The sequence below is a fragment of the Actinokineospora sp. NPDC004072 genome, assembly GCF_053604195.1.
Genome location: NZ_JBSGHB010000014.1, coordinates 1 through 87164, shown reverse-complemented (window position 1 = coordinate 87164; position 87164 = coordinate 1). Strand labels below are relative to the sequence as shown.

Sequence of the window (87164 nt, the reverse complement as noted above, 5' to 3'; positions counted from 1 at the left end):
GCGCGCTGGTAGACGTCGGCGAACCCGGGTCCATCGTCCGGCCGGGGCCCCTGCGACCAACCCGCCAGCCGCGCGGCGTCGGCGACCGGGCGGTGGCCGTCCGCGCGCTGGTAGACGTCGGCGAACCCGGGTCCATCGTCCGGCCGGGGCCCCTGCGACCAACCCGCCAGCCGCGCGGCGTCGGCGACCGGGCGGTGCCCGCCCGCGCGCTGGTAGACGTCGGCGAACCCGGGCCCGTCGTCCGGACGGGGGCGCTGCGACCAGCTCGCCAGGCGCGCGGCGGGCGGCGCGGACGCCTGCAGCACGCCCAGGCGCAGCAGGTGCTGCAGGAAGGCGCGGACGACCGCGCGCCGGTCCGGGTCGGGGGCGAGCAGGTCCAGCACGGTGGGGGTCCGCAGCGCGTTGTGCCCCAGCACCCGGCGCACGGCGTCGACGGCCGGGGTGCGCTTGATCCGCACGAACCGCAGGCCGCCGGGGTCGTCGACCCAGCAGCACAGGCGGTCCCCGCGCACCCAGTGCAGCCCGGTCAGGCTCAGCCAGGCGTCGGGCAGGTCGCCGGCGGCCAGCGCGCGCCGCCCGTCCTGGATGTTGGCGACCCGGTGCACCGCGTGCGCCCCGACGCGGGGCTCCCCCGGCCCGGCCCCCAGCTCGACCAGCGCGACGTGGCCGAGCCAGCCGCGCGGGGTCGGCTTGAACGCCGCGCGGGCCAGCAGCCGCAGCAGGTAGTCCCCGCGCTGGCGCAACCGCTTGCCCGCCCAGTCCTCCCCCGCGGCCAGCCGCTCGCAGATCTCGGCGACGACCTCGGGCACGGTCTCGGCCAGCACGCGGGTCAGCTCCGCGCTCGCGGTGGCGATCCGCCACGGCAGCCCGGCCAGGCGCTCAGACTCGGCGGCGGTGTCGGCGGTGAGCTGCGCGTCGGCCGCGGCCAGCGCGGTGGCGCGCTCGGCGGCGGCGAGCAGGTCGTCGGCCAGCGCGGGGCCCGCGTCGAGCGCGGCGGCGAGCACGGCGAGCGCGCGGCAGGCGCGGCCGTCGGCCGGGGCGCCGCGGCGCAGCGTGCGCGCGGTGGTGATGGCCAGGCCGCGGGAAGGCGGCGGGAGGTGCGGGATCAGCTCGTCGCCGAGGCGCCGGGCGAGGTCGCCCGCGAACCGGCGGTAGGCGTCCTCGGCGTCGAGGTGCGCCCGGAGGCGGTCGAACAGGTCGGGGTTGCCCAGCTCGGCCAGCGCCGCGGCGGGGACGCCCGCCACCCGCAGCAGGCAGGCCGGTCCGGCGGGCAGGTAGTCAGCGCCCATCACCGAGCGCCCCGCTGATGAGGATCTGGGCGCCCACGCCCAGCGTCCCGCGGTTCCAGTGGAAGATCACGTACGACGCCAGCGCCTCGGGCGTGGCCTGCCAGCGCGGGACGACCGGCCTGGCCAGCGCGGCGTGCCGGTCGGCCAGGCACCGGACGGTGACCGGCAGGGCGGCGCGCGGATCGACCGGCCCGCGCCAGAGCGCGCGCAGCCCGGCAGCGGCGGCCGCGGGGTCGGGGGCGCCCGGCGGGCGCTGCCTGCCCACGGCCGCGACCGCCGACCAGACGGCTTCGTCGTCGGCGGGCAGGATGTCGCGCAGCATCGCCAGCGACAGCCGCCACGCGGGCGTGCCGCCCGGGCGGGTGTGGAAGGCCAGCCAGGTCAGCGAGTCCACTGTGAACAGCCGGTGCACCAGGACCATCGCGGCCGGTCCGCCGAAGCGGTCCGCCTCGGGGGTGTAGACCGCGGGGCCCGCGTCGGCGATGAGCCCGGCGAAGCGCCAGCGCAGGGCGTGGACGAGGAAGTCGGTGCGCACGGCGGACCCGTCGCCGCGGGCCGCGGCCAGGCGCACGCGCAGGCCGGGCGGCTTGTGCATGAAGAAGAAGTCGGTGATGACCCCGCCGCGCAGCCAGTTCCTGGCGACCCGGGCGAGGTGGGGGTAGACGCGCCGGGCCTGGTCGGGGGTCGCGGCGAGGTCGACCTGGACCCACTCGCCGGTCGCCGTCGCGGCCGGTTCGGTCAGCGGCAGGGTCACGGCGGACTCCCTTGCATTTCCCGAGACGCGAATTCCGACGCTAACACCGCCGCGTGCCCGCGGCCGCGATGTCACGCCAATGCATTTCCAGAACATTCGCCAGCGGGTCCCTATCGCCCGAAGGGGGCAGCTGAATAGCACGCTCCGTGCCCTGCCAGCCGCCCAAACGATGCCGCCCTCAGGCCCCGAGCCCCGGTGAGCGATCCCGCCGCCGCATCAGATCCCCAGCGTGGACGCGGTTTCCCCGCGCGCCCGACTCACTCGATCGAGTGATTTCGCCACTGTGGCGCATAATCCGCGCAATAACCGCAGCGAATCGGTCAAGCCGGTTCAGGGGGTTTGCGCGACCACCCCCGGGGCATCGGGTAGCAAGCCGGTTGCCCGTTCGCCATTTCGGAGGCCGCGATGAGCGCGCTGCCCGGGGTACACCAGCCCGACGACCTGCGCGCCCTGCCCGCGGCGGCCCTGCCCGAGCTGGCCGGGGAGATCCGGGCGCTGCTGGTGGAGACCGTCTCGCGCACCGGCGGCCACCTCGGCTCCAACCTCGGCGTCGTGGAGCTGACCATCGCCCTGCACCGGGTGTTCCGCTCCCCCAGGGACGCCATCGTCTTCGACGGCGGGCACCAGAGCTACGTCCACAAGATCCTCACCGGCAGGCGCGGGGACTTCCCGCTGCTGCGCCAGGCAGGCGGGCTCTCCGGCTACCCGAGCCGGGCGGAGTCCCCGCACGACCTGGTGGCGAACTCCCACGCCTCGACCGGTCTGTCCTATGTCGACGGGTTGGCCCGGGCGGCGGCGCTGCGCCCCACCGGGGGCATCGCGGTCGCCGTGGTCGGCGACGGCGCGCTGGCGGGCGGGATGGCCTGGGAGGCGCTGAACAGCATCGCCGCGGGCAGGCGGCCGGTGGTGGTCGTGCTCAACGACAACGGCCGCGCGTGCGGGCCGACGGCCCTCGGCGAGCACCTGGCGCGGCTGCGCGACGGCGGGTTCCGGCTGTCGGTGTTCGAGGCGATCGGCCTGGCCTACGTCGGCCCGGTCGACGGCCACGACCTCGACCAGCTCGAAGCCGCGCTCGGCAAGGCGCGGTCGCTCGGCCGCCCGGTCGTCGTGCACTGCCTGACCACGAAGGGCAAGGGGTACCCGCCCGCGGAGGAGGGCTGCGCCGACCGGCTGCCCGCCGCGGGCGACGACGGGCCGACCTGGGCTTCGGTGTTTGGCGCCGAGCTGGTCGAGCTGGGCCGCAGCCGCCCGGACCTGGTGTGCGTGACGGCGGGTTCGACCGGCCTGGACGCCTTCGCCGCGGCGTTCCCCGACCGCGTGGTCGACGTGGGCGCCGCCGAGCAGCACGCCGTGGCCTGCGCCGCGGGCCTGGCGATGGGCGGGCTGCACCCGGTGGTCGCGCTGCGCTCGGCGGTCCTGGGCCGCGCCTTGGACCAAGTGCTGTTCGACGTGGCCCTGCACGCCCTGCCGGTGACCTTCGCCCTCGGCCGCGCGGGGGTGGCCGGGGCCGACGGCCCCTCGCAGCACGGGATGTGGGACCTGCCGATGCTGCACTGCGTGCCCGGCCTGCGGGTGGCCGCTCCCCGCGACGCCCGGCAGCTGCGGCGGCTGCTGGCCAGGGCCGTGGGCGACAACGGCCCGACAGCCCTGCGCCTGCCCTGCGGCACGCCCGGTCCCGATCTGCCGGAGCTGTACGAAGTGGACGGTGTTGGCGTCCTGCACGAGGCCGCAGGCCGCGATGTCCTCCTGGTGGCGATCGGACCGATGGCGGTCACCGCGGTGCGCGCCGCGCTGAAGCTGGCCGAGCACGGCGTCGGCGCGACCGTCTGCGACCCGGGCTGGGCCATCCCGCCCCACCCGGCCCTGGTCGACCTCGCCGCCACCCACCGCATGGTGGTGTCCGTCGAGGACGGCGCCCGGGTGGGCGGCGCGGGAACCCGCCTGGCCCAGGCCATCGTCTGCGCGGGCGTCGCCACCCCGGCCCACCCGCTCGGCCTGCCCGCCGACTTCCTCCCCCAGGGCACCCGCGCCGAGATCCTCCGCGGCCACCGCCTGGACGCCCCCGGCCTCACCCGGACCATCCTCGCCCTGCTCGACCGCGCCGCACCGCGCGAGTCAGCCCGTCCCGCCCGGTAGGGCCGCGTGGGCCTCCCACGCCTGCCACAGCTGCGCGTACTGACCGCCCTGGGCGACCAGTTCGTCGTGCGTGCCCTCGGCGACCACCCGACCGTGGTCGAGCACGACGATGCGGTCGGCGGTCGCGGCCTGGGTCAGGCGGTGGGCGACGACCACGGTTGTGCGTCCCTCGGTGGCCGCGCGCGCCGACTGCTCCAAGGCGCGCGCGCCGAGGCTGCCCGCTTCGGCGGTGGCCTCGTCCAGGATCGCCACCGGCGGGTCGAGCAGCACCAGGCGGGCCAGGGCCAGCTGCTGGGCCTGGGCCGGGGTCAGCTCGTGCCCGCCCTCGCCGACCGCGGTGCCCAGGCCGTCGGGCAGGCCGCGGACCCACTCCAGCGCGCCGACGGCCGCCAGGGCGGCGGCGAGGTCGGCGTCGGCGGCGTCCGGGCGGGCCAGGCGCAGGTCGTCGGCCAGGGTGCCCGCGAAGACGTGGGTCTCCTGGCTGACGATGGCGACGTGCCTGCCGTCGAGGTCGGCCAGCGGGACACCGCCGATGCGGACCGCGCCGGTCAGCCGGGCGCCGCCGTCGCCGCGCAGGACGCCCGCGGCGATGGCGGCCACCGTGGACTTGCCCGCGCCGGTCGTGCCCACCAGCGCCACCCGCTCGCCGGGGGCGACGCGCAGGTCGATCCCGTGCAGGACGGGCGTCGCGCCGTCGTAGCTGAAGCGCACGTCGACCAGTTCGAGGCTCGCGTCCGCGGGCTCGGCGCCCGCGCCCGCGGGCGGGGTGGGCAGGCCGATGACGCCGACCAGCCGGGCCAGGCTCGCGCCCGCCGACTGCACCTCGTCGAAGGTGTAGAGCAGCATCGAGATGGGGCCGACCAGCCGCAGGAACAGCAGCGCCGCGGCCGACACCGCGCCGACGGTCACCGCGCCTGCCCGCACCAGGAAGAACCCGGCGACGAGCACGGCCGCCATCCCGGCAAACTCGGCGAGGTTGACCCGGCTGACGAAGCGGGTGAAGTAGCCGAACACGCGCACCGACACATCGCGCGAGCGCCGCGAGGCCGCGTCGATGCGCCGCAGGTGCTCGGCCTCCAGCCGGTAGGCGTGCACCGTCCGCGCGCCCTGCATGCTCTCCACCATCAGCCGCGACCGCTCCCCCACCGCGGCCCGCTCCTCGGCGTACCCGGGCGCGGCCCGGGGCAGGTACCACCGCAGGGCGGCGACGTAGAGCGGCACCGCGACCAGCCCGGCCAGGCCGAGCCGCCAGTCCAGCGCGGTCATCCCGGCCAGGCTCAGCACGCCGAGCAGGAACGCCGACAGCACGGTCGGCACGACCTCGGTCACCGCCTTGGCGACGGTGGCGACATCCGCGCTGACCCGGGAGAGCAGGTCGCCCTTGCCCGCGCGTTCGACCGTCGTCGCGGGCAGCCGCAGCACCCGCGCGACCGTCTCCTCCCGCGCCGCGGCCAGCACCCGCCCGCCGAGCCTGCCCAGCAGGTACGTCGTCGCGCCCGAGGCGAGCCCGCCGACCAGCGCGGCCACCGCGATCACCACGGCGATCGGCGCGATGGCCCCGCCGTCGCTGATCCGGTCGATCAGCAGGCCCAGCGCGTACGGCGGCACCACCAGGGCGGCCGCCCCGACCAGCCCGACGAGCAGCGCGGCGGCCACCTCCCCCGGCCGCGCCCGCAGCTGCCCCAGCAGCCACCTGCGGGTCTCCGACGCCGGGGCGACCGGCAGCGCGCTCACCGCAGCACCGCCATCCGGTAGGACTCGTGCGCGCCCAGCTCCTCGTGCGTGCCCTCGGCCACGACCCGCCCGCCGTCGACCACGACCACGCGGTCGGTGACCGACAGCAGCGCCGGGCTGCTGGTGATGACCACGGTGGACAGCCTGGCCCGCAGCTCCCTGACCCCGTGCGCGATGGCGTGCTCGGTCACCGCGTCGACGGCGGTGGTGGGGTCGTGCAGGACGAGGATCGGCGGGTTGGCCAGCAGCGCGCGGGCCAGGGCGATGCGCTGGCGCTGCCCGCCCGACAGGCTCGCGCCCCGCTCGGCGACCTCCTGCGCCATCCCGTCGGGGTGGTCGGCCACCACCTGCTCGGCGGCCGAGGCCGCCAGCGCCCTGGCCACGTCGGCTGTTCCGGCGTCCCGCCCGGTGGTGAGGTTGTCGGCCAGGGTGCCGGTGAACAGGTCGGTGTTGTGCGGCTCGGCCAGCAGCGTCGACCTGGCCAGGTCGAGGTCGAGGGTGTCCAGGCGGGCGCCGCCGACGCGGACCTCGCCCGCCTCCGGCGTCGCGTGCCCGCCGAGCAGGCCGACCAGGGCCTCGCCGTCCTCCGGCGCACGCGCCACGACGCCGACGAACTCCCCCGGCCCGACCGCCAGGTCCAGCCCCGCCAGCGAGCGGTAGGACACCCCGGACAGGGCCAGCCCGAAGCCGTCCACCCGGCCGACCGCGCCCAGTTCCACCAGCGGCGGCGCGGCCAGGACGGCGGCCACCCGGTTCGCCGACGCGCGGGCCTGGGCCACCCAGCCGGGCACGATCGCCAGCACGCCGAACGGCTCGATGAGCACCTGAGCCAGTCCGATCACCACGATGCACTCGCCGACGGTGATCTCCCCGCGCACCGCGAACCAGCCTGCCAGCAGCGCGATCCCGCAGGCCAGCAGCGCCGAGAGCGCGTTGGAGGCGGCCAAGTAGCCGCCGTTCGTGCCCGCGGCGCGCACCGCGGCGCGCAGGGAACGCCCGCTCGCCTGCCGGTAGCGGCGCAGCGCGGCGGCCTCGGCCCGGATGCCGCGCAGCGGGCGCAGACCGCTGACCAGGTCGGTGGCCAGCGCCGCGGCCTCGCCAGCCACCTGCTGCTGCGCGGCGACCCGCCGGGTGATCAGCGGCGAGCTGACCTGCAGCACCAGCAGGACGACCGGCGTGCCGACCAGGACGGCCAGGCCCAGCAGCCCGTCGATCGAGAGCAGGGTGACGGCCGCGACGGCGGTGGCGGTGAGCGCGCCCGCGATGCGCGGGATGTGGTCGAGCAGGTAGGAGGCGTTGTCGGTGTCCGTGCTCGACACCGTCAGCAGCTCGCCCGCGCGCAGGTCGGTGCGGATGCCGCGCGGGTCGAGGACGCGCTCGGCGACCTCGGTGCGCAGCCGGTGGCCCTCCTCGGCGATGGCCAGCATGAGCAGCCGCGCGCCCATCCGGTACATCGAGGTCTGGACCAGGATCAGCCCGGCCAGCCCGCCGAGCCACAGCGCCAGGCCCCCGCCGTCACCGCCCGCGACGGCCTGGTCGATGAGGTGGCCGATCAGCACCGGGACGAACGCCTCGGACGCCTGGAACAGGCAGATCAGCAGGGTGCCCGGCCACAGCCTGCTGCCGTTGCGGGCGACCGCGCGCCCCAGCACGCCCATTCAGGAGCGCAGGCTCTTGGGCCGCAGGTCGGTCCACTCGCGCTCGACGTAATCCAGGCAGTCCTGCCGGCCCGCGGGGCCGAAGACCGACCGCCAGCCCGCGGGCACGGCGGCGAACGCGGGCCACAGCGAGTGCTGCTCCTCGTCGTTGACCAGGACGTGGAACGTGCCGGACTCGTCGTCGAACGGGTTGGTGGCCACCGGATCTCCTCCTCATTGCCGAACCAGAGGAGAACTTAGCAAGGGTAGCCTTACTTTCCCCAGTGCTCCCGGTCACTGGATCTCCTGCGGGATTCCGCGGCGCGAACGGGGTAGTCGGTAGGGGAGGACCGCCGACGACCGGGAGGGTGCCCATGCCTGACCTCGTGCTCACCGCCCCAGCCCAGGAGCCGCTGGGGGGCATCGCCGGGTGGGCCGTCGGCGTCATGGACTCCCTCGGCGGGTTCGGCGCGGCGCTGCTGCTGGCCCTGGAGAACGTGTTCCCGCCGCTGCCCAGCGAGCTGCTGCTGCCGCTGGCCGGGTTCTCCGCCAGCCAGGGCGTGTTCAGCCTGGTGGCCGCCATCGCGTGGACGACCGCCGGGTCGGTGGCGGGCGCGATCGTGGTCTACCTGCTGGGCGTGCTGCTCGGGCGCGACCGGGCGCGGGCGCTGATCGCCAAGATCCCGCTGATGGACGTCGGGGACTTCGACCGCACCGAGCGCTGGTTCGCCAAGCACGGCGCGAAGGCGGTGTTCTTCGGGCGGATGGTGCCGCTGTTCCGCAGCCTGATCTCGCTGCCCGCGGGCGTCGAGCGGATGCACTTCGGCCTCTTCCTGCTGCTGACCACCCTCGGCAGCCTCGCGTGGAACTGCGTCTTCATCGGCGCGGGCTACCTGCTGGGCGCCAACTGGCACGTCGTGGACCAGTACGCATCGGTCTTCCAGTGGATCGTGTTCGCCGCCGTGGCCGCGGCGGTGGTGTGGTTCGTGGTCAAGCGGGTGCGCAAGCGGCGGAGGGAGGCCGCGGAAACCCGATGCTGACGGTTGGGCGATGGTGTTAGCGTCAGCATGTGGAGCTGCCCATCCTCGGCACCGAGCCGGTCCCGGTCGAGTTCGCCAACACGCTCCACGACGGCGACCACCTGGGCACGCCCGAGCTGGCCAACCGCTGGTTCGCCGCGATGGCGCTGCCGCCCGCCGAGCCCGCGCCCGCCCGCGCCCTGCGCGACGCCGTCCGCACGCTGCTGACCAGCGCGCCGTCCGCCCCGCTGGACGCCGCGGCGGTCGCGGTGGTCAACGCCTGCGCCGCGCCGGGCGTGCTGCGGCTCGGCGTCGACCGCTCGGCGCGCTGGGTGGGCACGGCCTCCGGCTCGGCCGCCGTGCTCGGCGGCATCGCCGCAGGCGCGATCGAGCTGCTCGCCGGGCGGGCGCGCGTGCTGCCCTGCCCGGCCCCCGGCTGCGGGCTGCTGTTCCTGCAGCGCCACGCCCGCCGCCGGTTCTGCCACCCCGCCTGCGGTCACCGCGACCGGCAGGCCCGCTACTACCGCAGACGGAACCCGAGATGATCACCTGGCGCCGCGTCGCCCCCGCCGACTTCCCGCTGCTGGCCCGCTGGCTGGCCCAACCGCACGTGCACCGCTGGTGGTACCACGAGTTCACCCCGGAGGCGGTGGAGCGCGACTTCGGGCCCGCCACCCGCGGCGAGGAGCCCGGCGAGGACTGGCTGGTCTCCGTCGACGGGACGCCGGTGGCCCTGTTCCAGCGCTGCCGGGTGGCCGACTACGCCGAGGACTTCGACCAGCTCGCCGCCGTCGTCCCGACCCCGGTCGAGACGGTGACCCTGGACTACCTCATCGGCGACCCGGAGCTGACCGGCAAGGGCCTGGGCACCCGGCTGATCCGCTGGGCGGTCGAGCGGACCTGGGCCGACTTCCCGCAGGCCCCGGTCATCATCATCCCGATCGCGGCGGCCAACCGGGCGTCGTGGCGGGCGCTGGAGAAGGCGGGCGCGACCCGCATCGCAACGGTCGAGCTGGAGCCGGAGAACCCGATCGACGGCCGGGACCACCACGTCTACCAGTTCACCCGCCCACCGGCGTGACGCCCGGCCGGGGGTGCTCCAAGGTGGGGGCATGACCTACCACCCCGCGACCCGCGCCACCCGGATGCCCGCGCCCGACCCCGTGCAGGGGCGGCCGGTGGGCGTGCCGCTGTACCAGAGCTCGATCTTCGCCTTCGACACCCCCGACGCCCTCGCCGCCGCCTTCCGCGGCCCCGACCAGGCGTTCGTCTACAGCGGCTTCGGCAACCCGACCGTCCGCGCCCTGGAGGACGGCCTCGCCGACCTGGAGGGCGGCGTCGCCGGGCTGGCCACCGGGTCGGGGATGAGCGCGCTCAACGCCGTGCTGTTCGCACTCCTGCGGACCGGTGACCACGTCATCACGCAGGAGGCCCTCTACGGCGGCACGCACGCGGCCTTGCAGGGCTACGCGGATCGGTGGGGCATCACCGTCTCGACCATCTCCGGCGACGACCCCGCGGAGCTGGCGGCGGCCGTGCAGCCGCGGACGAAGGTCCTGATCCTGGAGACCATCGCCAACCCGACCTGCGCCGTCCCAGACCTCCCCGGCCTGATCACCGCCGCGCGGGAGGCGGGGGTGGTGGTCGTGGTGGACAACACCTTCGCCACCCCCCTGCTGTGCAGGCCGCTGGAACTGGGAGCCGATGTGGTCGTCCACTCGGCGACGAAGTATCTCGGCGGCCATCACGACGTGGTAGGCGGCGTGGCGGTGTTCGCCTCGGCGGAGCTGCACCGGCTGGCGTGGCGGCAGTCGGTGGAACTGGGCGCGGCGATGGACCCGTTCGCGGCGTGGTTGGTGGTGCGGGGCGTGAAGACGCTGGCGCTGCGGGTGGGGGCGGCGTGCGCGACTGCGGCTGAGGTGGCTTCCCGGTTGGCTGCGCATGCTGCGGTGTCGCGGGTGCACTACCCGGGGCTGGTGGGGAGTCCGAGCCACGAGCGGGCGCTGAAGGTGTTGGACGGCGGCTTCGGCGGAACGCTGGCCCTGGACGTCCCCGATGCCCGGGAGTTCTTGGGACGGCTGCGGTTGGTGCTGAACGCGGGATCGTTGGGCGGCACGGAGACGGTGGCGATGCACCCGGCGTCGACGAGCCACCGGGCGGTGGATGCCGGGGTGCTGGCTCGGATGGGGGTCGGGGAGGGGACGGTGCGGATCGCGTTCGGGGTGGAGCACCGGGAGGACCTGTGGGAGGACATCGCGCAAGCGCTGACCCCTTGAGGTTGCTGGTTCAACGCCTCCCCACCAACAACCGCAACGCGCCCACCCACAAACAGCAACGCGCCCCCGAAGCCTGTCCGATGGGGTGGACTCGCATTCGCGGGGAGCGAAACGCCGCTAAACTGGCCAGGGCGTGAACGGGCCTCGCCCGCCTTCACCGCCTTCACGCCCAAGCGGCGTTTCGCTTAGGGGTCCCCGCGAATGCGAGTTCACCCCATCGGACCACCCACCCAAGCCGCGCAACCACGGTCCACCGCGCAACCCGCCCACGCCACGAGCCAAACCCACAGCCACCTACCGAGCCGTGGTCGAAGCCTTGTCGGGATCGCTAAGACCGAAGTGGGCGAGGGTTTCGGGGAGGGTTCCGCGGTCGTGGGCGGTTATCAGGGTGTCGGCTATTTGGCGGAGCTTGGAGTTCGAGTTCTGGGAGGCTCTTTTGAGGAGGTCGAAGGCCGCGGGGCCGTCGATGGTGAAGTGGCGCATTAATAAGCCCTGGGCTTGGCCTATCGCCTGGCGGGTGGCCAGGGCGGCTTTGAGCTGGTCCACCAGGTCTCGGCTGTCGTGGTAGAGCTGGGCGTTGTCGAAGACCGCGCCTGCGTGGAGGGCGAGGAGGAGGACGAGGTCGTAGGCGGTCTCGTCGAATTGGTGCGGGGTGTCGGAGAACAGGGTGAGGACCGCGGATGCGGGGCGGCGGGTGGGGATGGGGAGGGCCAGGAGGCTGCGGTAGCCGCGGGCGCCGATCGAGGCGCTGAAGGCGGGCCAGCGCTGGTCGACGGACGTGTCGTCGATGCGGCGGGGTTCGCGGTGCTCCAGGGCCTCGGCGATGGGGTCGTCCGCGGTGGCGGATTCGCCGACGCGGTCGAGTTCTATCGCGGCCACGGTTTCGGCGCCGTCTGCGGTGCGGACGGTGATGGTGACTTCCGTGACACCGGGGACGGTGTCGGCGAGGCGGGTGACGAACCTCGACAGGACGGCGTTGACGTCGTCGTCATCGGCAAGTCTCGACACCTCGGCCAGTTCTTGGGCCAGCGTCAGCACGCGCTTGAACGCGCCGGTCATCGCAATCCTCCACGCACGCACCATCAAAGGTCGGGATGCTGCGCTGCCGAACACCCGCTCGACCGGAACCCTACCCAACGGGGCCTTGCTCTAGGATCACCAGGCCGCGGTTGGGCAGTCAGCCCGGCAGCCCTGTCGACCCGTCTCGGGCGCAGGTCTGCGGGCCGTCCCCGGTGTGCGTTCGCCGACGGCGGTCCCCGGAACCCCGCCAGCGCCCCCGGAGGCCCCCGATGCCCGCCGTACCGCCATGACCGCGCCCCGCGCGGAGAACCCGCGAACCGACGCCCTGCACATCGCCGCGGGCACGCCGGAGCCCGGGACGCTGGTGCTCACCGTCAGCGGCGAGCTCGACCTGGCCACCGCGCCGCGGCTGGACGCGATCCTCGCCGCGACCGTGCTCCTCGAACGCCACCGCCTGGTGGTGGTCGACCTGACCGGCGTGGGCTTCCTCGGCGTGGCGGGCATCACCGCCCTCATGCGCCACCACGACCGCGCGCTGGAGCACGGGATCGGGTTCCGGCTCGTGGCCAGCAGCCGGGCCGTGCTGCGCCCGCTGGACCTGCTGGAGCTGACCGGGGCCTTCGACATCCACCCGACGGTCGGATCAGCCCTGCGGTGAGGTGATGTTGACCATCCAGTTGATCCCGAACCGGTCGGTGCACGCGCCGAACTCGTCGCCCCACATCTGCCGCTCCAGGGGCATCTGGACGGTGCCGCCCTCGCACAGCTTCGCCCAGTAGCCGCGCAGTTCGTCGGCGTCGTCGCCGCTGAGGCTGATCGAGATGTTGTCGCCGGGGTTGTGCGCCATGCCGGGCGGGGTGTCGGCGGCCATCAGCGTGAAGCCGCTGCCGGTCTCCAGCGTCGCGTGCATGATCTTGTCCGCTTCGGACGGGTCGTCCACGCCGAACTCGCCGAAGGTGCTCAGGTCCAGCGCGCCGCCGAACACCGACCGGTAGAACTCCATCGCCTGGCGGGCCTCGGCCTGGAAGCTGATGTAGGGGTTGAGGCGCGATGCCATCGTCGTCTCCCTTCCGCCTGACAGCATCGTCGCAGATCAACAGGGGTCTGGAAATTCGTGCGGCGGCGATGTCGAGAACGCGGCGACCACTTCGACCTCACGGTGAAGAACCCGACCGAACCACCTCGGAGCACCCGATGCGCAAGCTCATCCACTTCGTCCACTCCTCCGCCGACGGCTGCATCGACGGCCCCCGCGGCGAGTTCGACTGGCCCGAGATGGGCCCGGAGCTCTCGGCGTACTCCCTGGCGCTGTGCGAGCGCGCGGGCACGTTCCTCTACGGGCGCGTGGTGTGGGAGATGATGGCCGGGTACTGGCCGCAGGCGGAGTCGCTGTCCGACGACCCGCACGACCTGGCGTTCGCGCCGCTCTGGCGGGCGGCGGACAAGGCCGTCATCTCCCGCTCGCTGACCACGCCCCACGCCGCGGTCGTGCGCCCGGAGGAGGTCGCCGCGCTCAAGGCGGGCGACGGCGGCGACATCCTGCTGATGGGCGGCTCGGCCGCCGCGGCCGCGCTGACCGACCTCGGGCTGGTGGACGAGTACCACGTGGTGGTCCACCCGGTCGTGCTCGGCGGCGGGAAGCCGCTGTTCCGCCCCGGCGCGGCCCGCCTGCCCCTGCGCCTGGTGGAGACCCGCCCGTTCGACGGCCGGTCGGTCCTGCTGCGCTACGCGGTCTGACGGGGGGAGGCGGCCCGGCCGCGCCGGGCCGCCTGCTCCGGCTACGCCGCCCAGTCCGCCTTGCGGCCGGTCAGGGCGAGCAGGCGCACCTGCGGGTCGGCGTCGGCGGGAGCCTCGACCCGGGGCCCGAAGATGGCGCCCTGGTCGCTCCAGATGGCCGGGTGGTGCGGGAAGCCCTCCAGGATGTCCAGGGCGGCCTGCACCAGCTCCGGGTCCAAATCGATGCTGGTCCCGATGGCCTGGGCGAGGTCCCAGCCGTGGACGAGCGTGTCGGCGAAGTGCACGCCGAACGCGACCTCGCCGGGGACGGTGGTGTTGACCACGGCCATCTCGACCGGCTTGGCCAGCGCGGCGTCGTCGGCGTAGACGCTGGCCAGGGTCTCCGACGAGACGCGGAAGTCGCGGCGCGGGTCGCCGGTGGGCTCGGGCCGGTGGCCGGTGACCCGGGCGATGGCGACGTGGTTGTTGTCCACGATGTGCGCGATCACGTCCCGCACGGTCCACGCCTCGCAGGGGGTGGGCAGGTCGAGCTGGTCGTCGGTGAGCTTGTCGATGATCCCCCCGGTCGAGGCGATGGCCCGCCGGTCCAGGTCCCTGATGTCCATGTCCGCTCCGAAAGTTGTCCGAACGATCGGTCAGATGGTTCCAGATGATCACTCGGTCGTCTAGATTGGGTTCCCGTGGACGGCCGACTGGCGCGGGGCGAGCGAACCCGCCGCACGATCCTGCGCCGGGCGGCGGACATCGCCTCCGTCGAGGGGCTGGACGGGCTGACCATCGGCAGGCTGGCCGGGGAGCTGTCGCTGAGCAAGAGCAGCGTGTTCGCCCACTTCGGCTCCAAAGAGGACTTGCAGCTGGCGGCCATCGGGCACGCCGAGGAGATCTTCCTCGACGCGGTGGTCCGCCCCGCGCTGACCGCCCCGCGCGGGCTGCCGCGGCTGGTCGCCATCTGCGAGCGCTGGCTGGACTACTCGCGCGCCCGCGTGTTCCCCGGCGGCTGCTTCTTCACCGCCGTGGTCGCCGAGTTCGACGCCCGCGAGGGCCGCATCCACGACGCCGTGCGGCTCAGCCGCGCCACCTGGACCGACCTGCTGACCGGCCTGGCCCGCTCGGCGGTGGAGCTGGGCCACCTCCCGGCGGGCACCGACCCGGCCCAGATCGCCTTCGAGCTCGACGCCCTCGCCCGCGCCGCCAACAACGAGGCGGTGCTGACCGGCTCCGACGCCGCTTACGACCGGGCGGTGGCGGGCATCCGGGCCCGGCTGGGGGCCGACTAGCCCAGGTCCACCCGCTGCCCGGTCACCAGGCTCGTCTCCGCGGCGCTGACCAGCGCGATCGTGCCCAGGTTCGCCCGGCCGCTGATCTCGCTCTCCCACCCCGCCCGCACCGCCCGCGCGAAGTGGTCGACCACCGCCCACCGGTCCCGGACCCGCGGCACGCCGACCGGGACCTCGGTCGTGCCGCCGCCCGCGCGGGTGTAGCGGGCGTAGGCGCCCTCGGCGGGGTCGGAGCCCGCCCAGCACAGCACGCCGTCGTCGGCCTCGACCGTCCAGTCGCCGGTCCACGGGGTCGCGGGGGCGGGGCTGCTGGCGCTGGCGCTGTACTGGGCGAGCACGCCGGAGGCGAATTCGATCTCCGCGGAGAACGAGGTCAGCGCCCGGTCCGCGGACTGCCCGCGCGGCCACGCCCGCGCGCTGACCGTGCTCGCCTCGCCGAAGAAGGCGCGCAGCAGGTCGAAGTGGTGCACGGCGACCTGCCACAGCACCGACCGCGGGTCCTCGGCGGGCAGCCGGTGGTTGCGCCGGAACTGCACGGTGACGTGCCGCGCCCGCCCGACGACCTCCTGCGCCAGCAGGTGCCGCGCCTGCGACGACGCGGCGAAGAACCGGTGGTCCTGCGCCACCACGATCCGCCTGCCCACCGCGTCGGCCAGCTCGACCAGGTGGGCGGCCTCGGCCAGGTCGAGGGTGAAGGGCTTCTCCAGCAGCACGTGCTTGCCCGCCCGCAGCGCCGCCCTGGCGACCGCCCCGCGCAGCGCAGGCGCCGTCGTGACCACCACCGCCTCGGCCTCCACCGCCGCGATCGCGGCGTCGAGTCCGCTGTGGATGGCGGGCAGCGGAACCCCCGTCGCCGCCGCGAAGGCGGCCCGCCGCCCCGGATCGTCCTCCGCCCACCCGACAACCCGAATCCCGGGCGCGGACGGCAGCACCCGCACCGCCCAGTCCGTACCCGACCCACCGAGCCCGACCTGAACGGCGGACACCGCAGCGCTCACCCGCCCCACAATACTTCCCGATCTCCCCGCCGCCACCCCCCGAAACCGTTTCCGCCCAAGGAAAACCTTTCGACGCCCGCCCTGGTGCGCGCGCCACCAACCGTTCCCCCTCCTGCCGGGGCGCGGAGGTCATCGATAACCACCAAGTGGTGCGCTGTGGGTTCATCAACAACGAGGAGGGCGCGAGTCAGTTCGTGGTGCGGGTCGGGGGTGGAGGAGGACTTCGGCCCGGGACGACGAGGTGGTCGCGGTGGCGGGCCGGGACGCGGCGATTCGCACGCACGACGAGCCCGCGCAGTGCCACCTGCGGGGCAAGCACGTGCCGGAGTCGCCCGGTGTGGACGAAGTCGTGCGGATCATCGTGGTGAACGGCGCGAAGGCGGTCGACGCGGTGTGCGCGGATGCGAAGGCGTTCGCCGGGGTCCTGTTCCCCCTGCTGCCGCCCGCAGCCTGACCGGTGTTTCAGCCGACCGGGGCGATTCACCCGAAAAGCTAGCGCTGCGCCCATCCCGTTGCCGCCATCCCGGTGAACCTGTCACCGTCTGCGTCGACCGGTCACACGGGGAGGTGGGTCATCGGACGGACTTCCTGGACCATCGGGGGAACCGGGTGTGCCCCGGCCCCGGATGGGCGACGACCGGATCGTGGGGCTGCTCGGGGTGGGCGTGCTGCGGGCCGCCGTGGCGGCCGGGTTGGCGGCGCTGGGGTGGCGGTGCGCGCCCGGGCCCGCGGCCGCCAACGCCGCGCTGATCATCCCCGGCGGCGGCGTGCTGCTGGTCAAGGCCGTCGCCGAGTGCGCGGCGCTGGCGATCCCGACGGTGGTGCTCGGCTCGGTGCGCAGGCCGCAGGAGATGATCATGGCCGTGCACGCGGGCGCGACCGGGGTCGTCGACCGCGACCTGCCGATCCTGGACCTGCTCGACGCCGTGCACCGGGCGCTCACCTCGGCCGGGCGCCGCGACGGCCTGCTGCCCGCGCTGCGCGGCAGGCTGGCGCTGCAGGACCGGCTCGACCGGCTCACCCCGCGCGAGCGCGCCGTGCTGACCCACCTGGCCGCGGGCCGGGCCGCCGCCGAGATCGCCCGCCGCGACCAGATCAGCATCGCCACCGCGCGGGCGCACATCCGCTCGATCCTGCACAAGCTCGACGTGCCGTCCCAGCTGGCCGCGGTGGCCGACGGCAGGCGGGGCTGGCGCGAGCTGAACCTCGCCGACCACACGCCCTGAGTGGTCGATTCTGACGATGCCCGGCGCGGACGCACGGCAACAGACTGATCCGGCAAGCCGCACCAGATCAGGAGGAACACCATGTGCAGGACACTGAGCCTCGCGGGCACCACGATCGCGAGCTGGCCGGGCGTCGAGGTCTACGGCAGCAACGGCGACGGCACCTTCCGGAAGCTGCGGAGCTGGGACTGGTCGGACACGCCGCACTGGCACTACGAGGTAGCCCGGTTCGCCGAGGGCTCCTACTGGGTGCCCGCGTCCACGCACCCGCCGCAATCGTGGCAACCCACCACGCCGATCGTCGGCGACCGGCCCGCCCGCCGCGGCGTCAACCCGACCGGCCGCGAGGTCCGGCCGAGCGGGCTCTACCTCTGGATCCCCGCCATCCCGCGCGGGTACACCCCGGGCGAGACCGACAACCGGGTGGTCTGCAACGCCCCGGACCAGCCGCCCGCCCACCTGGTCGGCGCCCCCGAGCTCGACGACGCGCACCGGCGGCTCGACCTGATCCTCGCCGAACCCACCCCGCTGGCGGCCACCGCCGACGGCACGGCCTTCAACGACTCCGACGGCCTGATCTCGTTCGTCAACCTCGCCACCAGCCTGGTGAAGAACAATCCGGAGTTCACCACCGGCACCGCCGTCTTCGACAAGATCGCCAACTTCTTCTCGACGCTGCGGATCAAGACCTTCACCGCGATGAAGAACGGCAAGATCCCGCCGCTGGCGGGCGACAGCCAGCCCAAGGACCAGTGGGACCCGGCCGTCACGCACGTCATCGAGCACCTGCTCCAGCAGGCGGGCGGCTTCACCGACTACTCCATCACCCAGGAGACCTACTCCGACACCCAGTACCTGGCCGAGTTCAGCACCAGCTTCCTCAAGCTGGTCTTCGACGCCATCACCGTGCCCAGCGCCGTCGTCACCGGGGTGACCGCGTTCATCGCCGGGGTCGGCAAGTCCCTGCGCGCCAGCTGGGACCAGCGCGAGCGCACCTACTCGGTCTCGCTGCTCGGCCAGTGCCACGAGGCCGTCCAGGAGAACACCGACCCCAACGACCCGATCTACCGGTACTTCCCGAAGCTGAAGTACTACCACCTCACGGTGACCGCCCAGCAGCGCGAGTTCTCCACCTCCTGCTCGACGCTGCGCCAGATCACGTTCAACTTCGCCTACGAGTACTACGTCACCGCCGTCGCCGCCGCCATCCTCGACGACAAGTCCCTAGAGCACCAGCAGTACGTCGCCTTCCTCGACAAGGCCCAGGCGACCAACTACAAGGACGCCGAGAACCAACTCGACTCCATCCTCGACGGAACGGTGTCCACCAGCCCAGTCAGCTCGAACGGCCTCAGCCTGTTCAACATCGACCTGGCGGACTACCCACTCGCGATCCTGCCCGTCCGCAAGCGCTTGACGCTGGCGTGAGATGAGGAGCGCACGGCAGCGGCGAACCCGCTGCCGTGCACTCGCGTGTGAGGAGGCGATGGCGAGATGGGGGGCCGGGGGTGGGGGGAGATGCTCGGCGGGAGGGGGTGGGGTGGGTGCGGGGTGAGCGCGAGGCAAGGGGTGGTGCGGGGGTGCGGCAGGGCGGGAGGCGGGCGATCGAGAGACAGCGAGCGGGCTCGGGGCAAGCCGGGCAACGCGAGAGGGTGGGGTGACGGGCCACTGCAAAGCGGGTGAGCGGCCGGGCAGCGGCAGGTGAGCGCGGGGTGCGGGCGAGATGGTCGACCGGGGGTGGGTGAAGGTGCCCGGCGGGGAGGGGTGCGGGGTTGGCGCGGGTGGGCGCGGAGTGGGGGTAGGCGCGGGTGGCGCGGCGTGAGCGCGCGGGGTGGCGCGAGGTTGAGCGCGTGGGTGCGGGGTGAGCGTGGGGCAGGGGTGGTGCGGCGTGAGCGCGGGTTGGCGCGGGGTTGAGCGGGTTGGTGCGGGGTGAGCGTGGGGCAGGGGTGGTGCGGGTCACTGTCACGTTTGGGGGGGCTGGGTTGTCCTCAGTGCAGCGGACCGGAAAGGGGAAGACGATGATCGTGGTTCTCGGCGGGGGTTATGCGGGGCTGATGGCGGCCAATGCGCTCGGCCGGAAGGCTCAGGTGCGGCTGGTCAACGAGCGGGACACGTTTGTCGAGCGGGTTCGGTTGCATCAGTTGGCGGCGGGGCAGGAGTTGGTGCGGCGGCCGTTGGCTGGGCTGGTGCGCGGGGTGGACGTCACCATCGGGCGGGTTGTGGGGATTGATACCGACGCGCGGGTGGTGGCGTTGGCGGACGGGGGTGAGGTGCCGTACGACACCCTCGTCTACGCCCTGGGCAGTCGGGGCGATCTCTCCACGCCGGGGGCGGCCGAGCACGCCTACGACGTCGGATCGCCCACTGCGGCCGCGCGGCTGCGGGACCGGTTGCAAGGGGGCGGGTCCGTCCTCGTCGTCGGGGGTGGGTTGACCGGGATCGAGACGGCGGCGGAGTTGGCGCGGCCTGGGGTGGGCGTCACGATGCTGACAGACCGGCTGGGGGTCGGGCTGTCGGTGAAGGGGCGGGAGCACGTCGTGGGGGTGTTCGACCGGCTCGGGGTGGAGGTGCGGGAGGACGCCGTGGTGGCCAGGGTGACCGCGGAGGGCGTCGAGCTGGCCTCCGGGGAGGTCGTCACCGCCGACGCCGTGGCCTGGACCGCCGGGTTCCGGGTGCCGGCCCTGGCGCGCGAGGCCGGGATCGCGGTGGACGCCGCGGGCCGGGTGGTCGTGGACGACACCCTGCGCTCGGTCTCGCACCCCGACATCTACGCCGTCGGGGATGCCGCCGCCGCCCGCATGCCCGGCGGCCAGGAGTTGCGCATGGCCTGCGCCACCGGGCTGCCGTCGGCGCAGCACGCCGCCCGCGCGATCCTCGCCCGCCAGGCGGGCCGCGAACCCCGGGCGTTGCGCTTCCGCTACGTCAACCAGTGCATCAGCCTGGGCCGCGACGACGCGCTGATCCAGTTCGTCAACCCCGACGACTCCCCGCGCGAGCGGGTCCTGACGGGCAAGCTGGCCGCGCGCTACAAGGAGACCATCGTCCGCGGCGTGATCTTCATGGAGCGCAACCCGTGGGTGCCCACGGCCCTGTGAGCCCTCAGCTCGACCGGGCCAGGTCGGGGACGTCGGCGAGCAGGTCGGCGGGGGCGGACAGGCGCCACGCCTCGAAGACCAGCTCGGCCAGCTCGTCCGGCTCGACGCGGGTGAGGTGGACGACGACCCAGCCGAAGCCGCCCGCGGTGAACTGCTCCTCGAAGACGTCGGGGCGTTCGAACACCAGCGCCTGCTGCTCCGAGAGCGTCTGCTTCAGGCCCGCGGTCTGGGTGCGGGGCCAGTAGTAGCCGAAGCGCCTGCCGCGCACGGCGAAGGAGGTGTAGTCGGCGCCCCCGCCGCGTTCCACCTCGGCGAGGGTGCCGATGACCCGGAAGAACTCGTCGCTGCTCACCACTACCCCCAATCACCCGCGCAGCAGTCTAGGCGGTCACCCCGACAAAGCGGCATCACCGCAGGCCGAAGGCCCGCAGGACGGTCAGCCGGGCCTCGCTGCCGCGCTCGTCCACCGCCGTCGCCCGCAGCGACGCGAACTCCCCCGCGCCCTCGACCACCGCGGTCGCGGTGTACGGCCCGGTGCGGGTCACCGCGAGCGGGTGCCAGGTGAGGCCGTCGTCGAACGAGGCCTCGACGGCGAGGGCGGCGAGGGGGCTGGGGTCGGAGCCGGTGTTGGGCTGGAGGGTGATGTCGACCGTCGTCGCCCCGCGGGCGCGGTTGCGGGGGTCGAGGTCGCGCGGGGCGAAGCGGATCGCGCTGATCGGCAGGCCCAGGCCGCCCTTCGCCAGCGGTTTCGGGTCGGGCTCGCGGCGGCGGGAGGTGAACGTCCACGACGCCGTGACGAGGGTGGCGTAGGTGGCCGAGCGGGTCGCGGTGGTCTCCAGGTGGTAGCGGTGCTCCGCGGCGGGGACCTCGAACTGGGCCTGGCCGGGCTGGCGGGTCTCCCCCACCTTCACCCCGTCGCGGAACAGCAGCGTGCGGCCGTAGTCCTGCAGCGCCAGGCCGTAGCGGTCGTCGCCGGAGTCGCCGAACAGCGGGATCACCACGCCGATCACGTCGTCGAACCGGGTCGCCCAATCGCCGCCCGCCAGCGACGGCCCGAACACCGCGGTGTTCCAGTCCTCCCGGTACGCCCCGACGCCGTGGGCCACCGGGCCGCCGACGACGACCTGGTCGGTGACCTGCCCGCACACGTGGTGGAACTCCGCCGACCACGTGAGGTCGTCGACGTTGTGGAACTCCGTGCGCGTGACCGGCAGGTCGAACGGCAGGCCGTAGCCGACGGCCGCGTCGGTGCGGGGCTCGCGGGCGATCCAGAGCTTGGTCCCCCGGTGCCGCGGCGACTGCCGCCGGTAGGTCGCGTCGACCCGGGCCAGCTCGGCGTCACGCACCGCCCGGTCGAACCCGGTGGGGATCGGGCCGTGCTCGAACCACGCGAGGTGGTAGGCGCGGTTGCCCGGCGCGGTCCACGCCCCGCCGACGTTGGTGGTGATCTCGGCGGCAACCGGCCCGACCTGGCCGATGCGCAGGCGCTCGAAGGTGTCGCCGAGCACCCCGGTCAGCACCGTCCGGACGCCGGTGCTGCGGCTGTACCCCACGCCGACCGCCTTGGGCGTCACCCCGGCCGCGTCGAACCGCACGGTGATGGGCGCGGCGGCGCGCGCGTCGAGCACCACCGCCATGTCCCGGGTGACCTCGACGACGGGGTGCACGACCTTGTGCGAGTCCCACAGGCCATCGGCTCGGGGCGAGGAGATCACCCCGTCGACGTGGTAGGTCCCCCGCGGCACGCGCACCGTCCCCACGCCGTTGATGGTGGGGATGGGCCGGTACCGGGAATCCGCGCCGCCGAAGAGGAAGGTGAAGTTGTCGTCGGTCGGCGCGCCCGTGGCGTCCACCGCGCGGATGGTCAGGTCGTAGCTCTCCGCCTCCCGGTCGACGGCCAGCGGCGTGGTCAGCCCGCCCGCGGTGACGAACCCGCTGAGCTGCCCCTCCCCCTCCCCCGCCGTCACCTCGACCGACGCCGATCCGCGCGCGGGCACGGTGATCGCCGACGCCGACAGCGCGAACGGCCCGCTGACCCGCAGCGGCAGCACCACCGGCTCGGCGGTCGGGTTGCGGTAGGTCAGGGTGCGGGTCACCGGCCCGTCCGCAGGCCGCCCGAAGGAGAGCGCGGGCGGGTCGGCGGTCACCGCGACGCCGAGCGCCCGGTCGAGGTCCACCCGGCCCGCGCCCTGGTCGTAGACGCCCTCGTCCAGCGGGTGCGCGCTGCCCATCAGCGCCGCCTTGAGCATCGCGCCGTCCCACCCCGGCCGCCGCTGCGCCAGGACCGCTGCCGCCCCGGCCACGTGGGGGGCGGCCATCGACGTGCCGCTGAGCGCGGTGTGCCCGCCCGTGCCATAGGAGTGGCGCGAGCGCGCGGCCACCACGTCGACCCCGGGGGCCAGGATCTCCGGCTTGATCGCCGCGTCGCGCACGCGCGGGCCGCGGGCGGAGAAGCCGGCCCGGTTGTCGGCCCGGTCGACCGCGCCGACGGCCAACGCGGCGTCGGCGGACGCGGGCGAGCCGACGGTCTCCGCGCCGTAGCCGCCGTCGTTGCCCGCCGCGACGACGAACAGCGTGCCGTGCTCGGCGCTGAGCTGGTCGACGGCCTGCTCCAGCGGGTCGCTGCCCGCCGCGTCCGGTCCGCCGAGGCTGAGGTTGACGACCGCCGCGCCGCGCTCGGCCGCCCAGCGCATGCCCGCCAGGATGGCCGATTCCGGGCAGCCGCGGGCGTGGCAGACCTTCCCGACGAGCAGCCGGGCGTCGGGGGCGATCCCGCGGTAGCGCTCGCCGCCGCCCGCGATGGTCGCGGCGACGTGCGTGCCGTGGCCATCGGTGTCCTTAATGGACTCATCGACGAAGCTGCGGGTGGCGGCGATGCGGCCGCGCAGGTCCGGGTGCGTGGTGTCGACGCCGGTGTCGAGCACCGCGACCGTCACGCCCTTGCCGGTGTAGCCGAGCTTCCACGCCGTGGGCGCGCCGATCTGCGCGGCGGTGCGGTCCAGCGCGGGCTGCCGCAGGCCGTCGAGCCAGACCGGCGCGCCGCCTGCGGCCCACGCGGTCGCCATCGCCTGCTTGGGCCGGGTCTCGGCCGCCAGCGCGGGGCCGACGATCAGGGGCAGGTCGCTGCGCTGGTCGTCGCCGTAGCCCGCGCGGATGAGGGCGGCGACGTCGAAGAGCCTGCGGTCCAAGGTCCCCGCGTTGAGCCGCGGCCAGGCGTCGGCCGGGACGACGTGCAGCTCGTCGCCCGTGCCGAGGGTGGCGAAGTGCACCGATTCCCGGCCGGGCGCGGGCGTGACGGCCGGGATCAGCTGCGCGCCCACCCGCCGCACGGTCACGTGGTCGCCGGTGATCAGGGTGACCGAGCCGACGTACTCGGGAGAGGGGGCGGCATCGGGCGCCTGCGCGGCGGCGGGCGGGGCGATGAGCGCCGCGGCCACGACGGCGCAGGCCAGCTTCCTGAGCATCGGACCTCCCCGGTGGCTGACTCCCAACCAAGTCGAGGCCGGGAACGCCGTCAACCGCTTGCCATTTACCGGTTCCGCGGTTGATCGATTCGGCCCGGGGGTACCACCCGACCATGAGGCTCTACGCCGAGACGCCGCTGCGCTCAGCGCGCCAGATCGCGGCCGACCTCGCAGCCGTCGCGTTCCTCCTGCTGGCGGTGTGGGTGGCGATGGAGGTGCGCGAGGCCGTCCTGCTGCTGCGCGACCCGGGTGAACGCCTCACCGCGGCGGGCGAGGCGATCGGCGGCGCGTTCACCTCCGCCGCCGACAACGCCCGCGACGTCCCGCTCGTCGGCGACGACCTCGCGGACGCGCTCGGCGCGGGCACCCGGGCGGGCGCGGAGCTGGCCGACGCGGGCCGCGAGCAGACGGCCGCGGTCGACTCGCTGGCCTTCTGGCTCACCGCCGCGCTGATCGCCGTGCCCGCGCTCGCGCTGGCCCTGACCTGGCTGCCCCGGCGTATCCGCTTCGCCCGCGAGGCAGGCGCGGTCGCGCGGCTGCGGGCGCAGGGCAGGCCGGGCCTGGAGCTGCTGGCCACCCGGGCCCTGGCCCACCAGCCCCTGCCCCGCCTGGCCCGGCTGCGCGCCGACGACTGGGCCGACCCGGAGACCCGGGCCCTCCTCGCCGACTGGGAGCTGCGCAGGCTGGGCTTCAGGTCGTCAAGACGGCTTTGACGACCCGACCGGCGGCCACGTCGTCCAGCGCGCGCTGGTGCTCGTCCAGCGGGTAGGCGGTGACGAGGCGGGCCAAGTCGAAGCGGGCGGTCAGGGCAGGCAGGAGCCGGACGTACTCGACCAGGTGGGCGCCGCTGAACGCCCAGGAGCCGAACACCGAGAGCTGCCGGTGCACGATCTGGTGCGGGTTGATCAGCGCGTCCCCGGCATCGGTGTACTGCCCGACGACCAGGTACGCCCCGCCCCGCCGGGCCATCCGCACCCCCTGCGCGACGGCCGCGGGCACCCCGGCGCACTCGATCACCAGGTCGGCATCGGGGACGTCGGCGCCGATGTCGGCCCAGTCGTCCCCGATCCCCAGCTCGCGCGCCAACGCCAGCCGCCCGGGCGGCCCGCCCACGATCGTCACCCGCGCCCCGCCCAGCTGCGCCAACGCCGCCGCCGCGAGCCCCACCGGCCCCGCCCCCTGCACGATCACGCTCTCCCCGACCCGCACCGGCCGCCGCTCCCCGAGCGCGTGCACCATCGTCGGCCCGGCGCAGGCCAGCGACATGGCCGCGACCGGATCGACCCCCGCGGGCAGCCGGACGACGGTCGTGCCCGGCTCCAGCCGGATGAAGTCGGCCCACGAGCCGGGCCGGTTGACCCCGTAGGTGGCCCGGTTCTCGCACAGCGTCGGCTCCCGGAACCGCGTGCACGGCTCACACCGCCCGCACGCCCGCGAGGACGCCCACATCACCGTGTCCCCCGCCGCGAATCCCGCCATCCGCGACTCGTGCACGACGCCGAGCCCTTCGTGCCCGAGCACCAGCGGCAGCGGCACCGGCAGCCGCCCCTCCCGCAGGTGCAGGTCGGTCCCGCAGATGCCGCCGTAGGCAGGCGCCACCACCAGCCCGCCCTCCGGCGCCGAGGGCGCCGCCACCTCCCGAACCTCCAACGGCTCGCCGAAGCCCGTCAGCGTCACAGCCCTGCCCACCGCTGTCCCCTTCCGCTCGCGGATGGGGGAACGGTAGTTCAGCGGCGGCGGCCGGTGATGCCGACGGGCCACCAGTACTCGCGGACCACGTCGTAGCCGCTCTCCTGGAACCAGGACTTGATCTCCGCGGGGGTGTAGGTGTCGCGGTGGCGCGGGGAGAGGACGTCGAACCAGGTGAGGGCAAGTTCGGTGTAGTGCCTGCGGCGGGTGAGGATGCGGCCGTGGGTGGAGCGGGCGACCAGGGTGCGCACGCCGGGGAGGGTGGCGATGGCGTTGAGGACGCGGACGGCGGCCAGGGTCGGCAGGGACAGCAGGCGGGAGAGCCGGTAGACCGTCGAGTGGCGCCACGAGTGCAGGCCGAGCGGCCGCAGCAGGTCGCGGACGAGCACCAGGGGGCTCAGCTTGCGCTGGTACACCCAGACGAACAGCTCGCCGCCGGGCCGGACGGCGCCCGCCAGGCCCGCGAACGCGCCGCGGGTGTCGCCCGTGTGGTGGATGACCCCGTTGCACCACAGCAGGTCCACGCTCCCCGGCCGGAACGGCAGCGCGAACACGCTCGCCTGCACCACGTGCAGGTTGGGCAGCGCCTCCGCGGCCTTGAGCACCTCGCTGATGGCCGGGTTGAGGTCCACCGCGACCACCGTCGCCTCCGGGTGCCGCCGGGCGATCGCGGCGGTGAGCTTGCCGCTGCCGCAGCCCGCGTCGACGATCACCTTGCCCGCCAGCGAATCCTTGACGTCGAACACGGTGTCGAACTGGGCCAGGTCCTCCTCGATCGTGCGGCCGAACACGGTGTCGGCCTCGAAACCGCCGTCGTGGAAGGTCTGCCACTCGAACCCGAAGCTCGCGGCCACGTGGCTGGCCCGCGCCTCCTCGGCGGCGAAGCGCACCACCCCGTCCTCCACGGGGTACACCGCGCCGCATCCCCCGCACACCAATGCTTCCGCGCCCGCCAGCTCGCCGTGGCACGCCGGGCAGGCCACCAAGGCCAGCGTCGTCTCCCGCATCCCAACCCCTCCGCCGCGTGGTCCCCGACTCACGCCCGTGCATCGCGGCGGCGGGGCGATCGTCTCGGCGCGGGCGGGCCATTCACCCGATGAGACGCGATTTCCCGTGCGGGGCAAGGGAGAACTGGGCCGAACGGCCCCGATCCGGTGGGCGGCGGCAGGAGCGACCACCGCCGCCCACCGGCCGACCGGGGGACCGCCGGCCGGGGCAGGAGGGGTTGGGCCGCCCGTCCGGGGCGGGGTGGGACGACACCGTCCCGGACGGGCTCGTCGGGTGGGAGCGATTCCGTTCTGGGAGCGCTCCCAGCACAGGCTAACCACGGCTGAGCCGCGCTGTAAACCCCCTGGTCGCCACCGATCGATCACCCGCAGGCACCGGCTCACCACGAGCATGATCGTCGACTCGCGCGTTTGCGCCGGTAGGCACATACGTGACGGCTGCTCAAGCCGCGCCGAGCCCGAAATGTTACGCAGCACCTCCTTGACATGCCTTTGTGGCCGCGAGCACACTGCTCGCACCCAGCTGGGAGCGCTCCCAGGAAGTCCCGCACTGGTGGCCGACCACCGACCACCGGCGCCAACCCATAGGGGTAGCTGTGCGTCAACTGTTCCGGAGGGCACTGGCCCTCAGTGCCGCGGTAACGCTCTCAGGCGGCGTGCTGGCCGCCTGCGGCTCCAGCGACGACACCGGAGGGGGCAGCGGCTCCGACGGTGGTCCCATCGAGCTGACCATCGGCACCTTCACCGAGTTCGGCTACGAGGACCTGCTTGCCGAGTACGAGCGGCTGAACCCGAACGTCAAGATCAAGCACAACAAGACCGGCCAGGGCGGCCCCTACCACCAGCAGCTGTTCACCAAGCTGGGCGCGGGCTCGGGCCTGGAGGACGTCGTCGCGATCGAGGAGGGCCACCTCTCCGACGTCATGGCCAAGGCGAGCCTGTTCAACAACCTGCTGGAGATCGGCCCGGCCGACGTCAAGGCCGACCGGTGGCTGGACTGGAAGTCCCAGCAGGCCACCACCAAGGACGGCAAGCTCATCGGCTACGGCACCGACATCGGCCCGCTGGCCATGTGCTACCGCAAGGACCTCTTCGAGGCCGCCGGTCTGCCCAGCGACCCCGAGGGCGTCAAGCCGCTGTTCGAGACCTGGGACGCCTACTTCGCCGCGGGCGACCGGTTCATCGCCAAGAGCGACGCGGCCTGGTACGACTCCAGCGCCCAGATCTTCAACGCCATGCACAACCAGCTCCCGGTCGGCTTCTTCGACACCGGCGACCAGCTCGTCATCGAGAGCAACGCCGACATCAAGGCCAACTGGGACAAGGTGACCGCGGCCACCGGCCGGGGCCAGTCCGCGAAGCTGGTGGCCTTCAGCAACGAGTGGAACTCCGGCTTCAAGTCCGGCGCGTTCGCCACCAAGACCTGCCCCTCCTGGATGCTCGGCGTGATCAAGAACCAGGCGGGCCCGGAGAACAAGGGCAAGTGGGCCGTCACCGACGCCTTCCCCGGCGGCGGCGGCAACTGGGGCGGCTCCTTCCTGGCGGTCCCGACGCAGAGCAAGCACCCGCAGGAGGCCGCCAAGCTCGCCGCGTGGCTGACCGCCCCGGAGCAGCAGATCAAGGCCTTCGCCAAGACCGGCAACTTCCCCAGCCAGAAGGGCGCCCAGACCGCGCCGGAGCTGCTGGAGAAGACCGACGACTACTTCGGCGTCAAGGCGGGCGAGCTGTTCGCCAAGCAGGCGGTCAAGGTCGGCAAGGCGCAGTACAAGGGCCCCGGTGACGGCCGCATCCAGGAGAACGTGACCAGCCCGGCGCTGCAGTCGGTCGAGCAGGGCACCGCGCCCGCCGACGCCTGGGCGCAGGTGGTCGCGGGCGCCGCGAAGATCGCGAAGTAGCGCATGACCACCGATCTCCGGCAACGCCCGGCCCGCGCCCCCCGGCGCGGGCCGGGCGTCCCGGCGCGTCCGGGCCTGCGCGACCGGCTGGCCCGGTGGGACGTGCGGTTCTCCCCCTACCTCTACGTCGCGCCGTTCTTCGTCGTCTTCGGCATCGTCGGCCTGTTCCCGCTGCTCTACACCGGCTACGTCTCGCTGTTCGACTGGGAGCTCATCGAGGACAGCCCGGAGTTCATCGGGCTGGACAACTACGCCAACCTGATGGTCGACGAGCAGTTCTGGAAGGTGCTGGTCAACACCTTCAGCATCTTCCTGCTCTCCAGCATCCCGCAGATCATCGTCGCGGTGATGATCGCCTACCTGCTCAACGCCAAGCTGCGGGCGCCGACGACCTGGCGGGTCAGCGTGCTGCTGCCGTACGTGGCCTCGCTGGTGGCGCTGGGCATCATCTTCGCCAACCTGTTCGGCCCGCAGTTCGGCCTGGTGAACACCATCCTGGAGACCTTCGGCCTGGACCGGGTCGACTGGCAGGCCGACCGCTTCTCCAGCCACGTGGCGATCGCGGTCATGGTGAACTGGCGCTGGACCGGCTACAACGCGCTGATCGTCCTGGCGGCGATGCAGGCCATCCCGAAGGACCTCTACGAGGCCGCGGTGGTCGACGGCGCCTCGGCCTGGCGGCGGTTCGTCAGCATCACCCTGCCATTGCTGCGCCCGACGCTGATCTTCGTGGTGATCACCTCGACCATCGGCGGGCTGCAGATCTTCACCGAGCCCAAGCTGTTCTCGGAGATGCCGGGCTCCAACAACGGCGGCGCGACCAACCAGTACCAGACGGTGACGCTCTACATGTACCAGTCGGCGTTCGAGCAGCAGGACTTCGGCTACGCCTCGGCGATCGCGTGGGTGCTGTTCCTCATCATCATCGTGATCGCGCTCATCAACTTCCTGCTGACCCGCAGGCTGGCCGGGACGGGGTCGAAGCCATGACCATGACCGGGACGCGGCCGACCGCGCTGCCGACCAAGGCGCTGCGGCGCAGCGCGCGCAACGAGAACCGCTCCTCCGGCGGGCGGGCGGGGTTCTGGACCTACGGGCTGCTGCTGGCCTTCGTCGCGGGATCGGTGTTCCCGTTCTACTGGCAGTTCCTCGTCGCCTCGCGCGACTCGTCCATGCTCACCGACAAGATCCCGCCGCTGCTGCCGGGCGGCAACTTCTTCGACAACGCGGCCCGGGTGTTCGACTCGGTCCCGTTCTGGAAGTCGATGGGCAACAGCCTGATCGTGGCGGGCACGGTCACCTTCACGACCGTGCTGTTCTCCACGCTGGCCGGGTTCGCCTTCGCCAAGCTGCGCTTCCGCGGCAGCAACGGGCTGTTCCTGTTCGTCGTGGCGACCCTGGCCGTGCCGACGCAGCTGGGCATCATCCCGCTCTACATGGCGATGGCGGAGTTCGGCTGGACCGGCGAGCTGCAGGCGGTCATCGTGCCCAACCTGGTGACCGCGATCGGGGTGTTCTGGATGCGCCAGTACACCGTGGAGGCGGTGCCGTACGAGCTGATCGAGGCCGCGCGCGTGGACGGCTGCTCGATGCTGCGCACGTTCTGGCACGTCTGCCTGCCCGCGGTGCGGCCCGCCGCGGCGTTCCTGGCCATGTTCACGTTCATGACCTCGTGGAACGACTTCGTCTGGCCGCTGGTGGTGCTCAACGCCGACAACCCCACCGTGCAGCTGGCGCTGGAGCGCCTGCAGTCGGGCTACTACATCGACTACTCGCTGGTGCTCGCGGGGACGACGCTGGCGACCATTCCCGTTCTCATCGTCTTCGTCCTGCTCGGCCGCCAGATCGTGGCGGGCATCATGCAGGGCGCCGTTAAGGGGTGACCTTGTCCGTCCAAACCGATCCGACCGAAGCGACCCTTCGGTTCCCGCCCGGCTTCCTGTGGGGCGCGGCCACCGCCGCCTACCAGGTCGAGGGCGCCACCGCGGCGGACGGCCGCACACCGTCCATCTGGGACACCTTCAGCCAGACGCCCGGCCGGGTGGTCGGCGGCGACACCGGCGAACCGGCGGCCGACCACTACCGGCGCATGCCGCAGGACGTCGCGCTGATGCGCGAGCTGGGCCTGGGGGCCTACCGGTTCTCCCTGGCCTGGCCTCGGGTGCGCCCCGACGGCGGCCGGGAGAACCCGGCTGGCCTGGACTTCTACGACCGGCTGGTGGACGAGCTGCTGGCCGCGGGCATCACCCCGTGCGCCACGCTCTACCACTGGGACCTGCCGCAGAAGCTGGAGGACGCGGGCGGCTGGACCGCGCGCGACACCGCCTACCGCTTCGCCGAGTACGCCGAGTCGGCCGCGCGCAGGCTCGGCGACCGGGTGCCGGTGTGGAGCACGCTGAACGAGCCGTGGTGCGCGGCCTTCCTCGGCTACGGCAGCGGCGTGCACGCCCCCGGGCGCACCAGCGGCGCCGACGCGCTCGCCGCCGCCCACCACCTGCTGCTCGCGCACGGGCTCGGCATGCGGGTGCTGCGCGAGCACGCCCCGACGGCGGCCGCGGGGATCACGGTGAACCTGTACCCGGTGCTGCCCGCCAATCCGGAGTCCGCGGCCGACCGCGACGCCGTGCGGCGCATCGACGGGCTCCAGAACCGGCTGTTCCTCGACCCGGTGCTGCGCGGGCAGTACCCGGCGGACGTGCTCGCCGACGTGGCCGGGTACGGCCTCGACGAGCGCATCCAGGACGGCGACCTGGAGGTGATCGGCGCGCCGGTGGACTTCGTGGGGGTGAACTTCTACCGCGACTGGTGCGTCTCGGCCGAGGACGACGGCGCCTTCGACCCCGGCTGGCCGGGCAGCGAGCGGGTGTCGTTCCGCTCCCGCGGGCTGCCGGTCACCGCGTCGGGGTGGGAGGTGCGCGCCGCCGGGCTGACCGAGTGCCTGGTGGACGCCGACCGCCGCTACCCGGGGATGACCTGGTACGTCCACGAGAACGGCGCCGCCTACCCGGACGAGGTGGTCGACGGCGCGGTGAACGACGTCGAGCGCCTGGCGTACCTGGAGAGCCACGTCGCGGCCGCGCACGCGGCGATCGCGGCGGGGGTCGACCTGCGGGGCTACTTCTACTGGTCGCTGCTGGACAACTTCGAGTGGGCGCAGGGCTACGCGCACCGGTTCGGCCTGGTGCACGTCGACTACGCGACCCAGGTCCGCACGCCCAAGCGCAGCGCGCTGTGGTACGCGCGCCTGGCCCGGTCCAACGTGGTGCCCGGGCCATGAGCGAGGCGGTCGACCGCGCCCCGGTGACCCTGGAGGAAGTCGCCAGGGCCGCCGGGGTGTCCCGGTCCACGGTGTCGCGGGTGATCAACGACCTGCCCGGGGTGAGCAAGCGGGCCAGGGAGGCGGTGGCCGCGGCGATCACCTCCCTGCGGTACGTGCCGAACCAGGCCGCCCGCAACCTGGTCACCCGGCGGACGGACTCCATCGCCGTGGTCGTCTCGGAGAAGGGCGACCAGGTCTTCGGCGACCCGTTCTTCGCGGGCGTGCTGCGCGGGGTGTCGGCCGGGCTCGGGAACAGCCGCAAGCAGCTGGTGCTGCTGATGAGCCACGACGACACCGACCGCGACACGCTGGAGAGCTACCTGTGCAGCGGGCACGTCGACGGCGCGATCGTGGTCAGCCTGCACGGCAACGACCTGCTGCCGCGGCGGCTGGTGGACGCCGGGCTGCCGGTGGTGCTGGTGGGCAGGCCGCTGGCGGGCGGGTCGGTGCCCTACGTCGACGCCGACAACCTGACCGGCGGGCTGATCGCCGCCCGGCACCTGCTGTCGCTGGGCCGCTCGCGGATCGGGACCATCGCGGGCCCGGACGACATGGCGGTGGGCATCGACCGGCTGATCGGCTGGCGGCGGGCGCTCGGCGACGCCAAGCGGCCCACCGACGCGGTCGTGCACAGCCGCTTCGCCATCGACGCGGGCGCGCGGGCGATGGAGGAGCTGCTGGAGCGGCACCCGGACGTGGACGCGGTGTTCGCCGCGGCCGACATCATCGCGGTGGGGGCGATGCGGCACCTGCGCAGCCGGGGCGTGCGGGTGCCGGAGGACATCGCCGTCGTGGGCTTCGACGACGCGGTGCTGGCGACGATGGCCTCCCCGCCGCTGACCACCGTGCGGCAGCCGGTCGAGGAGCTGGGGCGCACCACCACGTGGCGGCTGCTGGCGCAGCTCGCGGGCGAGCGGCACCTGCCGCCGTCGATCCTGCTGCCGACCGAGCTGATCGTGCGCGCGTCAGCCTGACCACGCCGCGACCAGGCCCGCGTACTGCGGGGAGCGGCAGGCCAGGTCGGCGTGCTCGCCGAGGATGGCGTGCCTGCCGTCGAGCAGCAGGACGCGGCCCGCGCGCCGGGCGGCGGACATGCGGTGGGCGATGACGACCAGGATGCCGCCGCGGCGGGCGATGGCCGCCTCCGCCGCGGCCTCCTGGGCGGCGCCGAGGTGGGAGGTGGCCTCGTCGAGGACGACGATCGGCGCGTCGGTGGTGTGCACGCGGGCGAGGGCGACGAGCTGGCGGTCGGCGGGGTCGAGGCCGCTGGCGTCGGCGTCGAGGTCCAGGTGGCCCGCGCCGACCTCGCGGGCGGCCGCAGCGATGCGCTCGTCGTCCGCGTCGGGGTTGAGGAGGGCGATGTTCTCCCGGATGGTCCCGGCGAAGACGTAGGCCTCCTGCGGGGTGAAGGCGATGTAGCCGGGGGCCACGCGGTCGACGGGCACGCCGCCGATCGCCACGGTGCCCTGCTGGATCGGCAGGAGCCCGGTCAGCAGCCCGGCGAGGGTGGATTTGCCGATGCCGGACGGGCCGACGACGCAGAGGTGGTCCCCGGGGCGCAGGTCGAGGTCGAAGCCGTCGAGGACGGGCTCGGCGTGCTCGCCCCAGCGGTGGGTGAGGCCGCGGACCTCGATGCTCGGGGTGGCGGGCCGCTCGGTCCCGGGCTGGCGGTCATCGGCACGTCCGCGCCGCCCGCGCCGTGGGCCAGCACCGCGCCCGCGGCCAGCACCAGGCCCGCGGTCAGCACCGCGCCCGCGGTCAGCACCACGCCCGCGGTCAGCACCGGGCACGCGGTCAGCACCGGGCACGCGGCCAGCACCGGGCACGCGGTCAGCACCGGGCACGCCGAGAGCATCGGTCTCGGCGGCTTCGGCGAGCCTGCGCAGGGCCACGACCAGCCGCAGGACGACGGTGCTCGCCGTGGCCGCCAACCCGGTGAGCGCCGGGTGCAGCGAACCGGTCAGGTAGACGAGCACGCCGAGCAGCTCGGCCGACGGCGGAGCGATGGCGAGCACCAGCACGACCGGGAGGAACGCGCCGACCCCGACCACACCGACCCGCAGCGCGGAGGCCGCCGCCAGGGTGGTCGCCGCGTCCGCCTGCCTGCCCGCGGCGTCCCGGACCGACTGCGCCGCTGTGTCGTGGGCGGCGCAGGCGGCGATGTCGGGCAGCCCGGCCAGGACGGCGCCGGCCGCGGCGGCGGTGTCCTCGTCGGCGAGCGTCAGCGCCCGCTGCCGACGGGCGAGCGCCGGAAGCAACCCCGCGAACGCCACCGCGACCACCGCGACCGGCCCGGCGACCGCCCACACGACATCACCCGCAACGACCGCAACTCCAAGCACGGCCGCAACCGCCGTGACCATCATCCCGCGCGCCTGCACCAACATCCCCGCCGTGGCATCCCGCACGATCTCCACATGCTGGGCGATCCGCGCAACCGCCGACGCATCCGGCGCCACCCGATGCCCGGTCCGATCCCGCAGCACCCCCCGCACCACCACCCGAACCAACGCATCCCGCACAGGTTCGACAACCACCCCCAACCGACTCCACACCATCCGCGCCCCCACAGCCCCGACGACCGCCACCCCACCAAACGCAACCAGCCGCAGCACACCGTCAAGCGGCCGCCCCACAGCAAACCCATCAGCGACAGCGGACTGCACGAGCGCGCCGGAGAGGAAGGCGGGCAACCCTTCGAGCAGCGAACAGCCCAACAGCACAAGCCACCCCCGCCACTGAGCCCCAAGCACCCGCCAATACACACCCCACGCGCTCACCGGATCACCCCCAGCCGAGCCAGCCCCGCCCTACCCGCCCACCCACTCCCCGACCAGCCAGCCACATCGCCACCGCGGACCACCCCCGCCTCGACGATGACCGCAGCCCAGCGGACACCCCACACCACCGCCGCCAGCTCAACGCCCCTCTCACACCCACCTACCACGCTCACCCGAACACCCCCCGACAAGCCAGTCCCGCCCTGACCGCCCACCCGCTCACCAACCAGGCACCGACGGGCGCGGCTGACCGCGCTCGGCTTGGCAATGACCGCAGCCCGGCAAGTGCCCAACACCACCGCCGCCTGCGCGACACCCAACTCACACCCACCTGCCGCGCTCACCCGAACACCTCCCGGTAAGCCGGATCCGCCCACAGCTCGACGTGCGGGGCGATAGCGGTTACGCGGCCGTCGGACAGCCAGATGACGAAGTCGGCGCGGCGGGCGGTGCCTGCTCTGGTGGTGACTGCGACGCGGGTGGTGGTGGGGAGGGTTTCGGAGAGGGCGGCCTCCACCTCGGCTTCCGTTACCGCGTCCAGCGCGGCGGTCGCTTCGTTGAGGACCAGGAGGCGGGGGTGGGGGGCTATGGCGCGGGCCAGGCCGAGGCGTTGGGATTCGCCGCCGGAGAGGGGGGTGGCGGACATGGGGGTGGACCAGGCGGCCGGGAGGCGGGTGACGAGGTGGTCGACGCGGGCGGTGCGGCAGGCGGTGCGGACGTCGACGGGGCCCGCGCCGTAGGCGACGGCGTCGGCGACGGTCGTGCCCAGCAGGACCGGGCGGGCGAAGGCGACGCCGATCGCGGCTCGGCGGTCGGCGATGTCGGGGATGGGAACCCCGTCGAGTCGGGCGGTTCCGGCCGTGGGCGGCGCGCCCGCCAGCACGGCGGCCAGATCTCGCCCGCCTTCACCGACGACCGCGACGGAAGCCCCGCCAGGGACCACCAAGTCCACTTCGGACAATGCCCCGAAGCTGACCCCCTCCAGGGTCACCGTCCCCGGGCCCTCGGGCAGCGCGCGGGTCGGTGGGGCGGGCAGCGGGGTGTCGACGATCTCGGCGATGCGGGCCGAGCAGGCGCGGGCGCGGGCCAGGCCGGTCAGCGCCGACACCTGCCCGACGATCCCCAGCCCGAGCGTCGCGTAGCCGAGGACGGCCAGGACGTCGCCGACGGTGAGCCTGCCCGCCATCAGCCCGAACCCGGCCGCCACCAGCACCGCCACCTGGACCGCAGGCCGCAGGAGCCCGCCGCGCCAGACCATCCTGGCCTGGCCGCGCCAGATCGCGCTGCCCGCGGCGGCCAGCGACGGCAGCGGGCGCAGCACGCGCTCGGCCTCCTGGTCGGCGATCCCGGCCGCCGCGATCGTGCGCAGCCCGCGCACGGCGTCGAGCAGGCGGGCGCCCAGCTCGCCCGTGACGGACTGGTACGCCGCGACATCCGCGGCGGTGATCTTCACGTGCGACCGGGCGATCAGCAGCGCCACCGGCAGCGCGACCAGGAACACCGCCGCCACCCGCCAGTCCACCACCGCCAGCAGCACGACAGCCCCGACCGACACCAGCCCACCCGAGACGACCTGCACGGCCAGCGCGGTCACCTGGGCCGCGCCCGCGCAGTCGCTGGTCAACCGCCCCACCGCATCCCCGTCGGCGAACCGCCCCGGCCCGAGCCGGATCAGGTGGACGGCGACCTCGCCCCGCAGCCGCGCCCCGGTTCGCGCCGTGACCCGCGCGGACACCAGCAGCCCCAGCACCTCCGCGGCCACCGCCCCCACCCCGGCGACCGCCACCGCCACCACCCCGCCCCCGTTCACCGCGCCTGCGAGGGCGGCGGGCAGCACCAGCGCCGCGGCCGTCCCCGCGATGCCGAGGACGACCAGCAGCGCCGCGGGGCCGCGCTCGACCGCCGCCACCAGCACCCGATCACCCGCAGCCACCACGCCTCCCTCTTGACTCGCGCCAGCGCAGCCGCCCGGCGACCCGGTCCGCTGAAGCCCCAGGGCCACCGGCGCCAGGTGAACCGGGAACCTCCCCTCCGACCCGGTCCCGCCAGGCGGAACCCGCAGGGGCCCACTGGTTGGAACACCGCGCGTGGGGTCAGAATGAGGTGCGGGAGCGGCGCACCAGTCCTGCGCCGCTCCCGCGTTCAGCTGGTGCCTAGTGGCAGGTCAGCAGGCTGATCGTGCTGTTGGCGCAGGACGCGAGCAGGCTGAGGTTCGACGCGCCGCCGCCGTGGCTGCCGCCGCCGTAGCCCAGGTCCTCGGGCGCGTCCAGGTTCTGCAGTTCCAGGACCATGTCCATGATGTCGTTCCTCTCCGTGGTTTCACTGCCCGGCCGGGTGGGCCGGAGTCGGGTGGGCCGCTCCGAAGAACGGCAGCACGCGGCCGTGGCCGTCGCCGACGGCCGCCAGGGTGAGCAGGACGCCCGCGCCGCCGGTGGCCAGGTCCATCGACAGCCGCAGGAGCTGGTTGCCCGGCACCGCGATCCCGCCGCCGTAGGGCACGGCGTGCCAGGCCAGCGCCGACAGGTGCGTGCGGATCGCCGCGGCGCGCTCGGGGGTCGGTGACCGCCGCTGCGCGGCCGCCAAGGCCGCGACCAGCCCGCACCGGCCGTAGAGCAGGCCCGGGTGGATCACGAACTCGCCGTGGCAGCCGCGCAGCAGCTCTGGCTGGCGCGCCAGGCACGCCGCCCCGGGCCGCCGCGCCGCCAGCTCCTCGATCACCAGCGCGACGCCCGCGCCGCCGACCGCGACGTAGGGCAGCGTGCGCGCCCCGCCGTCGCGGACCTGCAGCGCGCCGTCGTCGGTGACCACGCATTCGTCGAGGTCGCGGGCGATCGCGCGCTCGGCGAGGTCGAGCCAGCCCGCGTCCCCGGTCTCGTCGTGCAGCCGGGTGAACAGCAGGGCCGGTCCCGACCAGCCCGACACCAGGCCCGCGCGCCCCACCTCGCCCGGCGGCGGCGCGGCGGCCAGCGCGTCGGCCAGCCGCTCGCCGATGCCCACCGCGGCCTTGAGGTGCTCGCGGTCGGCGGCGAAGTGCAGCCGGGTGAGCCCGATGCCCGCCAGCCCGCCGCCGTAGCCGTGGTCGCGGGTCTGCTCCACCAGCGTCGACGCGCCGTCGATCAGGTCCAGCGCGGCCTGGGTGTGGCCGAGGGAGTCCAGCGCGAAGGCGATGCCGTGCGCGCCGTCGAGCAGGCCGGGCCGCGCGGGCGGCGTGCGGCGCACCGCGGCCAGCAGCCACTCCTCGTGCTCGGGGTGGCGGCCCTGCCCGGTGGCGTGCAGCGCGTGGAGCACCCCGGCCGCGCCGTAGGACAGACCCGTCCCGCCGAGCCGGAACTGCTCGATGTCACCCGGGAACAGCCGGTCGGCCCGCTGCGGCGTCGCGCTGGCCAGGATCGCGGCGCCCAGGTCGGCCCGCACCCGCGCCCAGTCCGGCGACGGCTCGTCCAGCGCGGTGCGCAGCGGCGGCTCGGGCGCGAGCACCGCCCTGATCGAGTCGGCGTAGCCCGCGGGCAGCGGGAAGCGCCGCTCGATGACCTCGACCAGCCCGGCGAGCTTGCCCGGCGCCAGCTCCAGCATCGCGTTGAGCGGCAGGAAGACCCACAGCTTCAGCGCGGCCAGGGCGTAGCGGTCGATGTCGAAGCCGGCGCGGTCGGCGGGGGCGCGGAAGCCGGGCGCGCCGAGCGCGGGCCGCTGGCCGGTCTCGACCGGGAACGCCATCTCGTAGTCGATCAACGAGACGCTGTCGTCGTCATCGACGAGGATGTTGAGGGAGTGCAGGTCGCCGAACACCACGCCGCGGGCGTGCACCTGCTCCAGCAGCCGCTCGACGCGGGCGACGATCGCGCAGGCCCGCTCGGTGAACTCGGCGACGCCCGCGCCGTCGTGGCGGGTCAGCGGGTAGCTGCGCGCCAGCCACGGCCCGAGCGGGCGGCCGGGCATCGGCTGCATGGCCAGGAAGCTGTGCTCCCACACGGTGATCAGCTCGTAGGCCCGCGGCACGCCCTCGATCCCGTCGAGGCGGCGCAGGACGTCGTGCTCGCGGACCAGCCGCGCCACCGCGTCCACCCCGTCGCGGTCCAGACCGGCGTGCGGCCGGGCTTCCTTGAGCACGACCTCGCGGCCGTCGGCCTTGGCCGTCGCCCGGTACACCCCGCCGCCGTTGGAGAAGTGCAGCGACGAGGTGACCTGGTACGGGAAGCGGCCGGGATCGCCGGAGCGGCGCGCGGCCAGGTGCGGGGCGAGGCAGGGCGGCAGCTCGACCCACGGCGGCACCCGGAACGTCGGGGTGCGCTCGTCGGGGACCAGCTCGCCGCCGGGGCCGCGCAGCGCCAGCACCCGCGCCCCGTCGAATTCCACCCAGCGCTCGACGAATCCGCCATACCGGACGTAGAGCGGGCCGTCGCCGTAGCGGAGATCGCTGAGAATGTAGGGACCGGAGAAACCGGCGAGTTTGCCCGCCAATCCGTCGAGAAGATCGGACAGCTGGGCGTCGTCAACCGGGTAGATGGTAACCAACTTGCCGCTGGCCGACCGCGGCGCATATTTTGCGTTCCGGGCCAGCAAAATGCTCTTGCCGCGCAAATGCTTGAACGCGACCCGGGCGGCGAAGCAATGATCGGCGACGATCCGCAGCAGCTTTTCGGCGTTGTCCAGCGTCGCCGAAACATGGATCTTCCAGCCTTGGTCGGGGGTGGCCACCCCGTGCGGGTTCAGCACCCGCCAAGTGCCTTGATCAGCGCTGTCCCACCCGTGCGCCGGGGTGGGCACCGCGGCGGTGAAGCCCGCATCGGAATCCGCGGCGGTCCGCTGCTCGTCGAAGAACAGCGGATCGGCGAAGCAGAACGCCTCATACCGCAGATCCATCGTGGTCCTTCCCTGCCAATTCCGAGTCGGCGGCCCGAGAATCCCGCGCCCGGCGGGTCGCCAATCATTCCCGCACATTTGGCAGCCGCAGGCCATCCGCCGATCCAGCGGTGTGGGCCCGGCGCGCGGCCGACCGATCGGCCGCATTACCCACTGGTGACTGCCGCGTTGCGTAGTCGAATTGACCGGCAGAATCACCCGTTTGCCGCGTATCCCGGCCCGCACCTCGGACGACGCGCAGAAGTGCGTGATGCTCACCTTCGGCCACCGGTGGCAGGTTTCGATCTCCGCGGGCACAGCGGGTGACCACCCGGACCGGGCTGTGGCCTGCGGGGGTGTCCGTGGCACCATCTGGCGGACGCGGGCCGCCCCGGAGGGAGATGCCATGCACGAGCGGACCGAACAGGTCGACGACCTCCACCTGGTCGCCCTGCCCAGCGCCGTGGGCTGCGCGGAGATGTTCGTGCGCTTCTCGCTGACCGAGTGGTCGCTGCGCGATCTGCGCGACCTGGCCGCCGAGACCGTCCGCGAGCTGACCAAGGCGGTGGTGGCCGCCGCGGACCCGGCCAACCCCGGCATGCTCACCGCCCGCGCCCGGCTGTCCGGCGGCGACCTGGTCATCGAGATCGAGCCGCCGCACCCGGTCGCGGCCCCGCCCGTCCCGGCCGGGGCGCGCGCGGGCGCGCTGGACATCGGCGGCGGCCGGACCATGCTGTGGGCGGCCATCGCGCTGCCGTCGGGCATGTCGGCCTCGGCCGTCCCGCTGCCCCGCCGCCAGCGCAGGCCCTCGGCGCAGACCGTGCGCGGCAATCCGCCGGACGAGCCGATCGGCGCCGACGCCGAGACCATGCAGCGCATCCTCTTCGGCCTGAGCGGACGCCGCGAGCGCGACCAGCGGTGACACCGCCCGCGCGCCCGCGGCTTAAGCTGATCGTGCGCCTGCCCACCAGGGACCGGCGGCGCGATCGGAGTTGAGTTGAGCATGACGGAGTCGGACGAGCGGGCGGCGCCGACGCTGGAAGAGGTGGCCCGGGTCGCCGGGGTCTCCCGTTCCACGGTGTCGCGGGTGATCAACGACATGCCCGGGGTCAGCAAGCGGGCCAAGGAGGCGGTCACCGAGGCGATCGCCGCCCTGCGCTACGTGCCCAACCAGGCCGCCCGCAGCCTGGTCACCCGGCGCACCAACTCCATCGCCCTGGTCGTGTCCGAGCAGGGCGACCGCGTCTTCGGCGACCCGTTCTTCGCGGGCGTGCTGCGCGGGGTCTCGGCCGGGATGTCGGCCGGGCACCGCCAGCTGGTGCTGATGATGGGCCGCACCGACGTCGACGACTCGGTGGCCAACTACCTCTGCGGCGGCCACGTCGACGGCGCGGTCGTGGTCAGCCTGCACGGCCACGACCCGCTGCCCAAGCGGCTGGCCGACGCGGGCCTGCCGGTGGTGGTCGTCGGCAGGCCGCTGGGCGACACCGCGGTGCCGTACGTGGACTCCGACAACATGTCCGGCAGCCTGCAGGCCGCCCGGCACCTGGTGGAGATCGGCCGCAAGCGCATCGCCACGATCGCGGGCCCGGAGGACATGGCCGTCGGCATGGACCGGCTCACCGGCTGGCGGCGCGGCATGACCGAGGCGGGCCTCAAGCCCGACCTGGTCGTGCACAGCGACTTCTCCGGCAAGGACGGCGCCGCGGCGATGGCCGAGCTCCTCGACCGCGACCCGACCATCGACGGCGTGTTCGCCGCGGCCGACATCATCGCCGTCGGCGCCCTGCGCACCCTCGCCGACCGCGGCAGGCGCGTGCCCGAGGACGTCGCCGTCGTCGGCCACGACGACTCGATCCTGGCGACCTCGACCACCCCGGCCCTGACGACGGTCCGCCAGTCCGTCGAGGAGCTCGGCCGCAGCGCGACCTGGCGCCTGCTGGCCCAGCTCGAAGGCGAGACGCACCTGCCGCCCTCGGTCCTGCTGCCCACCGAGCTGGTCGTCCGCGGCTCCACGCTGACCACGCCCTGACCGCCCCCTGACGCGCCCCCTGGCGCGCCGCCCGCCCCCAGGCCGTCGACCCGCCCGCGGCGGGCAGGTGAAACCGCAGGTCATGGCCGGTGGCGGCAGCCCAGCGGGCAGTCACGTTAATTCGTCCCTAAGAATCGTCACAACCGGTAACGTGGGCTGGGTCTCAACACGATGCAACTGGGTGAAGGGGTAACGCATCCGACTGAGGCAGACCGAGATCTCCACTACCGGGGGGGACGAAGATGGACACCGAACCGCATGAACTGAGCTACCGGGCCAGGGCGATGCTGCGCGCGATCGCCGCGGGCCGGGCGACCCTGCGCTGCGGGCGCGAGCCGGACCTCTACATCGACGGCATGCCCTGCTGCGACCAGTTCAGCGCGCACGAGCTCATCCACGACGGCCTCGTGGCCACCGCGACCGGCGCCTTCGGGCAGTTCGTCCCGGCCGCGCTCACCCCGGCGGGCTCCGCCGCGCTGGGCGCGCAGGTCGCCGCCGCGTGAGAGCGGGCTCCGGCCCGGCAGGACGCTGCCGGGCCGGAGCCGACCCACCGCTAGCCGCCCCAGCCCGCCGGGACCACACCCGGGCGGATGCGCTGGGGGTGGTCGCCGACCGGGATGGTCAGCACCCGCTCGCCGGTGCCGAAGTCGATCACCGAGACGCGGTCGGCCGCGCTCTCGGAGAGCACGCAGGACCGGCCGTCGCGGCTGACCGCCGCCCAGTACGGCTTGGCGGCGGGCACCATCGGCCCCGGCGTCAGCGTCGCGCGGTCGACGACGGTGGCGTAGTCGTCCACCGTGCCCGCGACGCACAGCTTCGCGCCGTCCGGGCTCATCGCCATGCCGTGGTGGCGGGAGTCGTTGACCCAGGTCGTGCGGTCCGGGTTGGTCGCCGGGTTCCGGGGCAGCTCCTTGGCCCGCGTGATGCGGTCGGCCGCCACGTCGTACTCCAGGAAGCCGTTGAAGAACGACACCTGGAAGTACAGCAGCCGCCCGTCCGGGCTGAACGCGACCGGCCGCACCGCGTCGGACAGGTCCCGGCGGCCGAAGGCGTCCAGGCGCTCCCGCATGTCGATGACCTCGACCACCTCGTAGGTCGCCGGGTCCACGACGGTGATCCTGCGGTCGCCCTTGGTCCAGTCCAGCTCCGGGGCGTCGAGCGCGGTGGTGACCTCGCCGATGGACATGTTCCACAGCCGCCTGCCGCCGTCGGTGTAGACGTTCTCGTGCGGCTTGTCGCCCGTGCGGAACGACCCCAGCTCCCGGCCGGTCTCGATGTCGAGCACGTGGACGGTGTTGGACGTCGACGCCGACACCGCGACCGCGGTCCCGTCCGGGGAGATCGCCATGTGGTCGGAGCGGAAGCCCGACACCGGGAACCGCCAGCGCAGCGCCCCGGTCGCCAGGTCGATGGCCACCACGTCGGCGAAGCTGGGGCGCGAGGCCACCAGCGCCGTGCCGTCCGGGGTCGAGTGCACGTCGTCCACGAGCTGGTCGTGGCCCTCGCCGGGGCCGTGCCGGACGCCGAGGAAGAAGGCGAGCCGGACGGGGTTGAGGGAGATCTCGCGCAGCCGGGCGGCGCGGTCGGGCACGACGTCGACCCGGCCGATCTTGGCGTGCCGGTGGTCGAGGACGTCAACCGTGCCGTCCCAGTTGTTGCCGACGAACAGCACCTCGCGCGGGGGCGGGGCCGCGGCGGCGGGCGGGGCGGCCGCGGCGAGGACGGCGGCGCAGGCGGCGACGAGTGCTCTTCTCACGGGGACCTCCACATGGCTACCGTGCGGTAGGAACCAGCGAACAGCAGCGCGCCCGCGCCGGGGAAGGGCTTGATCGCCAACGGCCCCGCTCCCGGTTGTCGGCCGCCGACAAGGGAGGCGGGGCCGGTGTCGATCGCCCGGGTCGTGGCCGCCTTGGCCGCCGACGGCGCCCTCGTCGACGAGCTGGTCGCCGCCGCCCGCGCCACCGCCCCCGAGGTGGCCCGGCTGCCCGCGGCGGAGAACCGCCGCCACGTGGCCGGGCTGCTGGCCGCGGGGCTGGCGAGCTTCGGCGGCGCAGGCACCGCCGACCACACCGCCGCGACCGCGCTGGGCGCCGAGCGGGCCGCGCAGGGCGTGCCGATCACCGCGCTGCTCAGCGGGGTGCAGGCCGGGCGGGCCCGGATCGTGGAGATCGCCGTCGCCCGCGGCCGCGCGCTGGGCGTGCCGGACGCGGTGCTGCTGGAGGCCCTGCTGGAACTCGACCGCTACACCGGTGCCGTCGAGCGGCACATCGTCGACGGCTACCAGCGCGAACTCGCCCGCACCGCAGGCGACGCCCGAACCCAGGTCCTGCGCGGCCTCCTGCTGCACGAGGAGCCCGTGGCGCCCGGCGCGCTGGCCCAGGTCGGCCTCGACCCGTCGACCCGCTACCACTGCCTGGTCACCGACATCACCGACCCGGTGCGCGCCCCGGAGCTGCCCGGCGTCTTCGGCATGGTCGACGGGCGCGTCACCGGCCTGGCCACCTGCCTGCCGCACGGCCCGGTGCGGGCCGCGGTCGTGGCCGCTCCCCCGGCTCCGCCCGCCGAGCTGCGCCCGCTCTACCGGCTCTGCCTGGCTGCGACCGCGCCCTCGCCCGGTGTGCACCTGGTGACCGACCTGGCCCCGGAGACCGCCATCGCGGCCCAGCCCGAGCTGGGCGCGCTGCTGGCCGCGACCCTGCTGGCCGCGCTGCGCCCCGCCGACGGCTTCCACCGCGAGCTGGCCGCCACCGCGCTGTCCTACGTGGACCACGGCCGCCGCGTCGACCGCACCGCGGCCGCCCTGCACGTCCACGCCAACACCGTCCGGTACCGGCTGGCCCGGCTGCGCGCCCTCACCGGGTTCCCGGCGGACGACGCGCCGATGGCGCAGGCCGTGCGCTGGTGGTGGGCCCTGCGGGTGTGGCTCGGCTGAGCCCTACTCCGGGCCCAGCAGGTCCTCCACCGCGCCGGGCAGGCCGAACAGCGGGCCTTGGGCGAGGTCCGCGCCCGCGCCCGCCCACCAGCGGGCCACCGCGGGGTCGGCGATGCCCGGGACGATGACCGACACGCCCAGATCGCGGACCAGCGGGATGGCCGCGCCCGCCACGGAGGTGACCAGCGACGGCGAGTTCGCGGCCAGGTCGGCCGCGACGCGCCGGGTGGTGTGCTCGCTGATGCGGACCGCGTGCACCGGCAGGTCGGCGACGCAGGCCAGGTCGCCGCCGGTGCGGCCGAAGCCGGTCAGCACGACGTGGACGCCGATGTCGGCGAGGATCTCGGCGTTGTCGGCCGCGGGCCCGTCCGCGACGGCGACGGCCGCGACCGGCAGGCCGACGTCCAGCTGGGTGATGGGCAGGCCGGTCTCCACCGAGATGGCGCGCACCTCGGCGACCAGGTCCGGCTCGGCGGCGGAGTCGGCGGTCAGCTCGACGTAGAGCCGCGGCGCGTCGTCGCGCTCCTTGCGCAGGGCCACCAGCTGCTCGGCCGCGCGGGACAGCAGCCAGCGCCCGACGCACACGCCCATGCCGGTGTCGGCCAGCAGCCCGTCGCAGACCTCGCCCGGGATGCGCCCGCGCCCCGGGTGGTCCCAGCGCAGGGCGGCGCGGGCGGCCACCACACCGCCGCCTGCCAGCGCGACCACCGGGGCGAAGTCGACGTCGAGCTCGCCGTTCTCCCACGCGCCCGGGATCGCCGCGGTCAGGCTCCAGCGCGCCACCCTGCGGTCGACCTCGGCGATGTCGACCATGCCCCACTGCCTGCGCCCGCGCATCCGCAGCTCGCGGATGGTGATGTCGGTGGCGCGCAGCAGGTCGGCCGGGCGGGTGTCGGCGCGCGGGCGGGAGACCACGGCCACCGTCGCCGAGACCGCGATGCCCGCGCCGTCCACATAGGTCGGCTCGACCAGCGCCTCGTTGACCCGGGCGGCCACGGCCGGTCCGGCGTCGGCCGAGCGCAGCAGGACGGCGAACTCGTGGTCGGCGATCCGCGCGGTGACCGCGTCGTCGCCGACGAGCTCGGTGAGCCGGGCGGTGACCGTGGTCAGCAGCAGATCGCCCGCGTGCCTGCCGATGCCGTCGTTGACGATCGTGAAGTCGTCCAGCGACAGGTGCAGAACCGAGACCTCCTCACCGGCACCCAGCGCCTCCTCCAGCCGGGAGGTGAAGGCCGTGCGGTTGGGCAGGCCGGTGAGCATGTCGTGGGTGCCCTGGTAGGTGATGCGGTGCTCCAGCAGGTGCAGGTCGGAGATGTCCTCCACCATCGTCACGTGGTGGTCTGCGGCGCCGTCGGCGGCGCGCAGGGCCGACACCGCGATCCGGGTCCAGACGGTGTCCCCGTCGGCGCGCCGGAAGCGGGTGCGCTCGCGCACCTCGTCCTCGCCCGCGGTCAGGTCGGCGTAGCGGGTGCGCAGGTAGGCGCGGTCCTCCGGGTGCAGCAGGTCGTCGAGGCGCTTGCGGAAGAGCGTGCCGCGGGCGTAGCCGAGCATCTCCTCCATCGCCTCGTTGGCCCGCACGACCCCGCCGCCCAGGTCGGTGATGACCATGCCGATGGCGGAGGTGTCGAACAGCTCGGTGAAGCGGGCCTCGCTGGCCTTGAGGCTGCGCTCGACGTTGTCCTTGGCCCGGTTGACCGCGACGAACAGGTCCTCCTGCTCGGTGAAGAGCCGGTCGCGCGTGCCCAGGGCGAAGGCCGCCGACAGCGCGGCCAGCACCGCGGCGTCCACTTCGGGCAGTTCGGCCAGCAGCTCGATGCTGACCCGCAGGCACTGCGGCTGCCGGAAGCCGAGCTCGACCAGGCGCAGCCCGGCGTCGTGGGCGCCTGCTGGCAGGTGGTCGAGCAGCGCGGCCAGCTCCGCTTCGACAGCGGAGCGCGACAGCGGCGCGTACCCGATCCGGGAGAGCGCGGCGGCCCATCTGGCGGGCAGCTCAGCTCGGTCCACGTCGGCCGTCCATCTCGTCGGGGAGCGATGCGCAGAGGGGATATCACTCTGCACCCGTACGGGTGCGCAACGCTACCCCCAGCTCGTCGAATCAGGCAGGCTTGACCGCCACTCCGGCGTAGAGATTGGACCGGTCGGCGTCGCTGGCGTCCTCGGGTCGCTCCGGCCGCCACTGCGGTGTGTAGACCAAGCCGGGCTCGACGAGGTCGAAGCCCACCAGCATGCGCAGGATCTCATCGCGGGTTCGCGGGAAGATGGGGTCCTGGCTGTTGCGGAACAGCTCGACCGCGCCCGCCATGCCGTCGGGGGCGTTGTCCCAGGTGAACGCCGATATCGCCAGCTGCGACCCAGGAGCGAGGAGATCCCGGTAACGGGCAACCAGCGACCACGGGTCGTCGGCGTCGGGGATGAACTGGACCACGCCCACCATGAGCAGCCCCAGCGGGCGGCCCAGGTCGACCAGCTCGCGCACGCGGGACGCGGCGAAGATCTTCTCCGGGTCGCGCATGTCGGCCTGCAGCACCGCGGCGGCGCGGTTGCCCGCGAGCATGAGTTCGCTGTGCGCCACGGCGACGGGCTCGTAGTCGACGTACACCACCCGCGCGTCGGGGTTGGCGCCCTGGGCGATCTCGTGCACGTTGCCCACCGTCGGGATGCCCGAGCCGAGGTCGACGAACTGGTCGATGCCCTGCTCGACCAGGTGCAGCACCGCGCGGCGCAGGAAGGACCGGTTGAGCCGGGCCATGTCCCTGGCGGGCACGACCCGCACCAGCTGCTCGGCCAGCGCGCGGTCGCCGGGGAAGTTGTGGCCGCCGCCGAGCAGGTAGTCGTACACCCGCGCGGCGCTGGGGAGTTCGGTGTTGACGCCCTCGGGAACCCAGCTCGCGGTCTCGGTCACCACGCACCTCGATCGGGTCGGATCGGCTTTGCCGCGAGCCTACTCAGCGCCCCCGTGGGCCGTTCAGGTCATCCGCGGGCGCGGTGATCATCACTCATGGTCACCAGGTGATCAGGCCGAACCGGCGCGTGGGTGAGGTCCTTGCCGGTCGCGGCGCGGACCGCGGCGATGATCGCGGGCGTCGAGGAGATCGTGGGCGGCTCTCCGACGCCGCGCAGGCCGTAGGGCGCGGTCGGGTCGGCGAGTTCGAGGATGTCGACCGACATCGGCGGCATGTCGAGGATCGTGGGGATGAGGTAGTCGGTGAACGAGGGGTTGCGCACCTGCCCGCCGACGACCTGGATCTCCTCCATCAGCGCCAGCCCGAGGCCCTGGGCGCTGCCGCCGTGGATCTGGCCCTCGACGGCCTGCGGGTTCATCGCCTTGCCGACGTCCTGCGCGCACGCCAGCTCCACGACCCGGACCAGGCCCAGCTCGGTGTCGACGTCGACCACGGCGCGGTGGGCGGCGACGGCGTACTGCACGTGCGCGTCGCCCTGGCCGGTCACCGGGTCCAGCGGCTTGGTGGGCCGGTGGCGCCACTCGACGGTGCGCTCGACGGGCTCGGTGAGCACGTCGGCGAGGTCGGCGAGCGGCTGCCCGTCCACTGTGGTCACCCGGCCGCCCTCGACGCGCGCCCCGCCGGGGACGCGGGCCAGCACCTCGGCGCGCACGGCCTCGCAGGCGGCCTTGACCGCCCCGCCGGTGACGTAGCTCTGCCGGGAGGCGCTGCTGGACCCGGAGCTGCCCACGGCGGTGTCGGCGGGCACGACGGTCACCTGCCGCACGCCCAGCTCGGTCCGGGCGATCTGCGCCTGCAGGGTCACCAGCCCCTGCCCCACCTCGGCGGCCGCGGTGTGCACGCTGGCCACCGGCTCGCCGCCGACCAGCTCCAGCCGCACCTTGGCCGTCGAGTAGTCGTCGAAGCCCTCGGAGTAGGCGACGTTCTTGATGCCCACGCCGTAGCCGACCCCGCGCACCACGCCCTCGCCGCGGGTGGTGTTGGCGACCCCGCCCGGCCGCTCCCGGGGGTCGTCGGCGGCGGGCGGGGGCATCGGCTTGCCGCGGACGATCGCCAGCAGCTCGGCGACCGGGGCGGCGGAGTCGATGACCTGGCCCGTCGGCATGGTCGAGCCCTCCCGGACGGCGTTGCGCACCCGGATCTCCACCGGGTCGACGCCGACGGCGGCGGCGAGCTTGTCCATCTGGGATTCGTAGGCGAAGCACGCCTGCACCGCCCCGAACCCGCGCATGGCCCCGCACGGCGGGTTGTTGGTGTACATGCCGTAGGCGTCGATGTGCACGTTGGGCACCTCGTACGGCCCGACGCCGAGGGTGGCGGCGTTGGCCACGACGGCGGTGGTGCTGGAGGCGTAGGCCCCGCCGTCGAGGACGATGCGGGCGCGGACGTAGACCAGCCTGCCGTCCTCGGTGGCGCCGTGCTCGTAGCGCAGCCGGGCGGGGTGGCGGTGGACGTGGCCGAAGAAGGACTCCTCGCGGCCGTAGACGACCTTGACCGGCTTGCCCGTGCGCAGGGCGAGCATGCTGGCGTGGATCTGCATCGACAGGTCCTCCCGCGCGCCGAACGCGCCGCCGACGCCGCCCAGGGTGATGCGGACCTTGGCCTCCGGCAGGCCCAGCGCGGTGGCGACCTGGGCGCGGTCGACGTGCAGCCACTGGGTGGCCACGTAGAGGTCGACGCCGCCGTCGTCGGCGGGCACGGCCAGGCCGGACTCCGGGCCGAGGAACGCCTGGTCCTGCATGCCCACGGTGTACTCGCCGGTGACGACGACCGGCGCGGTCGGCGCCTCGTCGCCCTTGCGGATGGGCACGTGGCGCACGACGTTGCCGCCCTCGTGCAGGGCGGGCGCGGTGAAGGCCGCCTCGGCGTCGGTGACGGGCTCGACGACCTCGTAGTCCACCGCGACCAGGGCGGCGGCGCGGCGGGCGGTCTCCGGGTGGTCGGCGGCCACGACGGCGACGGGCTCGCCCTGGTAGCGGACGACGTCCTCGGCGAGGACGGGCTGGTCGGGCCGGTCGAGGCCGTAGCGGTTGCGGCCCGGCACGTCCTCGTGGGTGAGCACCGCGGACACCCCCGCGAGCCGCAGCGCCCTGCTGGTGTCGATGCCCCGGATGCGGGCGTGCGGATGCGGACTGCGGACCGTCGCGCCCCAGAGCATGCCGTCGGCCCACAGGTCCGAGGAGTAGGCGAACTCGCCGCGGACCTTCAGCAGGCCGTCGGGCCGCTGGGCGCTGGTGCCGACGCCGCCGTCGACCGGGGTCTGTGTGCTGGTCATGCGTCCTCCGGCGTGTTCTGCCCCACTCCGATCGCCCCATTCGGGCCTGCGCCAGCGCCCGGGCGGATAACCTCTGTCCGAGTAGACCGGACTGGGGGCCCATGCCTGACCTGATCATCGCGATCGCCCTGTGCATCGCCGTCGCCGTCGTCTACGCGACCGCCGCCCTGATCCAGGCCGAGTTCGCCCACCTGAGCGTCCGGGAGCTGACCCGCGTGCCGCTGTGGTGGGTCGCCCAGGCCCTCAACGCCCTCGGCGCGGGCCTGCACGTGGTCTCGCTGGGCTTCGGTCCGCTGTCGCTGATCCAACCGCTGGGCGTGCTGACGCTGGTGCTGGCCGTGGTCGTCGCCGCGGGCAGGGCCCGGCGGCGGATGACCCGGCTGGAGACGGTGGGCCTGGTGTCGACGGTGGCCGGGCTGGCGGGCCTCGCCATGATCATCACCACCGGCGGCACGCCGGACACGCTGACCTCCGGGGAGCTGACCGGCCTGCTCATCGCCGTGGTCGTGCTGCTGGTGGGCCTGGGCTGGAAGGGCGCGGCCCCCGGGTCGTCGGCGCTGTGGGAGGCCGTGGCGGGCGGGCTGGCCTACGCCGTGTGCTCGGCGCTGTGCCAGAAGGTCGTGGTCGGCTTCCAGGCCGACGGCCTCGGCGTCCTGCTCCACCCGGCCATCCTGGTCTCGATCGCGGCCATCGGCACGCTGGCGGTCGCGGGCACGGTCTTCACCCAGCGCTCCTACCGCAACGGCCTGGCCGCCCCGCTGGCGGTGACCAACCTGGTCAACCCGGCCGCCGCCACCGCCATCGGCGTGGTCTTCCTGGGCGAGACCGTGGCGACCACGCCGGTCGAGATCGCCCTCGCCGCGGTCTGCGCCGTCCTGGCGGGCTACGGCGTCACCAAGCTCGCCCAGGCCCGCGAGGCCCAGCCGGAGCTCCAGCCCGCCGTCTGACCCCCGGACCCCGGTCATCGGGACAGGCCCGCCCGGGCGGCCAGCCGGGCGCTGGCGCCCGCCAGCGCGGTGGCGATGTCGTCCTCCGACGAGGTGCACAGGCGGTCGTCCTCGACCACCGGGGAGCCGCCGACCAGCAGGGCCGACAGCGGCGGCAGCGCGCCGAAGACCAGGGCGGCGACCGGGTCGGCGATGCCCGCGTGCTCGATGCCGGTCAGGTCCCACAGGGCCAGGTCGGCCAGCTTGCCCGGCTCGATCGAGCCGATCTCGGCCGCCCGGCCCAGGCACTCCGCCCCGCCCATCGTGGCCATGCGCAGCGCCGTGCGGGCGTCGAGCGCCTCCGCCCCGCCGCGCAGCCGGGCCAGGTAGGCGGCGCTGCGCAGCTCCACGCCCAGGCCGCCGTCCTCGTTGGAGGCCGCGCCGTCGGCGCCCAGGCCGACCGGGGCGCCCGCGGCGAGCAGGTCGGCCACCCGGGCGATGCCCGCCCCCAGCCGGGCGTTGGACGTCGGGCAGTGGGCGACGCCGGTGCGGGTGCGGCCGAGCGCGGCCACGGCGTCGTCGGCCAGGTGGATGGCGTGGGCCAGCCAGACGTCCGGCCCGGTCCAGCCGGTGCGCTCGGCGTACTCGACCGGGGTGCAGCCGTACTCGGCCAGGCACTGCCGCTCCTCGTCGACGGTCTCGGCCAGGTGGGTGTGCAGGCGCACGCCCGCGGACCTGGCCAGCTCGGCGCAGCCGCGCATCAGCTCGGGGCTGACCGAGAACGGCGAGCACGGCCCGACGGCGACCCGCACGGCGGCGTCCGGCGCGGGGTCGTGGTGGCGCTCGATGGCCGCCTGGGTGCCCGCCAGCGCGCCGTCGGTGGTCTCGACCAGGGAGTCCGGGGGCAGCCCGCCCTGGGAGACCCCGCGGTCCATCGAGCCGCGCACGGCGTGCAGGCGCAGGCCGATCTCCCCCGCCGCGTCGACCACCGCGCCGAGCAGGTCGCCGCCGCCGGGGTGGATGTAGTGGTGGTCGGCGGCCGTCGTGCAGCCGGTGCGGGCCAGCCGGGCCAGGCCCGCGCACGCGGCGGCGCGGGTGGTGTCCTCGTCCAGGCCCGCCCAGACCGGGTACAGGGTGACCAGCCAGGTGAACAGGTCCGCCTGCTGCGCCAGGCCCCGGGTCGCCCACTGGTAGAGGTGGTGGTGGGTGTTCACCAGCCCGGGGGTCAGCAGGCAGCCGCGGGCGTCGATGCGCCGGTCGGCGGGCAGGTCGGGGGCGGGGCCCGCGCCCACCAGCGCGATCCGGCCGTCCTCGACCACGACGTGGCCCGCGCGGTGCTCGGCGCCCTCGGCGTCGACGGTGGCGACGGCGGCGCCGTCGATGATGAGCCGCACGGGTCAGCCCCTCGCGCGGGACGCGGCGGCGCGGACCGCGTCCATGATCTTCTCGTAGCCGGTGCAGCGGCACAGGTTGCCCGCCAGCGCCTCGCGGATGTCGGCGTCGGCCGGGTCGGGGTTGCGGCGCAGCAGGTCGTGCGCGGCGACGATTAGCCCCGGCGTGCAGAACCCGCACTGCACGGCCCCGCTGTCCAGGAACGCCTGCTGGACCTCGGCCAGCCCGTCGCCCTCGATCGTGCGCACCCGCCGCCCCTCGGCCTGCCCGGCGGCGACCAGGCACGCGCACACGGCCACGTCGTCCAGGTACACCGTGCACGAGCCGCACTCGCCCTGCTCGCAGGCGTTCTTGCTGCCGGGCAGCCCCAGCCGCTCGCGCAGGACGTAGAGCAGGCTCTCGCCCTCCCACACGTCGTCGGCGACGCGCTGCTCGCCGTTGACCTCGACCCTCACCCGCATGCCGACCTCCGGTACTCCGCCCAGGCCCAGGTCAGGGTCCGCCGGGCCACCACCCCCAGCGCGTGCCGCCGGTAGGCGGCGCTGCCGCGCACGTCGTCGATGGGCCGCGCCGCCGCGGCGACCAGCTCCCCGAACCGCTCGGCCGCCGCAGGCGGCAGGTCGGCGTCCCAGTCCAGCCCGGCGGCGAACCGCTCGGCGTCGACCGCGCGCAGCGGCGTCGGCCCGGCCGACCCGATCCCGGTGCCCACCACTTTCGCCCCGACGTCCAGCGCCAGGGCGAAGGAGCACACGGCGATCACCATCGCGTTGCGGGTGCCGACCTTGGCGAACTGCTGCGGCCCGCGCGGCTCGGGCACGACCACCGCCGTGATCAGCTCGTCCGGTTCGAGCACCGATTTCTTGGGGCCGACGAAGAACTCCCGCGCGGGCACCGACCGGCGCCCGCGCGCCGAGGCGATCTCGACGGTGGACCCGTCGGCCAGCAGCGGCGGGTGGGCGTCGCCCGCGGGCGATGCCGAGCCGAGGTTGCCGCCGACCGAGCCGCGGTTGCGGATCTGCGGCGAGCCGACGGTGCGCGCCGCGGCCGCCAGCCCCGGCGCCCGCGCGCCCAGCTCGACCACCGCGCTGTAGGGCAGGGTCGCGCCGATCCGCGTCCCGCCGGGCACGGCGTCCCAAGTGGACAGCTCGGCGACCGCGGACAGGTCCAGCAGCGCGCCCGGCCGCCGCTTGTCGAAGTTGATCTCGACCATGACGTCGGTGCCGCCTGCGATGGGGACCGCATCCGGCGCGTCGGCCTTCATCGCCAGCGCCTGGGCCAGCGTCCACGGTCGCATGAACTCCACTGTGGACTCCTCACCACCACGCCAGGCCCGGCTCCGGCGCGCCCGGGGCCAGCACCGCGCCCTCGATGAGCCCATAGGGCCGGTCCGGGGCGTGGAACACCTCGCCGGGGTTGTCCAACCCGAACGGCGCCAGGTCGACGGGGAAGTGGTGCTTGTTGGGCAGCGACAGCCGCACCTCGGCGATGGTCTCCCCCGCCTCCAGCACCTTGCGCCCCATCGTGAACAGCGTCTGCTGCAAGGACAGGCTGTGCGTGGACGCGAACGCGCCCAGCAGCGCCGCCCGCGCGGCGGTCCACGACAGCGCCCAGTCGGTCGGGCCGGTGTGCCGCCACCGCGCGGTCACCGCGGTGGCGAGGATGCGGTCGTCGGTCTCGGCCAGCGTGGTGTACTCGTCCTTGAGGAAGCCGTGGAACTCCGAGCCGGTCGTGTTGAGCACGGTCAGGTCGGTGACGCCCGAGACGATCCAGTGCGCGTCCGCGGTGGCCGTCGCGGTCGCCGTGCGGGTGCCCGCGCCGCGGACGAACGAGTGCCCGCCGACGCGCTCCCAGGCGTGCTGCTCGATGTGGACCCTGGCCCGGGTGGCGGCGGGCGTCGCGGCGACGAAGTGCCGGGCCAGCCGCAGCGCGAAGTCCTCGATCTCGCCGATGCCGTCGCGGGCGAAGGCGTAGGCGGTGTTCTTCTGCGTGTCGGTCGGCAGGACGTCCGCGTTGCTCCCGGTCAGGTGGGTCTCGGTGAACTCGCCCGCGAGCGCGGTGGAGATGGTCAGGTCGGTCAGCGCGTGCTCGGGCCCGGCGCGGTCGACGCGGACCAGGCGTATCCCGGCCTTGCCGTACTGGTTCTCCCCGAGTTCCACGCATCCTCCCCGGCCGGGCGGCAGTCCCGAAAGTCAACCTACGCCGCGGGGCAACCGCAAGTCCGCAATCGTGCGCAGTTTCCCCAGTCAGCTCCCGCGGTAGGTCGTGTAGCCGAACGGGCTGAGCAGCAGCGGGATGTGGTGGTGGCGCCCGTCGGCGACCCGGAACTCGACGGTCGCGGTCGGGTAGAAGGCGTCGGCGCCCAGGTACGCGGCGGTGTCGAAGGTCAGCCGGTGCACCCCCGGCGCGGCCGTCCAGCCGGTGATCCGGCCGTCGGCGTCCGTCGCGCCCTCCGCGACGACGACCCACCCGCCGTCCTCGCGGCGCTCGTGGCGCACCGGCACGCCTGCGGCAGGCGCGCCGCGGGCGGTGTCGAGGACGTGGGTGGACAAGCTCACGCGGTTCATCCTCCCGCCGCCTTCCGCAGCCGCAAGTCGGCGATCTCCCGCAGCTGCGCGCGGACGACCTCCCGCTCGGCGTCGGCGTCGTTGCCCATCCGCGCCCGCAGGGCCGCCAGCACGTCGGCGGCCGACAGCCCGGTCGCGGAGATCAGGAACACGTGCCCGAAGCGGCGCTCGTACTCGGCGTTGCCCGCCAGCAGCCGCGCCCGCAGGTCACCGTCGGCGTCCGCGGCGGCCGCCTGCTCCTGCCGCGACCACCCCGCCTCGACGCCCGGCCCGGCCGCCCGCTCGCCGATCCTCGGGTGCGCGGCCACCGCCTCCAGCAGGTCCGGCCACGCCAGCTCGGCGATCACCGCAGCCGACTCGGCCCGCAGCGCCGCCAGGTCCGGGTACGGCCTGCCCGCCACCACCGCGGCCACCCACCGCCGCGACGCGCAGCAGGCCATCAGCTCGGCCGCCGCGTCCACCGAGTCGGCGGCGTTGAGCCGCGCGATGAACCCCGACATCGGCCCAGTCAACACCACCGGCGCCGCGGCGGGCCAGCAGTTGCCCATTGCGGGCCGGCCGGAACGCATTTGCCCCGAAATAGTGAATTGATCCGGCGGGAGCGCGGGTTAACCTGGAATCGGCACTTCTGCCGAACACTGGGGGATATCGACATGAAGACCACCGCACGCCTGCTGCTGCCCTTGGCGCTGGCCCTCTCGCTGCCCGGCTCGCTGGCAGGCACCGCCACCGCGCAGCCGTCGGCCGACCTGACGCAGGACCAGGCCGCCGAGCTGATCTTGCACGGCAACACCGCCTTCTCCTACCTGTTCCGCGCCTACCTCAACGACTCGGCGTGGACGGACATCTCCCGCGACGGCGGGGCCACCTGGGACGGCCCGCTGGGCAAGGTCGTCAACACCTGGGGCGGGGCATCCGGCCTGACCTCGGAAGATGTGCACGTGCCGACCGGCCAGTGGGTCCGGGCGTGCGCCTGGTACGCGGGCGGGCCGCACTGCACGCACTGGCGCCAGGTCTGAGCGGTCAGCGGCCCTCGGCCAGTACCTCGCGGATGCGCGGCAGCAGGTCGTCGGCGAGCACGGCCCCGGTGAACACCGCGGCCACCCGGTGCTCGCCGTCGAGGACCACGGTCGTGGGCACCGCGACATTGCGGTGGCGGCCGAGGTTGAGCAGCGTCCGGCCGGGCGGGTCGTAGATCGACGGGTATTCCACGCCGTTGTCCGCGACGAAATCCACCGGATAGCTGCGGACGTGGTCGCGGACGTTGATTCCGATGAATCGCACGCCGTCGGATTCGGTTTCCGCGTGCGCCCGGGCCAGTTCAGGGGTCTCGAACCGGCACGGGCCGCACCACGCGCCCCACACGTTCACCACGGTGACCGCGCCCGCGGGCGCGTCGGTGGCGACGGTCCGGCCCGGCTCCAGCAGGCTCTCGCCTGCGATCGCCGCGATCGGGCGGCGCTGGTCGACCGGGACCAGGCTGCCGTTGGGCGGGGCCGGATCGGCGGCGCACCCCGCGGCCGACGCCGCGACCAGCAGGCCGACCACCCAGCGCACGCCCCGTCCCGTCACGGGGGGTGAGGGTAGTGCCCGTCCCGCGGCGGGGCACCCCGAACCCGGGCCAGGCGCGACTCCCGATGGGAGCCGCGCCTGGCCTGCGGGGACTTACTGGAAGTGCTCGCCCTTCTCGGCCTTGGCCACCAGGGAGGCGGGCGGGCGGAACCGGTCGCCGTAGCGGTCGGCCAGCTCGTTCGCCCGGGCGACGAAGCCCGCGATGCCGCCGGGGTAGCCCTCGATGTACTGAATGACGCCGCCGGTCCACGCCGGGAAGCCGATGCCGAAGATCGAGCCGATGTTGGCGTCGGCCACCGTTCGCAGCACGCCCTCGTCGAAGCACTTGACGGTTTCCAGCGCCTCGGCGAAGAGCATGCGCTCCTGCATGTCGGCGAAGGGCACCTCGCCGCTGCCGGAGAACGCCTCGGCCAGGCCCGGCCACAGACCGGCGCGCTTGCCCTCGCCGTCGTAGTCGTAGAAGCCCGCGCCCGAGGAGCGGCCCTTGCGGTCGAACTCGTCGACCATCCGGTCGATGACCGCCTCGGCCGGGTGCTCCGGCCACTGCTGGCCCGCGGCCTCGATGGCCGCGCGGGTCTCCTGGCGGATCTTGCGCGGCAGGGTCAGGGTCAGCTCGTCGAGCAGCTGCAGCGGCGGCGCGGGATACCCGGCCTGGGTGCCCGCCTGCTCCACCGACGCGGCCGGGACGCCCTCGGCCAGCAGCGCCACGGCCTCGTTGAGGAAGGTGCCGATGACCCGGCTGGTGAAGAACCCGCGGCTGTCGTTGACCACGATCGGGGTCTTCTTGATCTGCAGCGCGTAGTCGAACGCCTTGGCCAGCGCGGCGTCGCTGGTCTGCTCGCCGACGACGATCTCCAGCAGCGGCATCTTGTCCACCGGGGAGAAGAAGTGCAGGCCGATGAAGTCCTCCCGGCGCCGCACCCCCTCGGCCAGGCCGGTGATCGGCAGGGTCGAGGTGTTGGAGCCCAGCAGCGCGTCCGGGGCGACGAGGTCCTCGACCTCGCCGAAGACCTTCTTCTTCAGCTCGGGGGACTCGAACACCGCCTCGACCACCAGGTCCACGCCCGCGACGTCCTCGGCCTTGTCGGTCGGGGTGATGCGGGCCAGCACCTCGTCGGCCTTCTCCCGGGTCAGCTTGCCCCGGGAGACCGCCTTGTCCAGGATCTTCGCCGAGTACGCCTTGCCCTTCTCGGCCGCCTCCACCGACACGTCCTTGAGGACGACCTCGATGCCGTTGCGGGCGCTGACGTAGGCGATGCCCGCGCCCATCATCCCCGCGCCGAGCACCGCGACCCGCTTGGCCTGGTACCGCGGGTAGCCCTCGGGCCGGGAGAGGCCCTTGTTGATGGCCTGCAGGTCGAAGAAGAACGCCTTGGTCATGTTCTTCGACACCTGGCCGGTCACCAGGTCGACGAAGTACTGCGTCTCGATGCGCGTCGCGGTGTCCAGGTCGACCTGGGCGCCCTCGATGGCCGCGGCGAGGATGTTGCGCGGCGCGGGCATCGGCGCGCCCTTGAGCTGCTTGCGCAGGTTCGCGGGGAACGCGGGCAGGTTCGCGGCGAAGGACGGGTTCGACGGCGTGCCGCCGGGGATCTTGAAGCCCTTGGCGTCCCAGGGCTGCACGGCCTCGGGGTTGGCCTTGATCCACGCCTTGGCGGCGGCGATCATCGCCTCCGGGCTGTCCACCAGCTCGTCGACCAGGCCCAGCTCCTTGGCCTTGGCAGGCTTGTGCCGCTGGCCCTGGAGCAGGACGTTGAGCAGCGCGGACTGGATGCCCAGCAGCCGCACGGTCCGGGAGATGCCGCCCCCGCCGGGCAGCAGGCCCAGGGTGACCTCGGGCAGGCCGATCTCGCTGCCCTTGACGTCGACGGCCACCCGGTGGTGGCAGGCCAGGGCGATCTCGTAGCCGCCGCCGAGCGCGGCGCCGTTGATGGCCGCCACGACCGGCCTGCCCAGCTGCTCCAGCCTGCGGAAGTCGGCCTTCATGGCGTCGACGGTCGCGGTGATCTCGGCGGCGTCGGCGCGGGTGGCCTTGCTCATCTGCTTGAGGTCGCCACCGGCGAAGAAGGTCTTCTTCGCCGAGGTGACCACCACGCCGGTGATCGCGTCCTTCTCGGCCTCCAGCCGGTCGACCGTGGCGGTCAGGCTGGTGCGGAAGGTGTCGTTCATGGTGTTGGCGGACTGGCCGGGGTCGTCCATCGTGAGCGTCACGATGCCGTCGGCGTCGGCTTCCCAGCGGAACATGTTCATCTTCTACGCCCTCAGACTCGCTCGATGATGGTCGCGACGCCCATGCCGCCGCCGATGCACAGGGTCACCAGCGCCCGGCGCTCGCCGCGGCGCTCCAGCTCGTCGAGCACGGTGCCCAGGATCATGGCCCCGGTCGCGCCCAGCGGGTGGCCCATCGCGATGGCCCCGCCGTTGACGTTGATCTTCTCGTGCGGGATGTCCAGGTCCTTCATGAACTTCAGGACCACCGCGGCGAAGGCCTCGTTCAGCTCCCACAGGTCGATGTCGTCCTTGGTGAGCCCGGCCAGCCGCAGCGCCTTCTCCGCGGCCGGGGTGGGGCCGGTGAGCATGATCGTCGGCTCGGCGCCGGTCACCGCCGCCGCCACGACCCGCCCGCGCGGGGTCAGGCCCGCCGCCTTGCCCGCGGCCTCCGAGCCCAGCAGCACCAGCGCCGCGCCGTCGACGATGCCCGAGGAGTTCGCGGCGGTGTGCACGTGGTCGATCTTCTCGACCCAGTGGTACTTCTGCAGCGCCACGGCGTCGAAGCCGCCCATCTCGCCGATGCCCGCGAACGAGGGCTGGAGCTTGGCCAGGCTCTCGACGGTCGAGCCGGGGCGCATGTGCTCGTCGTGGTCGAGCAGGGTCACGCCGTTGCGGTCCTTGACCGGCACGACGGACTTGGCGAAGTAGCCGCCCTCCCAGGCCCGCGCGGCCCGGTTCTGCGACTCCACGGCGTAGGCGTCCACGTCGTCGCGGGTGAAGCCCTCGATGGTGGCGATCAGGTCGGCGCTGATGCCCTGGGGGACGAAGTAGGTGTCGTAGTTGGTCTCCGGGTCGAGGAACCACGCCCCGCCGTCGGAGCCCATCGGCACCCGCGACATCGACTCCACGCCACCGGCGATGACCAGCTGGTTCCAGCCGGAGCGGACCTTCTCGGCCGCGGTGTTGACCGCTTCCAGGCCCGAGGCGCAGAACCGGTTGAGCTGCACGCCCGCGACCGTGTCCGGCAGGCCCGCGGCGATGGCCGCCGAGCGGGAGATGACCGCGCCCTGGTCGCCGACCGGGGAGACGACGCCGAGCACGACGTCGTCGATGGTCGCCGGGTCCAGCTCGGGGTGGCGGGACCTGAGTTCGCCGATCAACCCGGTGACCAGGCTGATCGGCTTGACGCCGTGCAGCGACCCGTTCTTCTTGCCGCGCCCGCGCGGCGTGCGGATCGCCTCGTAGATGAAGGCTTCGGTGCTCACGCCCGACCGGTCCTCTCCTCGGAGGCTTCGCTAATGACGATTAACATTCTCTCGCGGATCCGCTGGTTGTCAACGTGTCGTGACCGGCCGTACCGTGTAAGTCGATTCTCACGTCAAGGGGAGGTGGCAGGTGCCGACCAGCCCGGTGCGCAGGCCGCGCGACCGCAAGGCCCAGCTGGCCACCGCGGCCGCCGACCTGTTCCGGCGGCGCGGCTACCACGCGGTCGGGGTCAACGACATCGCCGCGGCGGTGGGCATCACCGGGCCGGGGGTCTACCGGCACTTCCCGAACAAGCAGGCCGTGCTGGGGCACGTGCTGCTGACCGGGGTGGACGCGCTGGCCGAGCGGCTGGGCGCGGTGGTGGCCGGGTTCGCCGACCCGGCGGCCGGGCTGCGGCCGCTGCTGCTGGCCGCGGCCGAGGTGTCCATCGACCACCGCGACCTGACCGCGCTGTGGCGCTGGCAGGGCAGGCACCTGCACCAGGCCGACCAGAAGGAGGTCATCCGGCGCACCGGGGTGCTGCTGGGCGGCTGGCAGGCCGGGCTGCGCGCGCTGCGCCCGGAGCTGGGCGAGCGCGACGCGCTGCTGCTGTGCTTCGCGGCGCTGAGCGTGTTCGGCAGCGTCGGCGACCACCACGCCGCGCCGCCGCGGGAGCGGTTCACCGTCCTGCTGGCCGACCTGGCCGAGGCCGTGGTGCGCAGCCCCGTCGCGCCGTCGTCGGGGGCGGCCCGGCCGCGGCAGGCGGTGGCGGCGAGCAGGCGCGAGGAGCTGCTGACCGCGGCCACCCGCCTCTTCCGCGACCACGGCTTCCACGCGGTGAGCATGGAGGACATCGGCGCGGCCGCGGGCATCGCCGGGCCGAGCATCTACCGGCACTTCGCGGGCAAGTCCGACATCCTGCTGGCCGCCAGCAGGCGGATGGCCGACCGGCTGGCCGTCGGCCTGGCGGACTCGCTGACCGCCGCGTCCGGCCCGCGCGACGCCCTGCACCGGCTGGCGCGCTCCTATGTGGACACGGTGCTGCGCTCCGACGACCTGATCGCGGTCTACACCAACGAGATCGGCAACCTGCCCGAGCGCGACGCCAAGGAGCTGCGGCGGTTGCAGCGGGCCTACGTCGCCGAGTGGGTGCGGCTGGTCCGCGAGCTGGCCCCGGAGCTGGGCGACGCCGAGGCGCGGGTGGTGGTGCAGGCGGCGCTGACCGTGGTCAACGACCTGCCGCGCACCCGCGGGGTGAAGGACCGCCCCGGCCTGGCCGACGAGCTGACCGCGCTGGCCATCGGCCTGGTGGAGGCCCGGTCGAGTGGCCGCCCGGCCTGCTGACTGCTTCAGTGATCCCATGCAGCAGCTCGCCGCCTTCGACGCCGGGATCGCCGAGTTCGACCGGCGCGTGCGCCAGGTCGCCGACTGGTCGGCCCCCACGCCGTGCACCGAGTGGAGCGTGCGCGACCTGGTCAACCACGTGACCAGCGAGCACCTGTGGGCGCCCTACCTGCTCCGCGGCGCCACCCTGGCCGAGGTCGGCGACCGCTTCGACGGCGACGTCCTGGGCCCGGACCCGGTGGCCGCCTGGGCCAAGGCGGCCGCGGGCTCGGTCGAGGCCTTCCACCAGCGCGGCGCCCTCGTCGGCCAGGTCCACACCAGCGGCGGCGCGATCAACGCCGACGAGTACGCCTGGCAGATGATCTTCGACCTCACCATCCACGCCTGGGACCTGGCCCGCGGCGCGGGCCTGGACGACCACCTCGACCCCGACCTGGTGATGACGGTGACCGACGAGCTCAGCCCGTACTTCCCCGTCTGGTACGGCGGCATCCTCGCCCACCCCGTCCCCATCCCCGCCGACGCCGACCCCCAATCCCGCCTCATCGCCGCCACCGGCCGCCAGCCCTAACCGGGTCCGGCCCGGCCGCAGCAGCACCCGGAGCAGGTGACGATGTCGCCGTGCACGGTGCCCGCTTGAACGACCGGCCCGTGCACGACCCCGTCAATCCGATTGATCACGACCGGCGGTCGAATCCGGTTCAGCAGCCGGTCGGCCAATCCCAGCCCCACTTTTATCGCGAAGGCCGTCAAGCCCGCGACCAGGGGAATCAGGATCAGCCATGGCCACCAGGCTCCTGTTTCCGGGCTGCCTCGGCTAGCTTCGTCAGGTTGTGAAAACCCGAATCCATGCCCAGAAACCGATACCTATCGCGGGGCCTCCTCAGCAGCAGCCCCCGCATTCTACCCGATCTTGGGATGCAGCGTCCCATGCAGGATGCGGGCCCATTCGCGGAGGATGCGGGTGCGGCGGGGGGTGTCGTCGGTGAGGAGGTTGGCCAGGCCGAAGCCGCGGGCGAGGTCGAGGGTGGCCTGGATGGCCTCGCGGACGCCGGGGTGGGATTCGTCGGCGCCGAGGGCCTCGACGGTGAGGCGGTGGGCCTCGCGGCCGACGTGGGACTCCAGCGGGAGCACCTCGGTGCGCAGCGGCTCGTCCGAGGCGGCGGCGACCCACAGCTGCAAGGCGGCGCGGAACAGCTTGCCCGCGTACATCTCGCCGATGGTCAGCACGACGTGCTCCGTCCGCGCCAGGCCGGGGGGCAGGGCGGGCAGCTCGGCGCGCAGGGCGGCCAGGCGCTCGTCGGTGACGTGCGCGATCGCGGCGGTGAACAGGTCCTCGCGGGTCGGGAAGTGGTGCTGGGCCGCGCCGCGGGAGACCCCGGCGCGCTCGGCCACCACCGACACCGTGCTGCCCGTCCAGCCCACCTCGGCCAGGCAGTCGACGGCCGCGTCCAGCAGCCGCCTGCGGGTGGCCCGGCTGCGGTCCTGGCGCGGCTCGCCCACGGCTTCCCCCCTCAGTACGACTTGGGCAGCCCGAGCGAGAACTGCGCCACGAAGTTGAGCACCATCTCCCGGCTCACCGGGGCGATCCTGGTCAGCCGGGACGCCGCGACGAGCGCACCGAGACCGTACTCGCTGGCCAGGCCGTTGCCGCCGTGGGTCTGCACGGCCGCGTCCACCGCCCGCACGGCCGCTTCCCCCGCGGCGTACTTGGCCATGTTGGCCGCCTCGCCCGCGGCCATGTCCTCGCCAGCGTCGTAGAGGGCCGCGGCCTTCTGGGTCATCAGCTTGGCCAGCTCCAGCTCGATCTTGGCCTGGGCGAGCGGGTGGGCGACGGCCTGGTGGGCGCCGATCGGCTCCTTCCACACCGTGCGGGTCTTGGCGTAGTCCACGGCCTTCTCCAGCGCGAACCGGCCCATGCCCACCGCGAACGACGCGGCCATGATGCGCTCGGGGTTCAGGCCGGCGAACAGCTGCATGAGCGCGGCGTCCTCGGAGCCGACCAGCGCGTCGCCGGGCAGCGCCACGTCGTCGAAGAACAGGCTGAACTGCCGGTCCGGGGAGATGATGTCCATCGGGATCTGCTGGAAGGTGAACCCCGGCGCCCCGACCGGGACGATGAACAGCGCGGGCTTGAGCTTGCCCGTCCTGGCGTCCTCGGTGCGCCCCACGACCAGCACCGACTCCGACTCGTCGACGCAGGAGATGTAGACCTTGCGCCCGGTCAGCACCCAGCCGTCGGCGGTGCGGCGCGCGGTGGTGGTGATCTTGTGGGAGTTGGAGCCGGCGTCCGGCTCGGTGATGGCGAAGGCCATGCGCAGCGAGCCGTCGGCGAAGCGCGGCAGGTGGGCGCGCTTCTGCTCGTCGGTGCCGTAGCGGGCGATGATCGTCGCGCAGATCGCGGGCGAGACCACCATCTGCAGCAGCCCGGCCCCGGCCGCGCCCAGCTCCTCGCACACCGCGGCCAGGTCGCCGATGCCGCCGCCCCCGCCGCCGTACTCCTCGGGGACGTTCACCCCGAGGTAGCCGAGCCTGCCCGCCTCGTCCCACAGCTGCGTGGTGTGCCCGCCCGAGCGCGCCTTCTCCAGGGTGTAGGTGTGCCCGTACTTGCGGCCCAGCTCGGCGACGGCCTTGCGCAGCGCTTGCCGCTCCTCGCTCTCCGTGAACGTCACGCTTCCTCCTCGCTCACCACGGCCAGCACGCGGCCGACGTCGACCTGGTCGCCCGCCGCCACGCCCAACTCGGTCACCACGCCGTCGGCGGGCGCGTCGATGCGGTGCTCCATCTTCATCGCCTCCAGCCACAGCAGCGGCTGCCCGGCGCCGACCCGCTCGCCCGCGGCCACCGCCACCCGTACCACGGTCCCCGGCATCGGCGCGAGCAGCGAGCCCGCCGCCACCTGGTCGGCCGGGTCGGTGAACGGGCTGACGCGGGTCAGCGCCACCGAGCCGCGGTCGGTGTCCACATAGGAGACCTCGCCGTGCCGGGCCACGGCGAACCGCCGCCGGACCCCGTCGACCTCCAGCACCACCAGGTCCGGCGTCGCCGAGACGACCGCCGCCCGCCCGTCCGGCACGCCGCGGGTGTAGCGCGCCTCGTGCTCGCCCAGAACCGAGGTGTACCGCTTGACCTGCGGCTGCGACACCACGTTGCGCCAGCCTGCCGGGATGCGCCCGAGCACCCGCGCGGCCGCCCGGTTGGCCTCGGCCTCGGCCAGCGCCGCGGCCAGCGCGCACAGCTCGACGTCGGCCTCGCCCAGCAGCGGCGCCGCGAGCGCGGCCAGGCCGTGCCGGTCGAAGAAGGCGGTGTCGGTCTCCCCGGCCAGGAACGCCGGGTGCCGCAGCACGTTGACCAGCAGGTCCCGGTTCGTGGTGAGGCCGTGCACGCGCGTGGCGACCAGCGCCCCGGCCAGCGCGCGGGCGGCGCTGGTGCGGTCGGGGGCGTGGGCGATGACCTTGGCCAGCATCGGGTCGTAGTGCACACCGACGACCGAGCCCGCCTCGACGCCGGAGTCCACCCGCACGCCCGGCGGGACGGCGAACTCGTGCAGCGTGCCGCTCTGCGGCCGCCAGTCGGCGGCCGGGTCCTCGGCGTAGAGCCGGACCTCGATGGCGTGCCCGCGCGTCGGCGGCGGCTCGGCGGGCAGCGCGGCGCCCTCGGCGATGGCCAGCTGCCAGGCGACCAGGTCCAGCCCGGTGACGGCCTCGGTGACCGGGTGCTCGACCTGCAGGCGGGTGTTCATCTCCAGGAAGAAGAACCGCCCGGACTCGTCGGCGAGGAACTCCACGGTGCCCGCGCCGGTGTAGTCGATGGCCTTGGCGGCCGTGCGGGCGGCGTCGAACAGGCCGGCCCGCATCTCCTCGGTCACCAGCGGCGACGGCGCTTCCTCGATGACCTTCTGGTGCCTGCGCTGGATCGAGCACTCCCGCTCCCCCACCGCCCAGACCGTGCCGTGGGTGTCGGCGAGGACCTGCACCTCGATGTGCCTGCCGCGCTCGATGTAGGGCTCGCAGAAGACCGTCGGGTCGCCGAAGGCCGACCGCGCCTCCGACCGCGCCGCCTCGATCGCGCCGGGCAGCTCGGCCAGCTCGCGCACGATCCGCATGCCCCGACCGCCGCCGCCCGCCGACGCCTTGACCAGCACCGGCAGGTCGGCCTCGGTGACCTCGGCCAGCTCGGCCAGCACCGGCACGCCCGCGGCGGCCATGATCCGCTTGGCCTCGACCTTGGAGCCCATCGCCTCGATCGCGGCCGCGGGCGGACCGATCCAGGTCAGCCCGGCCTCGACGACGGCGCCTGCGAACGCGGCGTTCTCCGACAGGAAGCCGTACCCGGGGTGCACGGCGTCGGCCCCCGCGTCCAGCGCGGCCCGGACCAGCAGGTCGGCGCGCAGGTAGGTGTCGGCTGGCGCGGCACCGGGCAGCCGCACGGCGGTGTCGGCCTCGGCGACGTGCGGGGCGTCGGCGTCCGGGTCGGCGAACACCGCGACCGTGCCCAGGCCCAGCGCGCGGGCGGTGCGGAAGACCCGGCGGGCGATCTCGCCGCGGTTGGCCACCAGAACCGAAGTGATCATCACGGCCCTCACATCCGGAAGACGCCGTAGCCCCCGGCGCCCTGGATCGGTCCATTGTGGATGGCAGACAGGCTGATGCCGAGCACCGTGCGGGTGTCGCGCGGGTCGATGATGCCGTCGTCGTAGAGCATCCCGGACAGGAACATCGGCAGCGACTCCGCCTCGATCTGCCCCTCGACCATCGCGCGCATGGCCGCGTCGTGCTCCTCGTTGTAGGGCTGCCCGGCGCGCTCGGCGTTCTGCCGCATGACGATCGAGAGCACGCCGGCCAGCTGGGCAGGCCCCATCACCGCGGACTTGGCGCTGGGCCAGGCGAAGAGGAAGCGGGGGTCGTAGGCCCGCCCGCACATGCCGTAGTGGCCTGCGCCGTAGGAGGCGCCCATGAGGATGGAGATGTGCGGGACCGTCGAGTTGGACACCGCGTTGATCATCATGGCGCCGTGCTTGATGATGCCGCTCTGCTCGTAGTCCTTGCCGACCATGTAGCCGGTGGTGTTGTGCAGGAAGATCAGCGGGGTGTCGGTCTGGTTGGCCAGCTGGATGAACTGGGTCGCCTTCTGCGACTCCTCGCCGAAGAGCACGCCGCGGGCGTTGGCCAGGATGCCGACCGGGTAGCCGTGCACGCTCGCCCACCCGGTGACCAGGCTGGCGCCGTAGAGCGGCTTGAACTCGTCGAAGTCGGAGCCGTCGACCACCCGGGCGATGACCTCGCGCGGGTCGAAGGGGATCTTTAGGTCGGCCGGCACGATGCCGAGCAGGTCCTCGGGGTCGTGCACCGGCTCGCGGTAGTCGGCGGCGGGCTCCGGGCCGAGCTTGCGCCAGTTGAGCCGGGCGACGATCCGCCTGCCCATCCGGATGGCGTCGGCCTCGTCCACGGCGAGGTAGTCGGCCAGGCCGGAGACGCGGGCGTGCATCTCCGCCCCGCCCAGGGACTCGTCGTCGGACTCCTCGCCGGTGGCCATCTTCACCAGCGGCGGGCCGCCGAGGAAGACCTTGGCGCGCTCCTTGACCATCACCACGTAGTCCGACATGCCCGGCAGGTACGCCCCGCCCGCGGTGGAGTTGCCGAAGACCAGGGCGACGGTCGGGATCTTGCGCGCCGACGAGCGGGTCAGGTCGCGGAAGGTGCGCCCGCCCGGGATGAAGATCTCCTTCTGGGTGGGCAGGTCCGCGCCGCCGGACTCGACCAGGTTGATCGTGGGCAGCCGGTTCTGCGCGGCGATGTCGGCGGCGCGGAAGCCCTTGCGCATGCCCCAGGGGTTGATCGCCCCGCCCTTGACGGTGGGGTCGCTGGCGTTGATCAGGCACTCGACGCCCTCCACGACGCCGATGCCGGTCACCAGGCTGCCGCCGACCTGGTAGTCGGTCCCCCACGCGGCCAGCGGGGACAGCTCCAGGAACGGCGAATCGGGGTCGACCAGCAGCTCGATGCGCTCGCGGGCCAGCAGCTTGCCGCGCTTGCGGTGGCGGGCGACGTACTTCTCCCCGCCGCCCGCGACCGCCTTGGCCTGCTCGGCGGCCAGCTCGTCGAGCTTGGCCAGCATGGCATCGGCGTTGGCCTTGAACTCATCCGCCGCGGTGTCGACGGTGCTGCGCAGGACGGTCATGCCGTGTACCCCAATCGCTTCGCGGCGAGCCCGGTCATGATCTCGCTGGCGCCGCCGCCGATGCCCAGGATGCGCAGGTCCCGGTAGTGGCGCTCCACTTCGGACTCGCGCATGTAGCCCAACCCGCCGTGCAGCTGCACGGCTTGGTGCACCACCCACTCCCCCGCCTCCACCGCGGTGTTCTTGGCGAAGCACACCTCGGCGATGACGTCCTCGCCGTCGAGGTGGCGCTGCGCGACGTGGCGGGTGTAGGTCCTGGCGACGTCGACCTTGCGGGCCATCTCGGCGAGGGTGTGCTGCACCGCCTGCCGGGAGATCAGCGGGCGGTTGAAGGTGGCGCGGTCGCGGCACCACCGGACCGTCAGGTCGAGCGCCCGCTGGGCGTGGGCGTAGGCCTGCACGGCCAGCGTGATGCGCTCGGCGACGAAGTTGACCGCGAGCTGGACGAACCCGGTGTTCTCCGCGCCGACGAGGTTGGCCTTGGGCACGCGGCAGTCGGTGAAGGCGAGTTCGGCGGTGTCGGAGCAGTGCCAGCCCATCTTCTCCAGCTTGCGGCTGACGGTGAAGCCGGGCGTGCCCTTCTCGATGACCAGCAGCGAGATGCCGTGCGCGCCCTCCCCGCCGGTGCGGACCGCGGTGGTGACGAAGTCGGCGCGCACCCCGGAGGTGATGAACGTCTTCGCGCCGTTGACGATGTAGTGGTCGCCGTCGGACTTGGCGGTGGTGCGGAGGTTGGCGACGTCGGAGCCGCCGTCGGGCTCGGTGATCGCCAGCGCCCCGATCTTCTCGCCGTCGAGCGTGGGGCGCACCCAGCGCCCGACCTGCTCGGGGTCGTTCGCCGCGGCCAGGTGGGGCAGGGCGATGCCGCAGGTGAGCAGCCCGGCGATGAGCCCGCCGGATGCGCCCTGGTAGTGCATCTCCTCCACCACGGCGATGGCGTCGATGAGGTCGCCGCCGCCCCCGCCCACGTGCTCGGGGAAGGCGACGCCGAGCAGGCCCGCCGCGCCCGCCTTGCGGTGCAGGTCGCGGGGCAGCTCGCCCGCGCGCTCCCAGTCGTCGAGGTGCGGGAGCACGTCGCGGGCCATGAACGCGCGCACGGTCTCGCGCAGCTCGCGGCGCTCGAAGGGCTTGGACGCGGTCACAGCAGTTCCTCCGGGATGTCGACGTGCCTGCTCCTGAGCCACTCGGCCAGCCCCTTGGCCTGCGGGTCGAACCGGGTGCTCGCGGCCACGCCCTGGCCGAGGAGCCCGGTGAGGACGAAGTTGACCGCGCCGAGGTTGGGGAACTCGTGGCGGCGGACCTCGCCTGCCTCCGGCAGCAGCGCGCGGATCCGCTCCGGGGTCAGCTCCCCGACCAGCCACGGGTAGGCGGCCCGGTCGCGCACCCAGACGCCGAGGTTGGCGTCGCCGCCCTTGTCGCCGGAGCGGGCGCCCACCACGGTGCCCAGCGGGAGCCGCCGGGTGGGGCCGCCCGGGGCGGGTCCGACCGCGGCGGCGGGCGGCTCGGGGTGGTGGTCCTGGGTCGTCGCGGGCCACGGGATGTCCTCCCGGGTGCCGTCGGGGTGCACGGCGACGTGCGGGACCACCGCGCGGGGCACGTACTCCGGGCGGTAGACGCCGACCGGGGTGCCGTCCGTGGGTGGGGCGGTCATGGTGAAGCCGGGGTAGGAGGCCAGGGCCAGCTCCACCGCGGTCCGGGCGAACGCCTTGGCCCGCGCGGGGTCGGGGGTGCGGACGGTGGCGTGCAGCAGGGCGCTGGCGGTCTCCTGGGTGTCGGCGTCGGCCCGGTCGGTGCGGGCCAGGGTCCAGGTGATGTCGGCCCCCGGGAGCTGGGCGCGGACCAGCTCGGCCTTGGCCTCGACGTCCAGGCCGGTGAGGACGAAGGTGGCGCTGTTGCGGAAGCCGTCGAGGGTGTTGACGCAGACCTTGACCGACGACGGCGGCGGCGAGCCCTGCACGCCGCTGATCCGGACCCGGTCGGGGCCGTCCTCGGCCAGGGCGACGGTGTCGAAGTGCGTGGTGACGTCCGGCCCGAGGTAGCGGGTGCCCTGGATCTCGTACAGCAGTTGCGCGGTCACGGTCTCGACTGTCACCGCGCCGTCGGTGCCGGGGTGCTTGGTGATCACCGAGGAGCCGTCGGCGGCCACCTCGGCGATGGGGAAGCCCAGGTGGGTCCGGGCGGGGATCTCGGTGAAGAAGGCGAAGTTGCCGCCGGTGGCCTGGGCGCCGCACTCGATGACGTGCCCGGCGACCGTCGCGCCCGCCAGGGCGTCGTAGTCCTCGGCCGACCAGCCGTGGTGGGCGGCGGCCGCGCCCACGACCAGGGAGGCGTCGGTGACCCGGCCGGTGACGACCACGTCCGCCCCCGCGCGCAGGCAGGCCGCGATGCCCCAGCCGCCGAGGTAGGCGTTGGCGGTCAGCGCGCCGGTCAGGCCCAGCTCGGCGGCCCTGGGCAGCAGGTCGTCGCCCTCGACGTGGGCGACGCGGGCCGGGAAGCCGAGGCCGCGCACGGCGGCGGCCAGCCCGGCCGGGTTCAGCCCGCCCGCGTTGACCACGATCTTGACCCCGCTGGCCAGCGCGTCGCCCAGGCATTCCTTGGCCTGCTTGAGGAAGGTCCTGGCATAGCCCGCGCTCGGGTCGGCGAGCTTCTGGCGGCCGAGGATGAGCATGGTCAGCTCGGCCAGGTAGTCGCCGGTGATGACGTCGACCGGGCCGCCGTCGAGGACCTCGCGCATGGCCGAGAGCCGGTCGCCGTAGAAGCCGGAGGCGTTCGCGATGCGGATCATGCCCTGGCCCGCCCTTCCCCGGGCGGCCCGGCGAAGGCCTGGGCGATGCCCAGCCAGCGCTCGGCCTCCGCGCCGGTGGCCGCCAGCCCGGTGTCCGCCCGGTGCACGCGCTGGGTGACCACCAGGCAGAAGTCCAGCGCGGTCCCGGTCACCCGCTGGGCGGCGCCCTCGGGCCCCCAGGCCCAGAGCTCGCCGTCGGGGCCGGTCAGCTCGACGCGGAACGGCTCGGCCGGGGCGGGCAGGTCCCGCACGGCGTAGGCGAAGTCGCGGGTGCGCACCCCGAGGTGGGCGACGTGGCGCAGCCGCGGGGTCGGCGCCCGGCGGATGCCGAGCGCGTCGGCGACGTCGGTGCCGTGCGCCCAGGTCTCCATCAGCCGGGCGGTGGCCATCGATGCCGGGCTCATCGGCGGGCCGAACCAGGGGATCCGGGTGCCCGCGGGGAGCCCGGCCAGCGTCTCGACCACCGCGGCGCGGGTGGAGCGCCAGTGCTCCAGCAGGTCGGGTCGGCGGGACAGCTCGTCGGCGGCCTCGTCCACGACGGTGAGCCCCCGGCTGAACGCCTCGGTGACCGCGGCGGTGAACCGCTCGGGGTCGGTGGCGGCGAGCATGGCGTGCTCGTCGGTCCACGCCAGGTGGGCGATCTGGTGGGCCACGGTCCACCCGGCCGCCGGGGTCGGCAGCCGCCAGTCGGCCCCGGCGACCCGGGAGTCGAGCAGGTCGCCCTCGTCCCGCAGGTCCGCGAGCAGCGCGGTCAGGTCGATCACGGGTCAACCGTGGCACGGGCGGGGACAGATTTCAAGCATTCGTGCTTGATTGTTTTTACGCAGCCAGCGCCATCGCGGCGACCACGGGCGCCAGGTAGACCAGCGGGAAGGGCACGTGCGACCACACCCTCGCCCGCACGACGGTGATGACCGCCCCGGCGAAGTAGACGACCAGGCCGATGCCCGCGGCCCAGCCGATCGCGGGCACCACCAGCCCGGCGGCCAGCCCGACCGCGCCGGCAGCCTTGGCCAGGCCCAGCCAGTTCCACCACCGCTGCGGCACGCCGTACTCGGTGATGGGCTCGACGACCCACTTGGCGCGGAAGAAGACCGAGGCGGCCGAGAACCCGACCAGCGCGGCGGCGACGAGGGTGACGATCGTGTGGGCCATGGTGACTCCTCACTCGGCGGTGTCTGTCACCCCTCTGACCCGCGGCGCGCCGCGGATGTGACAGCTCCGGTGAGAATTCCTCAACCCGGGCTACGCGCGCAGGTCGCCCCGGGTGCGCTGCCAGTCGGTCACCGCGTCGAGGCCCGCGGCCAGCTCCTCGCCCAGCATCGCCGCCTGGTGGTCGACCACGGCGTCGCCGAGGGCGGACCGGGCGGCCTTGGACTCGCCGAGGAAGGCCAGCGCCTCCCACGGCGTGCGGGCCAGCTCGCCGACGACCCGGCCCTCTGCGGGCAGGGGCAGGCGGTCCCGCACGCCCGCGACGCCCGCGCCGACCAGGGCCGCCACCACCAGGTGCGGCTGGGCGTCGGCCCCGGCGAAGCGGGCCTCCATGCGCAGGGAGCGGCCCGCGCCCGCCAGGCGGACCGCGGCGGTGCGGTCGTCGCGGCCCCAGCGCAGCGAGCGCGGGGAGAACGGGGCGGTGCGCAGGCGGACGTAGGAGTTCCACGTCGGCGCCCAGATCGCGGTGAGGTCGGCGGCCGCGCGCAGCACGCCCGCGATGAAGTGGCCGAACACCGCCGACGGCTCGCCCGGGGCGGCGCCCGCGGCCAGCGGCGCGCCGTCGGGGTCCGAAATGGACAGATGGACGTGGCACGAGCTGCCCGACCCGGACGCCTCCGCCGCCAGGTACCCCGCCCGCACGCCGTGCTCGGCGGCCACCCGCCGCACGGCCGACTGCAGCAGCATGGCGTCATCGCACGCGGCGATGGCGTCGCGGTGGCGCAGGACCACCTCGCACTGGCCGGGGTGCACCTCGCCCCGCGCGGACTCCACGCCCAGGCCCTCGGCCGCGGCGAGCACGTCGGACAGCAGGCCGCGCAGCGGGGCCATCCCCGCCACCGCGTAGTCCAGCCCGCCCGCGGCCAGCGGCGTCCCGTCCGGCCGGGTGAAGGTGACCTCGTGCTCGATGCCCACCGCCGGGACCAGCCCCAGCTGCTCGGCGTCGGCCAGCCGCTCGCGCAGGGCGGTGCGCGGGGCCTGCGGGACCGGGCGCCCGTCGGGCCACTCGACGTCGCAGACGACCTGCCACACCCCCGGCTCCAGCGGGGCCAGGGTGGCCAGGTCCGGGCGCAGCACGAGGTCGCCGTAGCCGCCCAGGAACGGGTCGACGGCCGGGGCGTTGACCGGCTCGCGCGCCGGGTTCCACCCGAAGACGTACGAGCAGAGCCCGTAGCCGCCGGTCAGCACCGTGTCGACGAAGAAGTCCGCGCCCAGCTCGACGGCGCTGAAGCGGGCGTGCGGGTCCGGGGCCAGGCACACCACCCGGCGCACCTCCCCCGCCGAGACCGCCGCGCGCAGCGCGGCCGAGAGCGCCACGGCCGCCTTGGCGCGGGCGGCCAGGGTGCGCGGGCCGACCGGCCGCCGGTGGTCGATCACCAGGCACCGCCCGGGTCCGGGCCCGCCAGCGGGTTGCGGGCCCGGCCGAACCGCACGTCGAACTCGTCGTCGCGGTCGACCTTGTCGAAGCCCTGGCCCGCGAAGTGCTCGCGGTTGAGGCAGACCCGCTCCACGTCGGCGGCGAAGAGGCCGCAGGCGTCGAACCGGGCCGCCGTCGCCGGGTTGGCGTCGCGGTAGGCGCCGACGATCTCGCGCACCCGCGCCCACAGCCGCGGCCGCGGGTGGCCGAGGTCGGCGTCGGCGATCTCGGCGATGAACCGCAGCTGCCCGGCGAAGACGGAGCTGAACAGCGACTGCGCCAGCAGGTGGGCGGGCCAGCGCAGCATGTCGGCCGCGGCGTCGGGGCCGAGCCGGTCGTAGGCGGGCAGGTGCTCGTCGAGCAGGTCGACGCCCTGGGCGAAGTCCTTGATCGCCACCCGCAGCGGCACGCCCGCGGGGTCGGTGATGAGGATGAGGTTCTGCCCGTGCGGGCAGAAGCCCACGCCGTGCTCCAGCAGCCAGTGCAGCAGCGGGGTGAGCAGCAGCTCCAGCACCGAGGTCAGCCAGGTGTCGGGGTCGAGCCCGGACTCCCCGACGAGGTGGGCGAGCACCCCGGGGTAGGTCAGCGCGGCGAAGGAGATGGCCCGCTCCCCCGGGGCCAGCCGGGTGCGGATGGGCTCGCGCCACAGCGCGCCCAGCGTCTCGTGGAAGCGGTAGGGCAGCTCGTCGACCGCGCCGAACAGCGGGTGCCGCACGGACACGCTGGCCACCTCGCCGAGCAGGTCCATGCCGTGCAGCCGCTCGTCGGAGGCGCGGACCTCGCGCAGCCACGCGGTCACCTGGGGCGCGGCCAGCGTCGCCGCCGACGCCAGTCCCCGGTACACCAGCGTGTTGCGGACCGACACCGCGGTCTTGACGTCGCGGCGCGTCGGGTGGCTGGCGTTGGCCAGCGTGCGGATCGTCTGGTGTGGACGGTAGTGGCGGCCTGCGCCCAGCGGCACGACGATCCCCTTGGCCAGCTCGGCGGCGTAGAGGGTGCCGATGATCTCGTCGTGCTGCCACGGGTGGACCGGGACGATCGTGAAGTCCGCCGGGTCGGACAGCCGCGCGCGGAACTCGGCGAGCTGGTCGCCCAGCTCCTCGGCCAGCAGCCCGTCCTCGGTGAGGTCGTCGGTGCAGCGGAACGCGGCGTGCTCGCGGCGCACGGCCACCCACCGCAGCGGGAACGTCGTCCCGGCCTCGGGCGCGTACCGCTCGCGGTCGCGGGCGGAGAAGCCGACGCGGCCCTTGTTCATCACGAGCCGGGGGTGCCCGGTCAGCTTGCCGTCGGCCTCGTCGTAGTCCATGGCGACCAGTTCGGCCGCGGTGGGGGCCGCGGCGATGCGCGTCGCCTCGTTGGTGACGGTCGCGGTCAGCTCGGCCAGCACGTCGGCCAGGCGCAGCCCGGTCAGGCCCAGCTCGGCGCGGGCGTCGACGACGAGCGCGCGCGGGTCGTCGGCGGGGGCGCCGCCGCGGCGGGCCGTCCCCGGCCGCACCGCCCACGCCTCGAACGCGGCCCGCCGCGCGGTGAAGCGGTATTCCACCCCGCCCGCCAGCGCGAGCCGCCAGTCCCGGAAGCCGCGCCCGTCCGGCTCGCCAGCGGGCTCGGGGCGCAGCAGCCCCTCGTAGCTCAGCTCGCCGAGCATCTTGTGCACCACGGCGGCCCCCGCCGCCGCCCACGCCTGCGCGTTCACCCGACCTCCCCTTCGCCCTGCCGGAACGCGGTGGACCCGACCGCGGTAAACCCGAAAGCGGTGAACCCGAACGTGGTGAACGCCGTGCGCTTGGGCAGCCGGAACACCTCGCGCCCGCACACCGCGTTCAGGATGGTGGCCGCGCGCCAGGCCGCCAAGCCCAGGTCCGGCGCGCCGACGCCGTGGGTGTGCCGCTCGGCGTTCTGCACGAACACCGAGCCGCCGATCGGCGCGGACAGCCGGTAGTCGGCGTCGACCACCACCCGGCCCGCGGCGTCGCGCTCGACGGGCAGGTCGCCGAGCAGCGGGCCGAGGTCGCGCTCGGCGTAGCCGGTCGCGCAGACCACGGCGTCGGTCCGGACGGTCGCGGTGCTGCGCTGCTGGACGTGCCGCAGGTCCAGCTCGATGCCCGGCCGCGCGCCGACGACCTCGACCCCGGGGGCGACGACCACGTCCGGCCAGCCGCCGCCGATGGTCCGCTGGTACAGCTCGTCGTGGATGGCGTCGATGGTCTCGGCGCTGATGCCCTTGTAGAGCTGCCACTGCGCGGGGACCAGCCGGTCCCGGGTGGGTTCGTCGAGGCCGTGGAAGAAGCGGGTGTAGTCGGGGGTGAACTGCTCCAGCCCGAGCTTGGAGTACTCCATCGGCGCGATGGCCGGGGTGCGGGCGATCCACCGCAGCGCGCCCGACCGGCGGCGCAGCAGGTCCAGGACGATCTCCGCGCCGGACTGCCCCGAGCCCACGACGGTGACGTCCTCGGCGGCCAGCAGGGCTTCGCGCGCGCCCAGGTAGCCGGCCGAGTGCACGGCCAGCCCGCGCAGCGGTTCCGGGACCACCGGCTCGGTGCCGACGCCCAGCACCAGGTTGCGGGCCAGCACCGGCCCGCCGGGCACGTCCACCTCGAAGGCGGCGCCGGTCCACCGCACCGCGCGCACCTCGCTGCCGAAGCGGCAGGAGGGCAGCCGCTCGCTGGCCCACCGGCAGTAGTCGTCGTACTCGGCGCGCGGGATGTGGAAGCGCTCGGCGAAGTAGAACGGGAACAGCCGGTCGCGGTCGCGCAGGTAGGCCAGGAAGGACAGCGGGTGGGCGGGCTCGACCAGCGAGACGAGGTCGGCCAGGAACGGCACCTGCAGGGTGGCGCCGTCGATGAGCAGCCCGGGGTGCCAGCGGAACTCCGGGCTGCGCTCGAAGAACGCCGCGCGCAGGCCGGGGACGCCGTGGGCGAGCGCGGCCAGCGACAGGTTGAACGGCCCGATGCCCACCCCGGCGAGGTCGAGCACGGTCATCGCGCCGCCTCGGCGACCAGGTCCAGCAGCGGCAGGTAGTCGGCGGGGGTGGTGTGCGGGTGCAGCAGCGTCAGCTTGAGCCACAGCCCGTCCAGCCGGGCCCGGCCCAGCACCGCCCGGCCCTCGTCCAGCAGCGCCCGCCGCAGGGCGGCCACGTCGCACGGGGCCGTCGGCCGGAACACCACCGTCGACAGCACGGGCTCGGCCCACAGCTCCAGGTCGGGGTGGGCGGCGACGGCCGCGGCGACGCCGCGCGCGGTGGCGCAGCACGCCTCCACCAGCTCGCCCAGCCCGCGGCGGCCCAGGGCGCGCAGCGTCGCGGCGATCTTCACCGCGTCCGGCCTGCGCGAGGTGCGCAGCGAGCGGCCGAGCAGGTCCGGCAGCCCGGCCTCGGTGTCGTCGTCGGCGTTGAGGTAGTCCGCGCTGGTGTCCAGGACCGCCAGGTCCGCGCCGTCGCGGCAGGCGAAGACCCCGGCCGCGATCGGCTGCCAGCCGAACTTGTGCAGGTCCAGCGCCACCGAGTCGGCCAGCTCCAGGCCGCGCAGCAGGTCCCGCCGCCCGGTGAGCAGCAGCGCCCCGCCGTAGGCGGCGTCGACGTGCAGCCAGTCGGCGCCCAGCGCGGCGATCTCGGGCAGCGGGTCGATGGCGCCGCTGTTGGTCGTGCCCGCGGTGGCGACGACGGCGGTCGGCCCGTCCACCGCGGCCAGCGCCGCAGCCAGGGCGTCCAGGCGCACGCGGTCGCCCGCGCACTCCACCACCACAGGGCGCGGCAGCCCGAGCAGCCAGGCCGCCCGCGCGACGCTGTGGTGGGCGTTGCTGCCGCAGACCGGCGTCACCGCGCCGAACTTGGCCCTGGCCAGCAGCAGCCCGTGCAGGTTGGACTCGCTGCCGCCGGTGGTGATCAGGGCGTCGGGGGCCGGGGTTCCCGGGTGGCCCGGGTAGCACAGCCGGGCCAGCGCGTCGGTCACCTGGCGCTCGATGGCGCTGGCCGCGGGCGCCTGGTCCCAGGAGTCCATCGACGGGTTGAGCATGCTGGCCGCCAGGTCCGCGGCCACCGCGACCGCCAGCGGCGGGCAGTGCAGGTGGGCGGCGCACCACGGGTCGGCCGGGTCGGCCGAGCCCGCGGCCAGCACGTGCGCCACCTCGGCGGCCGCCGCCGACCCGATCCCGTGCTCGGGCAGCACGTCGGCCAGCGCCTTGACCGCGGCCGGACCGCCCCCGGGCAGCGGGCCGCCGCGCTCGCGGCCGCCCGCGGCCAGCGCGTCGAGCACCGGCCCGACCAGCGCGCGCACCGCAGCCGGGTCGGCCAGGGGGGCGTTGTGCGATGCGGTCATCCGCCAACCCTTCTTAGGTGAGCCTCACCTCGTGAGAAGGATACGCGGCGGCCGATCTTGGGAGCACTCAGCGCGGCGCGAGGGCCCGCACCAGCTCGGCCGGGTCGTCCCCGGTCGGCAGCACGGCGATGACCGGGGTGGACAGCCCGGCCGCCTGGTACTCGGCGATCCGCTCGACGCACCGCTGCGGGCTGCCGTGCACGATGAGGTCGTCGACCACCGCGTCCGGGATGGCCGCGTTGGCCCCGGCCCGGTCGCCGACCGCCCACGCCTCGTGCATCGGGCGCAGCACGTCGCCGCGGCCCAGCCAGTCGTGGAAGGCCGCGTACACCGGGACGGTCAGGTAGCTGCTGATCAGCAGCCTGCCCAGGCCGCGGGCGGCGTCGGCGTCCTCGGTCGGGCAGACGAAGATCCGCGCGACCAGCTCGGTGTCCGGCCCGACCACCGCCCGCACCGCGGCCACGTCGTGCGGGGCCAGCCAGTTGGTGATCGCGCCGTCGGCGCGCTCGGCGGCCAACCGCAGCATGCCCGGGCGCAGCGCGGCCAGCATCACCTGCGGCGGCACCGCGGGCGGGCGCTCCAGCCGGAACTTGCTGACCTGGAACGTGCCGTACTCCGCGGTGACCTTCTCCCCCGCCAGCGCCGCCCGCAGGAACTGCAGCGTGTCGCGGACGCGCCGGAACGGGTCGGCGAAGTCGCCGCCGTTCCAGCCCTCCACGATCGTCGGCGACGAGGTGCCGATGCCGAGCACGAACCGGCCCGGTGCCAGCTCGGCCAGGGTGGCCGCGCTCATCGCCAGCAGCCCGGGGCCGCGGGTGTAGACCGGGACGATGGCGGTGCCCAGCCGCAGGCCCGGCGACCACTCCGCGGCCAGCGCCAGCGGGGTGAAGGCGTCGGTGCCCGCGGTCTCGGCCGACCAGATGTCCGTGTAGCCGAGGTCGGGCAGCTCCTTGACCAGCTCGCGGTGCGCGGTGAGCGGAACCCCGGTCAGCGGCAGCGTGATGCCCCACCTCGGCGTGACGGCCATCTACTTCTCCAATCCCAGCGCGGACTTGAGCCAGCGGACCTGCATGAGCATGAAGTTCTCGGCGACGTCGTCCTCCTGCGGCGTCATGTGGGTGACGCCGGGCAGCGGCAGCAGCGCGTGCGGGCGGCCCGCGGCGACCAGCGCGCTGGAGAGCCGGATCGCGTGCGCGACCACCACGTTGTCGTCGGCGAGCCCGTGGATGATCAGCAGCTCCCTGGTCAGCTTCGGCGCGTCGTCGATGAGCGAGTTGCGGTCGTAGACCTCGGGCTGCTGGTCGGGGTGGCCCAGGTAGCGCTCGGTGTAGTGGGTGTCGTACAGCCGCCAGTCGGTGACCGGCGCGCCCGCGATGGCCGCGTGGAAGACCTCGGGCGCGCGCAGCACGGCCAGCGCGGCGAGGTAGCCGCCGTAGGACCAGCCGCGGATGGCCACCTTGCCCAGGTCGAGATCGGGGTGCTCGGCCGCGATCGCGTGCAGGGCGTCGACCTGGTCGGCCAGGGTGACCCCGGCGAAGTCGTTGGCGATCGCCCGCTCCCACTCCGGGCCCCGGCCCGGGGTGCCGCGGCCGTCGGCGACGACGACGGCGAAGCCCTGGTCGGCCAGCCACTGCGGGCCGAGGTAGGCGTTGCGGGTGGACAGCACGCGCTGGGCGTGCGGGCCGCCGTAGGGGTCCATGAGCACGGGCAGCCTTGCGCTGCCGGGCACGTGCCCGGTCGGGTAGAGCAGGGCCGCGCGCAGGCCGCGCTCGCCGACGGCCAGCAGCCGCACGTTCGGCGTCAGCGGCGGCTCGACGGCGTGGTTGGCGATCTCGTGGTCGCCGATGACGTGCTTGGACCCGGACCAGTCCAGCGACCAGGAGGTCAGCACGGTGCCGCCCGCGCCGCGGGCCGCCGAGTGCACGCCGTCCGCAGTGGACACCCGGGTGACGCCTGCCGCGGTGGCGGTGTAGACGTGCACCTGGGTCGGGTCGCCTTCGGAGGCGGTGAACAGCACGTCGTCGCCGACGTCGAGGACCGAGCGGACCTGCAGGTCGTCCCCGGTGACCGCGCGGTCGCCGATGAACAGCCGGTTCGCCGGGCCGTCGGCCTCGACCCGGACCAGCTCGCCCGCGGTCGTCCACGCCGGGACGCCGGTGACGATCTCGACCCAGGTGTCGTCGGTGTCGGTGTGGATCAGCTCGGTCGCGCCGGTGCCGGGGTCGATCGCGCGGATCTCGTAGGTGCGCTGGTCGCGGGTCTGGGTGGCGATCAGCGGCCGCCCGTGGGCCGACCAGTGCGCGGTGACCAGGTACTCCCCCGCCCAGTCGACGTCGGTCCTGGTCCCGTCCAGGTCGATGACCGCCAGGCGGACGGTGACGTTGGTGGTGCCCGCGGCCGGGTAGGCGACGGTCTGCGGCGCGCTGCCGGGGTTGGCCGGGTCGGCGATGTGCCAGCGCTGCACCGCGCGCCGGTCGGTGTGGGCCACGAGCAGGCGGGTGCCGTCGGGGGACCACCAGTAGCCGCGGGAGCGGTTCATCTCCTCGGCGGCGATGAACTCGGCCAGGCCCCACGCCCGGTCCTCGCCCTCGGGCTCGGCGAGGGCGCGGTCGTCGCTGCCGTCGACGTTGACCACCCGCAGCGCGTTGTCGGCCACGTAGGCGATGCGCTGCCCGGTCGGGTCCGGGCGCGGGTCGATGATCGGGCCGGGGGTGTCCAGTTCCCTCGTCTGCCCGCCCGCGGTGACGAACAGGCGGCCGGAGAGGGCGAACGCCGCGGTGGCGACCTCGGCGTCGGTGGCGTAGCCGACGATGCCCCCGCCCTGCTCGCGGCTGCGCTCGCGGCGGGCGCGCTCCTCGGGCGAGAGCTCCTCGTCCCCGCTCAGCAGCGCGGCGGGGTCGGCCAGCCGGGTCTCGGCCCCGGTGGCCAGGTCCTTGCGCCACAGGATGCCGGTGCGGTCCTCGCCGGTCGCGGTGCGCAGGAAGAGCACGTGGTCGCGGCCGACGCGGAACTCGCGCGGGGCGCCGAGGGTGAAGCGCTGGGTCCGCGCCTGTAGGCGCAGGAACGAGGTCTCGTTGGTCACGCCCGACAACCTAGTCGTCCTGGCCGCGCCCGCACGACGCCGGCGTTTCTTGGGCCACGCCGAGCCTTTCCACAGGCCACTCCCAGCATCGGGACGGATGCTCGGCGCTATGGACCCCTTCCCCAAGCGCATCGTCGCCGCGGTCGCCGCCGCCGTCCTGGCCGGTGGGGCGATCGGCGGGACCGCGAGCGCGGTCATCGCAGGCCAAGACCGACCCGCCACCCCCGTCGCGGCGACCGCCGCTACCGCCGGCAGCCCCGTGGACGTGAGCGCGGTGGTGGCCGAGGTCATGCCGAGCGTGGTCGAGGTCAACGTCGCCACCGGCAGCGCGACCGGCGTCGGCTCCGGCGTGGTGCTGACCGCCGACGGCCGCATCCTGACCAACTACCACGTCGTGGCGGGTGCCCGGGACATCGAGGTCACCCTCGCCGACGGGCGCAGCGCCCCGGCCACCGTGGTCGACGCCGACCGGACCGCCGACCTGGCCGTCCTCCAGGCCGCGGCCACGGGCCTGACCCCGGCCGCCCTGGGCGACTCCAGCACCGCCCGCGTCGGCGACGCGGTCATCGCCATCGGCTCCCCGGCCGGGCTGCGCGGCACGGTGACCACCGGCATCATCAGCGCCGTCGACCGCCCGGTGACCATCGCCGACGGCGGCGTCTCCTACGCCGCGCTCCAGACCGACGCCGCGATCAACCAGGGCAACTCCGGCGGCCCGCTGTTCGACGCCGAGGGCCGAGTGATCGGCATCAACTCGGCGATCTACTCCCCGGCGTCGGGGTCGGCCGGGAGCGTGGGCATCGGGTTCAGCATCCCGATCAACACCGCCCGGACCGTGCTCGACCGGCTGGTCTGAGTCACCGCAACGGGTCGTGCCGGGTCAGGCGGGTCAGCTCGGCCTGCACGTCGAAGGCGGGCGGCGGGGGCGCGGGGGCCAGCTCCTCCAGGGTCTCCAGCATCAGGGACGCGACCGCCCAGTTCCGGTACCACTTGCGGTCGGCCGGGATGGCGTACCACGGCGCGGCTGGCGGGGAGCAGCGCTCCAGCACCTCGGCATAAGCCTCCTGGTAGGCGCTCCACTTCGCCCGCGCGTCGAGGTCGGCCGGGTCGTACTTCCAGTGCTTCGCCGGGTCGGTCAGCCGGGCCAGCAGGCGCCGCTTCTGCGCGCGCGGGGAGATGTGCAGGAAGCACTTGACCAGCGTGACGCCCGAGGCCACCAGCTCAGCCTCGAAGGCGTTGATCAGCTCGTAGCGCGCCGACCACTCCGCCCGCGGCACCAGCCCCTCGACCCGCGCGATGAGCACGTCCTCGTAGTGCGACCGGTCGAACACCCCGATCTGGCCGGGGGCGGGCACCTGCTTGCGGACGCGCCACAGGAAGTCGTGGCGCAGCTCGGCCTTGGTGGGGGCCTTGAACGCGGCGATCTTCAGCCCCAGCGGGTTGAGCAGGCCGACGACGTGCTTGATCGTGCCGCCCTTGCCCGCGGTGTCCATGCCCTGCAAGACCAGCAGCACCCTGCGCTCGCCCTCGGCGTGGAGGGCCTCCTGAAGGTCGGCGAGGCGGGCGCCGATCTCCGGCAGCGCCGCGGCGGCGGCCTGCTTGGTGGTCGGGCCGACCGGGGTCGAGCGGGGTTCGGGCAGGTCACCGGGCCTCGCCCTGAGCACGTCACGAACCATGCAGCAAGAGGGTAGACCTCCTCCGAGCGGTCCGCTCGCGCAACTTTCCAAAGCACTTGAGCACAATCACGCAATGATTGCTCGATAGAAGCAACATTAACCGGATGAAAGCGCCGCAGACGCCCCTTAACCTGGCTGGCATGACCGCGACTGCGCAACCCACCAACTTCATCGGCATGGACGAGCGCTGGAGCCCGCACAACTACCACCCGCTGCCGGTGGTGATCGCCGAGGCCGAGGGCGCGTGGGTGACCGATGTGCACGGTCGCCGCTACCTGGACTTCCTGGCCGGGTACTCCGCGCTCAACTTCGGCCACCGGCACCCGGCGCTGGTCGCGGCCGCGGTCGAGCAGCTCGGCCGGGTCACGCTGACCAGCCGGGCGTTCCACCACGACCAGTTCGGGCCGTTCTGCCGGGAGCTGGCCGAGCTGACCGGCACCGAGATGGTGCTGGCCATGAACTCCGGGGCCGAGGCGGTCGAGTCCGCGGTCAAGATCGCCCGCAAGTGGGCCTACCGGGTCAAGGGCGTCGAGCAGGACACCGCGGAGATCATCGTGGCAGGCGGCAACTTCCACGGCCGCACCACGACCATCGTCTCCTTCTCCACCGACGAGGTCGCCCGCGCCGACTTCGGCCCGTTCACCCCCGGTTTCAAGGTCGTGCCCTACGGCGACGCCGACGCCCTCGCCGCGGCCATCACCGACCGCACCGCCGCGGTGCTGGTCGAGCCGATCCAGGGCGAGGCGGGCGTGATCGTGCCCGGCGCGGACTACCTGCGCACCGTCCGCCGCCTCTGCGACGAGCACGGCGTGCTGTTCATCGCCGACGAGATCCAGTCCGGCCTGGCCCGGACCGGCACCCTGTTCGCGCTGGACCACGCGGGCGTGCGCGCCGACGTCTACACCCTGGGCAAGGCCCTCGGCGGCGGCATCCTGCCGGTGTCGGCCGTGGTCGGCCGCCGCGACGTCCTGGGCGTGCTGCGCCCCGGCGAGCACGGCTCGACCTTCGGCGGCAACCCGCTGGCCTGCGCGGTCGGCCGCGCCGTGGTCCGGCTGCTGGCCACCGGGGAGTTCCAGGAGCGCTCGCGGGTGCTGGGCGCGCACCTGCACGCGCGCCTCCGCGAGCTGGTCGGCCGCGGCGTCAGCGAGGTCCGCGGCCGGGGCCTGTGGGCAGGCGTCGAGCTGACCGCGATCGGCGGCAGGCAGGCGTCGGAGGCGCTGATGGAGCGCGGCGTGCTCTGCAAGGAGACCCAGGACACCACGCTGCGGGTCGCCCCGCCGCTGGTGATCACCGAGAACGAGATCGACCGGGGCGTCGACGCGATCGCCGCCGTCGTGGCGTCAGCGCACTAGCAGGAACACCACACCGCCGACGAGGGGCCCGGTGAGCGCTCCGGCGACCACCTGGGCCGCGGTGTGGTCGCCCAGCACCACCCGCGACCAGCACACCAGGGCCAGCGGCGCCAGCAGCAGCAACGCCCACGGGCCGTACAGCAGGGTGATCATGGCGACCGCGCCGCCGGACACCGCCGCGTGCAGCGAGATCTTCCAGACCCGGGTCACCACCAGGCACACCGCCAGGGTGGCGACCATCGCGGCGGACAGCGCCAGCACGTCCCGCGGCGCGCCCGCGAACACCAGGACGGCGACGCCGACGGCCGCGGACGCCAGGCCGACCAGCAGCGGGACCGCGCGGTGCTCGCGGTCGCGCACGTGGTGGCCGTCCCAGCGCCCGGCCTTGGCCCCGCGGATGATGAACAGCATCGGCAGCACGCTGGCGAACAGCGCCACCGCCAGGCCCCAGACCAGCGCCGCCCCCAGGTGCCCGGTCGCGTGCCAGGCCACGACCAGCGGCAGCACCAGCACGACCACGGCCGGGGAGAGCACCTCGGTGGCCACCCGCGCGATCACGATCTCCACGAGACCCGATACTGGCACGACCCATCCGCGCGCGGCGGGCCCCCGAATGCGGTTCGGACGTCCCCCCGCGCGAGATCGGAGTCGCCGTGGCCCACCGCACCCCCGTCGCCACCACCCTGGCCGCACTCGCCGAGCGGGTGCTCGGCGCGCCGCTCCCGGTGCGCCTGCGCGCCTGGGACGGCAGCGCGGCCGGACCCGATGGCGGGCCGGTCGCCGTCGTGCGCGCGCGGCGGGCGCTGCGGCACCTGCTGTGGCGGCCGGACGAGCTGGGCCTGGCCCGCGCGTACGTCAGCGGGGACCTCGACGTGGAGGGCGACCTCGGCGCGGCGCTGTCGCGGTTCTGGGCGCTGGCCCGGTCCGGCGGCGCCCGCAGGCTCGGGCTCAAGGACAAACTCGGCCTGGTCGGGGCGGGGCTGCGGCTGGGCGTCGTGGGGCCGCGGCCGCCGATCCCGGCCGCCGAGGCGCGGCTGAGCGGGCGGGAGCACAGCAAGGCCCGCGACCGGGCCGCGATCGCCCACCACTACGACTTCTCCAACGCCTTCTACCAGCTCATCCTCGACCCGCAGATGGCCTACTCCTGCGGCTACTGGACCTCCGACGCCCCCGGCTACACCGTCGAGGACGCCCAGCGCGACAAGCTCGACCTGGTCTGCGCCAAGCTCGGCCTGGCGCCGGGGATGCGCCTGCTGGACGTGGGCTGCGGCTGGGGCGCGCTGGCCATCCACGCCGCGCGCCACCACGGCGTGCGCGTCACCGGCATCACCCTGGCCCGCGAGCAGCGCGAGTTCGCCATGGCCAGGGTGGCGGAGCTGGGCCTGGCCGACCGGGTGGAGGTCCGGCTGCAGGACTACCGCGACCTGGCCGACGAGCCCTACGACGCGATCAGCACGCTGGAGATGGGCGAGCACGTCGGCCGGGCCAACTACCCCGCCTACGCCGCGACCCTGTTCCGCATGCTCAAGCCCGAGGGCCGCCTGCTGCTCCAGCAGATGTCGCGCGGGGCGAACGCCCAGGGCGGCGGCGCGTTCATCGAGACCTACATCGCCCCGGACATGAACATGCGGCCCGTCGGCCAGACCATCGACCTGCTGGAGCAGGCGGGCTTGGAGGTCCGCGACGTGGAGGCGCTGCGCGAGCACTACGTCTGGACCGTGCGGGCGTGGCGGCGGACGCTGGAGGAGCGCTGGGACGAGGTGGTCGACCTCGTGGGGCTGGAGCAGGCGCGCGTGTGGCGGCTGTACTTCGCGGGCGGGGCGCTGGCCTTCGAGGAGAACCGGATGGGCGTCGACCAGATCCTCGCGGTGCGGCCCACCGCGACCGGGCGCAGCGGCCTGCCGCGCACCCGCGCCGACCTGCTCGCCCGGCGAGCGCGGGCATGATGTTCGCGGTGACCGCGGGCGCGGTCGTGGTCTTCATGGCGCTGGTGTTCGCGATCAGCGTGCGCAGGGGCAAGTACGACACCATCGATACCGCGTGGGGACTGGGTTTCGCGCTCATCGCGATCGTCTCCTTCGCACTGTCCGAAGGGAACGCCGTCGTCACCGCGCTGACGGTGGTGTGGGGTGTGCGGCTGGCGGCGCACCTGCACGTCCGCAACCACGGCAAGCCCGAGGACCGCAGGTACGCGGCGATCCTGGGCCGGGCGACGGGCAACCCGCGCCTGCACATGCTGCGGGTGGTGTTCCTGCCGCAGGCCGCGCTGATGTGGGTCATCTCGCTGCCGGTGCAGGTGGCCCAGTCCGGCGGGGTCACCTGGCTGGGCGCGGTCGGGATCGCGCTGTGGGTGCTCGGGTTCGCCTTCGAGACCGTCGGCGACGCCCAGCTCAGCCGGTTCAAGGCCGACCCGGCCAACTCCGGCGAGGTGCTCGACACCGGGCTGTGGCGCTACACCAGGCATCCCAACTACTTCGGCGACGCCTGCGTGTGGTGGGGTCTGTACCTGCTGGCCTGCCACTCGTGGTGGGGCGCGGCCACGGTGGTGTCGCCGCTGGTCATGACCTACCTGCTGGCGCGCGGCACGGGCAAGCCGCTGACCGAGGGGCACCTGGCCGCCAGCCGCCCCGGCTACGCCGCGTACGTGGCCCGAACCAGCGGTTTCGTGCCGCTGCCACCGAGAGGAGACCGATGAGGACCGGAGACAGGGTCGCCGACTTTACCCTGGCCGACGAGAAGGGGGCGCAGCGCTCGCTGGCGGAGTTCCTGGCCACCGGCCCGGTCGTGCTGTTCTTCTACCCGGCCGCGATGACCGGCGGCTGCACCGCGGAGAGCTGCCACTTCCGCGACCTGGCCGCGGACTTCGCCGAGCTGGGCGCCCACCGGGTCGGGATCAGCCCCGACCCGGTGGCCAAGCAGGCCGAGTTCGCCGCGCGGCACGCCTTCGACTACCCGCTGCTGTCCGACCCCGACGGCGTCGTCGCCCGGCAGTTCGGCGTGCGCCGCCGCTTCGGCCCGCTGCTGACCAAGCGCCGCACGTTCGTCATCGACACCGACCGCACCCTGCTCGGCGAGGTCAAGAGCGAGCTGCGCTTCAACGTCCACGCCGACCAGGCCCTGGAGATCCTGCGCGCCCGCCGCTGAACTACGCGGGCGGCTTGGTGATCAGCTCCGGGGACACCGGGGCGTCGGTGGCGAGGGCGTCGAACAGGGCCAGGGCCTTCTCCCGGTCCCAGCGCACGACCGCGCCGACGCCCTGCACCCGCTCACCGCCGCCGATGGGCACGGTGGTGGTGACCAGGTCGCTTGACCCCATCGCCATCGCCAGGGACAGCATGTTGTGCAGGTGGTCGCCCTCGTCCACGGTCACCGCGTCGGGCGCCGACGCCAGCAGCGGCACGGCGCGGAACGGGTTGATGACGGTGCCGAAGCTGGTCGCCTTGTCCGTCAGCGCGCTGATGAACTCCCGCTGCCGGATCACCCGGTCGAGGTCCGCGCGCGGCCCCACCCGGGTGCGCACGTAACCCAGGGCGTCGGGGCCGGACAGCTCCTGGCAGCCCGCGGGGAGGTCGATGCCCGCCAGCGGGTCCTTGATGGGCTTGTCCAGGCACATCTCCACCCCGCCCACCGCATCCACGATGTCGGCGAACCCGCCGAGGCCGATCTCGATGTAGTGGTCCATGCGCAGCCCCGTCGTGGTCTCCACGGTCTGGGCGAGCAGCTGCGGGCCGCCGAAGGCGTAGGCGGCGTTGAGCTTGTTGCGGCCCTTGCCGGGGATGGGGACGTAGGAGTCGCGCAGCAGGCTGACCAGCGTCGGCGGGGTGTCGTTGTCGGGGATGTGCAGCACCATGATGGTGTCGGTGCGCCTGCCCTCGGGGGCCCCGGTGCTCAGCTCCTCCTGCCGGTCGGCGCTGAGCCCCTCCCGGCTGTCGGAGCCGACGATGAGCCAGTTGGTGCCTGCGCCCGCGGCGGGCCTGCCGTCGTAGTCGGAGAGGGCCGCGGTGCGGGTGAGGGAGGTTTCGCCGTAGATCCAGAGGCCTGCTACGAGGGCTACGAGGATGAGGACGACGATGGCGGCTATGCGGCCGGGCTTGCGCTTGCGGCGGGGGCGGGCTTGGGTTTGGGCTTGGGGGTGCCCGTGGGGGTGGCGTTGGGGTGGGCGGGGGCCTCGGGCTTGGGGGCCGTTGGGGTGGTAGGGGGGTGGCCGGTGGCCGCCTTGGGGTCCTTGTCCGTAGGTCATGTGTCCGCCCGACCGTGTTGTCAACGCCGATGTCCCTTCGGATGGGAGTGTCCCATCTGCTGTTGGGGGGACGTGTGATGGGGCGGTGGGGTTGCTTGGGTGCGCGGCTGGCGGTTGCGCGATTCCGGCGGTTGCGCGGCTTGGGTGGTGGGTCCGATGGGGTGGACTCGCATTCGCGGGGACCCCTAAGCGAAACGCCGCTGGGCGTGAAGAGCGGCGATGCGGGCGAAGCCCGTTCACGCCCTGGCCAGTTTAGCGGC

At 74.1% G+C, this 87164-nt stretch carries 77 protein-coding genes and 1 pseudogene; 31 read left to right on the top strand and 47 right to left on the bottom strand.

Going from position 1 to position 87164, the window contains the following annotated elements:
- A pseudogene (locus tag ACWEPX_RS22120) lies at nucleotides 1-1289 on the bottom strand (hypothetical protein); the annotation flags it as partial.
- Entirely contained in the window at nucleotides 1279-2043 is a 765-nt protein-coding gene (locus ACWEPX_RS22115; protein ID WP_451899110.1) for a thiopeptide-type bacteriocin biosynthesis protein, read from the bottom strand. The gene ACWEPX_RS22115 and the pseudogene ACWEPX_RS22120, both read right to left, overlap by 11 nt.
- Nucleotides 2044-2448: 405 nt before the next feature.
- On the opposite strand from ACWEPX_RS22115, the gene ACWEPX_RS22110 reads away from it, so the two are divergent.
- The gene (locus tag ACWEPX_RS22110; protein WP_451899109.1) at nucleotides 2449-4179 is read left to right on the top strand and encodes a 1-deoxy-D-xylulose-5-phosphate synthase; all 1731 of its coding nucleotides are present in this window, start codon (nucleotides 2449-2451) and stop codon (nucleotides 4177-4179) included.
- Here the strand turns inward: ACWEPX_RS22110 and ACWEPX_RS22105 are convergent.
- From ACWEPX_RS22105 to ACWEPX_RS22095, 3 genes are read right to left on the bottom strand one after another with little or no spacing between them, the layout of a single operon-like run.
- Entirely contained in the window at nucleotides 4159-5913 is a 1755-nt protein-coding gene (locus ACWEPX_RS22105; protein ID WP_451899108.1) for an ABC transporter ATP-binding protein, read from the bottom strand. The genes ACWEPX_RS22110 and ACWEPX_RS22105 overlap by 21 nt on opposite strands.
- Nucleotides 5910-7571, bottom strand: a complete 1662-nt coding sequence (locus tag ACWEPX_RS22100; RefSeq protein WP_451899107.1) for an ABC transporter transmembrane domain-containing protein — start codon at nucleotides 7569-7571, stop codon at nucleotides 5910-5912. The genes ACWEPX_RS22105 and ACWEPX_RS22100 overlap by 4 nt, the downstream gene beginning before the upstream one ends.
- Nucleotides 7572-7772: an MbtH family protein gene (locus ACWEPX_RS22095; protein WP_451899106.1), complete on the bottom strand. Its 201-nt coding sequence runs from the start codon at nucleotides 7770-7772 to the stop codon at nucleotides 7572-7574.
- A gap of 152 nt (nucleotides 7773-7924) precedes the next feature.
- Between ACWEPX_RS22095 and ACWEPX_RS22090 the strand changes: the two genes are divergently transcribed.
- Genes ACWEPX_RS22090 through ACWEPX_RS22075 form a run of 4 tightly spaced genes read left to right on the top strand, consistent with a single transcriptional unit; the run spans nucleotide 7925 to nucleotide 10845 of the window.
- Entirely contained in the window at nucleotides 7925-8590 is a 666-nt protein-coding gene (locus ACWEPX_RS22090) for a DedA family protein (RefSeq protein ID WP_451899105.1), read from the top strand.
- A 29-nt stretch (nucleotides 8591-8619) separates the two neighbouring features.
- Nucleotides 8620-9114, top strand: coding sequence for an ABATE domain-containing protein (locus ACWEPX_RS22085; protein ID WP_451899104.1), 495 nt, complete (start codon nucleotides 8620-8622; stop codon nucleotides 9112-9114).
- Entirely contained in the window at nucleotides 9111-9650 is a 540-nt protein-coding gene (locus ACWEPX_RS22080) for a GNAT family N-acetyltransferase (RefSeq protein WP_451899103.1), read from the top strand. Before ACWEPX_RS22085 ends, ACWEPX_RS22080 begins: the two co-directional genes overlap by 4 nt.
- Nucleotides 9651-9681: 31 nt before the next feature.
- Nucleotides 9682-10845, top strand: coding sequence for a trans-sulfuration enzyme family protein (locus tag ACWEPX_RS22075; protein WP_451899102.1), 1164 nt, complete (start codon nucleotides 9682-9684; stop codon nucleotides 10843-10845).
- 294 nt (nucleotides 10846-11139) lie between these two features.
- Here ACWEPX_RS22075 and ACWEPX_RS22070 read toward each other — a convergent pair whose 3' ends face one another.
- Nucleotides 11140-11904, bottom strand: coding sequence for an ANTAR domain-containing protein (locus ACWEPX_RS22070; RefSeq protein ID WP_451899101.1), 765 nt, complete (start codon nucleotides 11902-11904; stop codon nucleotides 11140-11142).
- 247 nt (nucleotides 11905-12151) lie between these two features.
- Here ACWEPX_RS22070 and ACWEPX_RS22065 point away from each other — a divergent pair, with 247 nt between their 5' ends.
- Nucleotides 12152-12523, top strand: coding sequence for an STAS domain-containing protein (locus ACWEPX_RS22065; protein ID WP_451899100.1), 372 nt, complete (start codon nucleotides 12152-12154; stop codon nucleotides 12521-12523).
- Here ACWEPX_RS22065 and ACWEPX_RS22060 read toward each other — a convergent pair.
- Entirely contained in the window at nucleotides 12509-12922 is a 414-nt protein-coding gene (locus ACWEPX_RS22060) for a VOC family protein (RefSeq protein WP_451899099.1), read from the bottom strand. The two genes, ACWEPX_RS22065 and ACWEPX_RS22060, sit on opposite strands and share 15 nt — an antisense overlap.
- A 137-nt stretch (nucleotides 12923-13059) precedes the next feature.
- On the opposite strand from ACWEPX_RS22060, the gene ACWEPX_RS22055 reads away from it, so the two are divergent.
- Nucleotides 13060-13602, top strand: a complete 543-nt coding sequence (locus ACWEPX_RS22055; protein ID WP_451899098.1) for a dihydrofolate reductase family protein — start codon at nucleotides 13060-13062, stop codon at nucleotides 13600-13602.
- Nucleotides 13603-13643: 41 nt separating this feature from the next.
- Here the strand turns inward: ACWEPX_RS22055 and ACWEPX_RS22050 are convergent, their stop codons facing one another.
- Nucleotides 13644-14207: a TIGR03086 family metal-binding protein gene (locus ACWEPX_RS22050; protein WP_451899097.1), complete on the bottom strand. Its 564-nt coding sequence runs from the start codon at nucleotides 14205-14207 to the stop codon at nucleotides 13644-13646.
- Nucleotides 14208-14282: 75 nt separating this feature from the next.
- Here ACWEPX_RS22050 and ACWEPX_RS22045 point away from each other — a divergent pair, with 75 nt between their 5' ends.
- Nucleotides 14283-14879, top strand: coding sequence for a TetR family transcriptional regulator C-terminal domain-containing protein (locus ACWEPX_RS22045; RefSeq protein ID WP_451899096.1), 597 nt, complete (start codon nucleotides 14283-14285; stop codon nucleotides 14877-14879).
- Here ACWEPX_RS22045 and ACWEPX_RS22040 read toward each other — a convergent pair.
- Nucleotides 14876-15877 carry a Gfo/Idh/MocA family protein gene (locus tag ACWEPX_RS22040; protein ID WP_451899095.1) on the bottom strand — a complete coding sequence of 334 codons (1002 nt, stop codon included), beginning with the start codon at nucleotides 15875-15877 and terminating at the stop codon, nucleotides 14876-14878. The genes ACWEPX_RS22045 and ACWEPX_RS22040 overlap by 4 nt on opposite strands.
- A 250-nt stretch (nucleotides 15878-16127) precedes the next feature.
- Between ACWEPX_RS22040 and ACWEPX_RS22035 the strand changes: the two genes are divergently transcribed.
- The 4 genes from ACWEPX_RS22035 to ACWEPX_RS22020 all read left to right on the top strand — a co-directional run bounded on the left by ACWEPX_RS22035 (nucleotide 16128) and on the right by ACWEPX_RS22020 (nucleotide 20198).
- Nucleotides 16128-16331, top strand: a complete 204-nt coding sequence (locus tag ACWEPX_RS22035) for a hypothetical protein (protein ID WP_451899094.1) — start codon at nucleotides 16128-16130, stop codon at nucleotides 16329-16331.
- A 157-nt stretch (nucleotides 16332-16488) separates the two neighbouring features.
- Nucleotides 16489-17103 carry a LuxR C-terminal-related transcriptional regulator gene (locus ACWEPX_RS22030; protein WP_451899093.1) on the top strand — a complete coding sequence of 205 codons (615 nt, stop codon included), beginning with the start codon at nucleotides 16489-16491 and terminating at the stop codon, nucleotides 17101-17103.
- 81 nt (nucleotides 17104-17184) lie between these two features.
- On the top strand, nucleotides 17185-18531 hold the full coding sequence (locus tag ACWEPX_RS22025; protein ID WP_451899092.1) for a hypothetical protein: 1347 nt from the start codon (nucleotides 17185-17187) through the stop codon (nucleotides 18529-18531).
- Nucleotides 18532-19121: 590 nt separating this feature from the next.
- Nucleotides 19122-20198 carry an NAD(P)/FAD-dependent oxidoreductase gene (locus ACWEPX_RS22020; RefSeq protein WP_451899091.1) on the top strand — a complete coding sequence of 359 codons (1077 nt, stop codon included), beginning with the start codon at nucleotides 19122-19124 and terminating at the stop codon, nucleotides 20196-20198.
- 4 nt (nucleotides 20199-20202) lie between these two features.
- Here ACWEPX_RS22020 and ACWEPX_RS22015 read toward each other — a convergent pair whose 3' ends face one another.
- Both ACWEPX_RS22015 and ACWEPX_RS22010 read right to left on the bottom strand, forming a co-directional pair.
- Nucleotides 20203-20550 carry an MmcQ/YjbR family DNA-binding protein gene (locus ACWEPX_RS22015; protein WP_451899090.1) on the bottom strand — a complete coding sequence of 116 codons (348 nt, stop codon included), beginning with the start codon at nucleotides 20548-20550 and terminating at the stop codon, nucleotides 20203-20205.
- A gap of 55 nt (nucleotides 20551-20605) precedes the next feature.
- Nucleotides 20606-23662, bottom strand: coding sequence for a S8 family serine peptidase (locus ACWEPX_RS22010; protein WP_451899089.1), 3057 nt, complete (start codon nucleotides 23660-23662; stop codon nucleotides 20606-20608).
- A gap of 113 nt (nucleotides 23663-23775) precedes the next feature.
- Here ACWEPX_RS22010 and ACWEPX_RS22005 point away from each other — a divergent pair, with 113 nt between their 5' ends.
- The gene (locus ACWEPX_RS22005) at nucleotides 23776-24375 is read left to right on the top strand and encodes a hypothetical protein (RefSeq protein ID WP_451899088.1); all 600 of its coding nucleotides are present in this window, start codon (nucleotides 23776-23778) and stop codon (nucleotides 24373-24375) included.
- On the opposite strand, the gene ACWEPX_RS22000 is transcribed toward ACWEPX_RS22005, so the two are convergent.
- Both ACWEPX_RS22000 and ACWEPX_RS21995 read right to left on the bottom strand, forming a co-directional pair.
- Nucleotides 24353-25351 carry an alcohol dehydrogenase catalytic domain-containing protein gene (locus ACWEPX_RS22000; RefSeq protein WP_451899087.1) on the bottom strand — a complete coding sequence of 333 codons (999 nt, stop codon included), beginning with the start codon at nucleotides 25349-25351 and terminating at the stop codon, nucleotides 24353-24355. The genes ACWEPX_RS22005 and ACWEPX_RS22000 overlap by 23 nt on opposite strands.
- Nucleotides 25352-25389: 38 nt before the next feature.
- Nucleotides 25390-26358: a methyltransferase domain-containing protein gene (locus tag ACWEPX_RS21995; RefSeq protein ID WP_451899086.1), complete on the bottom strand. Its 969-nt coding sequence runs from the start codon at nucleotides 26356-26358 to the stop codon at nucleotides 25390-25392.
- Nucleotides 26359-27014: 656 nt separating this feature from the next.
- On the opposite strand from ACWEPX_RS21995, the gene ACWEPX_RS21990 reads away from it, so the two are divergent.
- Genes ACWEPX_RS21990 through ACWEPX_RS21970 form a run of 5 tightly spaced genes read left to right on the top strand, consistent with a single transcriptional unit; the run spans nucleotide 27015 to nucleotide 32546 of the window.
- Nucleotides 27015-28253: an ABC transporter substrate-binding protein gene (locus tag ACWEPX_RS21990; protein ID WP_451899085.1), complete on the top strand. Its 1239-nt coding sequence runs from the start codon at nucleotides 27015-27017 to the stop codon at nucleotides 28251-28253.
- Between the two features lie 3 nt (nucleotides 28254-28256).
- Nucleotides 28257-29243, top strand: coding sequence for a carbohydrate ABC transporter permease (locus tag ACWEPX_RS21985; protein ID WP_451899084.1), 987 nt, complete (start codon nucleotides 28257-28259; stop codon nucleotides 29241-29243).
- A complete protein-coding gene (locus tag ACWEPX_RS21980; RefSeq protein WP_451899083.1) occupies nucleotides 29240-30136 on the top strand; it encodes a carbohydrate ABC transporter permease in 897 nt (298 codons plus the stop codon). The genes ACWEPX_RS21985 and ACWEPX_RS21980 overlap by 4 nt, the downstream gene beginning before the upstream one ends.
- Nucleotides 30133-31530, top strand: a complete 1398-nt coding sequence (locus ACWEPX_RS21975) for a GH1 family beta-glucosidase (protein WP_451899082.1) — start codon at nucleotides 30133-30135, stop codon at nucleotides 31528-31530. The genes ACWEPX_RS21980 and ACWEPX_RS21975 overlap by 4 nt, the downstream gene beginning before the upstream one ends.
- Nucleotides 31527-32546 (top strand): LacI family DNA-binding transcriptional regulator, encoded by a 1020-nt coding sequence (locus tag ACWEPX_RS21970; protein WP_451899081.1) that lies wholly within the window; start codon nucleotides 31527-31529, stop codon nucleotides 32544-32546. Before ACWEPX_RS21975 ends, ACWEPX_RS21970 begins: the two co-directional genes overlap by 4 nt.
- Here the strand turns inward: ACWEPX_RS21970 and ACWEPX_RS21965 are convergent.
- The 4 genes from ACWEPX_RS21965 to lanKC form a co-directional block, all read right to left on the bottom strand.
- Nucleotides 32538-34058, bottom strand: coding sequence for an ATP-binding cassette domain-containing protein (locus ACWEPX_RS21965; protein WP_451899080.1), 1521 nt, complete (start codon nucleotides 34056-34058; stop codon nucleotides 32538-32540). The two genes, ACWEPX_RS21970 and ACWEPX_RS21965, sit on opposite strands and share 9 nt — an antisense overlap.
- Nucleotides 34059-34692: 634 nt before the next feature.
- Nucleotides 34693-36285: an ABC transporter transmembrane domain-containing protein gene (locus ACWEPX_RS21960; RefSeq protein WP_451899079.1), complete on the bottom strand. Its 1593-nt coding sequence runs from the start codon at nucleotides 36283-36285 to the stop codon at nucleotides 34693-34695.
- Between the two features lie 220 nt (nucleotides 36286-36505).
- Nucleotides 36506-36649: a SapB/AmfS family lanthipeptide gene (locus ACWEPX_RS21955; RefSeq protein ID WP_451899078.1), complete on the bottom strand. Its 144-nt coding sequence runs from the start codon at nucleotides 36647-36649 to the stop codon at nucleotides 36506-36508.
- A gap of 22 nt (nucleotides 36650-36671) precedes the next feature.
- On the bottom strand, nucleotides 36672-39212 hold the full coding sequence (gene lanKC / locus ACWEPX_RS21950; RefSeq protein ID WP_451899077.1) for a class III lanthionine synthetase LanKC: 2541 nt from the start codon (nucleotides 39210-39212) through the stop codon (nucleotides 36672-36674).
- Between the two features lie 385 nt (nucleotides 39213-39597).
- On the opposite strand from lanKC, the gene ACWEPX_RS21945 reads away from it, so the two are divergent.
- From ACWEPX_RS21945 to ACWEPX_RS21935, 3 genes are all read left to right on the top strand, one after another.
- Nucleotides 39598-40113: an ATP-binding protein gene (locus tag ACWEPX_RS21945; RefSeq protein ID WP_451899076.1), complete on the top strand. Its 516-nt coding sequence runs from the start codon at nucleotides 39598-39600 to the stop codon at nucleotides 40111-40113.
- A gap of 81 nt (nucleotides 40114-40194) precedes the next feature.
- Complete coding sequence (locus tag ACWEPX_RS21940) at nucleotides 40195-41223, top strand: LacI family DNA-binding transcriptional regulator (RefSeq protein ID WP_451899075.1); 1029 nt, start codon at nucleotides 40195-40197, stop codon at nucleotides 41221-41223.
- A gap of 242 nt (nucleotides 41224-41465) precedes the next feature.
- On the top strand, nucleotides 41466-41726 hold the full coding sequence (locus tag ACWEPX_RS21935; protein WP_451899074.1) for a hypothetical protein: 261 nt from the start codon (nucleotides 41466-41468) through the stop codon (nucleotides 41724-41726).
- A 50-nt stretch (nucleotides 41727-41776) separates the two neighbouring features.
- On the opposite strand, the gene ACWEPX_RS21930 is transcribed toward ACWEPX_RS21935, so the two are convergent.
- Nucleotides 41777-42979, bottom strand: a complete 1203-nt coding sequence (locus ACWEPX_RS21930) for a YncE family protein (RefSeq protein ID WP_451899073.1) — start codon at nucleotides 42977-42979, stop codon at nucleotides 41777-41779.
- Nucleotides 42980-43105: 126 nt separating this feature from the next.
- Between ACWEPX_RS21930 and ACWEPX_RS21925 the strand changes: the two genes are divergently transcribed.
- Nucleotides 43106-44155 (top strand): helix-turn-helix domain-containing protein, encoded by a 1050-nt coding sequence (locus ACWEPX_RS21925; RefSeq protein WP_451899072.1) that lies wholly within the window; start codon nucleotides 43106-43108, stop codon nucleotides 44153-44155.
- A 3-nt stretch (nucleotides 44156-44158) separates the two neighbouring features.
- Here the strand turns inward: ACWEPX_RS21925 and ACWEPX_RS21920 are convergent, their stop codons facing one another.
- The 3 genes from ACWEPX_RS21920 to pucD all read right to left on the bottom strand — a co-directional run bounded on the left by ACWEPX_RS21920 (nucleotide 44159) and on the right by pucD (nucleotide 49393).
- The gene (locus tag ACWEPX_RS21920) at nucleotides 44159-46159 is read right to left on the bottom strand and encodes an EAL domain-containing protein (protein ID WP_451899071.1); all 2001 of its coding nucleotides are present in this window, start codon (nucleotides 46157-46159) and stop codon (nucleotides 44159-44161) included.
- A 91-nt stretch (nucleotides 46160-46250) separates the two neighbouring features.
- Complete coding sequence (locus ACWEPX_RS21915) at nucleotides 46251-47057, bottom strand: SAM-dependent methyltransferase (protein WP_451899070.1); 807 nt, start codon at nucleotides 47055-47057, stop codon at nucleotides 46251-46253.
- Between the two features lie 68 nt (nucleotides 47058-47125).
- Nucleotides 47126-49393 carry a xanthine dehydrogenase subunit D gene (pucD, locus tag ACWEPX_RS21910; RefSeq protein WP_451899069.1) on the bottom strand — a complete coding sequence of 756 codons (2268 nt, stop codon included), beginning with the start codon at nucleotides 49391-49393 and terminating at the stop codon, nucleotides 47126-47128.
- A 101-nt stretch (nucleotides 49394-49494) separates the two neighbouring features.
- On the opposite strand from pucD, the gene ACWEPX_RS21905 reads away from it, so the two are divergent.
- Nucleotides 49495-50340 carry a hypothetical protein gene (locus ACWEPX_RS21905; protein WP_451899068.1) on the top strand — a complete coding sequence of 282 codons (846 nt, stop codon included), beginning with the start codon at nucleotides 49495-49497 and terminating at the stop codon, nucleotides 50338-50340.
- A gap of 14 nt (nucleotides 50341-50354) precedes the next feature.
- Here ACWEPX_RS21905 and ACWEPX_RS21900 read toward each other — a convergent pair whose 3' ends face one another.
- The 6 genes from ACWEPX_RS21900 to uraD all read right to left on the bottom strand — a co-directional run bounded on the left by ACWEPX_RS21900 (nucleotide 50355) and on the right by uraD (nucleotide 54775).
- Entirely contained in the window at nucleotides 50355-51713 is a 1359-nt protein-coding gene (locus tag ACWEPX_RS21900) for an 8-oxoguanine deaminase (protein ID WP_451899067.1), read from the bottom strand.
- Nucleotides 51714-51716: 3 nt separating this feature from the next.
- Nucleotides 51717-52172 (bottom strand): (2Fe-2S)-binding protein, encoded by a 456-nt coding sequence (locus ACWEPX_RS21895; RefSeq protein ID WP_451899066.1) that lies wholly within the window; start codon nucleotides 52170-52172, stop codon nucleotides 51717-51719.
- The gene (locus ACWEPX_RS21890; RefSeq protein WP_451899065.1) at nucleotides 52163-53014 is read right to left on the bottom strand and encodes an FAD binding domain-containing protein; all 852 of its coding nucleotides are present in this window, start codon (nucleotides 53012-53014) and stop codon (nucleotides 52163-52165) included. Before ACWEPX_RS21890 ends, ACWEPX_RS21895 begins: the two co-directional genes overlap by 10 nt.
- Nucleotides 53015-53024: 10 nt before the next feature.
- Entirely contained in the window at nucleotides 53025-53867 is an 843-nt protein-coding gene (pucL, locus tag ACWEPX_RS21885) for a factor-independent urate hydroxylase (protein WP_451899064.1), read from the bottom strand.
- Between the two features lie 87 nt (nucleotides 53868-53954).
- Nucleotides 53955-54266: a hydroxyisourate hydrolase gene (gene uraH, locus ACWEPX_RS21880; RefSeq protein ID WP_451899063.1), complete on the bottom strand. Its 312-nt coding sequence runs from the start codon at nucleotides 54264-54266 to the stop codon at nucleotides 53955-53957.
- A 5-nt stretch (nucleotides 54267-54271) separates the two neighbouring features.
- On the bottom strand, nucleotides 54272-54775 hold the full coding sequence (gene uraD, locus ACWEPX_RS21875; RefSeq protein ID WP_451899062.1) for a 2-oxo-4-hydroxy-4-carboxy-5-ureidoimidazoline decarboxylase: 504 nt from the start codon (nucleotides 54773-54775) through the stop codon (nucleotides 54272-54274).
- A 153-nt stretch (nucleotides 54776-54928) separates the two neighbouring features.
- Here uraD and ACWEPX_RS21870 point away from each other — a divergent pair, with 153 nt between their 5' ends.
- Nucleotides 54929-55294, top strand: coding sequence for a hypothetical protein (locus tag ACWEPX_RS21870; RefSeq protein ID WP_451899061.1), 366 nt, complete (start codon nucleotides 54929-54931; stop codon nucleotides 55292-55294).
- Nucleotides 55295-55298: 4 nt separating this feature from the next.
- Here the strand turns inward: ACWEPX_RS21870 and ACWEPX_RS21865 are convergent, their stop codons facing one another.
- The 3 genes from ACWEPX_RS21865 to ACWEPX_RS21855 form a co-directional block, all read right to left on the bottom strand.
- Nucleotides 55299-55847 carry a TlpA disulfide reductase family protein gene (locus ACWEPX_RS21865; protein WP_451899060.1) on the bottom strand — a complete coding sequence of 183 codons (549 nt, stop codon included), beginning with the start codon at nucleotides 55845-55847 and terminating at the stop codon, nucleotides 55299-55301.
- A 93-nt stretch (nucleotides 55848-55940) separates the two neighbouring features.
- Nucleotides 55941-58097 carry a 3-hydroxyacyl-CoA dehydrogenase NAD-binding domain-containing protein gene (locus ACWEPX_RS21860; protein WP_451899059.1) on the bottom strand — a complete coding sequence of 719 codons (2157 nt, stop codon included), beginning with the start codon at nucleotides 58095-58097 and terminating at the stop codon, nucleotides 55941-55943.
- 11 nt (nucleotides 58098-58108) lie between these two features.
- Nucleotides 58109-59323, bottom strand: a complete 1215-nt coding sequence (locus ACWEPX_RS21855; protein WP_451899058.1) for an acetyl-CoA C-acetyltransferase — start codon at nucleotides 59321-59323, stop codon at nucleotides 58109-58111.
- Nucleotides 59324-59453: 130 nt separating this feature from the next.
- Here ACWEPX_RS21855 and ACWEPX_RS21850 point away from each other — a divergent pair, with 130 nt between their 5' ends.
- Together ACWEPX_RS21850 and ACWEPX_RS21845 are read left to right on the top strand one after the other, a co-directional pair.
- Nucleotides 59454-60647, top strand: coding sequence for a TetR/AcrR family transcriptional regulator (locus ACWEPX_RS21850; protein ID WP_451899057.1), 1194 nt, complete (start codon nucleotides 59454-59456; stop codon nucleotides 60645-60647).
- A 16-nt stretch (nucleotides 60648-60663) separates the two neighbouring features.
- On the top strand, nucleotides 60664-61218 hold the full coding sequence (locus tag ACWEPX_RS21845) for a TIGR03086 family metal-binding protein (RefSeq protein WP_451899056.1): 555 nt from the start codon (nucleotides 60664-60666) through the stop codon (nucleotides 61216-61218).
- Between the two features lie 332 nt (nucleotides 61219-61550).
- Here the strand turns inward: ACWEPX_RS21845 and ACWEPX_RS21840 are convergent, their stop codons facing one another.
- The 14 genes from ACWEPX_RS21840 to ACWEPX_RS21775 all read right to left on the bottom strand — a co-directional run bounded on the left by ACWEPX_RS21840 (nucleotide 61551) and on the right by ACWEPX_RS21775 (nucleotide 79636).
- Entirely contained in the window at nucleotides 61551-62150 is a 600-nt protein-coding gene (locus tag ACWEPX_RS21840; RefSeq protein WP_451899055.1) for a TetR/AcrR family transcriptional regulator, read from the bottom strand.
- 11 nt (nucleotides 62151-62161) lie between these two features.
- Nucleotides 62162-63319 (bottom strand): acyl-CoA dehydrogenase family protein, encoded by a 1158-nt coding sequence (locus tag ACWEPX_RS21835; RefSeq protein ID WP_451899054.1) that lies wholly within the window; start codon nucleotides 63317-63319, stop codon nucleotides 62162-62164.
- A complete protein-coding gene (locus ACWEPX_RS21830) occupies nucleotides 63316-65220 on the bottom strand; it encodes an acetyl/propionyl/methylcrotonyl-CoA carboxylase subunit alpha (protein WP_451899053.1) in 1905 nt (634 codons plus the stop codon). The genes ACWEPX_RS21835 and ACWEPX_RS21830 overlap by 4 nt, the downstream gene beginning before the upstream one ends.
- 8 nt (nucleotides 65221-65228) lie before the next feature.
- Entirely contained in the window at nucleotides 65229-66827 is a 1599-nt protein-coding gene (locus tag ACWEPX_RS21825; protein ID WP_451899052.1) for an acyl-CoA carboxylase subunit beta, read from the bottom strand.
- On the bottom strand, nucleotides 66824-67969 hold the full coding sequence (locus ACWEPX_RS21820) for an acyl-CoA dehydrogenase family protein (RefSeq protein ID WP_451899051.1): 1146 nt from the start codon (nucleotides 67967-67969) through the stop codon (nucleotides 66824-66826). Before ACWEPX_RS21820 ends, ACWEPX_RS21825 begins: the two co-directional genes overlap by 4 nt.
- Complete coding sequence (locus tag ACWEPX_RS21815; RefSeq protein ID WP_451899050.1) at nucleotides 67966-69612, bottom strand: acyclic terpene utilization AtuA family protein; 1647 nt, start codon at nucleotides 69610-69612, stop codon at nucleotides 67966-67968. Before ACWEPX_RS21815 ends, ACWEPX_RS21820 begins: the two co-directional genes overlap by 4 nt.
- The gene (locus ACWEPX_RS21810) at nucleotides 69609-70376 is read right to left on the bottom strand and encodes a TIGR03084 family metal-binding protein (protein WP_451899049.1); all 768 of its coding nucleotides are present in this window, start codon (nucleotides 70374-70376) and stop codon (nucleotides 69609-69611) included. The genes ACWEPX_RS21815 and ACWEPX_RS21810 overlap by 4 nt, the downstream gene beginning before the upstream one ends.
- 55 nt (nucleotides 70377-70431) lie before the next feature.
- Complete coding sequence (locus tag ACWEPX_RS21805; protein ID WP_451899048.1) at nucleotides 70432-70767, bottom strand: DoxX family protein; 336 nt, start codon at nucleotides 70765-70767, stop codon at nucleotides 70432-70434.
- 90 nt (nucleotides 70768-70857) lie between these two features.
- On the bottom strand, nucleotides 70858-72201 hold the full coding sequence (locus ACWEPX_RS21800; protein ID WP_451899047.1) for a glutamine synthetase: 1344 nt from the start codon (nucleotides 72199-72201) through the stop codon (nucleotides 70858-70860).
- A complete protein-coding gene (locus ACWEPX_RS21795; RefSeq protein ID WP_451899240.1) occupies nucleotides 72198-73886 on the bottom strand; it encodes an IucA/IucC family protein in 1689 nt (562 codons plus the stop codon). Before ACWEPX_RS21795 ends, ACWEPX_RS21800 begins: the two co-directional genes overlap by 4 nt.
- A gap of 44 nt (nucleotides 73887-73930) precedes the next feature.
- Complete coding sequence (locus ACWEPX_RS21790; RefSeq protein WP_451899046.1) at nucleotides 73931-75220, bottom strand: lysine N(6)-hydroxylase/L-ornithine N(5)-oxygenase family protein; 1290 nt, start codon at nucleotides 75218-75220, stop codon at nucleotides 73931-73933.
- Nucleotides 75217-76554, bottom strand: coding sequence for a pyridoxal phosphate-dependent decarboxylase family protein (locus tag ACWEPX_RS21785; protein WP_451899045.1), 1338 nt, complete (start codon nucleotides 76552-76554; stop codon nucleotides 75217-75219). Before ACWEPX_RS21785 ends, ACWEPX_RS21790 begins: the two co-directional genes overlap by 4 nt.
- A 67-nt stretch (nucleotides 76555-76621) precedes the next feature.
- Nucleotides 76622-77581 carry an LLM class F420-dependent oxidoreductase gene (locus ACWEPX_RS21780; protein WP_451899044.1) on the bottom strand — a complete coding sequence of 320 codons (960 nt, stop codon included), beginning with the start codon at nucleotides 77579-77581 and terminating at the stop codon, nucleotides 76622-76624.
- Nucleotides 77582-79636: a prolyl oligopeptidase family serine peptidase gene (locus tag ACWEPX_RS21775; RefSeq protein ID WP_451899043.1), complete on the bottom strand. Its 2055-nt coding sequence runs from the start codon at nucleotides 79634-79636 to the stop codon at nucleotides 77582-77584.
- 109 nt (nucleotides 79637-79745) lie between these two features.
- Between ACWEPX_RS21775 and ACWEPX_RS21770 the strand changes: the two genes are divergently transcribed.
- Entirely contained in the window at nucleotides 79746-80492 is a 747-nt protein-coding gene (locus tag ACWEPX_RS21770) for a S1C family serine protease (protein WP_451899042.1), read from the top strand.
- 1 nt (nucleotide 80493) lies between these two features.
- On the opposite strand, the gene ACWEPX_RS21765 is transcribed toward ACWEPX_RS21770, so the two are convergent.
- Entirely contained in the window at nucleotides 80494-81312 is an 819-nt protein-coding gene (locus ACWEPX_RS21765; protein ID WP_451899041.1) for a PPK2 family polyphosphate kinase, read from the bottom strand.
- Nucleotides 81313-81452: 140 nt separating this feature from the next.
- On the opposite strand from ACWEPX_RS21765, the gene rocD reads away from it, so the two are divergent.
- Nucleotides 81453-82664, top strand: a complete 1212-nt coding sequence (gene rocD, locus ACWEPX_RS21760) for an ornithine--oxo-acid transaminase (protein ID WP_451899040.1) — start codon at nucleotides 81453-81455, stop codon at nucleotides 82662-82664.
- Here rocD and ACWEPX_RS21755 read toward each other — a convergent pair.
- Complete coding sequence (locus ACWEPX_RS21755; protein WP_451899039.1) at nucleotides 82653-83231, bottom strand: hypothetical protein; 579 nt, start codon at nucleotides 83229-83231, stop codon at nucleotides 82653-82655. The two genes, rocD and ACWEPX_RS21755, sit on opposite strands and share 12 nt — an antisense overlap.
- 86 nt (nucleotides 83232-83317) lie before the next feature.
- On the opposite strand from ACWEPX_RS21755, the gene ACWEPX_RS21750 reads away from it, so the two are divergent.
- From ACWEPX_RS21750 to ACWEPX_RS21740, 3 genes are read left to right on the top strand one after another with little or no spacing between them, the layout of a single operon-like run.
- Nucleotides 83318-84610 carry a class I SAM-dependent methyltransferase gene (locus tag ACWEPX_RS21750; RefSeq protein WP_451899038.1) on the top strand — a complete coding sequence of 431 codons (1293 nt, stop codon included), beginning with the start codon at nucleotides 83318-83320 and terminating at the stop codon, nucleotides 84608-84610.
- Nucleotides 84607-85359 (top strand): DUF1295 domain-containing protein, encoded by a 753-nt coding sequence (locus ACWEPX_RS21745; RefSeq protein WP_451899037.1) that lies wholly within the window; start codon nucleotides 84607-84609, stop codon nucleotides 85357-85359. Before ACWEPX_RS21750 ends, ACWEPX_RS21745 begins: the two co-directional genes overlap by 4 nt.
- Nucleotides 85356-85808 (top strand): peroxiredoxin, encoded by a 453-nt coding sequence (locus tag ACWEPX_RS21740; RefSeq protein WP_451899036.1) that lies wholly within the window; start codon nucleotides 85356-85358, stop codon nucleotides 85806-85808. Before ACWEPX_RS21745 ends, ACWEPX_RS21740 begins: the two co-directional genes overlap by 4 nt.
- 1 nt (nucleotide 85809) lies before the next feature.
- Here ACWEPX_RS21740 and ACWEPX_RS21735 read toward each other — a convergent pair whose 3' ends face one another.
- On the bottom strand, nucleotides 85810-86904 hold the full coding sequence (locus tag ACWEPX_RS21735; RefSeq protein ID WP_451899035.1) for an LCP family protein: 1095 nt from the start codon (nucleotides 86902-86904) through the stop codon (nucleotides 85810-85812).
- Nucleotides 86905-87164 lie beyond the last annotated feature (260 nt).

Coding starts and splice junctions, on each gene's coding strand:
- ACWEPX_RS22110 (WP_451899109.1), top strand. CDS start 2,449: ATGAGCGCGCTGCCCGGGGTACACCAGCCCGACGACCTGCGCGCCCTG.
- ACWEPX_RS22100 (WP_451899107.1), bottom strand. CDS start 7,571: ATGGGCGTGCTGGGGCGCGCGGTCGCCCGCAACGGCAGCAGGCTGTGG.
- ACWEPX_RS22090 (WP_451899105.1), top strand. CDS start 7,925: ATGCCTGACCTCGTGCTCACCGCCCCAGCCCAGGAGCCGCTGGGGGGC.
- ACWEPX_RS22080 (WP_451899103.1), top strand. CDS start 9,111: ATGATCACCTGGCGCCGCGTCGCCCCCGCCGACTTCCCGCTGCTGGCC.
- ACWEPX_RS22075 (WP_451899102.1), top strand. CDS start 9,682: ATGACCTACCACCCCGCGACCCGCGCCACCCGGATGCCCGCGCCCGAC.
- ACWEPX_RS22070 (WP_451899101.1), bottom strand. CDS start 11,904: ATGACCGGCGCGTTCAAGCGCGTGCTGACGCTGGCCCAAGAACTGGCC.
- ACWEPX_RS22065 (WP_451899100.1), top strand. CDS start 12,152: ATGACCGCGCCCCGCGCGGAGAACCCGCGAACCGACGCCCTGCACATC.
- ACWEPX_RS22060 (WP_451899099.1), bottom strand. CDS start 12,922: ATGGCATCGCGCCTCAACCCCTACATCAGCTTCCAGGCCGAGGCCCGC.
- ACWEPX_RS22055 (WP_451899098.1), top strand. CDS start 13,060: ATGCGCAAGCTCATCCACTTCGTCCACTCCTCCGCCGACGGCTGCATC.
- ACWEPX_RS22050 (WP_451899097.1), bottom strand. CDS start 14,207: ATGGACATCAGGGACCTGGACCGGCGGGCCATCGCCTCGACCGGGGGG.
- ACWEPX_RS22025 (WP_451899092.1), top strand. CDS start 17,185: ATGTGCAGGACACTGAGCCTCGCGGGCACCACGATCGCGAGCTGGCCG.
- ACWEPX_RS22020 (WP_451899091.1), top strand. CDS start 19,122: ATGATCGTGGTTCTCGGCGGGGGTTATGCGGGGCTGATGGCGGCCAAT.
- ACWEPX_RS22010 (WP_451899089.1), bottom strand. CDS start 23,662: ATGCTCAGGAAGCTGGCCTGCGCCGTCGTGGCCGCGGCGCTCATCGCC.
- ACWEPX_RS22005 (WP_451899088.1), top strand. CDS start 23,776: ATGAGGCTCTACGCCGAGACGCCGCTGCGCTCAGCGCGCCAGATCGCG.
- ACWEPX_RS21995 (WP_451899086.1), bottom strand. CDS start 26,358: ATGCGGGAGACGACGCTGGCCTTGGTGGCCTGCCCGGCGTGCCACGGC.
- ACWEPX_RS21985 (WP_451899084.1), top strand. CDS start 28,257: ATGACCACCGATCTCCGGCAACGCCCGGCCCGCGCCCCCCGGCGCGGG.
- ACWEPX_RS21980 (WP_451899083.1), top strand. CDS start 29,240: ATGACCATGACCGGGACGCGGCCGACCGCGCTGCCGACCAAGGCGCTG.
- ACWEPX_RS21970 (WP_451899081.1), top strand. CDS start 31,527: ATGAGCGAGGCGGTCGACCGCGCCCCGGTGACCCTGGAGGAAGTCGCC.
- ACWEPX_RS21955 (WP_451899078.1), bottom strand. CDS start 36,649: ATGGACATGGTCCTGGAACTGCAGAACCTGGACGCGCCCGAGGACCTG.
- lanKC (WP_451899077.1), bottom strand. CDS start 39,212: ATGGATCTGCGGTATGAGGCGTTCTGCTTCGCCGATCCGCTGTTCTTC.
- ACWEPX_RS21945 (WP_451899076.1), top strand. CDS start 39,598: ATGCACGAGCGGACCGAACAGGTCGACGACCTCCACCTGGTCGCCCTG.
- ACWEPX_RS21940 (WP_451899075.1), top strand. CDS start 40,195: ATGACGGAGTCGGACGAGCGGGCGGCGCCGACGCTGGAAGAGGTGGCC.
- ACWEPX_RS21935 (WP_451899074.1), top strand. CDS start 41,466: ATGGACACCGAACCGCATGAACTGAGCTACCGGGCCAGGGCGATGCTG.
- pucD (WP_451899069.1), bottom strand. CDS start 49,393: ATGACCAGCACACAGACCCCGGTCGACGGCGGCGTCGGCACCAGCGCC.
- ACWEPX_RS21905 (WP_451899068.1), top strand. CDS start 49,495: ATGCCTGACCTGATCATCGCGATCGCCCTGTGCATCGCCGTCGCCGTC.
- ACWEPX_RS21895 (WP_451899066.1), bottom strand. CDS start 52,172: ATGCGGGTGAGGGTCGAGGTCAACGGCGAGCAGCGCGTCGCCGACGAC.
- uraD (WP_451899062.1), bottom strand. CDS start 54,775: ATGTCGGGGTTCATCGCGCGGCTCAACGCCGCCGACTCGGTGGACGCG.
- ACWEPX_RS21870 (WP_451899061.1), top strand. CDS start 54,929: ATGAAGACCACCGCACGCCTGCTGCTGCCCTTGGCGCTGGCCCTCTCG.
- ACWEPX_RS21860 (WP_451899059.1), bottom strand. CDS start 58,097: ATGAACATGTTCCGCTGGGAAGCCGACGCCGACGGCATCGTGACGCTC.
- ACWEPX_RS21845 (WP_451899056.1), top strand. CDS start 60,664: ATGCAGCAGCTCGCCGCCTTCGACGCCGGGATCGCCGAGTTCGACCGG.
- ACWEPX_RS21830 (WP_451899053.1), bottom strand. CDS start 65,220: ATGATCACTTCGGTTCTGGTGGCCAACCGCGGCGAGATCGCCCGCCGG.
- ACWEPX_RS21825 (WP_451899052.1), bottom strand. CDS start 66,827: ATGACCGTCCTGCGCAGCACCGTCGACACCGCGGCGGATGAGTTCAAG.
- ACWEPX_RS21815 (WP_451899050.1), bottom strand. CDS start 69,612: ATGATCCGCATCGCGAACGCCTCCGGCTTCTACGGCGACCGGCTCTCG.
- ACWEPX_RS21805 (WP_451899048.1), bottom strand. CDS start 70,767: ATGGCCCACACGATCGTCACCCTCGTCGCCGCCGCGCTGGTCGGGTTC.
- ACWEPX_RS21795 (WP_451899240.1), bottom strand. CDS start 73,886: ATGCTCGGCGAGCTGAGCTACGAGGGGCTGCTGCGCCCCGAGCCCGCT.
- ACWEPX_RS21790 (WP_451899046.1), bottom strand. CDS start 75,220: ATGACCGTGCTCGACCTCGCCGGGGTGGGCATCGGGCCGTTCAACCTG.
- ACWEPX_RS21785 (WP_451899045.1), bottom strand. CDS start 76,554: ATGACCGCATCGCACAACGCCCCCCTGGCCGACCCGGCTGCGGTGCGC.
- ACWEPX_RS21780 (WP_451899044.1), bottom strand. CDS start 77,581: ATGGCCGTCACGCCGAGGTGGGGCATCACGCTGCCGCTGACCGGGGTT.
- ACWEPX_RS21770 (WP_451899042.1), top strand. CDS start 79,746: ATGGACCCCTTCCCCAAGCGCATCGTCGCCGCGGTCGCCGCCGCCGTC.
- ACWEPX_RS21765 (WP_451899041.1), bottom strand. CDS start 81,312: ATGGTTCGTGACGTGCTCAGGGCGAGGCCCGGTGACCTGCCCGAACCC.
- rocD (WP_451899040.1), top strand. CDS start 81,453: ATGACCGCGACTGCGCAACCCACCAACTTCATCGGCATGGACGAGCGC.
- ACWEPX_RS21745 (WP_451899037.1), top strand. CDS start 84,607: ATGATGTTCGCGGTGACCGCGGGCGCGGTCGTGGTCTTCATGGCGCTG.
- ACWEPX_RS21740 (WP_451899036.1), top strand. CDS start 85,356: ATGAGGACCGGAGACAGGGTCGCCGACTTTACCCTGGCCGACGAGAAG.
- ACWEPX_RS21735 (WP_451899035.1), bottom strand. CDS start 86,904: ATGACCTACGGACAAGGACCCCAAGGCGGCCACCGGCCACCCCCCTAC.